Here is a 115343-nt window from a genome sequence, read left to right as displayed (position 1 = left end):
CGATCTTGCGAGTGATCATCGCGGCCGGGAAGTTCCACGGCGTGACCAGCGCGGCGACACCGACCGGGCGGTGCGTGACGAGGGTACGGGCGCCGCCCGCCGGAGACTCGCCGAAGTCACCGCCGGGCCGTACCGCCTCCTCGGCGAACCAGCGGAAGAACTCGGCCGCGTACGTCACCTCGCCGGCCGCGTCGGACAGTGACTTGCCGTTCTCCCGGCTGATCAGCCCGGCCAGGAACTCGCGGTCCCGGATCATCAGCTCGTACGCCCGGTGCAGGATCTCGGAACGCCGCCGCGGCGGCGTCGTCGACCAGGCCCGCAAAGCGCCCGCCGCCGCGTCGACGGCCCGCAGCGCGGCGGGGACGTCCATGTCCTCGACCGTCGCGATCTCCACCAGGGTCGCGGGGTCCACCACGGGAAACGTCATCGGATCTCCTCGAACCCGGCCGCCGCGGCATCGCCGGCGACCGCCGGCGTCTTGCGGCCCATCAGTTCCCGGGATCGCGGGCCGGGGAGTGCGGTGCCCGGCCGGCGCTGTCGCTCGATGCTCACGGCGTCCAGTCTCGGGCCGCCGGCCATGCCCGTCCATTACCGTTGTGGCAGCCTGAATATGCCTGGGAGGCATGATGGAGCTGCGTCGTCTGCGATACTTCGTGGCCACCGCCGAAGCGGGCACGGTCAGCGGGGCTGCCACCCGGCTGCACCTCACCCAGCCCGGCCTGTCCCGTCAGCTGCGCCGGCTGGAGCGGCTGACCATCGGCGCGCCCACGGTGACGCTCACCGACGTGGTCGCCCCGTTCATCGCGACGCTGGCGCCGGACGATCCGACCACCGACGTGCTGGGCGCGGACGGCCTGTCGCCGGCGGACACCCTGCGGCAGGGCGCCGATCTGGCCGTCGGGACGATCCCGGCGTCCGCACCGTTCCACGCGATGCCGCTCGCGGTGCTTCCGGTCTGGGCGTACGTTCCCGCTGATCACCCCTGGGCCGGCCGGGAGCGGGTGCGGCTCGCGGAGCTGCTCCCGGAGCCGCTGATCCTGCTGCCGCCGGCGTTCACCGCTCGCCAGGCCTGGGAATCGGCGGTCCGGGGATTCCCGCACGAGGGGATCGAGGCCGCCAACGGCACCGTCGCCCAGGCCCTCGCCGCCGCCGGCCGCGGGATCGCCATCGCCTCCGACGACCCGCGTTTCGGCCTGGTCCCGCTGGCCGTGGAGACGGACGGCCGCGACCTCTCCATCCGGTTGCGGGCGGTCTGGGACTCCCGCCACGCGGCCGCCACCACCATCGAGGGCTTCGCCGCACGGCTGGGCCGCTTCGTCCGCGACCGCTACGACGCCCCCGCCGCCTGACCTTTCCAGCTGTCTCAGGTCCGGCCCCGGGGTGCCGATTCCTCGCGGCATGGATCGCGTTGACCTGGACAGCCGCTGGTTCGGCTCGGGACACAGCACCCTGGCCGACCCGGCCGCGGCCGGAGCCGAGGCGGCCGCCGCGGCGCTCGACGGGCGTACCCCCGCTGTGGTGTTCGTGTTCTGTTCCGTCGGCTATCACGTGCCGGAGCTGTTCGACGGCATCCGGGAACGGGCCGGCACCGACACGGTGATCGTCGGCTGCACGACGTCGGGGCAGCTCGGCGGCGGTACGGTCAGCCGGGACGGGGTGTCGGTCACCGCATGGGGCGGGGACGGGTTCACCGTACGCACGCATGTCTCGAGAAACGTCTCGGACCGCCTGCGTGACGCCGGGGTGGAGGCCGCGAGCTGCCTCGGCGCCGTCGACCAGCCGCACCGCGCGCTGCTGATGCTCTGCGACGGGCTGACCGGCAACCAGCACGAGGTCGTGCGCGGCGCCTTCTCGGTGGCCGGCGCCGTCGTGCCGCTCGTCGGCGGCTGCGCCGGCGACCACCTCACCTACGTGCGCACCTACCAGTTCCACGGCGGCCGGGACGGCGTCGAGATCCTCTCCGACGCGGTCGTCGGCGTCGCCATCGGCTCGGACGTGCCGCTCGGTGTCGGCGTCGCGCACGGCTGGCGCAAGCGGGGCGACGCGATGATCGTGACCAGCAGCCGGGAGGGCCGCGTCCACGAGCTGGACGGCGAACCGGCCCTGGACGTCTTCCTGCGGCGGCTCGGCCTCGACGAGTCGATCCTCGACGACACCGAGGCGTTCCGGCACGCGGCGTTCCTGCATCCGCTCGGTCTGTCCCGGCGCAGCGGCGAGGACATCCGGGTCATCCACGACGGGGATCGGGCCGACCGGTCGCTGTTCTGCCTGGCCGACGTTCCGCAGGGCGGCCTGGTCTGGCTGATGGAGAGCGACCCCGGCTCGCTCACCGACGCGGCCGGGCAGTCCGGCGACCGGGCCGTGCAGGCGCTCGCCGGCCGTCCGGCGCTCGGGGCGCTCGTCTTCGACTGTGCGGCCCGGCGGGTGACCATCGGCGAGGACGGTGTGGCCGCGGAGAACGCCGGCCTCGTCAAGGCGATGCCGGACGTGCCGTTCGGCGGCTTCTACAGCACCGGCGAGATCGCCCGGGTCCGCGGCGCGCTGGGGATGCACCATTTCACCGTGGTCACGCTCGCGCTGTCCTGAAGGGGGTCGACGTGAACCACTGGTCAACGCATCAGCTCACCGAGTTCTTCGCCGCGGTCTGCGAGTCCCGGGACGAGCGCGCCGCGATCACGCTCGCCGTGGAACGGGCCGCTGAGGTGCTGGAGGCGGAGGTCGGGGCGGTCCTGCGCGGCGACCGGGTCGAGGTGGCCCGCGGCGTCGACCGGGACCTGCTCGACGAGGCCCTGCCGGCGGCTCCGGAGGCCCTGCTGTCGCTGCCCGGGCTCGATGACCTCAACATCTGGTCGGCCCGGTTCGGCGCCGAGCCGCGCGGATCGCTGATGGTGGCCCGTGCCGGGGACCCGCTCGACCCGGAGGAACGGCAGTTGCTGCAGGCCATGGCGCAGACGCTGGGCCTGGCCCTGTCGAACATCGCCCTGCTCACCGCGGAACGCCGGTTGCGTGAGGAGCGTGAGCGCGAGTCCGCCGAACGTCTCGCCCTCGTGCAGTCGCTGCGGGAGGCCCGGCACGACTCGCTGACCGGCCTGCCGACCCGGGTGCTGTTCCTGGAGATCCTCGCCGAGAAACTGTGCCGGCCCGCGCCGACCAGTGTCCTCTTCATCGACCTGGACCGGTTCAAGGCGGTCAACGACAGCCTCGGCCACCGGGCCGGCGACGACCTGCTCGGCCACGTGGCGGCCCGGCTCCGCGACTGCCTGCGGCCGGCCGACACGGGCGCCCGGATCGGCGGCGACGAGTTCGCGGTGCTGCTCGACGACACCGCCACGGACACCGCCGGCCCGGTCGCGTGGCGGATCATCGAGGCGTTGCGCCGGCCGTTCCGGATCGCCGGCCGGGACGTCTTCATCGGCGCGAGCATCGGCATCGCCACCGGGACCGCCGGGTTCGACGCCGACGACCTGCTCGGCAACGCCGACGTCGCGATGTACCGGGCGAAGAAGGACGGGCCCGGCAAGGTCGTCGTCTTCGAGCCGGCGATGCACGCGGAGGCCCTGGCCCGGCTGACCCTCACCGCCGACCTGCAGCACGCGCTCACCGCCGGCCGGTTCCGGCTCCTCTACCAGCCGCTGATCCGGCTCGACAGCGGGCGGGCCACCGGCGTCGAGGCGCTGATCCGCTGGTCGCGGCCGGGTACCGGCAACGTGCCGCCCGCCGGGTTCCTGCCGCTCGCCGAGGAGAACGGCATGATCGCCGACATCGGCCGGTGGGTGCTCCGGACCGCCGGCGAGCAGGCGGCGCGGTGGCGGGCGACCATCCCCGAGCTCACCCTCAACGTCAACGTGTCCGGGCGGGAGCTCGTCGACCCGCATTTCGCCGCCACCGTCGAACGGACCCTCGCCGACTGCGGGCTGCCGGCCGGTGCGGTCACCCTGGAGCTCACCGAGTCGGTGCTGATGAGCGATCCGCGGACCGCCGTCGCCTGCCTCACCGACCTGCGTGACCTCGGGGTCGGCCTGGCCATCGACGACTTCGGCACCGGCTACTCGTCACTGTCCTACCTGCAGCGGCTGCCGGTCGACGAATTGAAGATCGACCGTGCGTTCATCAGCCGGGCCGAGCCCACCACCGCCGACCTGGCCGTCATCCGGACCGTCGTCGAGCTGGCCCGCACCCTGAAGCTGCGGACCGTCGTCGAGGGCGTCGAGACGGCCGAGCAGCACGTGGCGATGCGCCGGCTGGGCTGTGACTACGGCCAGGGATACCACCTGTGCCGGCCGATCGAGCCGGAGAGCGTCCCAGCCGCCTTCACCGGGCCGCTGATCGCCTGACGCCGGGTCTCCCTCGCCGGTCCACGGTGGTAGGTTTCCGTGATCTTCGATCGACGGGGGAGTCTCATGGAGATGATCAACAGGCGGAACATGCTGCGTGCGGGCGTGGTCGCCGCCGGGGTCGCCGGTGGGGTCGCGGTCGCGGCCGGGCCGGCTTCCGCGGCCGCGAGCGGCAAGGGCTGGGTCTCGGTCCTCGACCACTACCGCGACGCGCAGGGCCAGGAGCGCGACGACGCCGGGGCGATCCAGGCGGCGATCAACGCGGCCACCGCGATGCGACCGGTGCACAGCGTGCTGGTGCCGCCCGGGGAGTACGTGGTGAACCGGGAGATCCTGGTCAGCGGGCTCAACGACGCGGTCATCAGCGGGCACGGGGCGACGCTCACGCTGACCGGGGCGGCGGCCACCACGCCGGGCGCCAGCGCGGTCCTCAAGATCACCGACAGCGAGCGGTTCGAGGTGTCCGGGCTGACCGTTGTCGACAACGAGCGCACGCAGCCGTACAACGGTGTCAGCATCGCCCGCAGCAGCCGCGGCACGCTGAACGGCGTGTCGGTGTACGGCGTCAAGTGGACCGGCCTCGGCGTCTTCGACACCACCCCGGGCGCCTCCACCGACATCGCCATCATCAACTGCACCGCCGTCGGGACCAGGTTCGGCATCTCCACCAACGGGCACGACGTCCGGATCATCGGCAACCACGTGGCGATGTACTGGCCGTCCACCGCGGAGGCGGCGGCGAAGGGCGGCGTGTGGAGCGCCCCGTCGGACTACTACGACGGCATCAACGTGCTCACCGGCTCGGACCGGACCACCGTCACCGGCAACACGATCACCGAGTGCGGCCAGGCGGGCGTCTACACCCAGGACTGCACCAACCTGGTCGTCTCGGCCAACACGGTGACCGGCTGCCAGCTGCGCGGCATCGAGGTCGACGGCGGCAGCCGGGTCGCGGTCGGCGTGACCGTGAGCGGCAACACCGTGGTCGACTGCAAGGGCCAGATCAACCTGGTCCGGGCCCGGGACGTCAGCGTCGTCGGCAACCGCCTCGCGAACACCTCGGCGGCCCGTGCCGCCAGCCTGATCGCGGTCAACGTCGGCAGCTCGCACGTCTCGGTCGTCGGCAACCACGCGACCCAGGCCCACCCCACCTTCCCCGCGGTCTACGTGATCGGCGACGCCACCGACGTGACAGTGGCGGCAAACGAGGTGGTGGCGGGCACGCCGTACCAGGCGCCGGCCTCGGTGGCCCTGCTCTACCGCAGCGCGGCCGGCGAGTTCACCGTCGGCGGGCGGCTGCTCGCGACCAAGGGCCTCGGTGTCGGCAACGCGGTTGCGGCAGCCACGCCCGGCAAGGTGGTCAGCAAGATCGAGGTGTTCTCCGCCTCCGGCGCCAGCCTCGGCTTCGTCCCCGTCTATCAGTCGATCGCCTGACCGGCCCGGCCGGCTGACCGGTCCGGTCCGGTCAGCGCGGCCGTCAGCAGGGCCCGGGCGGTCGACGTGACCACCCGGGCCGCCTGCTCGCGGGTGTAACCGGCCACGTCGAGCAGCCAGATCAGGGTCTCGATGCCGGTGGCGGACCGGATCGCCACCGCCAGCGCGCGGATGTCGAGCCCCGGGTGCGACTCGCGCAGCGGCTCCAGCGCGTCGGCGATCCAGCCGACGGCCCGGCCCTGGCGCAGCACCGGCCGGTCCGTGCCGGGCTGCAGGGACAGGTGCAGGGAGGCCCGGAGCTGGGGCTCCCAGGTGAAGTTGTAGTCGGTGAAGGCGGCCATCACCGCGTCGAGGCGGGCCCCGGGGTCGGCCGGCGCGTCGGCGGGCAGCAGCGAGTCCGGCGAGATGGCCGGGTGGGCGGCCAGCAGAAGGCTGCGCTGGTTCGGAAAGTAGCGGTAGGCGGTGGTCCGCGAGATGCCGGCCCGCTCGGCGGCATCCTCCACCTTGGGCGTCTGCCCGGCCGCGAGCAGCTCGCGGGTCGCGGTGACGAGCGCCTCCCTGGTGCGTGACTTCTGTGCCGTGCGACCGGTCGACTCATAGGGCATCGGCATCCCATCATGGTACCGTGGTCCCATATGGGACTGCAGTCCCATGAAGCCTCCGGGAGGAGCGCACGATGAGCCACGACGACCCGGCCGTCACCAACCCCGGCCTCTACCGAGTGATGTTCGAGAACGAGCGGGTGCGCGTCCTGGAGTATCGGGACGAGCCCGGCGACCGCACCCGGCCGCACCGGCACCCCGACAGCGTGATGGTGACGCTCAGCGCCTTCCGGCGGCGCGTCTCCTCCGGCGGCCACAGCGTCGAGCTGGCCCTCGGCGCCGGCGAGGCCCGCTGGCTCGGCGCCCAGGAGCACACCGGGGAGAACATCGGCGACACCGCCACCCACGGCATCTTCATCGAGTTGAAGGAGCCGGGTCCCGCCTCGGCCGGCGACGGCCCGGCGCCGCTCGGTCCGGCGCCCGCCCGGCCCTGACCCGGCGGTAACGACCCGGCGGCTCCCCGAAACGGCGCTTGAACGCGGCTGCGAAGGCGAACTCGGAGCTGTACCCGACCTGTCCGGCGACGGCGCCGACCGTCATGTCGGTACGCCGTAGCAGCCCCGCCGCCACCGTCATCCGCCACCAGGTGAGGTAGGTGAGCGGCGGCCGGCCCAGCAGGGTGGTGAACCGGCGGGCGAACGGCGCCCTCGACAGCCCGCCCACCGCTGCCAGGGCGGCGACCGTCCACTCCCGGCCCGGCTCGCGGTGCATGGCGTGCAGCGCGGCGGCGGTCACCGGGTCGGCCAGGGCTGCCGCCCAGCCGGTCGGGTGGTCACCGGCCAGGCAGGTGCGCAACAGGTGCACGAGCATCGTGTCGAGCAGCGCCGGGACCAGGGCGTCGCTGCCCGGCCCCGGCTCGGTGAGCTCGGCCGCCAGGTGATCGACCACGGCGGCCAGCCGAGGCTCCCGCCCGGAGCGGATGTGGACCAGGTCGGGCAGGTCCCGGATCAGCGGATGCGTCAGTGCCGGATCCAGCTCGTACGCCCCGCACAGCGTGACCGTGTCACCGGCGCCCGCCCGGCGCGGCGGATCCCCGGCGGTGACCGGGTCGCAGGCCGGCGCGATCGGCCGGGTCCCGGCGGCGTCGGCGAGCGCGTGCCCGTCGCCGTGGACACGGAACACGATGTCGCCCTCGGCCAGCCGCACCGGCTCGGCGCCGTCGCGCAGCAGCACCCCGGAGCCGCGCAGCATCACGTGGAATCCGGCCGAGCCGGGCACCGGCGCGAACTCCTGCGCCCACGGCGCCTGCCACGCCACCAGCGCCGATCGCGGCCGCCCGGTCCGCATCACGGCGAGCACGTCACTGAGCACGTCCATCCGAGGACGATCGCATGGGAAATCAGGATTCTGAAGCATTCATCGTCTCGGGGCGGTCCGCTTACTGTGCGTGTCATGAGAGCGATGCGCATGCATGGGTACGGCGGACCGTCCATGATCCACGACGACGAGATCGAGCGGCCCGTGCCCGGTCCCGGCGAGGTCCTGCTCCGGGTGGCGGCCACCACGTTCAACCCGTCCGAAGCCGGTCTGCGCCGTGGCCTGCTGCGGTCGATCGTGCCGGTCGATCTGCCGTACACCATGGGTCTCGACGTGGCCGGAACCGTCGTCGCGACCGCGACCGGCGGGCTCGCCGCGGGGGACCGGGTGATCGGCCGTCTCGACGGTGGCGCCGCCGCCGATTTCGCGATCGCCCCGGCGAATGTGCTGGTCCGCGTCCCGGACGGGGTGGACCTGGCCGCCGCGGCCGCCCTGCCGATCGCCGGGCTGACCGCCTGGCAGGCCGTCGTCGAGCACGCCGCGGTGACCGCCGGGCAGCGGGTGCTGATCAACGGGACCGGTGCGATCGGCCGGTTCGCCGCGCAGCTGGCCCGGCACGCGGGCGCGCACGTCACCGTCGTCTCCCGGTCGGGCGGCGTCACCCCGGCCGGGCCGGTCGACGCCGTCCTGCATCTGGTTCCGGCCGCGCCCCGGCACACCGCGCTGCTCCGGCCCGGTGGTGTGCTGGTCTCGGTGACCACCCCCGCCGATCAGCTGCCGCGCGGGGACTTCCGGGCGGTGCATTTCATCGTCCGCAACGACACCGGCGATCTCGCCGCGATGCTGGACCTGGTCGCGGCCGGGGCGCTGCGCATCGACATCGCCGGACGGCGGCCCCTGGCCGATCTCGCCGCCGTCCACGAGGAGGCGGAGAGCGGCCGCCTGCCCGGGAAGACGCTGCTCCTGCCTACGGCCTGCGCCAGTTGATCTTCCGGTACTCCCGGCGGCCGGTGGCGGCGTCGAGCGCGTCGGTCACCCGCTGAGCGGCCTCCGGATCGCCGGCGAACTCGGCGGCGGCCTCCGGGCCGACCGGTTCCTCACCGGCGAGGCGCGCGGCCAGGGCGATCAGCCTTCGGTCCCGCTCCGGCACGTCGGCGGACGCCGCGAACCCCACCACCGCCGCCCAGTCGCCGACCTGGCCCATGCGCACGATGGCGCCCATGTCCCACGGCAGGTCCATGATCTCGACGAGCTCGCCGAACCCGGGCCGGTCCGGGACCGCGGTGAAGATCAGCAGATACACGGCGGCCGCCCGGCCCGGCAACGCGCCGGTGAAGACATCGGTGATCAGGACGTTGCGGATCCCGTCGCCGTCGAACTCGGCGGCGGTCGTCGGCCGGGGCGGGCGCAGCTGCAGCTGTACGTGCGGCGCCGTCTCCGGGTCGGCCAGCAGCTCGGCCACCCGCAGGCACTCGGCACACGGCGGCAGCCGGTCGATGTTGGTGTCGTCCTTACGAAGCCCCATGTCGTACCCGATCCAGATGGCCGACTGGTCCTCGGTCCAGACCCTGCGCTCGGGCGTGGAGCAGAGGGCGTAGCCGGTCAGGCCGCCGTCCTCGCCGGGCCCGAAGTCGAGATCGACGGACAGATGCCGCAGGGTGCCGTCGGTACAGGGTCGAGGTGTCATCGGATCCTCCCGTCACCGTCATCGGTAACCCCGTGACCACGAAGCGTATCCATGCCCGGCAAGGGGACCCTAGGCGAGAGTGGCGGCCTGAAGGTCGATGTTGCCGCAGGTCGGGTGGTAGGAGGCGGTGGCCGCCCAGGTGACGGTCACCGTCGAGCCCGCGGCCGCCTGATAGCGGATCTCGAAGCGGTTCGTGCTGATGCCGTCGCGGTTCTCCAGCGTCCGGGTGGCGGTGGCGCCCGGGACGCTGACCGTCAGGCGGCCGGCGGCCATCCACACTCCGGCGTAGACCCGCAGCGTACGGACGGCCGGCCCGGCCGGGGCCCGCAGGCTCATGGTCGCGCCCTGCCCGCAGCTGTAGACACCGGTCGGCGTGCCGGTGACCGCGCCGGTCGGGCCGCCACCGGTCCACGTGTAGCGCTGCGGGTTGTTGTCGTAGCGGCCCCGCGGCGTGCCGCCCAGGTCCTCGATGACGCCGGCGCCGCGACGACGGTTCAGCGACGTGGCGTCGGTCAGGCCCCAGTGCGCCCAGTCCCGGCGGCCCTCGGCGCTCAGGTCGACCACCGCGGGGACGGGCGCCGCGGTGACGGACACCGTCGGCGTCACCGGCTCGGCGGGGGAGCGGGGCGGGGTCGCCGACGCCGGCGGGTCCTGGCCGGCGACCGGGATCGACGGGATCTTCGACGGTGCGGGGGAGGGCAGCGGGGCGATCGACACCGGCGGGTTCTGCGGCGGCGTCCAGGGCGCTCCGGTCCACAGCGGCAGCTCCGGCTCCGGGGCGGCCACCGGGTCGCCGGCGCCGGCGATCTGCGCCGTGGTCACCGCGGCGACCACGACGACGGCGGCCGCCGCGGCCAGACGCCACCAGCGGTGCCCGGCGCGGTGCCGCCCGGTGATGGCGCCGCGATCCGTGCCGTCCTCTGCCTGCACCGCGGCGACCCCCACCTCGTCCGAACCCCGAGAACGCCGACTAACATACGGCCTGCGTGCGGATCTGTCGATCAGACGTCGACGATTATCGCTTCACAGTATTGAGCAGCGAAAATACGGTGGCCGGGTGGGGAATCTCCTGGCGCTCGCCGCGGCCGCGTTCTGTTACGTCGCCACCGAGACGATGCCCATCGGCATCCTGACGCTCATCGCGGGAGACCTCGGCGTCTCACCACCGGCGGCCGGTCTTCTGATCAGTGGGTACGCCGTGACCGTCGCCGTGATCACCATCCCCCTGACGTTCGCCACCCGGAACGTCCCCCGGCGCCGCCTGATGATCGTCCTGCTGGCCGTTCTGGTGCTGGGCAACCTGCTCTCCGCCCTCGCCTTCTCCTACGGCGTCCTGCTCGCGGCCCGCCTGCTGGCCGCCCTCTCCCAGGCGATCTTCTGGGCCGTCGTCGCCCCGGTGGTGGCCGCCATGTTCGACGTCTCGGTCCGGGGCCGGGTCAGCGCCGTGGTCTTCGCCGGCGCGTCGCTCGGCCCGATGCTGGGCGTGCCGGCCGGCACCTGGATCGGCCAGCAGTTCGGCTGGCGGGCCGCGTTCCTCGCCCTGGCCGTGCCGTCACTGGCCGCGCTGGCCGCCCTGATCGTGGGCATGCCGGACGTCGAGGTCGGGGCCACCCACGCGGCGACCGGCACCAGCCCCGACCGCCGCCGGTACGCGATCCTCGTCGCCGTGACCACGCTGTCGGTCGCCGGGCTGTACACGGCGTTCACGTACACCGAGGTGTTCCTGACACAGGCGGCCGGTTTCGCGGCCGCCGCCCTGGCCCCGCTGCTGCTCGCGCGGGGGATCGCCGACTTCGGCGGCATCGCGGCCGGCGGGTGGGCCGCCGACCGGTGGCAGCGCGGCTCGGTGGCCGGCGCGGTGGCCGTGCTCGCCGCCGCCCTGATCGGCATGTACCTGGCCGTCGACGACCGGGCCGCCACCGTGGTCCTGCTGGCGGTCACCGGGTTCGCGATCGGCGCGCTCACCCCGGCCCTGCAGAACCGGGTCCTCGAAGTGGCGCCGGGCGGCACCGACATGGCGTCGGCCGGCAACTCGGTGGCCTTCAACGTCGGCATCGCGGCCGGGTCGCTGCTCGGCGCGGCGGTCCTCGACAGCCAGGGCGCACGGGTCACCACCCTCGCCGGGGGACTGCTCGCCCTGGCCGCGCTCGCCCTCTTCCTGGCCGAACCGCTGCTCACCGGGCGTACCCCCGAGGTCATCCGCAGGTGATCGCCCTGGCAAGCTTCGGCAGGTGGAAGCATTGCGGCTGATTCTTCTCTTCATTCATCTGGTCGGTTTCGCCCTGCTGCTCGGCGGCGCCGTCACTCAGTTCGTGTCCGGGAAGTTCCGGATCAACCCGGCGATCCTCTGGGGCTCGATCATCCAGCTCGCCAGTGGCATCGCCCTGTCGGCGCCGCTGCGTGGCGGCGGCGACCACGAGCCGGACCCGATCAAGCTCGGTGTGAAACTGCTCTTCGCCGTGCTGATCTTCATCATGGTGTTCATCCCGCGCAAGCGCGACGAGGTCAACAAGGGCCACTTCATCGGCATCATCACGCTGACCGCGGTCAACGCCGCGGTGGCCGTCTTCTGGCACTAGGTTCGCTGACGCGAGGCGGGCGGGCAGTACTCCTTCGCGCCCGCCTCGAAGCCCCGCTCCAGGCCCAGGTCGAACCCGCGGGTGTAGTCGTTGGCCTCATAGGTCTGCGCCCGGGCCGGCTTGGCACAGTCGGTCCGGGCGGCCTCCAGGCCGCGGTCGAACCCGTCCTGATAGCCCTGCTTGAACTGGCGCCCGTCGGCGGGCGCGGCGAGGGCGGGCGCCGGCGCGACCGGGCTGAGAACCGCTGTGACCAGCAGTAGCGCGATGCCGAATCGTCTCGCTTTCATGACCTTCAGAATCTACGCTGCCCGGTCGCCCTCTGTGCGGCGAACGGTAGAACCCGCGAATGAGTGTGATGCGGACGGCGTGGGCGTGCGCGTCGCGGCGAGCGCCGGTAGTCTCGGTCGGATTCTTGTGGGTAGGAGGCCCGCTAGATCACGCCCACGGCAGGGGCACCGGGCCGTTGCGTAGGATTTCTGGCCGCACGACCCAACCAAGGGAACCGAGGAGCACGATGCCGCTCACTCCAGCAGACATTCACAACGTGGCGTTCAAGAAGCCGCCGATCGGGAAGCGTGGATACGACGAGGAGGAGGTCGACGCCTTCCTCGACGAGGTCGAGTCCGAGCTGACCCGGCTCCTGGAGGAGAACGGCGCTCTCAAGGACCAGCTCCAGCGCGGCGGTGGCGGTGGCGGCGGCAACCCGGCCGCGACGATGGTCCTCAACAACGAGTTCGCCGACCTGGCCGCCCAGCTGGAGCGGCTGCAGGAGGCGCGGGCCCGGGCCGAGCAGAACGCCCGTAACGTGCAGGACCAGTTGCAGCGCGCCCGCAGCCAGGCGCCGTCGGGGGCACTGCCGGCGCTCAACGCCGCCGACGACGACCGCAACTCGCGGGTGCTGATGATGGCCCAGCGGACCGCCGACGAGCACATGCGTGACGCGCAGCGCGAGTCCGAGACGCTGATCACCGGCGCGCAGAGCAAGGCCGACCAGTTGGTCAGCGAGGCCCAGATCAAGGCCGCGACCATCGAGTCGGACGCCCGGCGCAACCACACCGAGGCGATGGACAGCCTGGTCGAGAAGCGGGCCGCGGCGCTGGACGAGATCGAGCGGCTGGGCCAGCTCGCCACCAGCTACCAGGAGGCGCTGACCAACCACGTCCAGCAGCAGCTGATGGACCTGACCGCGGCGCCCGAGCCGGGCGGCCGCGACATCTGACGGTTCCTTCGGATGGCCCGCCCCGTCTCCGGGGCGGGCCATCCGCCGTCAGGCTTCCGGATGGTGCGGCGCGTGGCCGCCGTCGCCGGTGTTGAAGGTGCCCTGCGGACCCGCCGGAGCGGGCAGCCGGATCGGCTTGCCGGGGACCGGCTTGCCCTTCACCCCGTTCACCGCCTCGGTCGAGTAGGCGAAGGTGAGCTGCGCGAACGCGATCAGGTCGCTGTTCACTTCGAGGGCCTTGCGGTCCAGGTTGGTGATGGTGTCACCGGCCTCGTGGTAGTTCGGGTCGAACGACGCCCCGGCGGTGCCGCCCCAGATCGTGGCCTGCTGCTCGGTCTTGACCACCTCGGCGCCGGTGAACAGGCCACCGGACGGGATGCCCGCCTCGATGAACGCCTGGTAGTCGCTGCGGCCGGAGAACTCGGCATCGTCGTACGGCAGCTTCTTCCACGTGTAATACGACTCGAAGAGGTCCTCGAGCGCGGTCGAGCCCTCCGGCACCACGACCGGCGCCGGGAACGACGACTGGTCCGCGTCGTACACCTGGAAGATGTAGTTCGGCGAACCGACCATGTCGTAGTTCAGGTAGAGCGCGATCCGGTCCTTCTCCGCCTGGGACAGCTCTGCGACGTACGCCGCCGAGCCGAGCAGACCGTCCTCCTCGGCGCCCCACCAGGCGAACCGGAGGGTGTTCTGCGGCTTCGTCCGGGCCAGGGTCAGCGCCGTCTCCAGGATGGCGGCCGAACCGGAGCCGTTGTCGTTGATGCCCGGGCCCGCGGTCACGCTGTCCAGATGCGAGCCGGCCATCACCACGTTGTTCCGGTTCCTGCCGGGCAGCTCGGCGATCACGTTGACGTCGGTGCGGGTCTCGGTCGGCAGGACCCGCACGTGCGCCGTCGAACCCGCCGCCGCCAGGGCCGCGCCGTCGGCGAAGCTGGCGCCCACCACCGGGATCGTGACGCCCGGGTCGTCACCCAGCGTGCCGACGATCAGCGCCTCCCGGGTCGGGTCGTTGCCCTGGTTGAACAGGACCACCGCCTCCGCGCCGGCCGCCTCGGCCGCCTGCGCCTTGACGATGAAGTTGCAGGTGCCCCGCTGGATCAGGGCGATGTCGGCGGGGCCGCTGAAGTCCAGCCCGGTGAAGTCGGCGGCCTCGCAGGCGCTGCTGGAGGCCCGGTCGCCGGTCAGGTTGATGTCGACCGGGATCACCTTGCCGGTGACGTCGCCGGCCGGGCTGTTGGTGAAGGCGCCGGTCTCGTACGACGCTGCCGCCGGGGTGATCTGGTCGAGCACGGCCGGGAACGCGAACTGGAACTCGAACGGGTCCAGCGTCACCCGGTAGCCGGCCTTGCGCAGCAGACCTGACACGTACCTGACGCTGTCCGCGTAGCCCTTCGTGCCGGCCGCGCGGCTACCCGGGTAATACGGGTCGGTGCTCCGGTCGGCGATCCGCTGGAACTCCTTGAGGTGCTTGAGCACCCCGTCCACCGTCACGCATTTCAGGACTTCGGCATAGGTGTCGTTGACCTGTTTGGCGCACTTGTCGTACCCGTGCCCGTGCCCGTGGCCGCCTGCTGAAGCGGCGGTGGCCGGGGCGACGGTCAGCACGGTGGCGATCGCCGCCGCGCTCAGGGCACGGATCGAACGGCGCCGGGTCGGCGCCACGTCGTCGTGACTCATCTACGGATTCTCCTGTCCCATGTGGAGCTCGCATCACCGTAAGAGAAGGCGGGCGTCGATGGCCACCGGCTGAAATCGGTCTGTCATAAGTGATATGTGGCGTCACTCTGAAGAACGCCATCGCCGTTGTACGGCCATTCAGTGGCATTTCGGTTACTACGTTATGTTAGGTGCTCTTCTCTGGTCTTTTCCGGTCACTCGGTGCGATCGCCGGCGGCGTCGCCCTGGGCGCCCTCCTGTATCCCGCTGTCTCGCTCGCCACCGCACCGATGCCGACGGGTGCCGGCGCATTCGAGGTCACCCAGAGCTACGATCCGGGGCAGCCCACGAGCGTCCAGATGAACGTCGTCCTGGACCGGACCGCCGGCCGAGGGCCGGGCGACATCACCCGCAGTGAGAACGGGCGTGCGATCAGCGTGCGGCTCGTCCTGTCCGGCGGTGGTACGGGTGACAGCATGCTCGACGCCCTGAGGGAACCTCTGTCGTCCCCGTGGGCGCTGCCGCTCCTGATCGGGGCGTGCGCCGTCCTCGGCGGCCTGCACGCTCTGACCCCGGGCCACGGGAAGACCATGCCCGCCACCTGCCCGGTCGGTTCCCGGCGCACACCGCGGCAGGCGCTCACCCTGGCCGGCGTCATCACCGTCGCCCACACCGGTTGGGTCCTGCTGATCGGCGCCGCGGTCCTGGCCGCCGGCCACTACCTGGTCCCCGGCGTCCTGGCCCCCGCCCGGCAGGCCGCCGCCGGCCTGATCGTCCTGATCCTGGGCGCTCGCCTGCTGCGCCGCCGCTGGACCGACCTGCCCCGTCACCACCCCACCGCCTTCCGCCGGCGCGCCGGATCCCGCGGGAACGACAGCACCCATCCGCACTCCCATGACCAGGACCACCCGCCGGTCCGCCTGCGTCGTCACGCCGGGGGACACCCGCGCCACCACGCCCACTCGGAGCACGTCAACGGCCACACCGTGCGAGTCCTCGACGCGGCTCCGGCAAAGACCCGCATGCGCGAGCTGATCGCGATGGGCGCCGCCGGCGGCATCATCCCGTGCCCCGAGGCGCTCGGCGTCCTGATCCTCGCCACCGGCCTGAACCGGACCGCGCTGGGTCTGATCATGATCATCTCCTTCGGCGCCGGCCTGGCCGCCGTCCTGGTGGCCCTGGCCCTGACCCGGGTGACCGCCCGAGACCGCATGACGGCCGCCACCCCATCCGCGGCAGGCCCACTGCTCACCCGCCTACCCCTGCTCTCGGCGGCCCTGGTGACCGCCTTGGGCCTGGTCGTGACGACCACCGGCCTACTGCATCTCCCACCCCTGCGCTGAACCCCGTGGCCGGGGTGGTGGGGGCCGTTCCGGAGGCTGGTTGTCGGGGCTGTTGCTGCGTGGCGCGGCAGTCCCGGTGACCAGCCGATGTGGTGGCGGCGCGTGTGGGGCGGGCTGAGAGTGGGCTGAGATGTACCGCGCCCGCGGTATCCGGGGTGCCCGCGCTGGGAGGACGACGGGACGGGGGCCGGCGAGCAGGCTGAACAGCGTGACGTCGATGGTGGGGAGTGCCGTTCGCGGGGTGTCGCCGGGCCGGTGGCGGTGGCTGCGGGTGGGGCTGGTTCCGCTGGTCGCGGTGGTGGCCGTGGTGGTGTTGCGGGGGCGGCTGCCGGATCCGGGCACGGTCGGGGCCATCCTGCTCACCGCCGACCCGTGGTGGACGATGGCCGCGGTCGGGGCGGCTCTGGTGTCTCAGGTGGCGTTCGCTCTGCAGCAGCGGCGGCTTCTCGGCGGGCTCGGCGTGGACCTGCCGCATCGGCGGGCGGTGGCGCTGACGGTCAGCCGATCGGCGATGAGCATGGCGTTGCCGGCCGGGTCGGCGGTGTCGGCGGCGTTCGCGTTCCGGATCTATCGGCGGCACGGGGCGAGCGGAACCGTCGCGGCGATCGTCACGGCGGTGTCGGGGCTGCTGTCGGTGGCGGCGCTCGGGCTGCTCTACGGGGCGGGCTGGCTCGTGGCGAATCCCGGGCACCTCGGTCCTGTGGTGGTGGGCGGTGCTCTGGGCGTACCCCTGATGGGGTTGATCGTGCGGGGTCAGCGGGACCGGATCGCCTCCCTGGCCCGGCGGATCGCGCTGCGGTGGCCGGCCCTCGGGGTGGCCGCGCGCGGGGTGCGTGACCTGCCGCGGCGTAGCTGGCTCGGGGCCCTTCGCGCGGCCGTCGTCAACTGGCTGCTCGACATGGTGTGCCTGGCCGCGGCGGCTGCGGCCGGTGGGGCGGAGATCGGGTGGGGCCGGCTGGCGCTGATCTATCTGGCAGTTCAGGTGGTGCGGCAGGTGCCGCTCACTCCCGGTGGCGTGGGGCTGATCGAGGTGAGCATGCTGGCCGGGGTCACCGCGGCCGGGCTGCCCGAGGCGACCGGGGCGGCGGTGGTGCTGCTCTACCGGCTGGTCTCGTTCTGGCTGATGCTGCCGCTGGGCCTGATCGGATGGCTACGGTTGCGGCGCGACGGCGATGAGCGGCGCGGCGCCAACGGGGCGGCGCGACGACAACGGGCGCCGCGGGCAGCGTGAGGGGAGGCGGGTGGCGTTCGGGCGGGTGATCGATCATCATGATGCGTCATGACGGCCGCCGGCTCTGTGCTGATCGTGATGATCTTTGCGTTTCTGCTTGTCAACACTGTGGTGGGGGTGTGGCGGCGGCAGCGGATCCTGGCGGTGATGGCTGAGCAGCGCGCCCGGTTCTTTCGGAACAGCATCGTCAACCTCGCCGTCCTCGTCGCCGTCGGTTCGATCGCCGTGGATGTTCACCCGGATCTGACGGCCGCTGACGTGGGCTGGCGGCTTCCGGAGGGGAACTGGTCGGACTACCTCTACACGGCGTACATCCTGGTCCTCCTGATCGCTGTCTACCTGCGGTCGCGGAAGGGGCCGTTGTCTCCCGGGACCACCGTGCTGCTGCCCCGCACCGGCGGCGAGCGCCTGCTGGCCGGGGCGGCGGCGGTCGCGTTCGGGGTCGGTGAGGAGTTCCTGTATCGGGGGCTGCTGCTGGCGGCCGGGACGGAGCTTCTCGGGTTGCCGCTGTGGGTGGCGGCCGTGCTGGGCTGGGCGCTGTTCGTCGCGGCGCACGTCTACCAGGGCGGGCGAGCGCTGTTCACGATCGGTCTGCTCGGGCTGATCTTCACGATGCTCTACCTGAGCTCGATGAGCCTGGTGCTCCCGATCATCGTGCACACCCTCTGGGACACGGTGTTTCTCCTGCTGATCCGGCCGCGGCCGGCGGTCGCCGAGCAGGCGCGGGCCGAGGAGGAGATCCCGGCCGTCGTCGTGGAGACGCCGGTGCCGGTGCCGGTCGCCGAGCCGCGCCGCCTTCGCGCAGCCGCGCCGGAGTAGCAGCAGCCGCGGGAATAGCAGCAGCCGCGCCGCAGTAGCAACAGCCGCGCCGGAGTAGAAATCGAAGCGGAAACCGGAACCGGATCGTCCGGAATGGTTCCTAGCATCGGCGGCATGGCTATCGCACGTTTCCCCACCATCGTCCTCGACTGTCCCGACCCGGCCGCGCTCGCGAAGTTCTACGGCGAGATGCTCGACTGGAAGGCCGAACCCTCGGAGGACTGGGTCGACCTCAAGGCCGACTACGGCCAGTGCATCTCGTTCCAGCGGGTCGAGAACTATCGGGCGCCGGCCTGGCCGGAGCAGGAGGTGCCGCAGCAGATGCACCTCGACGTGGTCGTCGACGACCTCGACACGGCCGAGGCCGCGGTGGTCGCGCTCGGCGCCACCCGGCACCCGCACCAGCCGGGCACCACGTTCCGGGTGTTCCTCGACCCGGCCGGGCACCCGTTCTGCCTCTGCCTCAACTGACGGTCGTGGGCGCCGGCCCGAGGACCGGCGCCCACGTCACGGGTCAGCGCTTGTGGACGAGCGTGATGCGGTAGGTGGTGGTGGCGGAACCGTCCTCGCCGGTGATGACGACGGTGCGGGTGGCGCCCGAGCCGGTGACCGTCGCGGTGGCGTACGGGTCGGTGGTCTCCACGGTCACCAGGGCACGCTTCGGCTCGCCCGCCGGCACCCGCCAGGTCGTGACGGCCGGGTCGAAGTCCGGGATCGGCACGTCGTCGACCAGGATCGCCGCGGCTGACGCGTCGCTGCCGGCGCCGGGCGCCTTGGCGTACACCTGAAGCTCGGAAACGGTCAGGTAGCCGTCCGGCGACGGGGTGAGCCGCAGACAGAACGCGCCGGTGGTGCCGGGTGTGAGCGGGATGTCGACGATCGGCGAGGTGACCTTGATCGGCGACCCGGCGACCTGGCAGCCGCCACCGTCGACCGGCGTGCCGGCCTGGACGGTGGCGGCGATGCCACCGCCCGACGAGTTGTCCGGGTAGAAGTGCAGCACCGCGCGGCCCGCCGATCCACCGGCCGGCAGGGTCGCGGTCAGGGTCTCGACCGGGTTGCGGCCCGACCCCTTCCAGTTCGACCAGGCCTTGTCGGTGAGGTTGCCGTTGGTGAGGCCGATCGTCGAGTAGCCGGGCTCGGTGAACGAGGCGCCCACCGTGACCCCGGCGAGCAGCCCCTCGGACGGCGTGGTGACCTGCACCCGGACAGTCGCCGGCAGGGTCTGGCCGGGAACCACCGTCGCGGTGCCGGTCACCGTCACCACGCCGGGCCTGCTGTAGTCGCCGGTGCCCCAGGTGACGGGCAGGGTGGCCAGGCTGCCGTTCCGGCCGTACGCGGTGACCGTCGCGGGCATCTGCGGGAGACCGCCGGCGTAGGTCTTGGCCCGCGCCGGCCCGGTCCACGTCCACACGTCCACGGCCACCTTGGCGGTCGCGTCGACCGCACGGCCGAGCGTGTCGGTCGCGGTGCCCCGGACGAGGACGGTGCCCGGCTCGCGCCACTCGGACGCGTCGGGCCGGGTCCAGGTGACCGGCAGGGCGCGGTTCTCGCCGCTGGGCAGGAGGGCGTTCACCGTCGCCGGGAGCGCGGGCGCCTGTCCGGGCACGGTGTGGGCGAGGGCGATGTCGGTGTCCCCGACCGTCTCGTCCTTGAGCGTCCACCGCTGGTTCGCCCCGGAGGTGGGCAGGTAGGTTCCGACGCGCGACCCGTCGGTGGTCGACTCGCCGTTCACGTCGAGCAGCCGTCGCGCGCCCACGTTGATCAGCGTGTACGACCCGTCGCCGGTGGTCGAGAGGAGCCACAGCGCGGCGTCGTCGTCGGGGCCGGCGGGCTCGACCACGGCGTTGCCGTCCCGGACCGCCAATCGCTGCCCGGTGCCGGCGTTGATCAGCTGGTACTGCTCGTGGCCGTCGCCCGGCTGCACGGTCCACAGCTGGTCGGTGGCCGCGGTGCTGTTGTCGCGGATCACCAGGCCGGTGCCGGACGGGGTCAGCGAGCGCCGGCTGGGCACCCCCTCGAACCGGTAGGTGCGACCTTCCCGCAGGTGTGACGTTCCGGGGTCGGTGAGCGAGCTGACCAGGAAGGTCGTCACCGACTGGGCGGGGACGGTGAGGGTGGCCCGCTTGTCGGTGACCCCCACCGCGGCGCCCTTGACCAGCTTGCCGCTCGCGCTGGTGACGACGGGGGTGACCGTCGCGCGCTTGCCGACGTGGAATCTCGACAGGTCGATGGTCACGTCCTCCGCGGTGGTGGCCGGGTTGGCGTGCACGACGGTCAGGCCGTCGTCCGCCGAGAGCGCCGCGACGCTCCGGGTGCCGTCGACCTTCACCAGGTGGTCGCCGGGGCGGATGTAGTGGGTGAAGTTCCGGATCGTGTCGAACTTGGTGTTCGTCTGGATCGGGCACGTGGCCAGGGTGTCCGTCGCCGTGCAGTCGAACGGGACGTGGATGGCGCCCCACTGCAGGTTGCCCTCGGCGATCATGTTCTCGGCGTCCTCGACCGGCTGCCACAGCACCCAGGCCGACGGCTCCAGCTCACGCAGGTCGTCGATGATCCGCTGGGCCATGCCGAGGCCGGAGTCCATGCTGGTGAAGTCCTTGCCCCAGCTGCCCTCGACCTCGCTCATCCACAGCGGCTTCTGCTCGGCCTTGGCGATGTCACGCACGCTGGTCCGGCGCCCGGTGCCGTAGGTGTGCACGTTGATCCGGTCGACTGCGGCCCGGGCGGCGGGGGTGAGGCCGTACCAGTCGGTGACCAGGGTCCCGGGGTTGGTCTCGTCCGGCGCCGCGATGGCCCGGCCCGGCGCGGCGCGGTTCAGCGCCTCGATCACCGCGGCCTGCGACGCGGGTCCGGCGTGGGCGCCTTCCTGACGGCCTCCGGTCGGCCGGCCGTCGGAGCCCAGGGTGGTACGCCAGTAGTTCGTGTTCGGCTCGTTGAGCGGCTCGATGGTGTCGACCGTGATCTTGTGCGTCTTCTCCAGGAACTCGGTGACCCGGGTCAGGTAGGTCGCGAAGTCGTCGACCGTCTCGGGCCGGATCTGGTCGGTGTTCGGGTCGAAGCCGCCGCTGACGTACCCACTGACGGTCTGGAACCAGGGCGGCGAGTTGCTGAACGTCTCCCAGTGGTCGACCCGCTTCTTGATCTTGTCGACCCACCAGCGCTGGTTGGCGTCGGCCTGCCAGTTCCAGTGCTCGGGATTGTCCGGGTCCCACCAGTCCTTGTCCACCGGCGTGTACGTGGCCGGGGCCTTCCACCAGCCCGGCACGGCGCCACCGGGCCGGAGGTAGGGGGTGACCGTCGGCGCGTTGCCGCCGCCGATGTTGTAGCGGGCGATGTTGAGGTCGAGCCCGTCCGGGCCGAAGAGCATGTCGGCGAGCTTGTTGCGGATCTCGTCGGGGTAGCCGCCGGTGACGTCGGCGAACCAGGCGAGGCTGGTGCCCCAGCCCTCCCACTCGGGTCCGTGGTAACTCGGGTCGATGCCGATGGTCGTGGCGGCGGTGGCAGCCTCGGCGGCGCCGGCCGCCGCCGGTGTGGCAAGAGGGGAGACGGCCAGCACCGTGGCCGTCAGGAGCGCTCGAATCTTCATCGAAGTCCTAGGTTGTCGGTGGAATGGTTACGTAAACATTTGGCGATGTGGATGTCAACGAGGAGCGGGCCAGGGAGGCCCCTGACCCGCTCCCGCCGCGTCAGGCGACGATGCCGCCGCCGTCCAGGTCGGTGTCGGTCACCTCGTGGACGACCTTTCCGGTACGGGTGTTCCAGATCCGGACGAGGATCGAGTCCTTCCGCCCGTCGACGACCGTGACCAGCACGCTGTAGCCGGCCGCGCCGTTCCACGTGCCGCTGCCCAGGAGCAGCCCGGCCGGCCCGCAGGCCAGCGCCGGAGTCAGGTTCGACGACTCGAAGACACCCTTGGGCGTGCTGATCCACGCCTTCCCGGTGGTCCTGCCGGACCGGGCCAGGAACGCGAAGTCCGTCGTCCCGCTCCAGCCGCTGCCCGCCACCTGACCGGCCTTCGGCTGGTGGACGGTCACGAACGGCAGCACACCACTCGCTGTCGCCCCGTCGTCGTCGCGCACCGTCACCGACGGCCGGTACAGTCCGGCGGCCGTGTAGGTGTGCCGCACCGTGCAGACCCCCGCGGCCACCGTCCCGTTCGACGTGGATCCGTCGCCCCAGGTGGCCGTACAACCGAGGGTGTCGGCGGCGCCGGGGTCACGGACCGGAACCTTCCGGACGATCTCGGTCCGGATCGCGATCGGCGCGTCCGGCGCCGGGTGACCGCCCGGGACCGTGACCGCCGGGACCGCGTTGACCACCGTGATCGTCGCCGTGTCGCTGCTGCTCCCGGCGGTCAGCGTGACCGTGTGGGCACCGTTGTCGGCACAGGTCAGCGTGGTCGCCGCGGCGTGCGGGTCGGCGAGGACGCAGGCGGCCGAGTCGACCGTCCAGGTCGGCCGGTTGGCGCTGTTGGAGACCGTGCCGGCGAGGGCGATCGGGCTGCCCTCGGGGCCGCCGGTGTCCGGTCCGGCCCCCGCGACGGTCACCGGGGCGATGCTCTCCAGCGTCGGTACGACCGGCTTGATCGCCCCGTCCGCCGCGAACTCCAGGTGATCGATGGTGGTCTCCCGGTGCGTGCCGTCGCCGCCGGGGATCGCGAACCGGTGGTAGGCCGTGTACCAGTCATCGGAGCCCGGGACCCGGACCACCGAGTGGTGGCCGGTGCCGAGGATGCCCAGCGACGCGTCCTTCGACAGGATCACACCGGCCCGGTCGCTCCACGGCCCGAGCGGGGACGAGCCGGTCGCGTACGCCACCCGGTAGTCGGCGCTCCGGGTGTCGTTCTCCGACCACATGAAGTAGTAGACGCCGTTGCGCTTGATGACGAAACTGCCCTCGTTGTAGTTCGTGGGCTTGTACGTCTTCACCAGCGCGGGGTCGAACGAGACCATGTCGTCGTTCAGCGGCACCTGGTACGAGGCGCCGTTGCCCCAGTACAGGTACGACTTGCCGTCGTCGTCGGTGAACACCGCCGGGTCGATCATCTGCCCCGGGTAGGTGCCGCCCGCGACCAGCGGCTTGCCGAGCGCGTCGGTGAACGGGCCGGCGGGGGAGTCGGCGACCGCCACGCCCAGGTGCTTGGCCGTGTTGCCGGTGGCCGCCCCGCCGGAGAAGTAGAAGTAGTACTTCCCGTTGCGCTGGGCGATCGTCGGCGCCCACGCGCTGTTGTCGGCCCAGCTCACGTCCGGCCCGAGGTCCAGGATCACCCCGTGGTCGGTCCAGTTGACCAGGTCCTTCGACGAGAACGCGTGGAACTGGGTGCCGGACCAGCCGGCGAACCCGTCGGTCGTCGCGTGGATCCAGAAGGTGTCGCCGAAGACCGAGATGTTCGGGTCGGCGTACAGGCCGGGGATGATCGGCGACTTCATCACGAGGGCGCTGACCACCCACGACCGTCGTGTCCCGTCGGCGGCGGTCACCGTGTACGTCACCGGTTTCGTGAAGTCCTGCGGCGTCGCCGGGTCGATGCTGCTGCCCCGGGCCAGAGTGAAGGAGGGCGCCAGCGACCGGACGTCGGTGCCCGGCTTGACCGGCAGCTTCACCGTTGCGGCGGCGTCGTCGACGATCGCGTCGGCCTTGAGCTCCGGCAGCGTGACCCCGCCGATGCTCGTCGTCCGGCCGGCCAGCTCCAGGATCTCCGAGGCCGGCAGCGCCACGTCGTAGATCCGGAAGTCGTCCACCTCACCGGCGTAGTACGGGTCGGCCGCGTAGAGCGAACGCCCGACATAACCGCTGTAGTTCTTCGACGCGTCGTACAGATCGGACGGCTTGACCGTGACGCCGGTGGCGCTCGCGACCTTCGTGCCGTTCAGGTACATCGCCGCGTTCGGCCCGTCGATGGTGACCGCGAGGTGCTGCCAGCTGCCGCCCGGCAGCGCGGCGCTGTGCGACAGCTGCTTCTCGGCCTGCCAGGACCCGGTGGTGATCGCCGAGAAGAGCACGTTGCTGCCGTTGCGTGGCCCGGTGAACAGGTACTTGTTGCTGTCCGGCCCGAGACCGTAGATCCACTGGTTGATCGTGGTCGACGCGGTCCACTTGGCCCAGACCGACACCGTCACCGCGCTCGCGCCCTTGAGCACGCCGTTCGGGATGGTGACGTACGGCGAGCTCGAACCGCCGGACATCGTGAACGAGCCGTCCTGCACACCGGCGCCCCACGCGGGGGTGCCCACGTAGGTGCCGTTGAAGTCGTTGCCGGAGGTGTCCCGGGCGACGGTGCCGCTGGTCTCGTCGAACTGGTAGCGCAGCCGCAGGCCGACCGACGGGGTGGGCGGCTCCTCGTACCTCGCCGAGATCCGGTCGTACTCGGCCTTCGTGACCGGCAGGATCGTGCCGTGCCGCGGGCGCGACGGCATCGTGTACGTCGGCTCCGGAGTCCACACGCCCGAGTTCAGGTCGGTCGTCGAGAACGGGACGTAACCGCGGCCGCCGTACTCGTCGATGAACAGGTACCACTTGTTCTCGGTGTTCGACTTGAACACCAGCGGCCCCTCGCCCTGGCTCAGCGCGCCCTGCCCGATGCACTCGGCCTGGAAGTCCCAGTTCGTGCTCAGCAGGTCGGCCGACTTCTCCTGGATCAGGAACTTGCTGCACGGCGAGTTCGACGAGTTGTTCCGCTCGTCCTTGGTGATCCGGTGGTAGACGCCGTTGTTCTCGATCACCGTGGAGTCGATCACCGAGTAGCCGGGGTCCTTCCACACCTTCGGCTCGCTGAACGTGCGGAAGTCGCGGGTCGTCGCGTACATCATCTTGTTGTAGGTGCTGCCGGTGTGGTTCGGGTCGTTCTCGGCGTAGAGCTTCGACGCCCAGAAGACCACGTAGGCGCCCAGCTCCTTCGAGTAGAACGCCTCCGGCGCCCACGTGTTGCCGGCCGTGTCCGGGGAGACCTTGACCAGGCGCTGGTCGGTCCAGTTGACCAGGTCGGTGGACTCCCACACCATGATCGACCGGCTGCCGGTGCGCTGGGACGCGTCCCAGTCGCCGTTGCCGTAGATCTTGAGGTCGGTGGCGATCTGGTAGAACTTGTCGCCCTCCGGCGAGCGGATGATGAACGGGTCCCGCAGGCCCTGCGTGCCCAGTGTCGACGTCAGCACCGGGTTGCCGTTGTTGATCTCACGCCAGCTCAGCGGGTTGTTGCCGTTGCTCAGCGCGTTGTAGACCTGCTCGCCGTTCGAGTAGCCCTCGCCGGTGAAGTAGCTGAACAGGTAACCCTCGTACGGCTCCCGGGCCGGCAGCGGCGGGACCGTCGCGGTGAAGTCGCGGGTCGCGGTGGCCGCGCCGACGGTGACGGTGGCGGTCAGCGTGACCGTCCTCGCCGCCTGGCCGGTGGCGGGGCGGTGCACCACCCCGTCGGCCGCGATCGTCGCCGGGTCACTGGACACCCAGCTCGCCTGCGCGGGGAGGGTCAGGTTTCCGCGTACGTCATCGAGGTCGTGGATCGTCAAGGCCTTGACCGCGGCCTGCGCGTTGGCCGCGTCGTCGAGGGCGGCCTCGACCGTCACCGCGAAGGTCTTGGTGCCGGAGGCGTTGCCGCGGCGCAGCGTCGCGGTCAGGGTGGCGTGCGCGTCCGGCTCGCCGGCGGCCGGGCGGGTGATCTTCCCGGCGTCGCTGATCACGTCACCGTCGCTGGAGCGCCAGGAGACCTTCGAGCCGTACGGGCCGGTCGCCGGCAGGCTCAGATCGGCGGTCAGCCCGCTCGTGTCGCCCAGGTCGAGCGCCCCCGAGTCGGCCGTCACCGCCTCGGCGTTGGCGCCCGCGGCCAAGGTCTCCACCTCGCCGGCGGTCAGCGCCCGGTCGTAGACCCGCACGTCCCGCAGCCGGCCCTTGAGCAGCCGGTCGGAGGTGTAGTTGGACTTGCCGAAGTAGTTCGCCGTCGTCGTGCCGCCGCCGATCGCGCTCGGCCGGACGGTGACCGCGGTGTTGGTGGCCACCGCGACGCCGTCCTCGTAGAGGGTGCCGGTCGTGCCGGTCTGCGTGTAGGTGACCGTCTTCCACGTGCCGCGCGCCAGGTTGTGGCCGTCGGCGGGCCGGGTGTTCTGCTCGCCCGTCCAGTTGCCCAGCGAGATCGCGTTGCGGTAGCCGTTGCCGGTGGCGAACAGGTAGCCGTTGCCGGCCCCGGTCGCCGTGTCGGTGTTGCCGAGCCCGTAGAGGAAGTACGGCGTGGCCTGCGCCGGGTCGACCTTCACGTCGAACGACACGCTCACCGCGTCGAGTGACTTCAGAAGATCGTTCGGAGCCTTGATGTACGTGTCCGAGCCGTTCAGCCCGAGACCCTGGCCGGACTGCCAGCCGGGCGTGCCGACGACCGCGCCGTCCCGCCCGTTGCCGGACGAGTCCACGGCCACCGCGCCGGAGGCCTCGTCGAGTTTGTACCAGAGGACCAGTCCGTCGGCGGCTGCCGCCGGAGACGGGACGGTCAGCGAGCCGGCCACGACGGCCAATGCGGTAAGGGGCGTTAACAAATAGGCGCTGCGGCGCCCGGAGCGCCTGCTCATCTGCATGTTTCTCCCAGCCGAGGACGACTTTCCCGTCGATCCACGATCGACGGGCGGGTAACGGGGGTGTTGCCAGAGTGTTAGCGCTCACAGCCGTGGCGTCAAGAACTTGTCAGGCCTTTGTTTCTCCACTGTGTCGCCTCGCTGCGGTCGCCTCACCGCGCCAGGCCCGCCCAGCGCCGCCACTGCCGGATGGCGGGCAGCAGCTCCCGCTCACGGGCGTCGGCCATCATCCGGACCCACATCGACTGGTAGGTCACGTCGAGGGCCGGGGCGGTCAGGTCCACCTCGAACAGCATCCGGGTGGCCGCCGTGGCGTGGCTCGCCATCGCCATGTCCCGGGCGCCGCGCTGGGCCCGCGGATCGTCGGCGTCGTCGAACGGGAACGTCACGATCAGCGCGATCAGCTCGTAGTAGTCACCGAACGCGAGCATGCCGGTGGCGGTGGTCAGGTAGCGGACATGGGTGGCCGCCGGGACGTCCGGCGGCTCGGCGCACAACACCCCGACGGCCCGGCGGCGCATCCGCTCGGCGTGGTGCAGCTGGGTGGCCCGCAACGCGCGGCCGGCCGGCGTGGTGACCAGCCGGGTCTCGTCCGGACGGTCCACCGAGCGCAGTTGCAGCAGGTGCGGCTCGGCCAGATCGTCGACGAGCAGAGCGGCGATGCGGGCGATCTCCGCGTCCGCCGGGCCGAGTGCCGCGGGCAGGGCCGCCTCCCGGCCGGCGAGCGCGGTCCGCAGCTCGGTGAGCGCCTCGGCCCGGCCGCACGGCCCCGCCTCGTCGAGCAGGGCCCGCAGGCCGGGAGTCGTCCAGGGCGCCATTTACTCACGATACTGGCCGAACCGTCCGAATTCGAGACTCGTCGATATAACGACGTCGGCGGGTGGGTGGCCGGGGCGGGGCCTATCCTCGGACGGTGTGGCGGTGAATGACAACTCGGCGAAACTGGCCGTTCTGATCGACGCGGACAATGCGCAGGCGTCGATCGTCGACGGGCTGCTCGCCGAGGTGGCGAAATACGGGACGGCGCACGTCAAGCGGGCCTACGGCGACTGGACCGGCACCAGCCTGCGCGGGTGGAAGGACCAGCTGCTGGCCCAGTCGATCCAGCCGATCCAGCAGTTCTCCTACACCACCGGCAAGAACGCCACCGACGCCGCGATGATCATCGACGCGATGGATCTGCTGTACACCGGGCGGTTCGACGGGTTCTGCATAGTCTCCAGCGACAGCGACTTCACCCGGCTGGCGTCGCGCATCCGCGAGTCCGGCCTGACCGTGTACGGGTTCGGCGAGCGCAAGACCCCGAAGCCGTTCGTGGCCGCCTGCGACAAGTTCATCTACACCGAGAACCTGTCCGAGCCGGAGGACGTGCCCGCGCCGCCGCCCAGCCCCGTCTCGGCGTCCGCCCAGCTCCGCGGCGACACCAGCCTGATGAACCTGATCCGTTCCGCGGTCGAGGCCGCCTCCGGTGACGACGGCTGGGCGCCGCTGGCCGCGGTCGGGCACATCATCACCAAACAGCGGTCCGACTTCGACCCGCGCAGCTACGGCTACCCGAAACTGGGCGGGCTGGTCACCGCGATCGGGCTGTTCGACATCGACCGGCGCGACTCCGGCGACGGCAAACCGGCGATCATCTGGATCCGTGACAAGCGACGGCCGGGGAAGAAGGCGGCCGAGTGACCACGCGCGGGCGGCGGCGCGACGCCGAGGAGAACCGCGACCGGATCCTGCGGGCGGCGCGGACCCTGCTCGCCCGGCACCCGGCGGCCAGCATGGACGACCTGGCCCAGGCCGCCGGCGTGGTCCGGCGGACGGTCTACGCCCACTTCCCCAACCGTGACGAGCTGCTCGCCGGGCTGGCCGACAAGTGCTCGGCGGATCTGCTGGAGGCGCTCAGCCGTACCGACAGATCCGGTCTCGACCCCGAGGTCGCGCTGGCCGATTTCGCGATCACGCTGTGGACCGCGGGCGAGCAGTATCGCCTGCTCATCTCCCTGGCCGAGAGCAACCTCGGGATGGCCGGACTGCGCGAGCTGCTGCATCCGATCGCCGCGCAGAGTTTCGCGCTGCTGGAGCGGGCCCGGGCGAGCGGCCGGTTCGCGACCCATCTGCCGCTGCCGGTGCTGAGCGCCGCCCTGCAGGCGATGACGCTGGCCATGATGCAGGCCGCCAACGACGAGCTGTGGGCCGACGACGGCACCCGCGCGGCGACCGCGGTGCTGGTGGCGGCCGGTCTGCCGGCGCCCGCCGCGGAGGAGGCGATCCGGCGAGCCATGTCACAGGATGTTGCACACCGCTGAGCATGAAAACTAGCCTGCTCGTGTGAACACCGTGCTGGCGGGCATCGTCATCGTCTTCTTCGGCGTCCAGGGCATCGCCCGGCTGAGCGCCGCCCCGGAGCATCAGCGCGCCGCGGCGTACCACTTCGGGGTCTCCCTCTCCGAATACCGCAAGGTCTCCGGCCTGCTGATCCTCGGCGGTCTCGGGCTCGCCGCCGGCCTCGCCGTGCCACCGCTCGGCGTCGCCGCCGCCGTCGTCCTCGTGATCCTCATGATGATCGTCGCCGGGCTGCGCGTGCTCTCCCAGGACGGGGCGCTCCGCGTCGCGCTGCCCCTCGCCGCCGCCGCCCTCACCGCCGGCGCCCTGGTCTGGTGAAACGTCTTCTCCCCACCGCGCTCCTCGGCGCCGCCCCGGTCGCCGTCCCCGCGGCGGCGCCTGGTCGGCGGCGTTACGGGCCGGCGGCCGGTTGATCTCGTCCGGGCCGGGCCGGCGGTGGGGTGCCGGCTGTCCGGTTGTCGGCACTACGATCCGATGACGGTCGATGAAGGGGATTCTGGATCGTCATGGACGTACTTGTGGTGGGTGGCGGCATCGCGGGCCTCGCCCTGGCCCGGGCGCTGCGCCGGCGCGACGTGCCGGTGACCGTCGCCGAACGCAGCGACGACGACACCGGCGGCCTGGCGATCAACCTGCCCGGCAACGCGATAGCCGCCTTCGCGGCGCTCGGGCTCACCGACGGCCTCCACAAGATCGGCCGCCCGACCGGGCGCCGTGAGTACCGGTCCAGCCGCGACCGGCTCCTCTTCCAGGTCGACGAGGACGCCTTCTGGGGCCCCGAAGCCCGGCCCCGCTGCGTACGCCGCTCCGACCTGCTGGCCCTCCTCGCCGACGGCCTCGACGCCACCGTCCGCCGATCACTCCCGGTCACCTCGGTGCGCCCGGTGGCCGGCGGCGCCGACGTCGAGTTCGGCGACGACACCGGCGAACGGTTCGGTTTCGTCGCCGGCGCCGACGGCGTCCGCTCGGTCGTCCGCGCCACCGCGATCGGCGCGACCGCCACCCAGGCGTCCCTGCTCAGCGCCGCAAGCTGGCGATTCATGGCCCCCAACCCGGGCGTCGACTGCTGGACCGTGTGGTCCGGCCCCGGCGGCGCGTTCCTGCTCATCCCCGTCGACGACCACCAGGTCTACGGTTACGCCTCGGCCACCGGCGGCGGCCAGGTCAGCGCCGACGCGTCCTGGCTCCGGACATCCTTCCGCGACTACCCGGCCACCGTCCGCCGCGCCGTCGACAGCGTCACCGATCTCTACCACTCACCGATCGAAGAGGTCCGTACCCCCAGTTGGTCCGCCGGCCGCTGCGTCCTCGTCGGCGACGCCGCCCACGCCACCGCCCCCGTCTGGGCCCAGGGCGCCGCCCTCGCCGTCGAAGACGGCCTGGTCCTGGCCGACCTCCTGGCCACCGGCGACTGGGACGCCGTCGGCGGCCACTACGAACGCCTCCGCCGCGACCGCGTCACCCACGTCCAGGCCGCCACCGACCGCTTCGCCCGCACCGCGGCCCTGCCCCCATGGCTGCGGCACGCGCTGATGCCGATGATCGGCCCGCGCGGTTACCGCGACACCTACAACCCGCTGCGCCACCCGTTCCCGACACCCTGACGCGGAGGCCTTTCACGGTACGGCCGACCCCGTCCCCCGAACCGTGACCGTCCCGGACCGCCCCGCGACGTAGCCGCAACTCCAGACCGCAACGCGCCCGCCGGGGCACATCCCGGTGCCGGGCCTACGCCGCCCCGACCGCTGCCGCGACGACGGGGTCCGTAACGCGTTCACAGGCCCGCCGTGTCGCCGACCCGGTCCGGCGGCGTTCCGTCGCCGTTGTTGTCGCGCTGTGCGCCGGCCGGGTTTCCGGCTGCTCATTGGGGCCTTGAGTGGGCAAGCGGTGCCGATGCTCCGGGATCGGCAACACGCCTACCGCGATCTGCCGGCCCGTAAGACGACGCGCCGCGGGACGACGGGGTGGTCAGTTCGGGGTGAAGAGGCCCTGGAGGCCGACGATGATCGCGATGATGCCGAAGACGGCGACCAGCAACGCCGGGCCGGAGAGGTCGGCCGGGTTGGGGGCCGGTGTGGGGGCCGTCGCGGGCTCGTGCGAGGTGGCGCCGGGGGCCGTGGAGGCCGGGACCGGGGTGGCGGGGGCCAGCGGGCGGCGGCCGGTGAGGCGTTCCCAGGCGAGGATCACTCCGACGGCGATGCCGACCACCTCGAAGTGGAACAGGTGCGGGCCGGAGATCAGGTGGACGATCAGGAAGTAGCCCCCGGCCACGAGGGCGATGATGCCGATCAGCCAGCGCCACGGGGCGATCCGGGCGGTCACACGGGCGATCACGGGGAACCGGCCGAGCAGGGGAATGGCGAGCAGCAAGCCGCCGATGATGTTGGCGGCGTCGAGCAGCAGGGCCATCAGCATGGGTGTCCGTCCTTCGGTCAGCGTCCCGCCACAAGACTAACTTGGAGCGCTCCCATTCGCATCGTGGTGGATCCGCCGCAGGTCAGCGAGGGTGGCCCGGAAGGCCGGGCGCCAGGCGGGTGCCCCGAGAAGGCGGGCCGGAGATGGCCTGAAGTTCGAGGAGGTGGGTCAAGCGGGTGGCTGCGGGGAGGGGCGCAGCAGGGGGCGGATCAGGCGGGTGGCCAGCAGGGCCAGCAGGCACAGGGCGGCCAGGCTCAGGTAACCCGCCCGGAAGGAGCCGGTGGCGTCCTTGACGGCGCCCAGGGCGTACACGAAGGCGAAACTCCCCAGGTTGGCGCAGAAGTTGCCGAAACCGCTGATCAGGCCGGCGTTCCGGTCGCCGAGGACCTGGAGGGGGAGGGCGAACAGCGGGCCGAAGTAGACCTGGATGGCCAGGGAGATCAGGGCTACCACGGCGAGGACCCCGAGCATTCCGGGTACGTACGTGAGCAGCGCCAATCCGGCTGTCAGAACGGTGAGGGAACCGCCGATGACCAGCAGCGGGCGGTTGATCCGGTCGGAGAGGTAGCCGCCGAGGTAGTTGACCGGCGCGCTGATCGCCGACGCGACCGCCGCGACGAGGCCGGCGGTGGCCAGGGACTGGCCGCGGTCGACGACGAGATAGGTGGGCAGCCAGAAGGTGAACCCCTGCGCGACGGCCAGCCGGGTGAACTGGATGACACCGGTGAGCTGCACGATCCGCTTCCGGATCAACCGGGGCAGTTCTCTGAACCGTACCGTCGAGGAAGTGGGTTTGCCCGAAGCCGGACCGGCCAGGAACCGGTAGAGGCCCAGCGACAGCAACCCGAAACCGGCGAACAGGGCGAACAGCAGCCGCCAGCCGAGCGGCCCGACCAGGAGTGGCCCGACCGCGCTGAGCAGGATGTTCGACGAGAAGCCGCCGACCACGTAGAGGCCCATGGCGGTGGCGCGACGGCCGGGCGGGAACTGCGCGGTCATCAGCAGCATGCCGGGGGTGAAGACGAGGGCCCGGAAGAACCCGGCGAGCGCCTGATCGATCAGGAGCAGGGGGTACGAGTCGAGCACCGCGAAGAGCACGGCCAGCAGGTTCATGCCGAACAGCCCGATCATGAACAGCCGTCGTGGGGTGAACCGGTCGGCGAGGTAGCCGGACGGGACCTGCATCAGCGCATAGGTCAGGTTGCTGGCGGCGGCGAGCGTGCCCGCCTGGGTGAAGGTGAGACCCAGGTCGGTGCGGATGAGCGGCAGGAACAGCCCGATCCCGCCGAAGATCAGGCCGATGCTGCTCTGGCAGACGACCAGGACGGTGATGATCGGCCGCCGGGCCCGGGTGTCGCTGATCGTCACCCGTGAATCCTAGGCGGCTAGCGTGTCGGCATGCCCGACACCATCGACGTCCCCGGTTATCTCGCCCGTCTCGGCCTGCCCGAACTGGCCGGTCACGAGCCGTCCGTCCCGGCTTTGCGGGCGCTGCACCGCGCACACGCCGAGCGGGTGCCCTACGAGTGTCTGGAGATCCACCTGGGCCGTCCGACGACGGTCTGCCCGGCCGAGTCGGTGCGCCGCATCGTGGCCGGCCGGGGCGGTTACTGCTTCCATCTGAACGGCGCGTTCTCGGCGCTGCTGCGGGCGCTCGGCTACCGGGTGACGCGACATGTCGCCGGGGTGCAGGGCCGCGCCGATCCGGCGCCGGCGATCAACGGCAACCATCTGGTGCTCACCGTCTCCGGCCTGCCGTCGGCCGAGTCGCCCGAGGGCGACTGGCTTGTCGATCTCGGCATGGGCGACGGCCTGCACGGTCCGCTTCCGCTGGTCGAGGGTCACCACACCGACGGCCCTTTTCGGTACGGGCTACGCGCGTCAGTGGTCGAGCGGGGTGGGTGGCGGTTCGACCACGACCCTCGGTGCGGTTTCCGTGGCATGGACTTCCGAGCGGGTCCCGCCCGTATGTCGGACTTCCGGGAGAAGCACGAGGAGTTGATCACCTCGCCGGAGTCGGGTTTCGTCCGGGTCGCGATGGCCGCCCGCCGGGACGCGACGGGCGTCGATGTGGTGCGCGGCCTGACCCTGTCCCGGATCGGCACGGTTTCATCGAAGACCGTACTCGGCGATGAAGTCACCTATTTCACTGCGCTGGCCGACATTTTCGGGATCGTCCTGCCGCCTGCCGATCGGGCCGTCCTGTGGCCGCGGGTTTTCGAGGCGCACCGGGGCTGGGAGCAGCAGGAGAGCTGATTTGCCAACGCGAATACCTCTCTGATTAGGTAAGGCTTACCTTATCAAGTTGACGGAGGTTCAGGCGTGGGGGCACGCGTGATTCGAAATGTCTGAAAATAGAGGTTCGGTCGTCCTTACCGAGAAGGTCGACATCGATGAGCTTGCCGCGGTATATCGACGGGTCCACGCGGCCGATCTCCACTTGACCGACCACAGTGACCCGTCGGTTGAGGACCGTCTGCGTTGGACGGCCGAGGCGCCCGGATTCCAGGCCGCACTCGGCTACGTGGACGGTGAGCTGGTCGGATCCGTCATGGGCTGTCCACTGCCGCCGGAGACGCTCTGGTGGCGCGACATGACCGATGTGAACGATCCGGACCTGGTCGCCGAATGGGACGGTCGCACGTTCGCCATCTGCGAGGCGTTCGTCGACCCGGCCCAGCAGCGGCACCGGCTCGGCGTACGGATGGTGGCCGAGCTGCTGGACCAGCGCAAGGAGGAACGTGTCTCGCTCGCGGTCGCCGAGACCAACACCCGGGTGTGGCACGCCCTGCAGCGCCTGAGGTTCGAGCACGTCGGGGACCTGATCCCGTTCCCCGGCTGGCGTCCGCACCGGATGCTGGTGCGCGCCTTGCCGCTCAGCTCCTCACGCTGAGCAGTCCACGGCCCGGCAGGTTCCGGCCGGCGCGTCGTCCTCGGTGGACCAGCGGGCCGGCCGGTCGACCGGGCGCAGCGCCTCCGGCCAGGACGGTCCCGGGCCCCGGCCGCGCCCGCCGGTCGAGGCGATGCTCAGGCGCCGGCCGTCGCTCAGGACTCTCGGATCGACGCCGTCGCATCGGGCGAGCGTGGCCGGGTGCCCGGGCCGGGGCGTGGCTGGATCTCACGCTGCTTCTCGATCAGATGACCGTCGGCGCAGGTCACGGCGAGATGCAGCTCGGCGCCGCAGTCGCGGTGGACGTACTGGATGGGTGGGCCCTCGGCGTCGGCCAGGTAGCGGTTGCCCCACTCGGCGAGCGCGATCATCACCGGGTAGAGGTCGAAGCCCTTCTCGGTGAGCCGGTACTCGTGGCGGACCCGGGAGCCGGGCTCACGATACGGCTCGCGGCGCAGCACCCCGTTCTCGACCAGGCTGTTCAGACGGTTGGTGAGCACCTGGCGGGGGATGTGGGTGCGCACCCGCATGTCGTCGAAACGCCGGATCCCGGAGAACACCTCGCGCAGCACCACGAGTGACCACTTCTCGCCGAGGATGCCCATCGCGCGTTCGATCGTGCAGTTGTCGACGGACCAGTTCAGGGCGGGAGGTGTGGTCATGTGAGGAAGGCTAAGTCTCGTTGACAGACTCATCAAGTCTCTGGAAACCTGCATCCATGACGCAGACTCAGGACGACGTTCGTACCCGGACCTTCGGCTGGACCGATCCGGCCGAGCACGCGAGTCAGATCGGCCGCCGCAGCGGACTGGAGCTGCTGCGGGCCATGTCGGCCGGCGAGTTCCCGGCGCCGCCGATCATGCACCTGATCGACCTGTTCGGCATGCGCGTCGAGGAGGGCAGCGTCACCCTCGAGCTCGACCCGCAGGAGTTCCACTACAACCCGCTCGGCACCGTCCACGGCGGGGTCCTGTCCACCCTCCTCGACACCGCGGCGGCCTGCTCGGTGCACACCACGCTGCCGGCCGGGGTGGGGTATACGAGCATGGACCTCAACGTGAAGTTCCTCCGCCCGGCCACCATCGCCTCCGGGCGGCTGACCTGCACCGGAAGCGTGCTGCAGCGCGGGCGGCGGACGGCGCTCGCCGAGGCCCGCATCACGGACCCGGGCGGGCGCCTGATCGCCCACGCCACGTCCAGCTGCATGATCTTCGAGATCCCGGGCGCCTGAGCCGGCCCGCCTCTCGGCTCCTGTCGCCGGCTCGCCTTTCGCCGGTCTGCTTTGCGGCGCCTTTCGCTGGTCTGCCTCGCGGTGCCTTTCGCCGGTCTGTCTTCCGCCCGCTTTCTCGGGCGCGGGTTTCCGGGGTGCGGCGCGCTCTGTCCTACTCCGGTGGGTCCTCGCCGGTCAGGCCGTCGATCGACTCCCTGATCAGGTCGGCGTGACCGGCGTGCCGGGCGTACTCCTCGATCATGTCGATCATCATCCGGCGCAGGCTCGGCGTACGCCCGTCCGGCCAGGTGAAATCGGCCGGCGTGTCCAGACCGCCCGCGCCGATCGCCTCGGTGATGTTCGCGCGCGAGCGCTCCACGCACTCCTGCCACAGCGCATAGAGGAACTCCGGGCTGTCCTCGGCCGCGCTCCGCCACTCCCAGTCGGTCTCGGCGTCCCAGTCGACGTCCCGCCACAGCGCCGCCGGTTGCCGCCCGAGCCGGATCGAGAAGTACAGGTCCTCACAGAGCGCCAGATGCTTGAGCAGCCCGCCGAGCGTGATCGTGCTGGCCGCGGTCGTGGCCCGCAGCCCGGCCTCATCGAGCCCACCGGTCTTCCAGGCGAGGATGCGCCGCTGCCGCTCCAGCGAACCCACCAACGTCTCCACCTCGGTGCCCGCGGCGGGCGGTCCCATCGGAATCATGCCCGCACGCTAACCTCAATTCCGGACGATCAACTGCCGGAATTGCCAACCACCGCCGGTCTTTCCACCCGGCATGCTGGCTGGGGCTGTGACAACCGCGACACCCACCGCCCGCGGGCCTGCAGTGAGCTGATGGCCTCGACTCACCGGCGACGGCGGTCTCGGCGGGCTGATGCTCTTGGCGGGCTCATGCTCTTGCAGGTCGGCGGCCTCGGCGGGCTCGGTGGGCTGGTGGTCTCGGCGGCGGTCGTGGGTGGCTGTTGGGTGAGGGCGGCAGTGATCGCGGTGGTGAGCTGACGGAAGGGCGGCAGACTGGTGGAAAGCCCGACCGCGCGAGCACTGATGGCGTTCGAAGCAGTGCAGGGCAGCCCCGGGATCACCGCCGACCGGCTGGCCGAGCGTCTCGGCGGCATCTCCGAACGGGCAGCCCGCCGCTACATCGCCATCCTCCGCGAAGCGGGCATCCCGATCGAGTCGGTCCGCGGCCCCTACGGTGGCTACCGTGTCGGCCGGGGCGCCCGCCCCGCGCCGCTGATCTTCACCCAGGCGGAGGCGCTGGGCCTGGTCATGGCGGTCCTCGACGGCCATCACGCGGCCGGTGACACCACCGATCCGGTGGGAAGCGCGCTGGGCAAGATCGTCCGGGTCCTGCCGGAGTCTCTCGGCACCCAGGTGGAGGCGGTCCGCCGCACCGCGGCGCCCGCGCCCGACCGCTCGGCGGCCAGGCCCGACCCCGAGATCACGTCACGGTTGGTGCAGGCCTGTGCCCAGAATCAGACGGTACGGCTGAGCTACCGTTCCGAGGCCGGCAACGATTCGACGACCGAAGCCGACCCGTGGGCGATCGTGGTCCGGCACGGCCGGTGGTACCTGCTCTGCCACGCCCACCGCCCCGCCGCCCGCCGCGCCTACCGGATCGACCGGGTCACCGGCGTCGACATCCTCCCCACCGTGTTCATCCCCCCGTCCGGGCTGGACCCGGTCGCCGTCCTGGACGAGCACCTGGCCACCGGCTGGGAATACACCGCCGAGATCCTGATCGACGCCACCCCCGGCGAGGTGGCCGAAAGCGCCGGCACCGCCCTCGGCACGCTGACTCCCGGCCCCCACCCCGGAACCACCCTGCTGACCGGCACCACCAGCGCCCCCTACTGGTACGCCCGCCAACTGACCGCCATCCCCGTCCCCTACCGCATCCTCGGCGGCCCCGAGATCGTCACCGCCGCCCGCAACATCGCCACCCGTATGCTCGCCGCCACCGACCCGCCCCCGCCGTAGCCGTTCCCTTGCATCCCGCGACCGGTCTGCGCATGCCGTAGCCGTCGCCCCTACCCGCACAGCGACCGCTCGGCTCCTGTGGCCCGTCATCCTCTGCTCACGGCGACTGTCCGGCTCCTGTGGCCCGTCATCCTCTGCCCGTAACGACCGTTCGGCCCCTGCGACCAGTCATCCTCTGCTCACAGCGACCGTTCGTCGTAACCGTTGCCGTTTGTAGCGGCCGTCACCGTCGAGGGCGGCTGTCGGCGGCCCGAGAATGTCGTAGCCCCCGAGTAGCGTGCGCGGCATGACGGATCCCGAGCAGAGCCGAGACACCGTGCCGGTCATCGAGCTGGCCCGTTTTCATGTGGCCGAGGGTTCCGAGGAGCGGCTGCTCGCCGAGCGACCATCCATGGTGGAGGCGCTGCGGCAGCGCTTCCCCGGTTGTGTCGCCGCCTACCTGACCAGGGAGGACGACGGCGGTTGGCTGGATGTCCTGGTCTGGCGCACCCGTGCCGAGGCGGAGACCGCGGCCCGTGATGCCGCGTCCGTCCCGGAGTGCGCGGCCTGGTTCCGCCACATCACCGAGTCGGGCGGCCTGCGCCACACCGAGATCCGCTCCGCCTGGCCGGCGCTCGCCTGACCGATCCGCCGGGCGGCTCCGATCACACGTTCGAGGAGCAGCCGTGTGATCGCAAGCCGCACGACACCCACCGCCACACCGGTGACCGTTGCGCCCCGACGTCTCCGCCCGGCGACGGCGTAACGCTCGGCGGGTGATCGCTGTGGCGGGGCAGCAGCGGGCCGAGACGATGCCCCGGGGACATCGCCTGTTCCGGTTGGTCGCACCGCTCGCCGCGAGGTCGCGGCCGAGGGCTGGCCCGCCGGTGCGGGTGGTGCTGCTTGCGGTGAGGTGGCGGACGGCGGGCGGCGGTCCGCCGGTGCGGGTGGTGCTGCCTGCGGTGAGGTAGCAGGGGACGGCCGGCCCGCGGTTGGGGGTGTCGGTGTCTGTGTTGGGGCTGCTCGCGGGGAAGGGGCGGTTCGGCGTGGGCTTCCCGTTGGTCGCGGAGGCGGCTGCGGTGGGGCCTGGTGCGGTGAAGTGACGGTTGTCGGGGGAGCGACGGTTGTCGGGGGCCGGCGTGGTGGGGGTGGGGCCGGGGGAGTGACGGTTGTCGGGGGTCGGCGTGGTGGGGGTGGGGCCGGGGGAGTGAGCAGCCGGTTCAGGTCGGTGGGGAGGGTGGCCGCCCGCTGCTGGGCGCCGGCGGGATGGTGGCGTCGGCGGTCGGACACCGGGGCGCCCGGGGCTGCCAGCCGGCCGCTGAACCACGCGCTGAAAGCGGCAGCGGCCAGGCCGGCGATCTCGACCGTGAGGAGGTTCGGGGTGGTGGTGCGGTTCGGGTCGCGGACGCGCATGAGAGTGAGGACGGCGAAGACGAGGAGGACGCCGACGTCGAGGAGCAGCGCCGAGACGAAGAGGCGGACGGTGGCGGGGGCGGTCGCCGCGATGGCGTCGGCGACGGCGGCCAGGGTGGCGAGCAGGCCGCCGCCCAGGCCCGCGACCAGGTTCCAGAAGGCGACCGTGCCGAGCAGGTCCGGCGCGCCGAGCACGGTGGCCAGGTCGAGGACGAAGGCCATCCAGAAGAGGCCGAGCGGGAACATCAGCAGCAACGGCTGCATCCCGTGGCCCGCGAGTCGAAGGCGGCTCTGCATGCGCGGTCCCCCTGTCGTGCTCGCGTGTGTCACCGGACCTACCCAGCCTGGTGCGAACCGTCCGGGAACGGGTGGTCTCGTGCGGGTGATTCGCTGTCCACGCGGGTGATCCGGTCCGGCTCGGCTGCCCCGACCGCTACCGGCGAACGGTGACAGCGGCCGGGTGCGGGGGTGGCCGCGGGTCGGCGTGGTTCAAGAAAAGCTCAAGCCGCGCCTGAGCGGGCCGATGGTTGCGGGGTCGAGCTCAGCCAGGGAGGTGCCGCGTCGTGAAGCGCGAATCCCTTGGCGTGGTGCAGCGGTCGCGGCGGCAGTCGTTGCGGGCGTCGGCCGCCTACGGGGCGGTTCCGGCGGTGCTGGCGGCGGCCTATGCGGCCGGCACCTGGGGTGATCCGCGACGGGCGCCGATGCTGGTCGTCGCGGTGGCGATGGTGGGGCTTGCGGCGTTCGGCTGGACGATGGCGGGCCGCGTCGCGCGGACCCGGTGGTGGATCTGGATCCAGCTGACCGCGGCGGCCGTCAACCTGGCCGGTTCGGCCGCCCTGGGGATTCTCGGCGGGGGTGTGGCGGGGCCGCTGGGCACGTTCATCCCGCTGTCGGTGGTGCTGCTGGCGATCGTGGTCCCGCCCCGGGCGTTTCTGGTGTCGGCCGGGCTGGGCGTTTCGGCGTACGGCTGCGTGCTGCTCTTCGGCGATCCGCCGCCGCCGGGGTATCCGCTGGTCCATGGCCTGGCTTTCGCCTGCGTCGCGTATCTGTGCCTGCGGCATTCGGCGGTGCTGGCGTCGTTGCGGCGGCGGCTGGCCGACAGTTCGCGGACCGATCCGCTGACCGGTTGCCTGAACCGGCGCGGCTTCGACGAGCGGGTGGCCGCCGAGCTGGCCGACGCGGAGCGCGGCGACGGCCCGGTGACCCTGGTGCTGCTGGATCTGGACCATTTCAAAGAGGTCAACGACACGCACGGCCACCGGGCCGGTGACGAGCTGCTGGCCTGGACCGGCCAGGAGCTGCGGGCGGATCTGCGCGCCCACGACGCGGTGGGCCGGCTGGGTGGCGACGAGTTCGCGATGCTGCTGCCGGGGACCGACGCGGCGGACGCGGAGATCGTGGTGGATCGGCTGCGGCAGCGGTTGCGCGGGTGCGCGCCGGCGAGTCTGGGGTCGGCGACGTTCCCCGGTGACGCGGCCGATTTCGCCGGGCTGCTGGTGGCCGCGGATCAGCGGTTGTACCGGGACAAGGCGGCCCGGGTGCGCCGGGCGCCGACGGCCGCGGCGGTGGCCGGGGCGCGTTCCGGGGTCCGCCCGTCCGGTCCGGTCGCGGCGGTGGAGGCGCGGGAGCGGCGGCGGCACTCGATCGCCGACCCGGGCTGGATGTCGATGACGCAGACGGTGGTGGCGCTGGTCTATGTGGTGCTGGGCGGGAACGATCACCCGCACCGGACCGGCATGGTGGCGCTGTCGCTGTGGGGTTTCCTGACCGGGCTCGCCGTGGTGGCGGGCGCCGACTGGCTGAGCCGGTCGCGTCTGGCCCGGCCGTTGATGCTGGCGTTCGCGCTCAGCGCGTTCGTGAGCTGTGCGGCGATCGCCACGCTGGACGGCGGGGTGGATCAGCCGGTGGGGATCGGGGTGCTGATCTCGATTCCACTGCTGATGCTGGGCATGCGGCCGGAGGTGGCCGGGCCGGTGGCGCTGGCCGCCGGCGGGCTGTATCTGCTGGTGGGGCTGCGGGTCGGTGACGTCGACGGCTGGTATCTGGCGGTGCAGATGCTGGAGATGGCGGCCGCGGCGACGGCGTGCGCGTTGCAGGGCCGGGCGGCGGCCGGGCAGCGGCGGATGCTGACCAGGCTGTCGCGGGTGGACGTGCTGACCGATGTGCTGAACCGGCGTGGTTTCGCGGAGCGGTTCGCGGCGGAGGTGGCGCACAGCCGGCGGATCGGCCGGGACGCCGCGCTGCTGGTCCTCGACCTGGACGGGTTCAAGCAGCTCAACGACGCGCGGGGGCATGCCGCCGGGGACGACCTGCTGCGCTGGGTGGCGGCGACGTTGCGTGCCCGCGTGCATGCGCACGACATCGTGGGGCGGCTCGGCGGCGACGAGTTCGTGGTCCTGCTGACCGATGGCGGCGACGCGTCCGGGGTGGCCGCGGAGCTGCGCACGGTGCTGGGCGAGCGGACCGGTGTGAGCGTCGGCGCCGCTGTCCTGGGGGTGGACGGCGACGACTTCGACAGCCTCTACGCCGCCGCCGACGCCCGTCTCTACCTGCAGAAGAAGCCCGTGCAGAGGTACGTCCGGAGCTGACCGTCGTGGCAACCGGTCTGCACCCGGCGGCCACCCCGGACGGCACCCCCGGCGATCACAGAATGGGTCCTCCCTTCGATCGATCGGACCCCCGTATGAAGCGCGTACTGCTCCTGCTCGCCGCGGTGTCGACCCTGGTGGCGGCCCAGCCCGGGGTGGCTCTGGCGGCCGCCGGCAGCGCGAAGGCGTACGCCTTCATGAGCCAGGCCCACGGCAGCGGCCTGATCGCCCGGTGGAACCCGTGCGGCGGCGCCATCGACTACCGGGTCAACCTGGACCGGGCGCCGAAGGGCTCGCTGGCCGAGGTGAAGACGACGTTCAGCCGGATCGCTGCGGCCACCGGCCTGACGTTCCGCTATGCCGGGACGACCGACGTGATCCCGCAGGCGAACTCCGGCTACCGGGGCGCGTACCCGGCGGGCACCGAGATCGTGATCGCCTGGGCGACGCCCGGCAAGCACAGCAAATGGCTGCCGGCGGGGACCCGGGTGCTGGGCATGGGCGGGGGCTCGTGGCAGACCGCGTACTCGGCGTCCGGCGGTGACGCGCTGATGATGCTCTCCGGCTCGGTGGTGCTGAACGCGACGTCGGTGAAGTCGCTGGCCCGTGGTTTCGGGGCGTCGGGCAGCGGCACGACGGGCGCGGTGCTGATGCACGAGATCGGCCACGCGATCGGCCTGGCCCACCCGGAGCAGAACGACCGCAACCAGATCATGTTCCACACCATCACCTCGAAGAAGGCGGTGTGGGGCGCCGGTGACCTGGCTGGGCTGCGCAAGCTGGGCACGTCGGCGGGCTGTCTGTATACGCAGCGCCCGGCATAGTGGTTGCCGATGGTGAACAAGTGATTACCTTCGATGTATGCGGGCCTTCTTCCTGGCACTTCTGCTGGTGGTCGCGGGTCTCGCGGCGCCGGCGCGACCGGCTGCCGCCGCCGCACCCACCGACATCCACGGTCGCGAGATCGTCCTGCGCGGCTTCAACGTCTCGGGCAGCACCAAGCTGTACGAGAACGGACTCCTCCCGTTCCGCAGCACCGCCGACGCGGCGGCCGCGGCTGCCCAGATGCGCGAGCTCACCGGCGCCAACGCGATCCGCTTCCTGATCAGCTGGGAGGGGGTGCAGCCGGCCCGCGACCGGATCGACACCGCCTACCTGGACCGGGCCGCCGACCAGATCCGCCAGTTCACCGGCCGGGGCATCCGGGTGCTGCTCGACTGGCACCAGGACCTGTACTCGGCGCACCTGTTCGACCCGGACAGCTGGTACACCGGCGACGGCGCGCCGAAGTGGGTGATCGACGCCGCGGCCTACCCCGACGAGTCGTGCGGCATCTGCCTGCTGTGGGGGCAGAACATGATGAACAACGGCGCGGTACGGGCGGCCGCGTACGACTTCTGGCGCAACCGCTCCGGCGTGCAGGACGCCTACCTCACGCAGGCCCGCGCCGCCCTCACCCACCTGCGGTCCCGCGTCGACTACCCGATGATGCTGGGTGTCGACCCGTTCAACGAGCCGTTCGACGGCGGGCTGGACGGCGGCTCCGGGACCACCTGGGAGACCACCTACCTGCTGCCGTTCTACCAGCGGTTCCGGGCCGTGATGGACGCGACCGGCTGGTCGTCGCTGCCGCTCTACGCCGAGCCGCTGGTCTTCTGGAACACCGGGTTCTTCGAGCAGGGCGGCCTGTCCACGGCCGGTCAGCTGGGCTCGCGCTACGTGTTCAACAGCCACTACTACGACGGCTCACGGATGACGCTGGACCCGTCGGCGGCGGGAGACGGCACGTACACCGTGGCGATGAACCGGATCCGGGACCGTGCCACCGCTCTCGGGACGACGGCGTTCGTGTCCGAGTTCGGCAACGCCGTGTCCGGCACGGGCAGCAGCTCCCGTACCCCGTGGATGGTCCGTTCGATGTATCAGGGCCTCGACTCGCGGCTGTCCGGCGCCTCGTTCTGGAACGGCGCGGCCGGCTCCGGGCAGGTGCTGTCGTCGACCCAGTGGCACTGGGACGTCTACAGCGGCAAGCATCGGGAGCTGATGAACTTCAACCCGGACAAGGTGCAGACCACCGGGGACGCGTGGAACGGCGAGGACCACTCGGTGATCGCGAACGGGGCGCTGCGCCTGGACCGGCGGGTGCTGGACCGGCTCTACCCGAGCGCGGTGGCCGGGAGCACGATCGCGTTCGCCTACGAGGACCTGGCCCGGGACGGGTTCGCCGGCGCGGGACGGCAGCAGGCGTGGCTGACCGTGCCGTCCCGGCTGCCCGCGATCGCCGGGCTGGTCGCCGGCCGGCAGTACGGGGTGCTGGTCTGGCGCGAGCCGGCGGCACCGCCGGGCGCGCCGACCGAGCTGCACCTGCCCGGGTCGTTCCCGTCCGCGCGTACCGTCGTGGTCTCCGATCTCGGCGCCGTCGCCGGGGTGCCGGCGAGCGGACCGGTCGCGGTGACCACCGAGGTCGGCGCGGCCACCGCCCGGCGGCTGCTGCTCGACGCGACCGGGTCGGCGCCGGGCCGGGTGCACGTGGCGCTGGTGGTCAACGCCTCCGACACGGCGACGGTGCCGGCCGCCACCCTGACCGCCGTCCGCACCGAACTGCTGGCGTGGGCGGCCGGTTTGTGACTCCGTCTCGTCTATGACATGACTTCTGCGACTGTGGGCGCACCCCGGGAGGCTGGGATCCTGGTTCGATGAACGTCCAGGTGCTGCCGATCACGTCCGCCGACGTGCCCCGGGTCGCCCACTTCCTGCACGCCCATCTGAACACCCGGCTCAGCGCCGACCTTTGGGCCCGCGCGATCACCCCGCCGTGGAAGTCGGCGGCCCCCAATCACGGGTTCATGCTCCTCGCCGCCGGTCTGGTGGTCGGTGTCTACCTGGCCTTCTACACCGAGCGCACGGTCGGCGGGACCCGGCAGCGGTTCTGCAACCTGGGCGGCTGGTGCGTGCTCCCGCGATACCGGCTGCTCAGCGTCAAACTGCTGCGGGCCCTGCTCGGGCAGGAGGGCTACCACTTCACCGATCTGACGCCGAGCGGCAGCGTGATCCCGATCAACGAGCGTCTCGGTTTCCGGCATCTGGAGAGCGAGCTGCTCGCCGTACCCCATCTGCCGTTGTCCCTGCCGTTGCCCGGGCGGGTGGTCACGTCGGATCCGCGCCGCATCGAGGACCTGCTGGCCGGTGATGATCTGCAGCTCTATCTGGATCACCGGGAGGCGCTCGCGGCCCGGCATGTGGTGCTCGCCGACCGGTCCGGGGTGTGTCACGTGGTGTTCCGGCACGACCGTCCGAAGAACCTGCCGCTGTTCGCCTCGCTCGTGCACGTCAGCGATCGGCGGGTGTTCCGCCGGATGTTCCGGGCGTTCACCGGTCACCTGCTGATCCGGCACGGGCTGCCGGTGACGCTGCTGGAGCCGCGGGTCGCCGGTTTCCGGCCGCGCGGCGCAATCCGGGTGCCCACCGACCGCCGCCGGATGTTCCGCAGCGACTCCCTGCAGCCGCATCAGATCGATCTTCTCTACAGTGAGCTCGTCTGTGTTCCGTTTTGAGGTGCGCCATTGTTGGCTCGGTCACGGTGTCATCGGGATTTCGGCTCCCGGACACATTTCCCGGGTACGACTTCAGGTATGACCGACCCACGGTACGAAATCGAGCGCACCAACCACCGGAACGGATCCACCGTCCAACTGCACCTGATCGGCGCCTTCGACCGGGACGCCCACAAGGTGCTGCGCGCCGGGATGCGGGACGCGTTCGCCTCCGGCCGGCGCGGTCACCGTGTGATCATCGACATGACGCGGGTGGAGACGATCGGCAGTGAATGCATCGAGCTGTTGCTGATCGGCTACACCCGCGCCATGCGTGGTGGCCACGGCTACGACATCGTCAACGCTCAGGGCCATGTGCGGCAGGCGCTGGCCATGACCGGCCTCTGCGAGCCGTCACCCGTTCCGCACACTCTGTATGCGCCGGCCTGGGCCGACGACCTCAGTGGACAAGTGTGACGAGTCCGGTCTCCAGGTCGTAACGGGCGCCGACCACCCGGGCCGCGCTGTGGGCCACGATCTCACTGCGGGTGACCAGGGCTGACACCTGCGCCCGGATGTTCGCCACGACCGCCTTGTCCACGCCGTCCGGGTCGTCGACGAATGGGGCGACGACCGGGCGCAGCGCGTCCACGACGGCGGCGATGTGGCCCGGGGCCTCGCCGCCGGTCCGGATGGCGTTGAGAGTGGCCGAGACGGCGCCGCAGCGCTCGTGACCGAGCACGACGATCAGCGGCGGGGCGAACTCCTCGACCGCGTACTCGATGCTGCCGAGCAGCAGGTCGTCGACGATGTTGCCGGCGACCCGGTTGTCGAAGAGGTCGCCGACGCCCTGGTCGAAGAGGATCTCCGGGGCGACCCGCGAGTCGGCGCAGCCCAGGATGATCGCGGACGGGTGCTGGCCGGCGGCCACCTCGCGGATCCGGGCCGGGGTCTGATGGGGGTGCCGGCCGTGGCCGGTGACGAACCGGCGGTTGCCGGCCAGGAGCTGCTCCAGGGTGGTCGCCGGATGGGCGGCCCGGGCGGCCGGCGCCAGGGCGATCGATCCGGCGAGGGCGCCGCCGACGGCGAAGAACGACCGGCGGCGAAGCGATGAGTCCAGCATCGTGTGCTCCAAAGAGAGAGGGACGGCCCCATCTTGCTCCCGATGATCAACCACGCCCAGTAACTATCGCGATCAAGACATGCAGATCCTGCAATAGTCGGCAAATCGGGCGCATGGTGCTTTTTTCGATGGGCATGACCATCATTCCCCCGGACGCGTGACGCGGGAAAGAGCCGACATGTCTTATGTTCTTTCAGCGGTCCCGGTGGCCGTCGCCCGGTCGCGTCCCGACGCTTGCGACGGGGCGTTCCGCGTACCCGGACATTGTTTTTCGGCAATGATGTCCGTCGCCGTTCCGACAGTTGTTTCGAGAGAATCACATTCGAGGCGGCTCACCGGAAAGCGGGAATCGCCGAGATCGACTTGAATTGAGCGCCGGCATTCGCGATAGGGTCGGCCCGCTCCATTTTTGGAGTCGTATTCCCTCATTGCTGAAAGGCGACGACCTTGGCTGCCGCCGTCATGATTCTCATCTCCGCCGTGCTGGCCACGTTCGCGGCGGTGACCCTCTGGTGGACGATGCACGCGTGGCGTACCCCGGAGACCCTCGCCGCCACCCGCTTCGCGGAGCCGGACGGTGACCACCGGCTGACGTTCTCCCTGCTGCTTCCGGCACGGCACGAGCAGGCCGTGCTGGAACACACCATCCAGCGTCTGCTCCGCTCCACCCATCAGGGCTACGAGATCATCGTCATCGTCGGGCACGACGACCCGGACACGGCGGCGGTGGCCCACGCCGCGGCCGCGAAGGCGCCCGGCCGGGTGCTGGTCGTCACCGACCACAACGAGGTGAAGAACAAGCCCCGTGCTCTGAACACCGCGCTGCCGTTCGTCCGCGGCGACGTGGTCGGTGTCTTCGACGCCGAGGACCAGGTGCACCCGGACCTGCTGGAACACGTCGACCACGCGTTCCGCTCGACCGGCGCCGACGTCGTCCAGGGCGGTGTGCAGCTGATCAACTTCGACTCCAGCTGGTACAGCCTGCACAACTGCCTGGAGTACTTCTTCTGGTTCCGCAGCCGCCTGCACCTGCACGCCGACAAGGGCTTCATCCCGCTCGGCGGCAACACCGTCTTCGTCCGCTCCGACGTGCTGCGCACCGCCAACGGCTGGGACGGCACCTGCCTGGCCGAGGACTGCGACCTCGGCGTGCGGCTGTCCAGCCGGGGCGCCAAGGTGACCGTCGCCTACGAGGCGTCGCTGGTCACCCGCGAGGAGACCCCGGACACCATCGGCAGCCTGCTCAAGCAGCGCACCCGCTGGAACCAGGGCTTCCTGCAGGTGCTGCGCAAGGGGGAGTGGCGGCGGCTGCCGTCGTTCGGCCAGCGGCTGCTGGCCCGATACACCCTGCTCGGCCCGTTCTTCCAGGCGTTCTCCGGCATCGCGATCCCGATCGGCATCGCCGTCGCGATCCTCGCCGACCTGCCGATCGGCATCGCCCTGGCCACCTTCGTGCCGGTGGTGCCGATGGCCGCCAACATCGTCTTCCAGACCGTCGGCCTGCGCGACTTCGGCAAGCAGTACGACCTGAGGATCACCCCGGTCCACTATGCCCGGCTCATCCTCGGCGCGTTGCCGTACGCGCTGGTCCTCAGCGTCGCCGCGCTGCGCGCCGTGTGGCGTGAGTACACCGGCCGCCGCAACTGGGAGCTGACCACTCATGTCGGCGCCCACATCAACGCCAACGCCGAGGCGGGTGCCGCATGACCACCACCACATCGCTGATCCCCAAGGCGCGAGGCACGCTGGACCGGACGTCGCCGACGCGGGAGCTGGTCCCGGTCGTCCCGCCCCGGGTGGTACGCCGCCGCGAGCTCACCGGCGGCGAGGGCCTGCTCGCGGGCCTGCTGACCACGCTGGTGATCGTCGTCCTGACGGTGAACATCAGCGGCTTCCCGATGGCCAGCGACGACGAGGGCACCTACCTGGCGCAGGCCTGGGCGGTCGCCACCGGCAAGGGCCTGGCCCACTACACCTACTGGTACGACCACCCGCCCCTGGCCTGGATCCAGCTGGCCGCCCTCTCCTGGATCCCCGACCTGTTCGGCGTCACCGGCCCGGCGGTCACGGCCGGCCGGGTCGCGATGATCCCGGTGGTGGCGGCCTGCCTGCTGCTCGTCTACCTGATCTGCCGCCGGCTCGGCATGGGCATCCGCGCCTCCGCGATCGGCCTGCTGATCTTCGGCCTGTCGCCGCTGACCATCACCATGTACCGCGAGATCTACCTGGACAGCTTCGCCGTCGCCTGGATGCTCGGCGCGCTCGCCCTGGTGCTGTCGCCACGCCGCAACCTGTGGCACTACACCGCGGCCGGGGCGGCCACCGCGATCGCCGTGCTCAGCAAGGAGACCATGCTGGTCACGCTGCCCGCCGTCGCGGTGGCCCTGTGGCAGAACGCGGCCCGCAGCTCCACCCGGCCGTGGGCGGTCGGCGGCTACCTCAGCGGTCTCGTGCTGGTCGGCGTCTTCTACCCGCTCTACGCGGTGCTGCGCGGCGAGCTGTTCCCCGGGCCGGGACACGTGTCGCTGATCGGCGCCTGGCAGTTCCAGCTCGCCAACCGGTCCGGCACGGGCAGCGTGTTCACGCCCGGCTCCGGGTCGTACGAGCTGGTCCAGTCGTGGCTGTTCTACGACCCGGTGATCCTGGTGGCCGGCCTGCTCGCCACGGCGGCGGCGCTGTTCGTACGCCGTCTGCGCCCCGCCGCCGTCGCCGCGCTCATCCTCGTGCTGGTGGCGATCCGTCCCGGCGGCTACCTGCCGGCCATGTACGTGGTCCAGCTCCTCCCGTTCTTCGCGATCGTCACCGCCGGGATGCTGGACGTAGCCGCCCGGGCCGTGCCCCGCGATCGCCGCTGGTGGCGTCCCGCGCTGGCGACCGTGGCCGTGCTGCTCGCCGCGATGCTGATCGGACCGCGCTGGGTGGCCGGTAACCACCGCAACCTGACCGTCGACGACAACGCCGGCTACACGGCCGCCGCCGAGTACCTGCACACGTCCCTGCCGGACCGGGCGAACGCCACCGTGGTCACCGACGACGTGCTGTGGCTCGACTGCGTCGACGCCGGCATCCCCCGGGAGCAGGTCATCTGGTTCTACAAGCTCGACCTCGACCCGGCCGTGCAGGCCCGCCTGCCGAACGGCTGGCGCGACGTCGACTACCTGATCTCGACGCCCGCGCTGCGCCAGGACCCCAGCACGCTGCCGCTGGTCACCGCCCTGCTGACGCACTCGACGCTGGAGGCCTCGTTCGGCCCGGCCGACGCGCGCATCGAGATCCGCCGCATCGACAAGGAGGATCCCGCATGACCACCCAGGCACAGGGCCGGGCGGCCGTCGGCGTGCCGCACCAGGCCACCGTCACACCCGGCGAGAAGACGTTGTCGCTGGCCGGGTACCGCGCGTCCGGGCGCACCCGGGCGGTGCTGCCCGGCGAGATCGGCGTCCGGCCCGGCCCGGCCACGCTGCGGCAGAGCATCATCGTTCCGACCTACAACGAGCGCGACAACGTGACCGCCCTGCTGGCCCGGCTCGCCGCGGCCCTGCCGCACGACGGCACCGAGATCGTGTTCGTCGACGACAGCACCGACGGCACCCCGGAGGCGATCGAGGAGGCCGCCCGGCACTGTCCGATCGCGATCACCGTCCATCACCGGGAGCAGGGCGAGGGCGGTCTCGGCGGCGCCGTGGTCGAGGGCATGCGCCTGGCCCGCGGTGAGTGGGTCGTCGTGATGGACGCCGACCTGCAGCACCCGCCGGAGATCGTGCCCGACCTGATCGCGGCCGGCCTGCGCGACGGTGCCGACCTGGTCGTCGGCAGCCGGTACGCCGGCGGCGGCGACACCGGCGGACTGGCCGACGGCTACCGCAAGCTGGTGTCGCGCGGCTCGACGCTGCTGGTCAAGACCCTGTTCCGGAACAGCCTGCTGGCCGTCAGCGACCCGATGAGCGGCCTCTTCGCGATCCGGGCCAGCTCGCTGGACGCCACCACGCTCCGGCCGCTCGGCTACAAGATCCTGCTGGAGCTGATCGTCCGCAACCGGCCCGGCCGGATCGTCGAGGTGCCCTACGGCTTCCAGGCCCGCCACGCCGGCGAGTCCAAGTCGACAGCCGCCGAGGGCGTCCGCTTCCTCAAGCACGTCGCCGGGCTGCGGTTCGGCCCGGCCCGGCTGCGGATGCTGGCCTTCGCGCTGATCGGGCTCTCCGGGCTGCTGCCCAACCAGGCGATCCTGTGGGCGCTGCTGCACCTCACCGACGTGCACTACACGGCCGCCGCGGTGGCCGCCAACGTGGTCGCGGTCGGCTGGAACTTCGTGCTGACCGACACGCTGCTCTACCGCAACCACCGGCGGCGCGGCCCGGCCGGCCGGTTCGCGCGGTTCTTCCTGATGGGCAACGCCGACCTGCTGTTGCGCATCCCGCTGCTGGCCCTCCTGGTCAGCGGCCTGCACCTGGGCGTGCTGGCCGGCAACCTGCTGACCCTCGTCGCGTCCTTCGTCGTCCGATTCCTGATCTCCGACAGGGTGATCTACCGAGCGGGAAAGAAGCCATGAACCGATCACGACCGCTGATGAGCCGCAGCAACCGGCTCCACATAGCTCAATTCCTGGTGCTCACGCTCGTACTCTTCCTGGCCCTGCCGGACCGCCCGGCCTCGGCCGGCGCCAACCTGATCGCCAACCCCGGCCTGGAATCGCTGGCCGCCGACGGCTTCCCGGTCTGCTGGGAGCAGTCCGGCTGGGGCGCCAACGGCCACACCTTCGCGCTGAGCACCGACGCGCACAGCGGCGCCCGATCGATGTCGGTCACCCTGACCACGGCCGGCCAGGGCGACCGCAAGGCGATGATGCTGGAGGACACCTCCTGCGCGCCGAACGTCACCCCGGGGCACCAGTACGACCTGTCCGCCTGGTACAAGACGACCACCGCGAACACGGTGATGACCGTGTTCCGGCACGACGTCGCACAGGGCTGGGTCTACTGGACCGACCTGGCCACGCTCCCGGTCACCACCACCTGGACCAAGCGGACCGTGCGCACCCCGCAGATCCCGGCGAACACCGACCAGATCGTCTGGGGCGTCACCATCTACGGCAACGGCACCCTGAAGACCGACGACTACACCATGGTCGACGCCACCCAGACCGTGCCGGACGAATCGTGCAGCGCCGGCGACAAGTGCGTCAAGGGCGACTGGCAGGTCATGCCGTTCCAGTCGTCGGTGCGGGCCATCCACGCCGTGGTGCTGCGCAACGGCAACGTGCTGCTGATCGCCGGCTCCGGCAACGACCCGGCCGCGTTCGCCGCCAAGACGTTCACCACCGCCATCTACAAACCCGGGACCGGCCAGTTCACCGCGGTGCCGACGCCCGAGGACCTGTTCTGCTCCGGGCACGTGCAGCTCAAGGACGGCCGGGTGCTGGTCATGGGCGGCAACAAGGACTACCCGGCCGCGGACGGCAGCCACGGCTACAAGGGGTTGAAGAACTCGTACATCTTCGACCCGGCGACCAGCGCCTACACCCGGGTCAACGACATGACCGCCGGCTCCTGGTACCCGTCGGCGACGGTCCTCGGCAACGGTGACGTGATCTCGCTCGGCGGGCTCGGCGAGGACTCCCACGGCATGGTCGCCACCCAGTACTTCAACTCCGCCCAGCAGCGCTGGCTCGGGCTCAACGAGGCCAACCAGACCTGGAACTTCTGGGGCCTCTACCCGTCGATGATCCTGATGCAGGACGGCCGCCTCTTCTACACCGGCAGCCACGTCTTCGGCAACGGCACCCCCGGCAGCGGCGCGTCCATCTACGACTACCCGACCAGCACCATCACGCCGGTCCCCGGGCTGCGCAAGAAGGACGAACGCGACCAGTCGATGAGCGTCCTGCTGCCCCCGGCCCAGGACCAGAAGGTCCTCACCATGGGCGGCGGCAACATCGAGACCAACCCGGACGCGCACCGGCTCACCGACCTCATCGACCTCAAGCAGGCCTCACCGGCGTACACCGCCGGTCCGCAGATCCCGCAGGGCACCATGACCGGCGGCGTCGCGCAGACCGGAGACCAGGGCAAGATGTACGTGTCCGCGGTCCTGCTCCCGGACGGCAAGGTCTTCGAGACCGGCGGCGCGCTGCACAACCGGGCCGACCCCGTCTACGAGGCGTCCATGTACGACCCGGCCACCAACACGTTCACCGCCGGCATGGCCACCGACCCGGTGCCGCGCGGCTACCACTCGTCGGCGTTCCTGCTGCCCGACGGCCGGGTGATGGCGGTCGGCGACAACCCGGGCAACGGCACGTTCGACAAACGCGTCTCGGTCTACTCGCCGCCGTACCTCTTCAAGGGCGCCCGCCCGCAGATCACCGGCCTGTCCACGCCGAACTGGGCGTACGGCAGCTCCAACACGATCACCGTGGACGGCCCGATCCTGAAGGCCGAGCTGATCCGCCCGGCCGCCGTGACCCACTCCAGCGACCCGAACCAGCGGTTCGTCGACCTGCCGATGACGGTCAACGGCAACTCGATCAGCCTGAACCTGACCAGCAACCCCAACCTGGCGCCGCCCGGCTGGTACATGCTGTTCGTGGTCGGCACCAACGGCGTCCCGTCGGTTGCGAAGTGGGTGAAGGTCGGATGACCCGGACACGTATCGCCGCGCTGAGCCTCGCCGCGGCCGCCCTGGTGAGCGGCGCGACGTGGGCGCTCACCACCCGGCCGGCGCCCGCCACCTTCGGCGAGGGCCGCGGGACGACCGAGGTCGCCGCGCAGCAGACGCTTCCGGCCGGCCCGTCACCCGTCGTGCCGTCCTCCGTGGCGCCGCCCGCGACAGAGAAAGCGCCGGCGGTGACGGAGAAGGCGCCCGGCAAGGCGGGGAAGCACGCCACCCCGGCGCCGTTCGTGCAGACCTTCGCCGCGCAGCCGGGCGTCACCCGGCAGAAGGCGAAACGCAAGCCGACAGCCCCGGTCAAGGTGGCCCCGACGGTCGACGGCTGCGATCGCAACTACGGCACCGTCGCCCAGTGCATCCCGGTGCGGTTCCCGGAGGGCGTCACCGACAAGTGCGCCTGGTTGCGCGACCACGGATACCAGGCGGTCAAGGTGGCCGCCAAGGACCGGCAGGGGCTCGACCCGGACCACAACGGCGTCATCTGCGACAGATGAGCCCGGGTGCGGGGCACGGTGGGCGTGCCCCGCACCCCGGTAAACCCGTCGCCGGCGCGGCGGCCGTGTGTGATCGTGTGCGGATGCCGCAACCAGTCCTGCGTACCGAGCGGATGATCCTCCTGCCGCTCACCGACGAGCACCTCGAACTGGAGGTCGAACTCGACGCCGACCCGGAGGTGTTGCGCTATCTGGACGGCCGGGCGCGCACCCGCGAGGAGGTCGTCGAGTACCACGCGAAGCGGATGGACCTGGGCCGCCGGGTGGACGGGCTCGGCTACTGGGTGGCGTTCGGGCCGGGCGACGACTTCATCGGCGTCATGATGCTGCCACCGGCCGGCGAGGAGTCGGTCGCCGAGCTCGGCTACCGGCTGGCCCGCCGGCACTGGCGTCGTGGCTACGCCGTGGAGGCGTCCCGGGAACTGCTGCGGCACGGCTTCGAGACGGCCAGGCAGAGCCGGATCATCGCCCAGACCATGACCGTCAACGCCGGCTCCCGGGCCGTGATGGCCAAGGCCGGGCTCCGCTACCAGCGGACGTTCTTCCCCGACTACCCGCCGATCCCCGGGTCCGAGGAGGGCGAGGTGGAGTATGCGATCACCCGCGACGAATGGCTCACACTCAGCCGTACGCCCGAGCCCGGCACCACCTGATCTTCTGGGACACTACGTTCCCGTGCGAACGGGTGAGGTCGGGTACGGGGTGGCGATGGCAGCGGTCGAGGTGCACTTCGATCTGCCGCGCGACGGTCACGACTGGCCGCCGGTCGAGGTGGAGAGCCTCTGGGGTGAGACAGTCGGCGGCGACGTGGTGCGGCTGACCAATGTGCCCTGGTTCGTGCGCGGCGTGTCCAGCGGCGACCTGGTCCGGGTCGAGGCCGACGCCGACGGCGTGCTCTGGGCCGCCGAGCATCTCGAAGGCTCCGGCAGCTGCACCATCCGGGTCGTCCCCTCGCACAGCGGGCCCCTGCGCGGCTCCCACCAGCGGGTGCTCGACGCGTTCGAGCCGTTCGGCGTGACCGGCGAGGGCATCCGGGAGTACGGGCTGGTCGCCCTCGAGGTGCCGCCGACCGCCGACCTGGCCGGAGTCCAGCGGGTGCTCCGGGCGGGCGCCCGCGACGGCTGGTGGGACTACGAGGAGGGCTGCGTCAGCGACGCGTGGACCGCCGTGGCGCGGGGATCCTCAGCAAAACCGGTTCAGTGAACCGGTGTAGGGCGGGCGCATCGAGGGAACCCATGTACGCATGTCGATTGATAGTGGAGACCCGGTGACCTGCCCCGCCCGTGTCACGCTCGACGCGGCACAGCTGGCCTTCTTCGACGCGCTCCCCGCCGAGGCGCCGAGCGTGCAGTCGGAACTCGGCTGCGAACTCGAACTCGGCCACGAAGGCTCCCACGCCGCTCTCGGCCAGCAGGTCGACGCCACGATGTGGTGGATCCAGTGGACCCTCAGCGCCTCGGAGATCAACCCGTACACCTGGTGCCCGGGCCGCGGGTCCGCCCCCGTCGTCAACCGGGACGAGCTCGACTGCTCCCTGTTCATGGGGCACCCGGGTGAGCACTCCTCGCCCGGGCGGTCCCGGCAGGCGAGTCACGCCTCCTGAAGCGATTCAGTTGCGGTCCTGCGCGGTGGCCCCGACCGGTCGATCAGCCGTCTCGGTCTCGCCGGGAGCGATCGCCCGGCCCCGTCCGAGGCGACGACCATCAGGATGACTCCGCCAGGGGTGGGTGCCCTGGCGGAGTCGAGGTCGGCGCCGGCCGCGCGGATCCCGTGCCGCCGGCGCACCGTCGTCGCAGGCGGGGGCGCGAGGTCGGCGCCGGCCGCAGGGATTCCGTGCTGCCGGCGCACCGTCGTCGCAGGCGGGGGGCGCGAGGTCGGCGCCGGCCGCGGGGATCCCGTGCTGCCGGCGCACCGTCGTCGCGGGCGGGGCCGCGGGGAGCGTGGGGAGGCGCGGCCACGGGATCGGCTCAGGGGCGGGCGAAGAACTCGGCGAAGTGCTCGACGAGTCGTGGGGTCGCGCGGGCCAGGCCGTCGTGGTTGCTGCCCGGGACCTCCAGCGTGCGGGCGCCGGGGATCGCCTCGGCCAGCGCACGGTGGATCCTCGGGTAATACGGCGGGCCGCTCGCGCCGCAGACCAGCAACACCTCAGCGGTGATGCCGGACCAGCGGGAGGCCGGTCCGCCGTGTTCGTCGATCGATGCCGACTCGTCGAGCGTCATGGCCACCAGCTCGCCCATCATCCGGCCGATCGGCGTGCGCAGGAACAGCTTGACCATCGCCACCTGCATGCGCATCGGCAGCTTGCTCGCCGCCAGCTGAGGGTTGAGCCCGGCGCCGGTCCGTGCCAGGGCCAGGGGGATGTCGCCGGCCCGCGCGGCCGCCCGCGCGCCGGGCAGCCAGTCGACCGGGAACAGCCCGTCGACCTGGAGCGGGACGTCGTAGACCGCGAGCCGCCGCATCGGCACCTGCTGCCGGGCCGCCTCCATCGCGACGACCGCGCCGCCGCTGTGGCCGAGCACGTCGGTCGCGCCGGTGTGCGCCAGCACCGTGGCCAGGTCGTCGATGTCCTCCTGCATCGAGTAGGGAACGCTGCGCGGCGGGGCGTCGGCCCGGCCCCGGCGGTTGTAGAGGTGGACGGTGAACCGGTCGGCGAGCCTCGACGCCAGCCGCCGGTAGATGTCGATGGTCACGCCGCCGCCGTGCACCACCACGAGATCCGGTCCGCTGCCCGTGGTGTGCAGCGGAATCCTCGCCCCGTCTCTCATCTCGATCATCTCGGTACCTTCCGTCGGTAAACCGCGAACGCTGTTCGCAGTTTACAGTAGTGCACGTGAGCGACGCATCTCCGATCTGGACCCGGCCCGAACGCGGCAGCCGCGGACCGCAGCCGGGACACAGCCGGGACGAGATCGTGGCGGCGGCCGTCGCGCTCGCCGACGCCGACGGGCTGGCCGCGGTCTCGATGCGGGCGGTCGCCGGGGCGCTCGGCACCGGGGCCGGCAGTCTCTACCGCTATCTGTCGTCGCGGGACGATCTGCTCGACCTGATGACCGACCGGGTGATCGGCGAGCTGCGGCCCTATCCCGAGCCGGGGCCGGACCCGATGGACACGCTGCTGGAGCTGGCCGGCCGGCAGCTCGGCCTCTACCGCCGTCACCCCTGGCTGATCGACCTGCTCACCCGGCCCAGCGGGATCGGGCCCGAGGGGCTGGCCTGGTTCGACCACTGCCTGCGGGTCCTCGGGCCGGTGCGGTGCTCCAGCGCCGCCAAGTTCGAGGCGCTGGCGATGATGACCGGGGTCGTCACGCTCTTCGTGCGTCAGGAACGGGCCGCCCCGCCCCCGGCGTTCACCGGGTTCGACCTCACGGCGTACCCCCATCTGATCGCCGCCTTCGGCGACCCGGGCGCGCCCCGCGCCGATCTCTTCGAACGGGCCTTGCGGGGGTTGCTCGGCGCGCTTCTGAGCCAGTGATCCACGCGACCGGAGCGCGACTCGGTGCAGGTCATCGGAGAGCGGTCGGTAGGTTGATCGCATGAGCGATGCAGCCGAAGGGCCGGTGACCGCGGCGCGCGTGGAGTGGACCGGCGCGCGGTACCGGATTCATCTCGTGCGGGGCAGCGGCGGCGGGATCAGCGTCGTCGACGGCGGCGCGCGCCCGGCCGAGGCGATGGCGGCGCTGACCGCGCGCGGGGTGCCGGCGGAGGACGCCGAGCACTGCGTCCGCGAGGTCGAGCCCGGATTCCGGGCGTCCGGCGCGCCCCGGTGACGGTCGTCCCGGCCGATGGGAACAGCCTGGTCACGGCCGGCCCGCCTCGATGAGGAACGGCCCGGTGAGGGCTGAATGCCGGGCCGGCCTCGTCGAGGCCGGCCCGCCGGCGCTCAGGAGTCGAAGGAGAAGCCGAAGGCGTTGGCCGCCTTCAGGATGAAACCGTCGCGGCCGCCGTTGCGGTCCGAGCGGGCGATCGCGTTGCGGATCACCTGCACGGCCGGGTAGAGGACCGGCTCCGGCGGTACGGGAAGCGGCTTCTTCTTGGCCATCTTGACGCGGGTACGCACGGTGTCGCGCCCGTCGAGCAGGTCGAGCATCACGGTCGCCCCGTAGCGGGTGGCGGCCACGCCCAGGCCGGTGAAGCCGCTGCTGTAGGCGACCTTGCCGCCCATGGCCCGCCCCTGGAACGCGGCCAGCTGGGTGCACATGTCGATCATGCCGCCCCAGGCGTGGCTGAACTTCACGTCCCCGAGCTGCGGGAACGTGCGCAGGAAGTGATCGGCGAGCCGGGTGAAGGTCTCCGGGTTCTGGTCGTGCTCGGGCCGGATCGCGCCGCCCTTGTGGTAGACGACGTCGTAGCCGCCCCACAGGATCCGGTTGTCGGCGGTCATCCGGTAGTAGTGGAACTGCCGCGAGGTGTCCGAGATGCCGAAACGCTTCGTCCAGCCGATCGCGGCGACCTGCTCGCCGGTCAGCGGCTCGGTCATCAGCACGTAGTCGTAGACCGGCACGGTCAGCAGGCGGTTGCGTTTGAGCAGCGACGGGAAGCCGTTGGTGGCCAGCGCGACCTTGCCGGCGCGGACGCTGCCGGCCCAGGTCGCCGCCCGTACCGTCGCGCCCTGGTCCTTGATGTCGGTGACCGGGGTGTTCTCGAAGATCCGCACGCCCAGGCGCAGGCAGGCCGCCTTGAGGCCCCAGGCCAGCTTGGCCGGGTGCACCAGCGCGGCGCCCTCGTGCTGCATCAGGCCGGCCCGGTAGAGCGGCGACCTCACCAGCGTGGCGAGCTCGTCGCGCTCGTAGAACGTGGTGCCGTCGGTGATCGCCTCGCGCAGCTCGTCGACCTGGTGCGGCTCGGTGGCGACGGCGAGCACGCCCTCCTTCTGGAACTCGGCGTCGATGCCGTGCCGGGTGAGGGCGGCCTCGAAGCCGGCGAAGTTCTCCGCGGCGAGCGCGTCCAGGATCGGCAGCTCGTCGGCGAAGTGGCGGCGCCCGTTCTCGGTGCCGTGGGTGAGGCTGGCCTCGACGAAACCGCCGTTGCGGCCGCTGGCGGCCCACGCGATCTCGTTGCCCTCGACGAGCACCACGTCGAGCGCCGGGTCGGACTCCTTGGCGATCAGCGCCGTCCACAGCCCGCAGTAGCCACCGCCGACGACCAGCAGGTCCGCGTCGGTGGAGCCGTTCAGCGCCGGCTGGGGGGCCGGCCGACCCGGGTCCTCCAGCCAGAACGGGGTACGGGCGGCGCCGGCCAGGGCCTTGCGGATGCGCTGCTCGTCGGTGCGGATCGCCAGATCGTAAGCGGGGGGTGTGACCGCCATGGTGAGTCCCTTCAACTCTCTCGAGACCTCTCGGGTGTCGGCCCGTGGAGATCTCGTGAACAGATGAAACCGCCCCCCGCACGCTTATGTCAATGCGTTGACATAAGAACCGCCTAAGGTGGTGGGGTGCCTGGAACGGAACGTGTGCGCAGCGTGGGGGCACGACGCCGGAAGACCCGCACCGGCGTCGTGCTGACCGCGGACATGATCGTCGACACAGCCCTCCGCCTGATCGACGCGCCCGGCGGCGACAAGCTGAGCGTCCGCCGGCTCGGCGCCGAGCTGGGCGCCGACCCGACCGCCGTCTACCGCTACTTCCGCGACATGGACGCGCTGCTGCTGGCCCTCGCCGACCGGCTGATCGGTGACGCGTTCGCCGAGTTCGTGCCGCGCGAGCACTGGGCCGACTCGCTGCGTGACCTGGCGGCGTCGCTGCGCCGGTCGATGCGGCTGCACCCGCGGCTGGCGCACCTGCGGGCGATCCGGGTCACCGCGGGGCCGCACGAGATGCGGGTCGTCGACACCGGCATCGGGATCATGCTGAGCGCCGGGTTCGCCCCGGCCGACGCGGTGCGCCACTACCGCGACTTCGTCGACACGGTGCTGGCGGTGGCCGCCGTCGACGCCGCCGAGCTGACCGAGGAGCAGGAGGCGGCCGAGCAGGAGGCGTGGTCCCGGGTCTACACCTCCCTGCCGGCCGACGGTTACCCCAACGTGCACCTGGTCCGCGAGCACCTGCCGTCGATGTACAACTCGGCCTTCCCCGGCACCATCGACAAGCTGATCGACGCCCTGGTGCAGGCCGCCCCGGCCGAGGTCAGTGGTACCCGAACATCTTCGCCGCCAGGTCGGTCATGATCTCGGTGGCGCCGGCCCCGATGCCGAGGATCCGGCTGTCCCGGTAATTGCGCTCCACCTCGGACTCGCGCATGTAGCCCATCCCGCCGTGCAACTGCACGGCCTCGTCGACGACGTGCTTGCAGGCCTCGACCGCGGCGTTCTTGGCCAGGCAGACCTCGCCGATCATCGCCTCGCCGGCGGCGTGCCGCTCGGCCACCCAGCGGGTGTACTGCCGGGAGTGGTCGATCCGCATCCTCATGTCGACCAGCTTGTGCCGGACCACCTGACGGCTGATCAGCGGACGGCCGAACGTCTCCCGGCTCCGCACCTGCTCCAGGGTGAGGTCGAGCGAGCGCTGGGCCACCGAGTACGCATGGACCGCCGCGATGATCCGCTCCGCCACGAACGCCCGGCCGATCAGCGCGAACCCGGAATTCTCCGGGCCGACCAGGTTGGCGGCCGGGACCCGGCAGTCGGCGAACGACAGCTCCGCGGTGTCCGAGCAGAGCCAGCCCATCTTGTCGAGCTTGCGGGACACGGTGAACCCGGGCGTCCCCTTCTCGATCACCAGCATGCTGATCCCGGACGCGCCGGGCCCGCCGGTACGCACCGCGGTCGTCACGAAGTCGGCCCGGATCCCGGAGGTGATGAACATCTTCGCGCCGTTCACCACGTACGCGTCGCCGTCGCGGACCGCCGTGGTGCGCAGTGAGCCCACGTCCGACCCGGCCTCCGGCTCGGTGATGCCGAGCGCTCCGATCATCTCGCCGGCCAGGGTCGGGCGGACGAACCTGTCGATCAGGCTCTCGTCGCCGGACGCGATGATGTGCGGCAGCGCGATCCCGTGCGTGAAGAGCGCGGCGTGCGCCCCGGACGAGCCGCCCGCCTCCAGGAAAGCCTCGGTGGCGACGACCGTGTCGACGCTGTCGCCGCCGTCGCCGCCGAGGTCCTCGGCGAACCCGATCCCGTAGAGGCCGGCCTTCGCCAGGCGGGCGTGCACGTCACGGGGGATCTCGCCGGCCCGCTCCCACTCCGGCAGATGCGGATGGATCTCACGGGCGGTGAACTGCCGCATCGAGTCGGCGAGGGCGAGGCGTTCCAGGGTCAGGGTCATCGGCTCTCCTTCGAGCGGGCGCGGTCGGCGGCGGGGGCGGGGGCGGGTGGATCGCGGCGGGCGCGCTCGACGAGGGTGGCCGGGTCACGGCGGCCGAGCAGGATCGCGGCCGCCCGTTTCCAGCGGCGGATGAGCAGCTCACGACGGCCCAGATCGCCGCTGACGATGCCGGTCATGGCCAGGCCGGTCAGCACCTCGTAGCTGAACTCGACAACGGTCGGGACCCGCGGATCGCCGGGCGAACTCTCGCTGAGCAGCGTGCGGGCCCGGTCGTGCAGGACGGCGAAGATCTCCTTCTCCACCGGCAGCAGCGCGGTGCGCACCTCGGCGTCGGTGCGAGCCGCGTTCCACAACTCGAGCGCCGCCCAGAACAGCGGGGACGAGAAGTGCCGCCAGATGATGTCGATCAGCGCATCGAGCCGGTCGGCGCCGGCCGGGATCGCCGCCAGCTCGGCGGTCAGTGCCTCCACCCGCCGGCCCGCGACGTAGTGCACGGCGCCGACCAGCAGGTCCGCCTTGGTGGGGAAGTGGTGCAGCAGGGTGCCGCGGGGCACGTCGGCGCGGGCCAGGACCTCGGCCGTGGTGGTCTCGGCGTAGCCGCGCTCGACCAGGCACTGCAGCGTGGCCTCCAGGATCCTGCCGCGGGTGGCCTCGCTGCGTTGCGCCTGCGTTCGCTTCACGCCATTTACCGTACGGCCTGACGGTTAGTTGCGTCCATCCAGGTTGTTCTCAGTGATCGGCAGGCTCTTGCCGTGACCCAGGTCACCCCTTTACCGTCACGTCAGACTGTTAGGGGAGCGTCGATGGCCGCTGTTGTCCCACCCCGGCTGCGTGCCGGCCTCGCCGTCGTGCGCGCCGCTGCCGGGAGCCTGCTGAGCCGCGCCCGCCCCGCGCCGCCCGCCCCGCCGGCCGCCGTCGAACCGCCCCGCCGCCTCGCCCACCCGTGCAGCGCGCAGGTGACCGCCATGGCCGGCGCGGACCGGGTGTTCGCGGTGCTCGTGGACCCGGCGCGGATGCCCGACTGGGTCCTCCAGCACGCCGGGTGGATCGGCGGGCCGCCCGCCGCGTTCGCCGAGGGGGAGCGGTTCCGGCAGCGGATCACGCTGATGGGGACGCCGAGCGAGGTCCGCTGGACGGTCACCGGGGTGGTGCCGGGCCGGGCCGTCTGGTTCGAGGGCACGGCGCCGATGGGTGTCGCGGTCGGCTTCTACCTCTCCGTCACCCCGGCCGGCGCGGGGTCGGTGGTGCGGTTCGACGGTGGGGTCGAGGGCGGGCCGGCGGACGGGCCGCTGGGCGCGATGGTCGCCCGCAACCTCGCCGACGCGATGCGCAGATCCCTGGACGAGCTGGCACGGGTGGCGGCGGGCGCGTCGTCCGGGCGTACCGCCGCGGGGTCCGCACCCACGTCTCACCCCACCGCCGCGACCGCCCCGCCACCGCCCGGCCCCAAGCCCGCGCCGATCGTTTTCAGTCGCACCGGTGAGGAGATCGATGCGTGGACCCCGGTGATCGTCGGGGTCGGGCAGGTCTCCGACCGATCCACCGAGCCCGCCGGCGGCGACCCGGTCTCCCTCGCCGTGCGGGCGCTGCGGCTCGCCGCCGGCGACTGCGGGAAGCCGGAGATCCTGCAAAAGGCAGACCTTGCGGGGTACGTCGCCAGCGTCTCGTGGCAATACCCGGACGGCGCCGCGCTGATCGCGAGTGACGTCGGCGCGACCCCGCGGCAGACCGTGCAGACCACGATCTTCGGCGGCGACGGCTCGCTGCGACTGCTCAACGATGTGGCCGCCACGATCGCTTCCGGTCACGCCTCGATCGCTCTGGTCGGTGGCGCCGAGGCTGCCTCGACCGCGGCGGCCGCCGAACGGGCCGGGCGGCCCCTGGACTGGCCGGTGCAGCCGGACGGCGTCGAACCGGGCCGGATCGTCGGCAGCGACGCCCCGGCCAACAACGAGCCGGAGACCGCGGCCGGGCTGGTCGCCCCGATCTACCTCTACGCGCTGATCGAGTCGGCGGTCCGCGCCCGGCTCGGGCTCGGCGCGGCCGATCACCGGGAGCGGATCACCCGGCTCTGGGCCGGCTGCTCCGAGATCGCCGCCGGTAACCCGCACGCCTGGCAGCCGGCCGTGCACACCGCCGCCGAACTCGCCGAGCCGACCGCCGCCAACCGGATGATCTCCGCGCCCTACCCCAAGCTGCTCACCGCGAACGTGCAGGTCAACCAGGGAACCGGCATCATCGTGTGCAGTGCGGCCGCCGCGCGGGAGGCCGGGATCGAGCAGGACCGGTGGGTGTTCCTGCACGCCGGAGCCCACGCCACCGACGAGTGGCACGTCACCGAGCGTGCCGATCTCGCCGCGTCACCCGCGATCCGGGCGATCGGTGCGGCCCTGCTGTCCCACGCCGGCCTGGCCATCGACGACGTGAAGCACCTCGACCTGTACGCGTGCTTTCCCTCGGCGGTGCAGATCGCCGCTCTGGAGCTCGGGGTGCCGATCGACGACCCGGAACGGCCGCTGACCGTGACCGGCGGGCTGACCTTCGCCGGTGGGCCGGGCAACAACTACGCCAGCCACGCGATCGCCAACCTGGTGCCGCTGCTGCGTTCCGACCCGGACAGCTACGGCCTCGCGACCGCCCTCGGCTGGTATCTCACCAAGCACGCCGCGACCCTCCTGTCGGCTCGCCCGCCACGCCCGGGATACCGCGACATCGACGTCGATCACCGGCTGGAGCGGCCGCCCGCCCGCCGGGCCCTCGGCTCCTGGACGGGGCCGGCGGTCCTGGAGGCCTACACCGTCCCCTACGGCCGCGACGGCGTGCCCGAGGCGACGATCATCACCGCGATCACTCCCGACGGCGACCGGGTCGTCCTCCGTCTCACCGACGACCCCTTCCTCCGCGCAGGCGGGGACGCCTCGATCAGCGGCATCTCCGAGATCTCCGGCCTGGTCGGCTGCTGGATCGACCTGGCCGGCACCACCCTCGTCGCCGCCGAGGCAGCCCGGGCCGAGCTGCCGGAGCCGCCCGAGCCGCCGCTGATCGTGGAGTGGCACGGGCCGGTCACCGTCCTCCGGCTCAACCGGCCAGGGGTCCGCAACGCCGTCGACCTGACCACCGCCCGCGCCCTGGAGCGGGCGATCGACGCCTTCGAGGCCGACCCGGACGCCCGGGTGGCGATCCTGACCGGCTCGGACACCGTGTTCAGCGCCGGCATGGACCTCAAGGCAGCGGCCCGCGGCGAGTTCCCGGTGACCGAGGGCCGCGGCCTGCTCGGCATCACCGCCCGGCCGCCGGCCAAGCCCCTGATCGCCGCCGTCGAGGGCGCCGCCCTGGCCGGTGGCTGCGAGCTGGCGCTGGCCGCCGACCTGATCGTGGCCGCGGAGGACGCGGTGTTCGGCATCCCCGAGGTCAAACGCGGCCTGGTCGCCGCGGCCGGCGGGGTGCTCCGGCTCGCCCGGAGCCTGCCCCGCAGCACCGCCCTGGAACTGGCCCTGACCGGTGAGCCGATGCCCGCGCGCCGGCTGCACGAGCTGGGGCTGATCAACCGCGTCACGTCACCGGGCGAAGCGTTCGGCACCGCGCTGCGACTGGCCCGGGACATCGCCGCGAACGCGCCCCTCGCTGTCCTGCTCTCGAAACGCATCGTCGACGAACACCGCGACTGGGGCGCCGCGGAGGCCTTCGACCGTCTCTCCGACATCGCCGGCGAGGTGATCGGCTCGGCGGACGCTCAGGAGGGCATCCGCGCCTACGCCGAGCACCGGACCCCCTCCTGGAAGGGCTGATCGTGAGCACGCTCGAGCACCTGCACGCGGTTCTGCGGATGCACCAGATAGGCATCGTCAACCTCCTGCGACCGGACCGGCTGATCAAGGCGGCCGGCAACAACGCGAGACTCGGCCCCCAGGCGGCCCTCACCGAGAAGGCCGCCAACGAGCACCCGAACCTGCCGGCCCTCACCGACGAGCGGGGCACCTGGACGTACCGGCAGTTCTTCGAGCGGTCGAACGCCCTCGCCCACGCCCTGCGCAAGGTGGACCTGCCGCCGAAGTCGGTGATCGGGGTGCTGGCCCGGGACCACCGCGGCCTGGCGCTGGCGATCACCGGCACCGCCCGCGCGGGCCTGCGCCTGGCCATGCTCAACACCGGCCTGGCCGCCTCCCAGCTGGCCGAGGTGATCACTCGGGAGAACGTCCGGTTCCTGATGTACGACAGCGAGTTCGCCCCCGCCGTCGACCTGCTGCCCGACGACATCCCGCGATACCTGAGCTGGGCCGACGACGACTACGAGCGGCCCGCGGGCGTGCTCACCGTCGAGGAGCTGACCGCCGCCGAGCCGACGACCGTGCCGCTGCCGATCCCGGAGAAGCCGGGCGGCTTCATCATCCTCACGAGCGGCACCACCGGCCTGCCCGAGGGTGCGCCCCGTACCAAGGTGTCGCCGCTGGCCAGCGCCCTGATCGCGGACCGGATCGACTTCCCCCGGCAGGGCACCGCGGTGATCGCGTCGCCGCTGTTCCACAGCACCGGCTTCGGCGCGTGGACGGTCGGGCTGTCGCTGTCCAACCACGCCGTGCTGCTGCGCCGCTTCAACGCCGAGAGCATCCTCGCCGCGATCGCCGAGCACCGGGCGCACATGCTGGTCGCCGTCCCGACCATGCTGAACCGGATTCTCGCCCTCGGCCCGGACGTCATCGCCAAGTACGACATGTCGTCGCTGAAGACCGTGTTCCTGGCCGGGTCGGCGCTCGCACCCGAGCTGAGCACCCGCTTCCAGGACGTCTTCGGTGACGTGCTGTACAACGTGTACGGCTCGACCGAGGTCGCCGTCGCGTCCGTCGCCCAGCCGCACGAGCTGCGCCGATCGCCGGGCACCGTGGGCCGGCCGCCGGTCACCGTGCACGTGGCGCTCTACGACGCCGACGACAAGCCGGTCACCACCGTGGGGGAGAAGGGGCGGATCTTCGTCCGTACCGGCATCCCGTTCGAGGGCTACACCGACGGCCGGCACAAGCAGGTCATCGACGGCCACATGGCCACCGGCGACCAGGGGCACTTCGACGCCGAGGGCCTGCTCTACATCGACGGCCGCGACGACGACATGATCATCTCCGGTGGCGAGAACGTCTACCCGCTCGAGGTGGAGAACCTGCTCGCCGAACGGGACGACGTGATGGACGCCGCGGTGATCGGCGTCGACGACGCGGACTTCGGCACCCGGCTGCGCGCCTTCATCGTGCCGGCCGAGAACGCCGCCCGCGACCCGCAGGAGATCCGCGAGTTCGTCCGCGCCAGCCTGGCCCGCTACAAGGTGCCGCGCGACGTCGTCTTCGTCGACGACCTGCCCCGCAACCCGACCGGCAAGCTGCTGCGCCGGGAGCTGCCGACCGGCCCCCTCGACGGGGCCTGACCTCCGCCGCGTCGCGACCTGCCCCGCCGGGGTCGCAACGTGGCGGCCGCCCGGTCTCGCTACAGTTCCGGGTCATGGCCAGGTGGATGCTTCCCGTGCTGCTCGTCGCGGGTCAACTCCTCTACTGGCCCGGCCTGCCGCTGCTCGACCACGACGGCGTCAGCGTGCCGGCCGCCGTCGTGGTGACCGGCGCCTGCCTGCTCTCCGGTGCGGCCCTGGCCTGGCGGCGGGAGCGGCCGCTGCCCGCGCTCGTCGGGGTGCTCACCGGCAACGTGATCGCGGTCCTCGCAGCGCCCGACCGCCCGCAGTGGGTGGAGACCGGCGACGCCACCGCGATCATGGCGATCTTCGCGATCGTCGCCCTGTTCAGCGTCGCCGTCCACGCCCCGGCCCGGCTGCTGCCCGCCGCTGTCGCCGGCGCGGTCGCCGAGCAGGCCGTCACCTCCGTCGTGCAGGACGGCGAGCCGGGCGTCGACTGGGTCTACCAGGCGCAGGCGGTCGTCGCGTCGCTGGCCCTCTACGGCCTGGTCATCCTCCTCGGCCGCCGGCGGCGCCGCTTCCACGCCGAGCGCGCCGAGGCGGCCCGCCGGCTGGACGCCGCGCGACAGGCCAACCTCGGCGCCGCCGACACCGAGCGCCGCCGCCTCGCCCGCGAGCTGCACGACGTCACCGCACACCACCTGACCTCGATCGTGGTCAACTCGTCGGCGGCCGAGATGCTCGGCGACCAGCGGCCCGAGCTGCGGGCCGAGGCCCTCGACTTCGCGGCGCGCACCGGGCGGGAGACCCTCGACGCGCTGCGCCGGCTGGTCGCGATCCTGCCGGCCACGACGGGACGCGACGACACCCCGTCGCTCGGTGACCTGGCCGACGGCTTCCGGGCGCTCGGGCAGCGGATCACCGTCGAGCTGCCGGACGGCGACCCGCCACCGGAGCGGGCCGCGGCGATCTACGGCATCGTCCGGGAGGCGCTGACGAACACTCTGCGGTACGCGCCGGGTGGTCACGTTCTCGTCCGGTACACCACGACGGAGCTGCTGGTCGAGGACGACGGCGGCGGCGCGGAGGTCACCGGGCTCGGCGGCGGGCGGGGCGTCAGCGGGATGCGGGAGCGGGCACAGTCACTCGGCGGCGACTGCACGGCCGGGCCCCGCGAGGGCGGCGGCTGGCGGGTGCGGGCCGTCCTGCCGGGAGCGGACGGGACCGTGCGGACGGCGTACCCCTGGCTCCGCGGTCCGATCGGGGCCTCCGCCGCGCTCGTCGTCCTCCTGGTGCTGGTGCAGGCGGTGATCATGGTCGCCGACGAGGAGACGCTGCCCCGGACGGCGGCCGCGCTGATCCTGCTCGCCCAGATCGCGCACGCCGTGCCGCTGCTGTGGCGGCGGCGGTCGGCGTGGTGGGCGTTCGCGGCCGTGGTGCTGACCGGGCTGCTCGGCCCGCTGCTGGTCCAGCCCGGCCCGGTGCCCGCCAGGTACGGCTACCTGTTCCTCTTCAGCTGTGTCGTCGACCTCGCGGCCGTTCACGCGGTCGCCGTCCGCGGCGCCCGGCCCGGCCTGACGTGGCTCGCCGTCCCGGCCGGCGCTGGATCGGTCGCGTTCGTGGCGGCCGTGCTGCTGTCGCTCGACGACTCCGACCCCGAGCTGGCCCTGAACGGGATGGCCGAGCGGCTCGCCTTCGTCGCCGTGATGACGCCGCTGATGGCGATCCTGTTCGCCGTTCCGGCGGCGGCCTGCTGGGGCGTCGGGTTCGCCGGGCGCCGCCGCCGGGACCGGATGCGGGCGCGGGAGGCCGACGGGCTCGCATCCGAGCTGGAGCACGCCGCCTTCCACGCCCTGCTGGAGCGCCGCCGGATCGCCGCCGGCCTGCACGAGGACGTGCTGCGCCACGCCGCCGAGGTGCCGGGCGCCGCCGAGCGGGGCGACCTCGCCGGTGTGCTCGGCTCGGCGCGGCGGGCCCTCACCGCCATGCGCGCGCTGCTGGACGGCCTCGGCGGCCGCCCGGAGACGGCCCCCACGGCCGTCCCCACCGCCCCGGCCCCTGCTGTGGCCCCGGCGCCCACTTCGGCCTCGGCCCCCGCGCCTTCCCCCGTCCCGGTCCCTGCTCTGGAGCCGGCCCCCGCGCCGGCTCCCGTCCCGGTCGTTGCCCCCGGCCCGGCGTCCGCGGCTTCCGGCTCGCCGCCGGCTGAGGTGCAGGCTTCCGACGTGCAGGAGGTGCCGTCATCGCGGTCCGAGTGATGGTCGTGGACGACCAGGTGATGGTCCGGGCCGGGCTGGCCGCCATCGTCGGCTCGCAGCCGGATCTCGACGTGGTCGGCGAGGCCGGCGACGGTGCGGCCGCGGTCGAGCTGGCCGCCACCCTGCGGCCGGACGTGATCCTGATGGACATCCGGATGCCGGGCGTGGACGGGCTCACCGCGACCGCCCGCCTCACCGCCGGCCCGAATCCGCCGCGGGTGCTGGTGCTCACCACGTTCCACCACGACGCGTACGTCTTCCAGGCGCTGCGGGCCGGCGCGTCCGGGTTCCTGCTGAAGGACTCCGACCCGGCTGAGCTGGTGGCCGCCGTCCGTACCGTCGCGGCCGGTGACGCCATGCTCAGCCCGGCGGTGACCCGCAGCCTGATCGACGCCTTCGCCGCGGGCACGGTCGCCGCCGCGCCGGAGGCGGATCCCCGCATCGACGCGCTCACCCCACGCGAGCGGGACGTGCTGATCGCGATCGCGCAGGGCCTGTCCAACGCGGAGATCGGCGCCCGGCTCGGCATCACCACCGGCACGGTGAAGGTGCACGTCAACGCCCTGCTCGGCAAGATCGGCGCACGCGACCGGGTGCAGGCGACCATCGTGGCGTACGACACCGGCCTGGTCAGCCCCGGTCCCCGACACCCGGGTGGCGCCGCCGGCGTTTGACCGGGTGTGAGGTTCTTCCGCCGGTTCCTGGTGACCGCCCTGCTGATCGCCCTGTCGACCGCCGTGGCGGTGACCGTGCGCCGGCCCGGCCGTACGGTCCCCGCGGTGTGGATGGTGCCGAGCGGGCCGCCCGCGGTGACGATCGCCCGGTACGGCTTCGAGGGCGCGCAGCCGTGGGGCGACCTCACGCCGTTCACCCGTAACGGCGCCCAGGCCCGCCGGATCCCGCACGGTGACGGGGTGGCCGTCCGGTTCCCCGCCCCGTGCCATCGGGAGCCCTGCCGGCGGATGATCCTGCGGGCGCTGAGCCGGCCGGCGCTCAACCCGGGCCGGGCGCTGTTCAGTTTCGGCGCGACCGTGCGCCTGTCCCCGCGCGACACCACCGACGGCCAGAACGTGCTGCAGAAGGGCTACGCGGCCGAGGGCAGCCAGTACAAGCTGCAGATCGACGGCCTCGCCGGGCACCCCAGCTGCGTGCTGGTCGGCGAGGACTCCCGGGCCATCCACGTGGCCGTCGCCGACGTGGGGGTGGCCGACGGCGCGTGGCACACGATCGGCTGCCGCCGCGGCCGGGACACCCTGACCATCCTGGTCGACGGGGCGCCACGGGCCGCCGCCGGGATCCCGGCGGCGCTGCGCATCGACAACGCCATGTCACTCAACCTCGGCGGCAAGAGCGCCCACGGCGACAACGACCAGTTCCACGGGGCGCTCGACGACGTCTGGATCACCAAGCCCTGACCGGCTTCTGCGTCAGGGCTTGCTCATCAGGGCGTCGACGAGGTCCCGCAACGGCGCCACCAGATCCTCGGCGGTGGCCGAGGCCAACGGCTCCAACCCCGATTTGGTACGCAGAAGCGCGATCCCGGTCGCGGCGGCCAGCACGATCTGGGCCCGCAGCAGCATGGTCTCGTCGTCCTCGGGCCACCCGGCGGCCACGGCGAGCCGCTGACCGTAGGACCGCAGCAGGTCGAGCCGGATCCGGTCGGCGGCCTCGTCGCCGGACGAGCGCAGCAGCAGCACGAGGTGGTGGGGGAGGCCCTCGGTGCACGGGCCGGCGATCTGCCGGGCGATCGCCTCCGGGGTGCGGCTCAGCGGGGTGTCGCCGGTGGTGCGCCGGATCTCGTCGACGCTGCTGGTCAGGCAGGCCTCGAAGAGACCCTCCTTGGATTTGAAGTACCGGCTGATCAGCGCCACGTTGACACCCGCGTCGTCGGCGATGTCGCGCACCGTCGTCGCGGCATAACCATCCCGTGTGAACCGCTGCAGGGCCGCCTCCAGCAACAACTGCCGGGTCTTGGTGGCATCCCTGCGGCGCGGTGTAGTCGCTGCCACAGCCCTCCTTCCGCTCTGTTGTGCCAGCTTATCCGGCGTGTGGATGTGACGTAAACGTCTGTTGACCGAATATGCCGTACGCCGGTACGGTTTTTAAGTCAACATTTGTTTACCAGGGGATCGCGCATGACCACCGTCGCCGCCGAGTCACCGCGCCGGATGCGCTGGGCCGTCACGGCGATCGTCGCCGGTGTCCTCGCCGCCGAGCTCGTCCTCGGCTGGGAGCCCCTCGCCGACGCCGTCGCCAAGCTGCGCACACCCCACCTCGGCTGGCTGGCCGCCGCGCTGCTCGTCGAGACCGCCGCCATGCAGGCCTACGCGCGGATGCAGCTGCACCTGCTGCGCTCGGCCGGGGTCCGGGTCCCGCTGCGGCGGCACGTGGCTCTCGCCTACGCCGCCCACTCGCTCAGCGTCACCCTGCCCGGCGGGCCGGCGTTCTCCACCGCCTTCAACTACCGCCAGATGCGCCGCTTCGGGGCCTCACCCGCGGTGGCGTCCTGGTGCATCGCGCTCTCCGGCATCCTGTCCGCGGCGGCGCTCGCCGCCATCACCGCGTTCAGCGCCGTCACCGCGAACGGCGCTCCCGACTGGCACACCTTCGCCGGCCTCGCCGTCGCCACCCTGCTCGCCACCATCGGCGTCCGCCGGCTCACCAGGCGCCCGAGCAGCCTCACCGCCGTCACCCGGCCGGTGCTGGTGCTGGTCAACCGGCTCCGGCGCCGGCCCGCCGACCACGGGCAGGATCGGGTGCAGGGCTTCCTCGAACAGTTGCGCGCCGCCCGGCTCACCCCCGGCCACGGCGCCGCCGCCGTCGTCTTCGCCCTGCTCAACTGGCTGCTGGACGCGGCCTGCCTGTGGTTCTGCTGCATCGCCGTCGGCGGCGGCACGATCAGCGCCGGGCAGCTGCTGCTCGCCTTCTGCGCGGGCATGGCCGCCGGGACGATCACCATCGTCCCCGGCGGCCTCGGCATCATCGACGGCGCCCTGATCCTCGGCCTGATCGCCGGCGGCATCGGCACCGAGATCGCGATCGCGGTCGTCGTCCTCTACCGCCTGATCACCCTGGGCTTCATCATCGGCGTCGGCTGGCTCTCCTACCTGGCGATCCGCCCGTCCGACCCCGCCGGCCGGCGTTCCTAGACGAAGTCGCGGTACTTCAGCTTCGCCCGGCGGCCGTCCGGGTGGTGCCAGACGATGCCCTCCTGCTTCGGGTGCGCGAGCAGCCACGCACGGAGTCCGTCCAGGTCGCGAGGGACGTCCAGGCGCTCGGCGTCCGCGTGGGCGACGAGCGCGTGTCCCCGTACCTCCTCGGGATTGCCGTTGATCTTCTCCCCGATGAGCTCGTAGGTGCCGGGCCGCCGCGCCTGCGGCGACCCGCCGACCGCCTCGGCGTGGTAGCGGGCATAGCTGGACTGCTCGATCGGCTCCCAGCCGACGGTCTTGCCGGTGTTCTCGTCGGTCATCACCGGCCGGTAGCCGGGCGGCCGCGTGCGCCCCGGCCGGACCTCGCGCCGCGCCCACCAGACACCGTCCTCGTCGAGCAGCACGCAGGTGCCGTCGTATTTGCGGGTAGCGATCCCCTCGCCGTCGAGGACCCACTGGCAGACGGGGTTGGCCTCGGGCAGCACGCGCTTGCGGTCGTTCGGGTCGCGCTGGAACAGCGTGGGAATCTTCTCCATGAACGTCATCTTCGCAGCGAGACAAAACGGATTTCAGTTCCCGTTCATCTATGATCATCGATAATGTGGCGCATGCGAACCCTCTCCCTCCGCATCCTGGTGACCACCGTCGCCGCCGCAGTGGCCACCGGAGCCGCCGCCACCCCGGCCGGCGCCGCAGCACTGCCGTCCCGCGCCACCTGGCTCGCCGACGTCCAGGCCGTCACCGACCAGGCCGCCGCCTACCTCGACACCCGGCTCCCCGCCACCGGCATCAAAGCGGCGATCGTCCTCGACATCGACAACACCGCGCTGCAGAGCAGATACAAGCCGTACGACGCCACCCCCAGCGTCCTCGCCCTCGCCCGCCAGGCCCGCGCCGACGGAGCGTCGGTGTTCTTCATCACCGCCCGCCCGGAGATCATCGAAGCCGCCACCGAACTCAACCTGAGCATCGTCGGATATCAGTGGACCGACCTCTACACCCGGCCCACCTTCGACTTCTCCGACAACCAGACCCTCAAGACCAAGGCCCGCACCGACATCGAGAAACGCGGCTACACCATCGTCGCCAACGTCGGTAACAGCGCCACCGACCTCGGCGGCGGGCACGCCGAACGCACCTTCAAACTGCCGGACTACGACGGCCAGCTGGACTAACCCCCGGCTCGGGCCCGGCGGAGGTCCCCCGCCGGGCCCGAGCGCCCCTCGCTCGGCCGTTACATTTTCCCGTTATGGTGCGCGGGTGACCTTCCGTCCCGGTGTCCCCGCAGCCTGCGGCTCCGGCTTTCCGGCGGCCTGCGTGTCCGCGGCCCGCGGCTCCGGTGCCGGCGCGGCGCCCGGTTCCGGGCAGCCTGTGGCTTTCGTCCGGGCGCGTCCGTGACCGAGGCCGCCGCCCAGGGGCAGACGTTGCGTCAGCTCGGCCCCACCGTCTACCTGCCGTCAGCGGTCTACTCCACCGGCATCGGCGCGGTCGCCCCGGTGATCGTCCTGACCGCGACCGGCCTCGGCGCCTCCCCGGCCGCCGCGGCCGTGGTGGCAGGCCTGCTCGGGCTGGGCCAGATCAGCGGTTCCCTCCCGGCCGGCATGCTGATCTCCCGGGCCGGCGAGCGCCGCACCATGCTCACCGCGTCCGCCTTCGCCGTACCCGCACTCCTGGCCTGCATGTTCGCCCCCAGCATCCTGCTGCTGGGCGCCGCCGTGGCGCTCCTCGGCGTGTGCGGTTCGGCCTGGTCGCTGTCCCGGCACGCCTACCTGACCGAGGCCGTCCGCCCCGAGTTGCGCGCCCGAGCCATGTCCACCCTCGGCGGCGTGGGCCGGATCGGCACGTTCACCGGCCCGTTCCTCGGCGCCGCCGCCATGCACGCGGCCGGCCTCGACGGCGCCTACCTGGTGGCGATCGCCGGCGTGGGCCTCGCCACCGCCGTGCTGATCTTCCTGCCCCCGGTCCCGCACGATCGAGCCGTCCCACCCGGCGCCGAACGCCCCACCCTCCGCCAGGTCCTCCGCGCCAACCAGCGCACCCTCCGCACCCTGGGCCTGGCCGTCCTGCTGGTCGGCGCGCTCCGGGCCTCCCGCCAGACGATCCTGCCGCTGTGGGGCGTCGCCCTGGACCTGTCCCCGGCCACCATCGGCCTGATCTACGGCGTCTCCGGCGGCATCGACATGCTGCTGTTCTACCCCGCCGGCAAACTCATGGACCGCTACGGCCGCCGAGCCGCCGCCGTACCCGCGATGGCCCTCCTCGGCATCGCCCACGCCCTCCTGCCGCTGGCCGGCGGCGTCACCGGCCTGACCGCTGTCGCGCTGCTCATGGGCGTCGGCAACGGCCTCAGCGCCGGCCTGGTGATGACCCTCGGCGCCGACGCGTCACCGTCCGCCGGCCGAGCCGAGTTCCTCGGCGCCTGGCGCCTCTGCTCCGACGTCGGCCAGGGCGGCGGCCCGCTCCTGATCGGCGCCATCACCGCCGCCGCGAGCCTCGCCACGGCGGCCGTCACCGTCGGTGGTTCCGGTCTCCTGGCCGCCTACCTGCTGCATCGTTGGATAAAACCCATGCGCGGTACGGCTGACCCCGCCCCGCCTTCCCACCCCGTCCGGTAGCTCCCCCGCGACGCCCGTTTCCCCTCCCGGCCCCGGCGCGCCCGCCGGGCGCCGGCCACCCATTCCAGTCAGTCCCGCGTCACCCCGTGGCTTCGTCGGTGAGGAGCAGGCCGTCGCCGATCAGGCGTACGTCGGGGATGCGGTCGCCGGGCTCGTAGGGGACGGCGGTGAGCGACCGGGAACCGTCGACGCGCAGACGCCGGCCCGGGTGGAGGACGTGACCGTCGGCGAGCATCGCGGCGAGCTGGTTGAGGATCTGGGCGGCCTCGCCGATCCCGGCCTCCGGAACCCCCATGATCAGGTCCGGGCGACCGAACTTGATCATTCCGCGGGTGTGTACCGCATGGCCGAAACCGGTCGCCGGCTCGCTCTCGGCCACCACGCTGATCTCCCGCAGGACCGTGAACGGCCGGTACGGGTCGAGCACGCCCACGGCCCGGCCCAGCGACCAACGGATCGGTTCCGGCTCGGAGAAGCGGACGGGCACGGGTCAGCGCCGGTACGTGATGCCACCGGCGAAGGCCAGCACCTCGTCCCGGCTGAGCGGGAACCGCCCCGGATCCCAGGTCACCGTGAGCACCCGCCCGCCCAGGTCGATGACCAGCGAACCGGAGTCGAGCCGCAGCGACGCGGCACGTCCCGCGACGGTGACCCGTTCCCCGCCGCCCACGAACGGCTCGTCGGCCACGAGGACGCACAGGCCGTCGGGCTCCCGCCGCCGAGTCACGTCCCGGTCGGTGAGGCAGACCTGGTCGGGACTCTGGTACTGGGTGCTCACGCGGACCGGCAGGACGCCGAACACGAACGGCGCCAGGCTCGTCCCCGCCATCGAGCCCATGCCGCCGTCCAGCCCGCGGGCGAACCGCAGCACCTCCGCCTCGGTGTGCCGTCCGCGACTGGTCACCTGCACCCAGCCGCCGACCTCCGGCATCTGCCATCGCACCGACACATACCGGTCGCCGGGGCCCGCGCCGGCCGTACGCACGGTCGCCGGAACGCCGTTGACCTCGGTGGCGTGCTCGCCGGTCGTCTCCGCGTCCCACGCCGGATCGACCACACCGATCTCGGCGGTCAGCACGTCACCGTTCCGCTCGTACCGGAGAACCTCGTTGGGCCCCATCTGGAGGACCTCCGGCCGGGTCCCGAGATCGGCGGGCACCCACGTCGGGCGGAGCGGGAAGAACGGCGCCGGCGCCCACATGCTGCGCTCCCACCCGACCGGCAGCGAGGGAGACGCCGCCGGCAACGGTTGCGGTCGCGGCGGGTCGGCGTCGTGACGCATCAGGGGTACGGCCAGAGCCGCCACCACCACAGCGACGCCCGCCCCGCCCGCTGTCAGCCGCCGGCGGCGCACGTCACGGCGTACCCCCGAGGTCACCTCCGTCAGGAGATCGGCGGCCGGTGGCCTCGCCGCCGCGGCCCGGTCGTGCAGGGTGACCCGCAGGTCTTCCTCGAGGGTCATGGCCTCACCTCTTCGATCGTGGCGGTCGCCAGGTCGGCCCGCAGCCGGGCCAGGGCGCGGGCGGCATGCACCCGGACCGTGCTGGGCGAGCACCGGAGCACGTCGCCGATCTGCCGGTCGTCGAGATCCTCGTAGTAGCGCAGCACCATGACGGCCCGCTGCGCGCGGGTGAGCCCGCCGAGCCGGGCCCACAGCTCGTCACGCAGCGCCTGCCCCTCGGTGAAGTCACCGGCGGCGGGCTCGTCGGGAACGGTCCCGGGACGCTCCCCGCTGGACCGGCGGCGCAGCCACGACACGTGCGAGCGGACCAGCGCCGTCCGGATGTAGCGGTCCGGCTGGTCGGCCTCGATGCGCCGCCACTGGCGGTACGCCTTGACCAGCACCTCCTGCACGAGGTCCTCGCCGAGGTGCCGGTCACCGCAGATCAGATAGGCGAACCGGCGCAGCGAATCCCCGCGGGCCCGTACGTAGTCCTCGAAGCCGCTGTGCACTGCCTCTCCCGCCGCCGGTTCGTCCGTCACACCTAGGACGCGCCGGGGAGCAGGATCCGCTTACCTATCCGGCGGGTGTCGTCGCCGCGGCGAATCGGATCACGTCGTCGCGCTTCAGGCGGATGCTCTCGTCCCACTGGATCAGCAGGGTCCGCCCGCCGTCCAGGTCGATCTGCAACTCGCCACCGGTCCGGTCCTTCTGGTAACGCGCGGTGCGGCCGGCCACGGTGACCGTCTCGGCGTCCGGGAGCTGCTTGATCCGTGCGGCCGAGCGGGGCAGCTCGACGCAGAGGCCGGTGGGCGGGACCGTCCGGGCCGCCACCTCCGGCGGGGCCAGGCACATGTTCCACGGGCTCTGCTGCTGCAGGGTGAGACCGGGCGGCACCTCGGCGAACGTGAACGGCGACGACGACGGCACCGAGCCGGGCACGAGGCCGCGGGCGAACCGCAGCACCTCCTCCTCGGTCCAGCCGCCCCAGCCGTGAGCCATCATCCGGCGGCCGTCGGCGAGCTGCCAGACCACGCCCGCGAAGTTCGGCGCGGTCCGGATCGTGGCCGCCCGGCCGCCGACGTCGCCCGGGTGCTCCTCGGTGAGGGGCGCGCCCCATCGGAGGCTCTGCGTGCTCACCTCCGCGCTGAGCGTCTTGGAGCCGCCGCCGTACACGTACTGGACCGTCAGCTCCGGGCCGCTGCGGAAGACGTTCGGCTCGGCCGGGTCGCCCGGCAGGTAGGACGGTTCGAACGGGAACACCGGCGCCGACCAGTCCGGCGGGTTCCACGGCGCGGGCGGCTCGTCACGGAGCAGGCGCGGCACGAACACCAGCAGGCCCACCACCACGGCGACGGCCCCGGCGGCCGCCAGGAGACGCCGCAGCCGGATCTCACCGGGCGTCAGGTCGCCGTGCCGGTCCTCCTCGGCCGGTGTCACGGCGTCGCCGAGCTCGGCGTAGCTGCCCACAGTAGATCTTCTCCCGGTCAGGATTGACTGGTCCACGGGCTGATCGCGACCTTGCCCGTGTTGCCGGCGTCGATGTGCAACGCGAGCAGGTGCCGCGGCTGCCCGGTCTTCTCGGCGACGCTCACGAACTCGCCGACCGCCACCGTCTCCGCATCGGTCGTCAGGTTGCGCCACACCAGCAGCGCGTGGACCGTCTCACCGGGCTCGACGGTCAGCCGTGCCGGCTCGACCTGCCACGGCGGCAGGGCGGTCACCTCGCCGACACCGTGCAGGACCCGCACATCGAGCGGCTTGCGGTCCTCGTCGAGGACGCCGAGGTCCGGATAACCCATGATCTGGTACGCGTTATCGCCGCAGTTGCGCAGCCGGATCCCCACGGCGCGCAGCCCGGACGCCGCGTCCCCCTCGCCGACCGAGATTTCCCGCCCGTCGACACACCGGGGCACCGGATCGGGGAGCCGCACCGCGGACGCCGACGGCACGGGCCGGGCCGGAGTCGACCGCCCGGTCTCCGGAACGGGCACGGTGCCGGGCGGCGCACAGGCGCTGAGCAGGACCAACGCGACGATCGGCGATAGCGGGCGCAAGACGGAGATATTCATGGGTACGGGGAGGATAGCCCGGCTAAGGTGTCGGCCGTGGCCCCGAACCATGAGATGAGCGCCGGTTGAGTCAGCAGCGCGTCTACTACCTGCTCACCGCGGTTTCCGGTTTCCTGTGGACTTTCGCGTTCACCCTGCTGCTCGTCTTCCACGTGCAGGTGGCGCACCTGTCGCCGGTGCAGCTGGTGCTCGTCGGCACCGTCATGGAGATCACCTGTTTCCTCGGCGAGGTGCCGACAGGAGTGCTCGCGGATGCCCGGTCGCGCACTCTGTCCGTACAACTAGGGCTGATTTTGATCGGTCTTTCGCTGTTGTTGCAGGGTGGTCTGCCGACGTTCGGCTGGATCCTGGCGGCGCAGGTCGTGTGGGGGATCGGGTACACGTTCACGTCCGGGGCGATCGAGGCGTGGATCGCCGACGAGGTGGGCGAGGAGCGGCTGACCCACGTGTTCCTGCGCGGGCAACGGCTGGAGCTGGGCGCGATGGTCCTCGGATCGGCCGCCGCGGGTGCGGTCGGGCTGCTCGGCCTGCGGCTGCCGATGCTCCTCGCCGGTGTCGGCTATCTCCTGCTCGCCGTGGTCCTCGTGGCACTGATGCGGGAACCGCGCTTCCGGCCGGCCGCCGCGGACGAGCGCCTCACCTTCGGCCTGATGCGGGCCACCTTCACAGCCGGCGTGCGGCAGGCCCGGCAGCGGCCGCTGGTCCGCTCGTTCCTGCTGGTCAGCCTGCTCGTCGGGCTGTCCGGGGAGGCGTTCGACAGGCTGTGGACGGCGCACCTGCTGGACGTCTTCGCGCTGCCGCCGGTGCTCGGGGTGTCGTCCCCGGCCGTCTGGTTCGCCGGGCTGGCCATCGTCGGCCAGCTGATCGGGCTGGGCGCCAACTACGCCGTCGAACGAGCGGGGCTGACCGAATCCGGTCACCTGCCCCGGCTGCTGACGATCCTCGTGCTCGTGCAGGTCGCCGGGATGATCGGCTTCGCCCTCGCCGGGGCGCTGTGGGCGGCGGTCGGCGCGCTGTGGGCCCGCAACGCGGCGCGGGCGCTGTCCGGGCCGCTCGAATCCGCCTGGCTGAACCGGGGAATCGACTCGTCCACCCGCGCCACAGTGCTCTCCGTGAACAGCCAGTTCGACGCGATCGGGCAGGTCGCGGGCGGGCCGCCGCTCGGTGCGCTGGCCGGGCGGACGTCCATCCCGGTCGCGTTGCTGGTGTCCGCCGGTCTGCTGGCGCCGGCCGCCTGGATCTTCGCACGGCTCGGCCGGAGGACCGCGGCGTTAGCGCGGCCTTAACGTTCACACAGCGCGCCCATAGTGATCTTCCCGCGATTGTTCTCCCGGTCCGGAACACCGGACGCACGAACCGTCGAAGGGAAGAACGATGAAGCTCAAGAAGAACATGGCCGCGGTGATGATGACTGCCTGTGTGGTGGCGGCCCTCGGATTCGGTGGCGTCGCGTTCGCCTCCGGCGGCTCCGACGACATCCGCCCGTCGGCGTCGGCCGGCCCGTCGCCCACCGCCGACGACTCGGTGGACGTGTCCCCGTCCCCGTCTCCCTCCTCGTCCTCTCCCACCTTTTCCGCTTCCCCCTCCGATGACTCGTCCCCGTCTCCCTCCTCGTCCTCTCCCTCCTCTTCCGCTTCCCCCTCCGATGACTCGTCCTCGTCGTCCGCAGGCGGGACGGCGGTGACGGCTTCGCAGGCCAAGTTGATCGCGATCCGGGCGGCCGGCGGTGGACGGGTCGAATCCGTCGAACGCGAGACCGAGCACGGCCGCCTGGTCTGGGACGTCGACGTGATCGTCAACGGCGTCGAGCACGACATCGACGTGGACGCCGCCACCGGCGAGGTGACCCGCCACCGCACCGACGGCTCCCGCGGCCGCAGCGGCAGCGGCAGCGACGACCGTAGCCGCGGCAGCTCCGGCAGCGACGACCGTGGTCGTGGCAGCGACGACCGGGGCAGCGACGACCGGGGTCGTGACGACAGCGGCAGCCACCACGGCCGGGGAAGCGACGACAAGGGCGGCGACGACAAGGGCGGCCGAGGCCGCGGCAGCGACGACTGACCTCCCCCCGATCCGGCCCCGCCTCCCCGCGGGGCCGGTCCCGCTCCGCCGCTCGAGCCGGCCGGGGGCTGGTTGTGGCTGCTTGGAGGGGAGCCGGCCGGCGGCGGGATCAGGGGGCGGTGAGAGTCAGGCGGATCACGGCGCCGGGTGTGCCCGGCGGGCTCAGGTCGAAGGCAGCCGCCACCTGGCGGGCGATGTCCAGGCCCAGCCCCGTCGAGCCACCCCCGGAGGCCCCCCGCCCGGTGGCGAGCGCCGCCGGAAACCCCGGCCCGTCGTCGGCGACGGTCAGCACCGCCCCGCCCTCCGGCAGGGCGGCGAGGCCGACCGACAGCGCCGTCCCGTCCGGCGTGTGCGCGAACACGTTGCCGAGCAGCGCGTCCAGCGCCGCCGCCAGATCGTCGGCGGGCACCGCGACCGGGGCCGGCCCGGACGGCAGCTCCTGGTGGAGGGCCCGCCCGGTGTCCTCGGCCAGCACGGCCCAGAACGCGACCCGCGCGGCGACCACCGCCGTGGCGTCGCAGCCGGCGAGCCGGACGGGGGCGTCGGCCCGGCGGGTCTGCTGGATGACCGAGGTGACGGCGCGGGCCAGTTGATCGGTGGCGGCCGCGACCCGGGCCGACTCGTCGGCGTCACGCAGCGACTCGGCTTCCAGCCGGAGCGCGGTGAGCGGCGTGCGCAGCCGGTGCGACAGGTCGGCGACCCGTTCGCGTTCGGCGGCGAGCAGGTCCTGGATGCGGCCGGCGAGATGGTTGAGCGCCCCCGCGACCTCGCGTAGTTCGGGTGGCCCGGACTCCTCGGCGCGGGCGGTCAGCTCCGCGCCGGCCAGGCGGTGCGAGACGGCGGAGAGTTCACTGATCGGCCGGATGATGGCGCGGGCCAGACGGTCGGCGACGAACAGGCCGAGCAGCACCAGGGTGACGCCGAGGGCGGCGAGCGTGGCCCAGGCGCGGGTGACGCCGCGGGTCAGCTCGGCCTCGGTGACCAGGGTGCGGATCACCACGGTGGCGCCGCCCGCGCCGACGACCGGCACGACCAGTTCCCGGCCGGCGGCGGTGGCGACGGTCAGCGAGCCGTGCCGGGCGGCGGCGAGGAGCACGGCGGGGGTGGGTTCGGCGGGGGCGCCGAGGACGTCGCCGTCCGGCAGGAAGACCGTGACGGGTACGGTCTGCGCCTCCACCGTGAGCCGCAGCGCCCCGGTGTCCCCGGTGGCGGCGAGCGGCACGATCGACTGGACGACGTCGTCGGCGCGGCCCAGCGCCCGATCCTGCGCGACCTGCCGGATCAGCACCGCGAGCGGCACCAGGAAGGCCAGCAGCATGAGCACCGTCGTCGCCGCGACCAGCAGCGTCAGCCGGGCTCTCACGCCGGCTCGCTGAGCTTGACGCCGACCCCGCGGACGGTGTGCAGGTAGCGGGGCTCCTGCGCGGTCTCGCCTAGTTTGCGGCGCAGCCACGACAGGTGCACGTCGACGGTCTTGTCGGCCCCGCCGTACGGCACCTGCCACACCTCGCTGAGCAGCTCCCGCTTGGTGACCACCTGCCCGGCCCGCAGCGCCAGATGATGCAGCAGGTCGAACTCACGCGGGGTCAGCTCGACGCCGGTGCCGTCCAGAGTGACCGTGCGGGCGGCCGGGTCGATGCGCAGCCCGCCCACCTCGAGGACCGGGGCGGCCTCGGCGCCGCCACCCCCGCCGCGCCGGAGCACCGCCCGGACCCGCGCGTCGAGCTGGGCGGCGGTGAACGGTTTCACCACGTAGTCGTCGGCGCCCGCGTCGAGCAGGCGCACCATCTCGGTCTCCTCGTCGCGGGCGGTCGCCACGATCACCGGGATCCGGCTGACCGCGCGGAGCATGCGCAGCAGTTCCCGCCCGTCGAGGTCGGGCAGGCCCAGGTCGAGCACGATCAGGTCGGGCCGTTCGGCGAGGGCGGTCTGCAGTCCCTCCATCGCCGCGGCGGCCGCCGCCACGGCGTGCCCGCGGTCCCGCAGCGCGCGCAGCAGGGTGGTACGGATCGCCGGGTCGTCCTCGATGAGCAGGAGTCTCGCCACGGCTGCACGGTAGCCCCTGAGCCGGGCGGATCCACCGTTCTTAACCTTCCCTTAGCGGTGTCCGGTGCCCGGCTTAGCGTCCGGCGGCGGATAGTGACCGGGTGCGACTCATCGACCGGCTGGGCCGGCTTCCCCTGGTCATCGTCCTGGGCTGGATCGTCGCGGCGTTCCTCGCGGTGATGGTCGGCGTGGTCGGGATCGGCCTGGTCGGCTCGGGTCTGCTGACGCCCCGGCAGGGCGCCGCGGTCACCGAGGAGGAGGTCCGGCAGGCGCTGGAGGAGACCTCGGCGGAACCGTCGTCGTCGCGGCTGCCGTCGCCGTCCCCGTCCTCGCCCCCGTCGCCGGACCAGGGCACGGCCCGGTCCTTCCCGACGGCGGGCGGCATCGTGGTCGCCGAGTGCGACCGGATCCTGTCCCTGTCGCCGGCCCAGGGGTTCGAGGTGCACGAGCAGGACGACGACGAGGGCGAGTTCCGGGCGGTCCGCGGCCGTGACCGGGTGAAGGTCGAGCTGACCGGGTGCGATCAGGGGACGCCGCGGCTGCGGATCCGGGCCGACGACTGATCAGCGTTCGCGGGTGCCGCTTCCCCGCCGGCGCGTGTGGCGGACAATCGGAGCATGCTGCGTGTGGATCACGGTGTCGTCTCCGGCACCTTCAGCCTGGACGGTCAGACCTTCGACGTCGACAACAACATCTGGGTGGTCGGCGACGACGACGAATGTGTGGTGATCGACGCCCCGCACGACGTGGACGCGATCCTCGCGGTGGTGGGGGAGCGCCGGCTGGTGGCGATCGTCTGCACCCACGCCCACGACGACCACGTCCGGGTCGCGCCCGAGCTGCGCGAGCGGACCGGCGCGCCGATCCTGCTGCACCCGGCGGAGTGGCCGCTGTGGGAGCTGACCCACGGCCGTGACGTGTGGTGGAACATCGATCTCGCCGACGGCGCCCGGATCGAGGTGGCCGGGTCGACGCTGGAGGTGCTGCACACGCCGGGTCACGCTCCGGGCGCGGTCTGCCTCTACGCGGCCGAGCTGGGCGAGGTCTTCACCGGTGACACGCTGTTCAACGGCGGCCCGGGCGCGACCGGCCGGTCGTACTCGGATGCCGATCTGATCGTCGACTCGATCCGGAAGCGGCTGTTCGCGCTGCCTCCGTCGACGGTGGTGCACACCGGCCACGGCGACGACACGACGATCGAGGCGGAGGCGTCCCGGCTTCAGTAGCACCCTGCCCCTACCATCGGCGTCACGTCGACAGGGAGGGGAATCGATGTCCGGCCGCGGTCGACTGCTGCGCTCCCTGTTGACCGCGGACGTGCTCCTCCGCCTGGCCGCCGTGGTGCTGGCCGGGCTGATCGTGATCCGCTCGCTGCTCGCCGGCGCCGCCGGTCTCTGGTCGATCGTGCTGGTCCTGGCGTCGGCGGCGGCCTTGTGGGCGCTGCTGCGGCTCGGCGTGCGGGTACGGTCGGTGCTGGCCGACGCGACCGCCGACGCGCCGAGCCTGCCGTCGTTCATCGCCGACCGCCCCCGCTCCCGGCTCGCCGCGATCCTCGCCCTGCTGGTGCTGATCGTGCACGCCGGCATCACCGGTTATGTCGGGGTCTGGACCATCCTGGTGACCGTGGCGCTGGCCGCGATCGCCACCCTGCTCAGCCCCAACCTGCGGCTGGTCCTGGTGCTCGGCACCACGGCCGTGGTCTTCGCCGCGGCGACCGTCTTCGTGGCCACGTTCTTCCAGGGCAGCACCGAGGCCCGCGCGCTGGCCGTGTCGCTGGCCGCGGTGATCCTGCCGGTGCTCGTCTCCGACAAGCTGGTGGGCCTCTTCAAGCAGCCCGCCCTGACGATCACGCATCAGGCGGTGCTGGCCGTGCTGACGCTGCTGCTCGGCTATCTCGGCTGGACCCGCGCGGACTGGCTGCCCGGCGTCATGCACAACTGCTACACGCTGCCCACCTCGACCGGCATCACCGTGCTGCGGGCGACCGCCGACGGCACCCGCTGCTACGGCCTGCTGGACACCGCCGACGCCGGGGTGTTCGCCGCGACCGCCTTCGGCCGCGACCCGGTCACCACCGCGCTGGAGCGCCGTATCCTGGCCGCCAACAGGCCGCTGGAGCCCGCCGACCTGACGGTGGTCTGGCTGGGCGCGCTCTCCTGCGACCCGCCGCCCGGCGGGGGGACCGGCTGTGCGGACGGCCGCGACTACCCGTCCGAACGCGATCAGCTGCGGGCCATGCTCTTCGCCCAGAAGCACATCGAGGACACCACCGATCACCGCCTGCACGTGGTGATCGCCGACGCCACCCAGGACGTCCGGCACGCCGGCGACATCGCCAAGATGATCATCGAGCAGCGTGACGCGCTCGGCCCGCGGCTCGTGGTGATCGGCGGCGGCGACAGCCGGGACACCACGCAGACCGCGATCAGCAGCCTGCTCGGCGCCGGGATCCCGTTCATCGCCCCGAACCTGCTGGCCGACTTCGGCGCGCCCGGCCGCCCGTTCGTCGACCGGGCCGGCTACCTGCAGCTGGCGCCGCCCAATCTGGAGTACGCCACGGACACCGCGGTCCGCCTCTCCGACGAGTTCCCGGACGGCTACCGCCTCGACATCTACCAGCAGCCCAACGCCACCGACCTCTACACCACGTCGCTGGTCAACGACCTGCTGGCCGCGGTCGCGCCGAACGACAGGGCCAGCACCCGGCACCTCCCGGCGCTGGACCGGATCGACGAGACGATCTGCGACGACACCGACGGCCCGCCCACTGTCGTCTACTTCGCCGACCGCTGGACCCGGTTCGCCGACTTCGTCCAGCGGATCAAGGAGGTGTGCGGCCACGCCCGCCCGCGCCTGGTGATCGCCGACGGCTCGGTCAGCCGGTTCATGGCCAACTACCAGATGCGTGCGGTGAGCATGGCCGACTGGCCGGTCGACTACTACGTCGGCGGTCCGGGCTGCTCCGCGCTCACCGAGTCGTCGCTGACCGTCCTCACCGGCCAGATCCAGCATTTCCACGACCTGTTCGGGATGGCGAAGGAGGACCGTTTCACCTGCGCCGACCGGGCGCCGGAGGCCGCCGCGAGCGGCGAGTTGCGCGACGCCTGCACGCTCGACGCCGCCGCGAAGATGACGAGCCAGCCCTGCCTGCCCAACGACCTGGGCGGATTCCTGCTGCCGGCCTGGGACGCGGTCGTCCTCGCCGACGCGCTGCTGCCGAACACCGGCCGCGACAGCCGGCCCGCGCCCGCCGACTATCTGGCCGGCCTGAAGGTCACCGATCTGCAGCTGTCCACGACCGGCTCGATGGCCACGGTCACCGGTGGCCGGCTGGTCAAGGCGACCGTCCCGGTGCTTCTCTGGCACGTCGACCCGCTCAACGACCCGGCCCGCGTCTGGGAGCGGCCCAGCCCCACCCTGCTGCTTCCGGCGGAGAAGACCCCTTAGGGGTACGGTCCACCCCGCCCGCCGAACCACCCACTCCCGGGCCTACCTCGCGACGCGGGCGTCCGGTCCCGCCCGTCAGCGCGCCTTTCGGGCGAAGGCGTTCGGTTGCGGCCTCACCCCCGGGCAGCGCGTCCAGTGTCCTCGCCCGGTGCCGTCGGCGCTGGGTTTTCCCGGACTCCCGAGACGGTCCGAAATGTTTCGAATACGTTGCGTTTCGGCACGCGGGCAGGTCATCGGGGATCCGCCCGCAGACCGAGGGGAGACATTCCATGAGCACGGCGACGTACGCACCGACCAATCCGGCGACCTCGCTCGGAGATCCGATGCGCTCCGGGTTCGGGCTCGACCCGCAGATGGGGCAGTACGGGCAGCAGTACGGCCAGTTGAGCGCCGCGCACCTGTACCAGCAGAACCCGCTCCAGAGCCTGTTGCAGCAGCAGAGCCCGTTCCAGGGTTCGTTCCAGCAGCAGAACCCGCTTCAGGGTCTGTTGCAGCAGCAGAGCCCGTTCCAGCAGCAGAGCCCGTTCCAGCAGCAGAATCCGTTCCAGCAGCAGAACCCGTTCCAGCAGCAGCAGCTCCAGCAGGCGATCGCCCAGCACGTGCAGCAGACCATCGCCCAGCAGGTGCAGCAGGCACAGATCCAGCAGGCCATCGTGCAGCAGGTGCAGCAGCAGCAGATCCAGCAGGCGATCGCCCACCAGATCCAGCAGCAGATGATCCAGCAGGCCATCGCCCGGCACTGGCAGCAGGGCCACCCCGGCGCCTACGGCGGCTTCGGCTCGCCGTACGGCCAGCAGATGTGGAACTGACCCGGAGCCGGCCGTGACCTACATCAGCACGATGCCGTTCGGGCCTTTCGTGGCGGAACCTCCCGTCGAGGCGATGCGGCAACCGGCGGCTGCGAGCATTCAGCGGTGCTACCGCTGGCTGGAGGCGGCCTCACCGGTCCTGCCGCAGGTCGCGGCCCTGGCGCCGGGCCTGGTCACGGCCGTTCAGCAGTACGCGGCACAGCAGTACGCGGCCAGCCTGCACCAATCGGTCGCGGTGCTCCAGACGGTGCAGCATCTGCGCGCCACCGTCCCGGGCCTGCCCGCTCTGTAACGCATCGAACCACCGCGGCCGGATCCGCTCACCGGATCCGGCCGCACCCTCACGAACCGAATCGAGTCTTCGATGACCGACCACAACTCCGCCGTCCCGGTCGGCTCGCGGCGCGAGCGCTACCTGGTGGCGCCGCTCGGCGCCCCGCACGAGGCCGACCACCTCCTCGCCCGGCTGGGCGAGGACCCCGCCACCACCGTCCACCGTGTCGTCTCCACCGCGCCCAGCTTCGCCGTGGTCGAGATGGACGCCGACCGGGCCGCCATGCTCACCGCCTCCGGCGCCGCCCACGTCGAACCGGACCTGCCGCTGCGCTGCGCGAGCCCGATGCCCGACCCGTCCGTCTCGCCGTCCGGCGGCGTCGCCCGGGTCCCGTTCCTGGTCACCGGCAGCGACGGCCGCCCCCTGGAGGGCGCCGAGATCTACCTGATGAACGAGACGTTCCTGCTGCGCGGGGTGACCGCCCAGGACGGCACCGTGACGATCGACGCCCCGGCCGGAGTGCTGCACGCCCTCGACGGGGTGCACGTCAAACCCCGTCAGGACTACTGGGCGGTCTGGCTGGGCCGTCCCGAACTGACCGCCGACGCGCCCAACCTGGTGACCTGCCCGTCGTTCGCCGAGACGTTCCCCGGGTTCCCGCAGCGGCCGCTGGACGGCTGGGCGCGCCGGGCCATGCGGTTCGACGCCCTCCCGCCGACGTTCCGCGGCGACGGGATACGCATCGCGATCGTCGACTCCGGCGCCTCCGTCGAACACCCCGACCTCGCCGGCCGGGTCGTCGGCGAACGCGACCAGTGGGAGGACCCGCTCGGCCACGGCACCCACGTCGCCGGCATCATCGGCGGCGCCGACGACGGCCACGGCATCGTCGGCGTGGTCCCGGAAGCGGTGCTGCACTCCTACCGGGTTCTGCCGGACGGCCGGTTCAGCGATCTGATCGAGGCGATCGACAGGTGCATCGCCGACAACGTCGACGTCATCAACCTCAGCCTCGGCAACGCGCAGCCGTCACCCCTGGTGGCCCGCCGCATCGAACAGGCCCGCCAGGCCGGGATCGCCTGCGTGGCGGCGGCCGGCAGCTCCGGCGGCCCGGTCATGTTCCCGGCGTCGCTGCCGACGGTGCTGGCGGTCGCGGCGATCGGCCGGCTCGGCGATTACCCGCCGGAGAGCTACCACGCCACCCGGGTGTACGGCGTACCCACCGTCGAGGGCTACTTCTCCGCGTCGTTCACCTGCCACGGCCCGGAGATCGACGTGTGCGCGCCCGGAGTGGCGATCGTGTCGTCGGTCCCGGCCGCCGGATACGCCGCCTGGGACGGCACGTCGTGCGCCGCCCCGTACGTGACCGGCCTCGCCGCCCTGCTGCTCGCCCACCACCCCGACTTCCGGGGCGCGGCCCGCGACAGCGCCCGCGTGGACCACCTGTTCGAGCTGATCCGCGGAAGCTGCCGCCCGCTGCCGTTGGGCGACCCGACCCGCAGCGGCGCCGGCCTTCCCGACGCGGTCGCCGCCCTCGGCCTGGTCCCACCGGTCACCACGAGCCCACCGGCCCACCCCATCCTGGCCGAACTCTGGACCATGATGGCCCAGTCCGGCCTCATCCCGGTCAGCGTCCCCACCGTGGCCCACGCCCACTTCGCCCAGCTGCCCCCGCCGATACCCACCCACCTGCCGCCCCCCATGGCCACCCACCTGGCCACCCCGCCGGCCCCCCACTTCAGCACCTCGCCGGCCGGCCCGTTCCCGTTCGGCACCTCCGCGGGCCCACCGATGACCGGCCCGTTCGCCACTCCCGCGGGTTCACCGCTGGGTGGCCCGTTCGGCGCTTCGACAGGTTCGCCGATGGGCGGCTCGTTCGCCGCCTCCACCGGATCACCGACGGATTTCCCGACCCACTTCGACGGCGGCGAGCCGGCACAGGACGGTGACAAGAACCGACCGAGCCGAATCACCCTGACCGCCCCGGCAGGCGAACCACTCGACCCGCTCCGCGCCGCCATGCGTTCAGCGGGCCTGCTACCCCAAACCCACTGAGGATCACCCCCGCCGGCCCGCACAGCTGTTTGACCCGCGTTGAAACGGCTCTGTCCGCCGGCCGGGAAGACCCCGGCTGTTTCGCGGCGGCCGTTACGACCCCGGGTGGCTGGCCGCCGCCCGGCCGGCACCCACGGCTGTTTCAGGCTGTGACAGCGCTGGCCGGCAGGCGGCGGGCGGCTGTTGGTGGGCGGGTGGGCGTACGAGGAGAAGGGGTGAGAGACACGCCCACCTGACGTCGACGGAGCCGGACGCGCGGGTTAGGCTGCCCTAACCTCACAAGGGGCGGGTGGACATGGCGCAGCCGGAATCGCTGGCGGAGTTGCTGAACGGGCGACGGGCGGCGGTGGATGCCTCGTTGCCCGCGGTCGGGTTCGGGGGTGGGTGGCTGGCCTTCGGTGAGTCGATCTGGGGCGGGGCCGTCTCGGCGGTGGTCGTGGCGATCGGGTTGTCGGTCTGGCGGCTGCGTAAAGGGGATAAACCGCGCGCTGTGCTGATCGGGCTGTTCGTGGTGTGTGTGGCCGCGCTGATCGCGCTCCACACCGGGCGGGCGGAGGATTTCTTCCTGTTGCAGCTGCTCAGCAACGGGGCCAGCGCGCTCGCCTGGATCATCAGCATCGTCATGCGGTGGCCTCTGCTGGGCGTCGTCGTCGGTACGGTGCTCGGGCAGCGGACCCGGTGGCGGCGTGATCCCGTGCTGCTCAAGGCGTATTCGCGGGGCAGCTGGGTGTGGGTCGTGCAGTATGTGATCCGGCTTGCCGTGTTCGTGCCGCTCTATCAGGCCGGGCAGATCGCCGCTCTCGCGACGGCGCGGGTGGCGTTGTCCGGGCCGCTGGTCGCCGCGTGCCTGGCGGTGAGCTGGTGGGTGATCCGCCGTAACCTGCCGGCGGACCACCCGGGCCTGCGTCATCCGGTGACCGGCGACGAGCCGGCGCCAACCGCGTCGTAGGACGGCTCAGAAGGCCTTCTCGTAGAGTTCGCGCAGCCCGATCGCGTCGGCCTCACCGCTGTAGCCGCAGATCAGGATGCTGCCGTCGGCGGCCGAGACGAGATAGTCCGTGCCTTTCTCGAACTTTCCGCTGCCGAGCATGGTCTCGGACGTCTCACCCTCCTGGGCGACGGTGACCCGGTCGGCCGGCCGACCCCGGAAGACGCGGGTGACGCTCAAGGTGACCTGACCGTTTTCGATCGTCTCCACCGTTCCTTCGAAGGCGAAGTCGGCGGACTCGGCGAGACGCTGCGGTTCCGGCGCCCGGCACTTGGCCTGCGCGCCGGAGGCGGTGAGGGAGACGACCGCCGCCGAGGCGGCCGGGCCGGGGGAGACGACGGCTGCCGACGCTGTCGTAGTGGGCGCGGCCACCGGGTTGATCGGAGTTGATGGCCTGGTCACCGCCCAGGCGGCACCGCCGGCGATCAGGACCAGCGCGGCGGCGACGGGCAGCGCCCACCGTCGGGTGTTGCGGGACATGGCTTCCTCCACGAGTCGCGCGACCTGGGCGGGGGATGCCGGTTCCAGCGATGCGGCCGGGTCGGTACGCCGCAGTCGGGCCCGCAGATCGTCGTCGTCGGTCACGGCCGGCTCCCCTCTGTCGACTCCTCATGTCCGGATGCGGTCATGGTCTTTCGCAGTTTTTCCTTGGCCCGGTGCAGCCGGATCGACGCCGCGTTGGCGGTGATGCCGAGGACGACGGCGATGCCGGCGGGGGCCAGGTCCTCCCACGCCCACAGCCGCAGGATCTCGGCTTCCTCGGGCCGGAGCCGGCGCAGGGCCGCGGCCAGGTCGTCGTCGGCGGGGCCCGGGCCGTCGACGATCTGCGGTGGCGGGTCGAGCCGGGAGATCCGGGCGAGCAGCCGGAACTGGCGGCGCTGTCCGCGTTCGGCGTTGGCCAGGCAGAGGCGGGCCACGCCGTACGCCCAGGGCAGGTGTTCGGCCGGCATCTCGTCGAGCCGGCGCCAGCAGATCAGCAGCGTCTCGGAGAGCACGTCGTCGGCGGTCGCCGGGTCGGTGCGCCGGGCCAGGTAGCGCCGGACCGCGTCGATCACCGCCGGCGCCAGGGTCTCGAACCGCGCCCGGCGCGAGTCCACGTTCACGGGGTCCACCCTGTCTCATGTCCGGCACGGGGGCGGTTCTTTCACGGGCCGGCGGGGTGTTTTTTCACGGCCAGTGCAAGGATACTGACCGGTAACTCAGCGTCGGGAGAGAGCCATGCGGACCGCGTACCGGACATGCCCGTTCTGTGAGGCCGCCTGCGGTCTCGCGCTGACCGTCGACGGCGACCGGGTGACCGCCGCCCGCGGCGACCGTGAGCACGTCTTCAGCCAGGGTTTCGTCTGCCCCAAGGGTGCGATGTTCGGGCAGCTCACCCACGATCCGGACAGGTTGCGTCAGCCGCTCGTCAACGGCCGCGAGGCCTCCTGGGACGAGGCCTTCGACGCGGTCCGGGCAGGTCTTCGCCCGATCCTCGAGAGGTACGGCCCGAATGCGCTGGCCGTCTATCTCGGCAACCCGAACGCGCACACCATGTCGGGCGGCCTCTACGTCACCCCGCTGCTGCGCGCGCTCGGCAGCCGCAACGTCTACTCGGCGAGCACCGTCGACCAGATGCCGAAACACGTGTCGTGCGGCTACCTGTTCGGCAATCCGCTGATCATCCCGGTGCCGGACGTGGACCGTACCGCCTTCCTGCTGATCCTCGGCGCCAACCCGTGGGAGTCGAACGGCAGCCTGGCGACCGCCGCCGACTTCCCGGGCCGGTTGAAGGCGCTGCAGGCCCGGGGCGGCCGGTTCGTGGTCGTCGACCCGCGCCGTACGGTGACCGCCTCGCACGCCGACGAGCACCTGTTCATCCGGCCGGGCGCGGACGCGTTCCTGCTGTTCGGCATCGTGCACACGCTGTTCGCCGAGGGCCTGGTCGACCTCGGTGACCTGGCGGAGCACGTGACCGGCGTCGACGAGGTCGGTGCGCTGGCCGCCGGTTTTGCCCCGGAGGCCGTCGCCGACGCCTGCGGGATCCCGGCCGAGCGGATCCGCGGCCTGGCCCGTGAGCTGGCCGCCGCGCCGACCGCCGCGGTCTACGGCCGGATCGGCACGTGCACCGTCGAGTTCGGCACCATCGCGAGCTGGCTGGTCGACGTGATCAACATTCTGACCGGCAATCTCGACCGGCCCGGCGGTGTCATGTTCCCGCTCGCCCCGCACCTGGCCGAGGAGGCGAAACGGGGGACGGGTTTCCGGGTCGGGCGCTGGCACAGCCGGGTCCGCAACCTGCCCGAGGTCAAGGGTGAGCTGCCGGTCGCGACGCTCGCCGACGAGATCGAGACGCCCGGCGACGAGCAGGTCCGGGCGCTGCTCACGATCGCCGGGAACCCGGTGCTGTCCACTCCGAACAGCGGGCGCCTGGACCGTGCGCTGGGCGGGCTCGACTTCATGGTCAGCATCGACCCCTACCTGAACGAGACGACCCGGCACGCCGACGTGGTGCTCCCGCCGACCGACGCGGCGCGGAAGGGCCACTACGACTTCTCGTTCCTGGCCCTGTCGGTGCGCAACTTCGCGGCGTACTCCCCGCCGGTCCTGCCGCCCGATCCGTCGGTGCCCGACGAGTGCGACATCCTGGCCCGTCTCACCCTGATGATCTCCGGCCGGCCGGACACCGATCCGGCGCCGCTGCACGACATGCTGCTCCAGCAGGCGCTGCGGAAGGCGCCGGCCGAGATCCACGACCGGATCACCGGCGACCACCCGGCCGAGCGGCTCCTGGACGTGGCGTTGCGCACCGGGGCGTACGGCCTGAGCCTCCAGCAGCTGCTCGACAACCCGCACGGCATCGACCTGGGGCCGTTGCGGCCGCGGATCCCGGCGGTGCTGCGTACGCCGTCCGGCACCGTCGAGCTGGTGGCGCCGCCGCTGGCCGGGGAGACCGCCCGGCTGCACGCCGCCCTGACCCGCCGCCACGACGACCTGGTGCTGGTCGGCCGCCGCCACCTGCGTTCGAACAACAGCTGGATGCACAACGTGCCCGCGCTGATCAAGGGCCGGGACCGGTGCACGCTGCAGGTGAGCCCGGCCGACGCCGATCGTCTGTCGCTGGTCGACGGCGAGCCCGCGCAGGTCACGTCGCGGGCCGGGGCCCTGACGGTCCGCGTGGAGGTCACCGACCGGCTCATGCCCGGGGTGGTCAGCCTGCCGCACGGCTGGGGTCACGACGTACCCGGAACGCGCCTCTCCGTCGCCGCCACCGCGCCCGGCGTCAACTCCAACATCCTCACCGACGAGCTGGTCATCGACCCGCTCTCCGGCAACAGCGTCCTGAACGGCATCCCGGTCGAGCTGAAACCCGCATAGGACCGGCCGGCGCCCAGGGCTGTCCCCGGCCCGCCGGGACAGCCCTGACGACCGGCCGGGTCAGATCCAGCCCATGCGCTGGGCCTGGTGGATCGCGGTCAGCCGGTTGGGCGCGCCGAGCTTGGTGATCGCGCTCGACAGGTAGTTGCGGACCGTGCCCTCGGTCAGGTGCAGGCGGGACGCGATGTCGGCGACCGAGGCGCCCGAGGCGGCGAGCGCGAGAGCGTCCCGCTCCCGGTCGGTGAGCGGGCTCTCGCCGGCCATCATGGCGGAGGCGGCCAGCTCCGGGTCGAGGTAGCGGCCGCCGGCGTGGATGCGGCGGATCGCCTCGGCCAGCTCGGCGCTGGAGGCGTCCTTCGGGATGAACCCACGGACCCCGGCGGCGATGGCCCGGCGCAGATATCCGGGCCGGGCGAACGTGCTGAGGATCAGCATGGCCCGGCCGGGCAGCAGTTCGGCGACGCTGAGGCCGTCGAGGCCGGGCATCTCGATGTCGAGGACGATCACGTCCGGGTCGTGGGCGGTGACGGCGGGCAGCACGTCGTCGCCGCGGCCGCACTGGGCGACCACCGTCAGGTCCTCCTCGAAATCGAGCATCATGGCCAGCGCCTCCCGGATGAGGTGCTGGTCGTCGGCGAGCAGGACACGGATCATGCGACTTCCCAGGAGGAGGAGACGGCGGCGGGGACGGTCGCCCGGACCACGAACCGGCCGTCACCGCTGGGCTGGGCGGTGAGGGCGCCACCGACGGCGGAGAGCCGCTCGGCGAGTCCGGCCAGGCCGGTGCCGGCCTGATCGACGGCCGCGGTCACGCCGTCGTTGACGACCTCCAGCACCGCCGACCCGTCGGCCACCCACAGGGTGACCGTGCACCAGGTGGCCGTACTGTGCCGGAGGATGTTGGTGGCGCACTCCCGGACCACCCAGGCGAACGGTCCGGCGGCCGCCGGTGCGACGGCGTCGTCCGGAAGATCGACCTTGCAGCGGATGCCGTCGGCCTCCAGGATGGCCCGCACGCTGGCGATCTCGGAGGCCAGGTCGAGAACCCGGTATCCGCGGACGGCCGAGCGGATCTGCCGCAGGCTGTCCTGGGCCAGCGCACGCACCTCGGCCATCTGCTCGGCGGCCCGCCCGGCGTCGATGGCGGTGAGCTTGCCGGCCAGCTCGCTCTTCACGGCGATCACCGACAGGCTGTGGCCGACCAGGTCGTGCAGGTCACGGGCGAACCGCAGCCGCTCCTCGGTGACGGCCAGCCGGGCCTCCGCGTCCTTGCTGTGGTGCGCCTGCTCGGTCAGGTCGAGGATCCAGATCCAGAGCTTGTTCGCGTACGGCACGGTCAGGCACAGCACTCCGTAGATGAGCAGCGCGACCTCGACGCCCACCGGATCGGGGCCCGGATTCACCGCGTTGATCATCACCCCGGCCGCGATGGCGCCGAGGCTCAGCAGGAGGGTCGTCAGCCGGCCGGTCCGGACCGCGGCCAGGCCGAGCCAGGCCACCAGGACCATCCCCCAGGAGGCCGGGTTGGCGTCCTGCACGAGCAGGATCGTCAGCGCGGCGGCCCCGGAGATCGCGGTCTCGATGCGGCTGCGGCGCGCCTGCCGCGGCCAGAACACCGACAGCGCCCGGACCAGCCGGATCGACGACCAGCTGAAGATCAGCAGCGCCACCGCGGCGACGGCCAGCCGCGGCGGCGACACCCGGCCCCCGGTGACGGCCAGGCCGACGCCGGCGGCGCCACCGATCCAGGCCAGCAGCAGGCTGAAGCCGAGGCTCCACATGGTGATGCGCTGGGCCCGCTGGATGGCGCCGGTCATGACGACACCCTACGTTTCAGCCGCGCCGCGGGTCCCAGCGGAAGAACCGCCGGGCCAGCACCGCCGCGACCGCCACCCACGCCGCCAGCAGGGCCGGCGACGACCAGTCGAACGCCGCGCCGTACCCGGCGCGCACCAGATCGGCGACCGGGGTCAGCGGCAGAAAGTCGGCGACCCGCTGGACCGGCTCCGGGAAGGCACCGGGCGGCACGATCACGGGGGAGAGGACAAAGCAGATCAGCATCACCGGTACGGTCGCCAGCTGCGCCAGCTCACCGGACGCGCTGACCCCGGAGATCGCCATCGACAGCAGCGCGAACACCGCCGCCCCGCCGAGCGCCGCGACCACCACGAGCAGCGGGTTGCCGGGCAGCCCGAAACCCAGGACCACGGCCGCGACCCCGACGGCGAACGCCTGGAGCAGGTAGACCACCGTCGCGCCGGCCGCGCTGCCGCCGAGGATCGCGGCTGCCGAGGCCGGCCCGCCGAGCAGCCGTTTCAGCACCAGCTCCTCGCGGCGGCTGGTGTAGAAGCCGGCCAGGTTCACCAGCGGGGCGAACATCAGCAGGCCGGCGATCTGGCCGGTCAGCACGAACTCGACGTTGTCCCGGCCGCCCTGGTCGGCGGTGAACACCAGGAACGCGGCGACGGCGAGCGGCATGAGGACGGCGTTGGTCAGCGCCGACCGGTTGCGGAAGATCAGGGCCAGGTCGAGCCGGGCCAGCCGCTGGATGTGGGCGAGGTCGGTCTTCACCGGGACTCCACGATGCTCAGGAAGACGTCTTCGAGGGAGGCGGGGCGGACCGACAGCCGGTCCAGGGTGACGCCGCGCTCGGCGGCCCACGCCACGAGCGCCGCCACCGCCCGGTGGGCGCGGCCGTCCGGGTCGCCGCCGCTGACCGTCCAGCGGGCGGTGGGCAGGCCGTCGGTCACGGCGATCTCCGCAGGCCGGCCGTCGAGCAGCGGCAACGCGTCGATCGGGGTGTGCGCCGGCACCCGGAAGGCGATCCGGTCGCCGTGCCCGGACACCACCTCGGGCACCGTCCCCGCGACCCGGATCTCCCCCCGATGCATGATCGCGATCCGGTCCGCGAGCCGCTCCGCCTCCTCCAGGTAGTGGGTGGTGAGCAGCACCGTCGTACCGCCCGCGACCAGCTCCTGGATCAGCCGCCAGGTGCCGATCCGGGCCTCCGGGTCCATGCCGGTCGTCGGCTCGTCGAGGAACAGCACCTCGGGCCGTCCGACGATGGCGAGCGCCAGGTCGAGGCGTCGTTTCTGCCCGCCGGACAGCTGCCGTACCGCGATGCCCGATCTGTCGGTGAGATCGACCTTCTTCAGCGCCTCGTCCGCCGGCAGCGGGTCGGCGTGCAGGTCACGCCAGAGGCCGACCGTCTCGGCGACGGTGAGATCCCCGATCAGGCCGCTCTCCTGCAGCATGATCCCGACCCGGGGACGCAACGCCCGCCGGTCCCGGTACGGGTCCGCGTCCAGCAGCCGCACACTCCCCGACGCGGCCGGCCGGAAACCCTCGAGAACCTCCATCGTGGTGGTCTTGCCGGCCCCGTTGGTGCCGAGCAGGGCGAACAGCCGGCCGGCGCCGACGCTGAAGCCGATGCCCCGGACGGCCTCGAAATCCCCGTACCGCTGCCGGAGGCCGTCCACCTCGATCGTCTGTGTGCTCATGCCCCCATGGTTCGCGGTGGCGGACGTGACGGGCAGTCGCCGTAGTCAGCGATCATCCATGACAGATGTCATGTGCAGCGTCGCGGCCACCTTGTGCAGCAGGTCGCCGCTGGTGAACGGCTTCTCGATGAACGCGATCCCGTCGTCGAGCACATGCGTCGTGCCGAGCAGCCCGTTGCTGTACCCGGACATGAACAGCACCGGCAGCTCCGGCCGCTCCCGCCGGACCAGCTCGGCCAGCTTCGGCCCGGTCATCTCCGGCATGATCACGTCGGTGAGCAGCAGATCGCAGCCGTGCTCCTGGAAGACGCGCAGCCCCTCGGCCCCGTCACCCGCCGTCCGGACCCGGTAGCCGCCGTCGGTCAGGATCCGGGTGATGATCCGGGCCAGCGCCACCTCGTCCTCCACCACGAGCACGGTCTGCCCGTCCCCGTGCGGCGGGCTCTCCGCCCGGGTCGCCGCCGGCGCCGCCCCGGTGGCCGCCGAGATCGGCAGATAGATCCGGAACGTGGTGCCCACCCCCAGCTCGGAGTAGACGTTGAGGCTGCCGCCCGCCTCGGCGACGATCCCGTAGACGGTGGCCAGCCCCAGCCCGGTCCCGCGGCCCCGCGGCTTCGTGGTGAAGAACGGCTCGAAGATCCGCGCCGCGGTCTCCGGCGCCATGCCCTCGCCGGTGTCGCTGACCAGCAGCCGCGCGTAGGTCCCGGCGGACAGCGGCGGCTGCATGTTCAGCTCGTCGCCGTCCAGGGTGGCCACGTTCGCCTCCAGCACCAGGGTGCCGCCGTCCGGCATCGCGTCCCGCGCGTTGATCGCCAGGTTCAGCAGGATCTGATGCACCTGGCCGGGGTCGGCGTGCACCGACACCGGCGCCGGCGCCGGCACCGCGATCAGCGTGATGTGCTCGCCGATGGTGCGCTGCAGCACCGCCTGCACCTCGGCGATCGACGCGTTCAGATCGACGTCGCGCAACTGGATGGCGTCGCCGCGGGTGAAGGTGAGCAGCTGACGGGTCAGGCTGGTGGCCCGGTCCACCGCGGTCCGTACGTGCGCCAGATCGGCCTGCACGTGCGGCAGCTCCCGGGTCTCCTCGATCACGAAGTCCGTGTAGTTCGCGATGATCGCCAGGATGTTGTTGAAGTCGTGCGCCACCCCGCCGGCCAGGTTCCCCAGGCTCTCCATCCGTTTCGCCTGGTCACTGCGCTCCTGGATGGCTCGCTGACGTTCCGCGGCCTCCTTCTCGGCGGACACGTCCCGGGCGATCACCGACACCCCGATCACGGTGCCGCCCGGGTCGGTGACCGGCGTGACGGTGAACGCCACGTCGACGGGGCTGCCGTCCTTGCGCAGACGGCGTCCCTCGTACGAGAAGCTGCCCTCCCCGCCTCTGATCCGCTCCAGCATCTCCTCCTGCTGCCCGGCGCCGTCCGGTCCGGCCAGGGTCGACGCCGGACGTGCCAGCACCTCGGCGGCCGCCCAGCCGAAGATCCGCTCCGCGCCGCCGTTCCACGCGGTGATCGTGCCGTCCGGGGTGAGCCCGATGATCGCGTCGGCGCTGTCCTCGACGATCGTGGCGAGCGTCGCCTGGTGTGCCTCGGCCAGGTCCCGGGCCGCCCGCTCCCGCGCGTCCGCCTCGTTCAGCCGCCACTGCCCCCACGGGTCGATGTAGATGGCGCCCTTCTGCAGCAGCACGCCGTACCCACGTCGCAGAGACCAGTAGTAGATGCCGACCGCCGCGGTGCACGCGTCCCACGCCGCCGACGCCGACGACCACACCGGCCCGCCGTGCCTGTGCAGGTCGTCCAGGGTGTTCAGCATCTGCCACGCCATCACCGCGTGCAGGCCGTGCCCGACCGCGCAACTGAAGAAGATCATCGCGGTCGCGGTGGCGAGTTTGTTCGACCCGAGTTGCCCGGCCCGGTGGACGGGCACCACGATCGACACCATGATCGCCGCGTACGCGACCATGATCACGACGTTGGCCAGCAGGAACAATTGCGGCACGTCCTCACGATCGGACACTCGCCGGACGAACTGAGGGTTGCGTCCGTCGATAGGGTCATGATCATGACGCTGACCGATCTGCTGCTCCGTGCCACGACCGAAGTGCCAGGTCAGGGCGTTGTTCACGCGGACCGTTTCGTCAGCTACGCCGAGCTTCTGGGCGACGCGCTGCGCATCGGCGGCGGCCTGCGCGAGGCGGGAGTGGCGCCCGGCGACCCGCTCCCGATCGTGGCCGGCGACGGCGGGGACTTCCTCGCGCTGTTCTGGGGCGCGATCGTGGCGGGCGCCGTACCCGTGCCTCTGCCGCCGGAGCCGCACCGCCTCGCCGCCGTCTGGCGTCACCTCGACCGCCCGCCCCTGGCGGGCGACACCGCGACGCCCGGCGGCACCCTGCTGTCCCCCCGCGACCTGCGGTCCGCGTCCCCGTTGACAACCCCTCATCCGGTACGGGCGGACGACCTCGCGTTCCTGCAGTTCTCCTCCGGCAGCACCGGAACGCCGAAAGGTGTCGAGCTGACCCACGCCAACGTGCTCGCCAACCTGTCCCAGGCCGCCAGGGCAGGTGCCCTGACCAGCGACGACGTGTTCGTGACATGGATGCCGTACTTCCACGACATGGGTCTGATCGGCACCCACCTGGCCCCGCTGTACGCCCGCTGCCGCCAGGTCCGGATCAGCCCCCTGGCCTTCGCCAAACGCCCCGAACTGTGGTTACGCGCCGCGGCCGAGCACCGGGCCACCGTCCTGTCCGCCGCGAACTTCGCCCTCGCCCTGGTCAACCGCCGTGTCCCGCAGCCGCTCCTGGACACCCTGGACCTGAGCAGCGTCCGCCTGCTGATGGTCGGCGCCGAACCGATCTCCCCGTCGGTGTGGCAGACCTTCACCACCCGCCTGCGCCCGACCGGCCTGTGCCCGGGAGCGATGCAGCCGGTCTACGGCCTGGCCGAGGCCACCGTGGCCGTGGCGTGCCCACCCCTCGGCGAGCCGGCCGTGCCGGTCGCGCTGAGCCGCGCCGCCCTGGCCCGGGGCGTGGCCCTCCCGGTGTCCCCGCCGCCCTCCGCGCCCTCGCCGTCCCCCACGCCCTCGCCGGACCCGGCCGCGTCGGACCCGGCCGCGTCGGTCCCGGCGCCGCCGGCCCTGCCCTCGTCGTTGCCGGACGACTCGCGGGTGGTGCTGCTGATGGATGTCGGTCATCCGGTGCCCGGCTGCGAGCTGCGCGTCGTCGACGATCAGGGCACCGTGCTGGAGGACGGTCTCGTCGGGCACCTCCAGGTCCGCGGTCCGAACGTCACCCGCGGCTACCACCGCGACCCGGCCGCGACGGCCGCGGCCTTCGACGGCGACTGGCTCCGCACCGGTGACATCGGTTTCCTCCGCACCGGCCGCCTGGTGATCACCGGCCGCCACAAGGACGTGCTGTTCATCAACGGCCGCAACTTCCACGCCGCCGACCTGGAGGAGGTGGCCGCCGCGACCCCCGGCCTGGCTCCCGGCCCGACAGCCGTCGTCGGCGCCACCGACCCGTCCTCCGGCCGCGAACGAGTGACCGTCTTCGTCGCCGCCCCGGCGGTCCGCTCCGCCCCGGCCGATCTCCCCGCCCGGATCCGGGCCCGGGTCGCCGAGGCCCTGGCCCACGACGACGTCCACGTCGAGGTCGTCCCCACGACGGCTTTCACCCGAACCACCAGCGGCAAGCTACGCCGCCACCCCTTCCGCGAGCGCCTCGGAACAGCCCCGGCCACCCCTGAAGCCACCGCCCCCACGCCGCCGCCCGATCCTGCCGCCGCGCCGGGATCATCTGCTCCGGAGGTGCGGCCGGAGCTGTCCTCGGAGGTGGTGGAGCCCATGGCCGTGGCCGGGACGACGGAACCGTTGCGGCGGGCCGACGTGGAGCGGATCGTCCGGGAGATCTGGGCGCGGGTGCTCCGGACGCCGGTCGGCACGATCGGACCGGACGACCGTTTCCTGGCGATCGGCGGATCCTCACTGAAGGCGATGGAGGTGCTGGCGGAGCTGGAGGACGCGTTCGGCCGTACCCTCGATCCGGCGATGCTCCGGGATTGCGCGACAGTTCCGGCCCTCGCCGATCGGCTGCTGGACGGGTTTCCGGAAGAGGGCCGGGCTCCGGGCGGCCGCCGCTCCGCCACGGAATCCCGGCCCGGCGACAGTGCCGAGGCTGAGCCTGCGGACGCCGACGGCCCACGGTCCCCGGCCGGCACCGCGATTCCGGCCGCCGCCGGGGACGACCGGGGAGCGCTGGCGATCGTCGGGATGGCGTGCCGGTTCCCGGATGCGGATACGCCCGAGCAGTTCTGGGCGAACCTCGTGGCCGGGCGGGACAGCGTCACCGGCGTGAGCCGATGGCCCGGCGGTGGCCACGGCGCGTTCCTGGACGATCCCGCCGCCTTCGATGCCGGGTGTTTCGGGATCAGCGACGAGGAGGCACGCCTGATCGACCCGCACGCGCGCATCTTCCTGGAGCTCGCCCACGAGGCGCTGGAACAGGCCGGCTACGCGGGCCCACGCCGCAAGACCCGAAAAATCGGCATCTTCGCCGCGGTCGGAGAGAGCGGCTACGCCGAGATCGTCGCCGAGGCCGAAGCCGGATCAACGGCTGGGGCGTTCACGCTGACCGGCGGCCTGCGGAACCTGATCGCCGCCCGGGTGGCGCACCTGCTGGACCTGCGCGGCCCCGCGATCACCGTCGACACCGCCTGCTCCTCCGCCCTGGTCGCGGTGCATCTGGCCCGCCGCAGCCTGGCCGCCGGCGACTGTGACGTGGCCATCGTCGGCGGCGTCAACCTGAACCTGACCCGCACCGGCGAGACCCTGCTGACCGCCGCGCAGGCGCTGTCGCCGACGGGCCGGTGCCGGGCGTTCGCGGCGGACGCCGACGGCTTCGTGCCGGGTGAGGGCGGGGCGGCGCTGGTCCTGACCCGGCTCGCCGACGCCGGCGACGATCGGGTGCTCGCGGTGGTACGCGGCAGCGCCGTCAACAACGACGGCCGTTCGCTGAGTCTGATGGCCCCGAATCCGCTGCTCCAACGTGAGGTGATCGCCGACGCGTACCGGGAGTGCGGTGTCGATCCGGCCGACGTCACCTATGTGGAGGCGCACGGAACCGGCACGGCGGTCGGGGATCCGATCGAGGCCCGCTCCCTGGCGTACGCGTTCCCGCCTCGCGCCGACGGCCGTGCCCGGCTGCTCGGTTCGGTGAAGACGAACATCGGCCACCTGCTCAATGTGGCCGGCCTGCCCGCCCTGGTGAAGGTGATCCTCGCCCTGCAGCACCGGGAGCTACCGCCGTCCCTGCACCACGATCGGCCGTCGCCGCGGTTCGACCTGGCGGCGGCCGGGTTCGAGGTGGTCACCGCACGACGCCCGTGGACCGGGCCGCTGGTCGCCGGGGTCAACGGGTTCGGCTTCGGCGGAACGAACGCGCACGTGATCCTCACGGCAGCCGCTCCCGCCCCGGAGCCGCTCCCGCCCCGGGACGGCCCGCATCTGCTGACCCTGTCGGCCCCTTCCGAGGCCGGGCTCCGGGCGGTGGCCGCCCGACTGGCGACCCACCTGCGGAACCATCCCGAACTCCGGCCGGCGGACGTGTGCGCGACCGCTTCGACAGCGCGCGACGACGGCCCGTACCGCCTGGCCGTGGTGACCCACGACGACCTTGCCGGACGGCTTGCCACCGTCGAACCGCGACCGCTCCCGCCACGCCCCGCCCGCGTGGTGTTCCTCTTCGGTGGCCAGGGTTCGCAGCGTCCCGGCCAGGGCGCCCGCCTCTACGCCACCGCGCCGGTCTTCCGCGCCGTCCTCGACGAGGTGTCCGCGGCGGCCGGTCCGGTGGCCGGGCGTTCCGTGGTCGCCTGGTGCACCGACCCGGACGTCCCGCCGGCCGAACTGGCCCGGACCGAGGTCACCCAGCCGCTCGTCGTGGCGTTCGGGGTGGCGCAGGCCGCGCAGCTCGTCGCGTGCGGGGTCCGGCCGGCCGCCGTCGCCGGGCACAGCATCGGCGAGCTGGCCGCCGCCGTCACCGCCGGCCGGCTGACAGCGGTCGAGGCGGTCCGGCTGGCTGTCGAGCGGGGCCGCCGTACCGCCGCTCTCACCGAACCGGGCGCCATGCTCGCGGTGGCCGCCTCCCCGGCGGAGATCGCGCTGGACGGTGTGGTCGTGGCCGCGGTGAACGCCCCCGACCGGGTCGTCCTCGCCGGCTCGGAGGCGGCCGTCGACCGGGCCGCCGCCCACCTGGAGCGGCAGGGCCACCGGACCAGGCGGCTCGCCGTCTCGCACGCGTTCCACTCGCCGGCGATGACGCCCGTCGCCGAGGCCCTGGCGGGCCTGGCGCCACCCGCGGGTGTGGCGGTGATTCCGCAGCTCAGCACGGTGACGGTGGAGTGGGAGCCGTCGTTCGACGGCGCCTATCTGGCGGCTCACGCGGTCGGGCCGGTCCGCTTCGCCGAGGCCGTCGCCCGGCTGCGCACGGACGGTTTCGACACGATGGTCGAGGTGGGCGCGACGGTCACCCTGGCTCCTCTGGTAGGGGCCACCACCGTCCTCCCGGCAGGCGACGACATCACCGAGATCCTGGGCACGGCCGGGGAGCTGTGGCTCCGCGGCGCCCCCTTGAACCGCGCGCACCTCGACACCGGCACCCGCCGCGTGCCCCTGCCGCCGTACCCGTTCCAGCGCCGCCGCCACTGGCCGACGACCCCACCCACGCCGCCCGTCCTGTCGCTGCCCACCTGGGTCGCGGCGCCCCTGCCGGCCGAGACGGGCGCGGGCCACGCGACGGTGGTGATCGCCGGTTCCGCGGATCCCGGCGACGCGCTGAACGCGATCACCACCGTGCCCCGGGACGGCTTCCTGCTGCTGGTCACCCGCGATCTTTTCGCCACCGGCGACAATCCTCCGGATCCCGGGCATGCGATCTGGTCCGGCCTGGCGATGGCCTTCGCCGACGAGAACCCCCACGCCGCGGTACGGATCCTCGACCTCAGCTGCGCCGACTCGCCGGAGGCCCACCGGTCCGCCCTGGAACAGGAGATCACCCGCCCACCGGTCCCCGGCCCCGCCGAGATCATCGCCCGGCGCTCCACCCACCGCTTGACCCGCACATTCACCCCGGCCCCGCAAGGCTTGACGGGGGAGTATTCCGTTCCGCGAGTTCCCGCTGCCGCCGGCCGGCCGGCCGGGGAAGCGCCGATTGCCCCGCGGAACGGCAGCTACCTGATCATCGGGGGCGCCGGGGCGATCGGTGCGGAGATCGCCCGGCATCTGGCCCGCCGTGGCCGGCCGACGTTGCTGCTTGCCGGACGTTCCGCCGAACCCGCCGCCCTCCTGGCCGAACTCCGAGCCCTGGGCGCCACCGCCGACTACCGGATCGCCGACGTGGCCGTCGAAGCGGACGTCGCCGCCCTGGTCGCCGGCCGTGACTTCGACGTCGTGCTCCAGGCCGCCGGAGTGGTCAGCCCGGGGAGCCTCCGTGCCAAGTCCGCGGCGGAGATCACCGCAGGCGTGGCCGCGAAGGTCCGAGGAACGATCATGCTCAGCCGGGCGCTCGGTCCCCGGCCGCCACTGGTGATCGCGCTGTCCTCGATCTCCTCGGCCCTCCCGGGCCTGGCCGGAGCCGTCGGCGACTACGTCGCGGGCAACGCGTTCCTGGACACGTTCGCCGCCGCGGAACGTGCCGCCGGCCGCCCGTTCGTCGCCGTCGCCCTGCCCGCGGTGACCGGCGGCGGCCTCGCCACGGCGCACGGCCTCACCCCCGCCGGCGGTGCGCTGCCGATCGGACAGGTCCCGGAGACACTGTGGGCGGCGGCCGCCCTCGGCACCGCGCAGGTGCTGGTCACGTCGTCGGCCGCGGCCCTCGACCGGATCGGCACGCTCCCGGCGGCAACCGCCCCGCAGCGGCAGCCTCCACCGTTGGAACCCGGCCGGCAGCAGGCCGGCCCGGCGGCGTCGGGACGGGACGAGCTGGTGGCGACCGTCCGGGAGCTGCTGGCCGGGCCACTGGAGCGGGAACCGGACGGGATCGGACTGGACGAACCGTTCCTGGCGTTGGGCCTCGACTCCCTCACCGCCGTGGACCTGGTGAAGGAGCTGGAGAAACGGCTCGGCCGGACACTGTCGACGACGTTGTTCTTCGAGTACCGGACGATCGGCGAGCTGGCCGATCACCTCGCCGGCCCGGTGCGGTTCCCGTTCGGTCCGGTGCAGCGGGCGTTCGTGACCACCGGCCGGCTCTATCCCGAGGCGCCCGCCTACGCGTATGTGCGGCAGATCCTGACCGGCCCGGTCGACGCGGAGCGGCTGGCCCACGCGTTCGCCGAGCTGGAACGGCGTCACCCGATGCTGCGGGTCCGGTTCGGCCCGGACGGCCAGCACGTCGCCGCCCCGGTCCCGGGCCGGCCGGCCTGGTTCACTGTCGCTCCGGACGCCGGTGTCCCGGACGGGGAACCGTACGGGGAACCCGCGTGGGAGGCGGACCTGCGGAACCGGGTGTTCGACCTGGGGACGGAGGGCCCGATCCGGGCGGTGCTGGCGGTCGAGGGGGAGCGGTCGCGGCTGGTCGTGGTGGCGCATCACGCGGCGGTGGACGGCTACAGCCTGGCGGTGCTCGGGGACGAGCTGTGGGCGCTCTACCGCGGTGGGGAGCTGCCGCCCGCTCCGGTGGCCACGTTCGCCGAGCACGAGGCGATGCGCACAGGACCCAGCGCGACCGATGTCGATTACTGGCGTACGGCGCTGGCAGGGTTCCCTCGACTCGTTCTCCCCGGCGACGGGGATGCCTCCTACGAGCCTCGGGGCCCGTACGCCGTACATCAGAAAGCTCTTGATCCGGAAGTGACCCGGCGGTTGACCGCGACCGCGAGGGACGCCGGGGTGTCGCTCTTCCATCTGCTCCTCGCCGGATATGTTCGCTGCCTGGCGCGTTGGAGCGGGCAGGATGCGGTGCCCGTGTCGGTGGCCCGGGCGGGTCGTGAGGCGCGGCTGCCGGGTGTCGAGCGGATGGTCGGGCCGTTCGCCGACACCCTGCCGTTGCTCGTGCGGACCCGGCCGGGGGAGTCGGCCACCGCGCTGGCCGGGCGGATCCGTGAGCTGTGGCTGACGGCTGAGCAGCACGGTTCGGTGTCCACTATTGATCTCGCCAGGGCGCTGGCTGCGGACGGCGCCGGGCCACGGACGGCGAGCCCGGCGAGTTTCAGTTTCGCCCGGTTCCCGAACGCCGGGACGACCGCGGCGGGTGTCGTCGCGACGACCGCCGGCACCGCGTCGGCGGCCACCCGGCTCGGGCTGGTGTGTTTCGAGGCGCACGGCACGCTGCACTTCTCGTGGAATCATCCGGTGACGTGGCGCACCGAGGCGGCCGTGGCGCGGCTCGCCGAGGAGCACCTCGCGGAGATCACCGCGCTGGCCCGGCCGCGCGCCGGGGTGGTGGAGCGGATCCGGGAGCAGTGCCGCCGTGCCCCCGGGGCGATCGCCGTCCTGACCGACGGTGCGCCGCTCACCTACCGTGACCTCGATGTGGCGTCGGACCGGCTCGCCGGGCGGCTCGCGTCCGGCGGATCGCGCCGGATCGGGCTGCTGACCGGCCCGGGGGCGAGCACGGTGATCGGTGTCACCGGGATCCTCAAAGCCGGCGCCGCGTGGGTGCCGATGGACGCCGCGCACCCGCCGGCGCGTTTGACGAGCCTGCTGACCAGGGCGGGAGTGTCGGAGGTCGTCCACGACGCCGGCACGCGCGCCGCGGCGGAGGCGCTCGGGCCGGGGTTCACGCTGGTGGACGCCGACGCTCCGGGCGAGCACGCGCCGCCGCCGGACACCGCCGGGGCGGACGGTACGGCGTACGTCATCTTCACCTCCGGCTCGACCGGCCGCCCGAAGGGTGTCACGGTGAGTCACCGTGCGATGGCCGGCTACCTCGACTGGGCGATCACCACCTTCGGGTACCGGCCCGGTGATCGGCTCGCCCAGACCGCGTCGATCTGTTTCGACGCCTCGGTACGCCAGATCCTGGCGCCGTTGCTGGCCGGGGCGACCGTCGTGTGCTGGGACCGGGACACGGTTCGGGATCCGGAGCTGCTGGTCGACCGCCTGATCCGGGACCGGGTGACGGTGTGGAGTTCGGTGCCGACGCTGTGGGAGCGGCTGCTGACCGCCGCCGAGAGGAGCCGCGCCGACCTGTCCGGGCTGCGCTGGGTGCACGTCGGCGGCGAGGAGCTGTCCCCGGCGCACGTGCGGCGCTGGTTCGACCTGGCCGGGCCGGGCCAGCGGATCACCAACCTGTACGGGCCCACCGAGACCACCATCAACGCGACCTGGCACCTGATCACCGAGCGCCCGGCCGACGACGTGACCCGCCTGCCGATCGGCCGCCCGGTCGGCGGGGCGGTGATCGACGTGACCGGCCCGGACGGGGAGATCTGGATCGGTGGCGACGGGCTCGCCGACGGGTATCTCGACGACCCGGAGCAGACCGCTGCAGCGTTCGTGGAACGGGACGGGCAGCGCTGGTACCGCAGCGGCGACCGGGGAACACTGGACGCCGACGGGGTCCTGTGGTTCCGGGGCCGCCTCGACGACCAGGTGAAACTCCACGGCCACAGGATCGAGCCGGGTGAGATCGAGGCCGTGCTGCGGCAGCATCCGGCGGTGGACCGGGTCGCCGTCGTCGTCGACCGAGGGCGGCTCACCGCCCGGGTGCAGTCGTCCTCGGTGGACGCGGCGGCGCTCCGGGCTTACCTGCGGGACCGGCTGCCGGACTACCTGCTGCCGGCCCGGTTCGAGGTGGTGGGGGAGCTGCCGCTGACCGTGACCGGGAAGATCGACCGGTCCCGGCCGGTGCGCGGTGACACCGAGCGGCTGCTGGCCGAGCTGTGGCGCCGGGTCCTGGGTGTCGGGTCGGTCGGCCCGGAGGACGACTTCTTCGCCCTCGGCGGGGACTCGATCGGGGTACTGGAGCTGTTCACCGCCCTCGCCGAGCACCGGACGGCGCTGCCCCGGCCCACCGTCCTCTACCGGCACCGGACCCTGGCCGAACTGGCCGCCGTGATCGACGAGACCCCGCCGGGTCCGGCCGCGACCGGCTCCGTGGCGCTCGGCGACTTCCCCGTGACGCCGACCCAGCGCGGCTTTCTGCTGGCGGACGCGATCGGCGCCCCGTCGACCTGGCTGGCCGCGCCGCGACTGCACGGCCCGCTCGACGTGGACCGGTTCCGGCGGGCGGTGAACGTGCTGGTCGCCCGGCATCCGATGCTGCGGACCGTCTTCCCCGGCGGCGCGCGGCCACCGGTGCAGCGGGAGCTTCTGACGGCGACGGCGGAGATCGGCTACCAGGCGACGCCCCGCGCTCTGGGCGAGGAACTGGCGGCCGAGCGGGAGCACCGGTTCGACCCGGCGGTCTGGCCGCTGGTGCGGTTGCGGCTGCTGCGCTACGGGCCGGAGGAGCACGTCCTGCTGGTGCACGCCCATCACCTGGTCGGCGACGGTTACAGCGTGGCCCTGCTGATGCGGGAACTGCTGGCCCTGTACGACGGCGCCGAACTCCCGCCGTTGCGGGCGACATTCCGGGAATATGTGTCGCGGTTGGAGGGAATGCCGGCGGAGATCGCCCCGCACGACGGCGGCCCGATACGCCTCGGCGGGGCGATCGCCACCGCCACGCTCACCGTCGACGCGGCCGCCGCCACGGCCCTGCGGGAACGCGCCGCGGCCGCGGGGACGACACCGTTCGCCCCGGTGCTGGCCGCCTACCACCGGGCGCTGGCATCGGTGACCGGCCGTCCCGACCCGGTGATCGGCGTGGCGGTGACCGGTCGCGATCACGCCATGCCCGGCCTGAGCCGGATCTTCGGCCCGTGCGCGACGGCGGTGGCCGTCCGTCCCGGACCGGACGCCGGCCCGGCCGAGGTGGCCGCAGCCGTCACCGAGGCCCGGACCAGGACGTTCACCGCGCCCCAGGGCTGGCAGCACTTCTTCACCCACCTGGACTTCGGCGCGCTCGGCGCACCTCGGGACACGACGTTGCGGCTGTCCTGGGACGACGCGGACGCCGACCTCGCCGTACCGCCGGGCACCGAGGTCCTGCTGGCGGTCCGCCCGATCGACGACGGGCTCCGGCTGACCCTCCGGAGCCGCCTCCCGCAGCCGGCCACCGACCGCCTCGCGGCCGCACTCGCCGATGCCCTCGACGATCGCTCCGCAGGCAGAGCCGCCACGGGCACCGGCCGGAGCCGCCTCGACGCCGGACTCGTCGGCTATCTCCCCGCGCCGGATCACCTTCCGGCCCTGACCGCGGCACTCCCGGAGGAGATCCGGCAACTGGTGACCGGACTCGACCGCGAGGCGATCCGCCGCATGGTCTTCCCCGGCGGCCGGCCGCGCCTGCTCGAAACGGTGGACACCGGCCTCGGCCGCTCCGGCTTCATCGCGGTGCCCCGCTTCGCCGACGAGCTGAGCCCGGCCACCGCGGGCGCGCCCGGCCCGAGCCTGCCGGAACTCGTCGCCGCAGCCGTGGACCTGGCCGCCGGGCACGGCGCGCGAACGGTCTCCCTGGCGGGGATGATCCCGGCGCACACCGGTTACGGGACGGCCGTTCACCCGTACCGGCAGAGCGACGCCCACCTCACCACCGGCCACGCGGTGACCGCGACCGCTGTGGTCCGCACCGTGATGGCGGCCCTGGCCGCCCGCGACCGCAAGCTGCCGGACTGCGTCGTGGCCGTGCTGGGCGTGGGTTCGATCGGCGCCGCGTCGCTGAGCCTGCTGCTGGCCCGCACCGACCCACCGGCGAAGGTGATCCTGTGCGACCTGCCCGCCGCGACCCCGCGCCTGGTGGCCCTGGCCGCGTCGCTGGATGTTCCGGCCGAGGTGGCGACCGCTCCCGACGCGGTCTACCGGGCCGACGTGATCGTGGCCGCGACCAGCAGCGGCCCCCGGACCCTGGACGTGAACCGCCTGCGCCCCGGCACGATCCTGGTCGACGACTCGTTCCCGCACTGTTTCGACGTGCCGGCGGCGCTGGCCCGGATGCGGACCGCCGGCGACGTCCTGATCACCGGCGGCGGCCTGCTGGGCTGCGGCGACACCGTACACGAGAGCGCGCCGGGCCTGCCCGCCTTCGCGCGGCACCTGCCGGGAACGATGGCGTCCTGCCGCCTGGAGTCGCTGCTGCACGCCGCCGTCCCCGGGTTGCCCCTGGTGGACGGCCCGGTGACGCCGGAGCAGGCGGCCGCCTACTGGGACGCGCTGGAGGCCGCCGGGATCGGCCCGGCGCCGTTGCACCTACTGAACGAGCGGCTCGACACCGAACGCGACGTCTAGCCGGTACCGGTCCCCGGCATACCGGGACTCGCTCAGCTCGAGAGGCCGCTCGTTCTGGTCGAGGATCAGCCGCTCCTCGATGAGCAGCGCCGAACCGGCGGGGACACCCAGCTCCCGGGCGTCCTCCTCGGTGGCGGCCTCGGCGCGGATCGTCGACGTGCCGTGCACCGGGGTGTGACCGAGTTTGACCAGCGCCTCGTGCACCGACCGGGACAGGTCGGCGGCGAGCAGGTCACCGACGGTCCCCGGATACATGGCCCGCTCGAAGGCGATCGGCTCGTCGTCGGCGAACCGCACCCGGTGGATCGCGAACACGTCACCCTTGCGCAGCCGCAGCCGGGTGGCCTCGATGGCGGTGGGCGGGCGCAGCTCGGCGACGACCACCTTGGCCCATGGTCGTTTGCCCTGTTTGCGGATCTCCTCGCTGAGCCGGATCAGATGGTCGGCGCGGCGCGGCCCGCTGGGCACGGCGACGAACGTGCCCCGCCCCGGCGCCCGGTAGACCAGACCGTCGTTGACCAGCTGTGTCACCGCGGCGCGGGCGGTCATCCGGCTGACGCCGTGCTCGCGCGCCAGCTCCGGCTCGGAGGGCAGCGGGTCGTGCGGCCGGGACTTCGCGATCTGTGCGCGCAGTGCCTGCTCGATGCGGAAGTAGCGCGGCGAGAAATCGGGATCCCCGGACATGTGGCACACCCTACCGAGTCCTTCGGACTGTCTAGACAACCACCTGTCTATACAGCTACCGTCCTGCCATGAACTTCACCGTGCCGCAGATCGCGAAGATGATCGACCACTCCATCCTCCGGCCCGAGTTCACCCTGGAAGACCTGCGCGAGGGTTGCGCGATCGCCAAGAAGTACGACGTGGCCTCGGTCTGCGTCCGCCCCTGCGACGTGACGGTCGCGGTCGATCTGCTGCGCGGCACCAACGTGATGGTCGGCACGGTCGTCGGCTTCCCGCACGGCGACACCCCCACCTCGGTCAAGATCGCGGAGACCGAGCTGGCGGTGCACCAGGGCGCCAAGGAGATCGACATGGTGCTCAACATCGGCTGGCTGCGCTCCGGCGACATCGCCGCCGTCGAGCACGAGATCGGCCTCGTCGTGAAGGCCGCCGGCAGCGCCCACGTGAAGGTCATCCTCGAAACGGCGTACCTCACCGACGAGCAGAAACTCGCCGCCTGCTGGGCCGCCGAGCGCGCCGGCGCGGCGTTCGTCAAGACCTCCACCGGCTTCGCCCCGAAGGGCGCCACCATCGACGACCTCGCGCTGATGCGCTCGGCCGTCTCCCCGAAGGTGCAGGTCAAGGCCTCCGGCGGCGTCCGCACCCTGGACGCGATGATCGCGATGGCCGGCGTCGGCGTGACGCGCTTCGGCACGTCCGCCACCAGCGAGATCCTGCAGGACCTGGCCCGCCGTCAGGTCTCGGTCCCCGGCGGCCGGGCCTAATTCCCCAGGCGGCGGTACGGCACTCGCCCGCTGCCCAGCGCAAGAGGCCTCGTCGGGCCGGGGATGTGCACGCCCGCACCGGCATCACCCGCAGTCTCCGTGAGCCTGGCGATCGGGTGGCCCGTCGCCCGGCGCGGTCTGGTGGTCCGTGACCGTTCGCGGTGTCGTGGCCTGTCGCCCGCCGCGCAAGCTTTACCGGGATACGCGCCGAGCCGGTCCCGCCCGGTGCGGGATCGGCTCGGCATCCCCGCCGGTAGGCTGGGCCGATGCTTCAGCGGTACGACGAGCGCAACGCCGGCATCCAGTACTGGGTCAACGGAAACCTGCTGCACCGTGACCAGCCCGGACTCTCCCCGTTCGACTCGGTGGTCCAGGGCGGTGACGCGGTCTGGGAGGGCCTGCGTCTCTACCGCGGCGCGATCTTCGGGCTGACCGAGCACCTGGCCCGGTTGCGGCGGTCCGCGCTGGCTCTCGGGTTCACCGACATCCCGTCCGACGACACGATCATCGCGGCGATCACGGCCACGCTGCGGGCCAACGAGATGGTCGACGGGGTGCACATCCGCCTCACCCTGACCCGCGGGGTGAAGGTGACGAGCGGCATGGACCCACGCCTCAACCAGGCCGGTCCGACTCTGATCGTGCTGGCCGAGCACAAGCCCCCGGTCTACGACACCGGCGGCCTGACCCTGGCCACGTCGAGCATCCGCCGCCCGTCCCCGGACGTCCTCGACCCGAAGATCCACCACAACAACCTGATCAACTCGATCCTCGCCAAGATCGAGGCGAACGCCGCCGGCGCCGACGACGCCCTCATGCTCGACCAGCGAGGTTTCGTCGCCGAGACGAACGCCACCCACCTCTTCGCGGTGATCGACGGCCGCCTGGTCACCCCGACGACCGCCGCCTGCCCCGAGGGCATCACCCGCCAGACGGTCCTCGACCTGGCCGCCCGCCACGACATCCCCGCAGTGGTCCGCGACGTGTCCCTGACCGAGATGTACTCCTCCGACGAGGTCTTCTGCACCGGCACCATGGGCGAGATCGCGGCCGTCACCACCATCGACGGCCGCCGCATCGGCGACGGTTCGGTGGGTCCGCTCACCGCCCGGGTCGCCAAGATCTACCAGGAGCACGCCGCCGCCAACGGCGTCCGGCTCCTCGACGCCTGAGCATCCCCGGACCACCCGGCGCGGGACACCCGCCCGTCCCGCGCCGCCGGTTCGACGCCTGACCCCGGACCGCCCGGCGCGGGACACCCGCCCGTCCCGCGCCGCCGGTTCGACGCCTGACCCCGGACCGCCCGGCGCGGGACACCTACCCGTCGCGCGCCGGCGGCTCGACGCCTGACCCTGGACCGCCCGGCGCGGGACACCCACCCGTCCCGCGCCGCCGGCTCGACGTCAGTCTTCGCTGATGCCCAGGGCGGCCAGCAGGCCGGCGAAGGTCTCCTCGGCGAAGGTGTTCTCGGCGTTCAGTGCGGCCCGGACCGTCTCCGGGTCCGCGTCCAGGCCGGCCTCCGCGGACCAGGCCACGGCCAGATCGACGATCTCGTCCGGGGAGTGCGGCAACTCCGGGGCGCCGAAGGCCTCCGCATTGTCGGCGTGCAGGTAGGCGGCCCAGGCGACCCCTGCCGGGCTGAGCGCCTGGACGTGCGCCATGTCGCTGTCGAGCACCACCGCCACCAGTGCCGGCGCGCCGGTCGCGGTCACCACCTCACGAAGTGCGCCGCTCTCCGGGAACCCGTCGAGCTGTAGTTCGTACCAGCCGCCGGGAAAGCTCTTCTCCCAGAGAACCGTCAGTTCGCTGAGCGCGGCCGGTCGCTCGGCCTTCGCCACGTAGATGCCCCCGCTGTAGCCCATGCCCGTCCCCTCGATCGATGGATGCGGAATCATCGCACGCGGCGGCTCCCCACCCGCCGCTCCCGGCCAGGGACGCCGGATGACCAAATCGCCGAGGGCTGCACACCTGGCGAAACGCCGGGTGGGAGCGGGCCGGCGGAACGGCGGACGGCGGCGAGCGGAGAGCGGCGAGGCGGGCGGGAGGTAGAGCGGCGAGGCGGAGCGGAAGCGGCGAGGCGGAGGGGAGAGCGGCGAGGCGGGCGGGAGGTAGAGCAGCGAGGCGGAGCGGGAGTGACGAGGCGGAGGGGAGAGCGGCGAGGCGGGAGAGGAGGGGTAGCGAGGCGGCAGCGGTGAGGGCCGGGCCGGAGGCGAGCGGACGACCGGGCTACAGGCGGTGGGCGGCGAGTTCCTCGTAGTAGGGGCGGGCGGCCTCGACCAGCGGACGGAGTCGGGCCGGGACCTCGGCCGGCGTGGGGTTCCAAGGGGCGAAACCGGTCGACGCGTGGACGGACGCGTACCAATGGGGCGCCCACACGCCGTCCTCCGGGCGCGGGCCGGGGGACCAGGACAGCATCGCCGGGTCGAAGGTGAGGCCGAGGGCCTCGCAGAGGAGCCGCAGAGTGCGCTGCGGGTCGCGGAGCACGTCGGCGGAGTCGACGACCGGGCCGCCGAAGGTGCGGAAGATCTCCGCCTGCTGCGGGTAGCCGAGGTCGTCCAGGGTCGGCTCGCCGCGCACCTTCGCGTAGGAGGCGACCACGTGCGCGGGGTCGCGGATGAGGAACGCGTGGGTGAGCTTGCCCAGCCAGTCGCGCCCGATCTGCGGGAGCAGGTGGTGGGTCATGTGCTTCTGGTAGAAGACGGCCGGGTCGCCGGGGACGGGGCCGGTCAGCGCGTCGGCGACGTCCTCCCAGCGTTGCGGCTGGGAGGCCAGGATCTCGTCGCGGCCGGGGTGGTCGAGGCCGGTGGCGGCCAGGTAGTGGGCGTACAGCGGCTCGTCGGACACGACGGTGTCGGCGCGTGACCCGAAGCTGCGCATCATCGCCGTCGAGATGTTGCGGGGACCTGACCACATAGCGACCCGGATCGTCATGCCCCCCATGGTCACACTTGTCACAGGTGTTGCGGGGAAACCCGGGCCCAGTCCGTGGAGGTGATCGCCACCGGGCCCATTGCTGCGCCGGCACGCCGCGGCCGTCGTGGTGATCACCGCACCGGGCGAGCCGGCCACCGGCTTCACCGCGACCTCGTTCACCTCGGTCTCCCTGGACCCGCCACCGGTCTCGTTCTGCCTGGCCAAGTCGGCCTCGGCGTGGCCCGCGGTGGAAGCCGCCGGCACCGTGGCGGTGCACGTGCTCGGGCAGGAACAGGAGCACGTCGCCCGGACCTTCTCGACCCGCGGAATCGACCGGCTCGCCGAGCACGGCGCCTGGCGGCCCGGCCGCCGACGACGGCGAGCAGCCGGCCGAAATCATGGCGCGGGCGGCCCGTCCGAACCTGTGTGGTTCCCGGATCGCAGGCTGGTGCCCTGGCCGTCTACTGGGCGCCGGCGTCCTGCCAGAGGTAGACCGCCAAGCCGAGGGCGGCGAGGGCGATCACGATGCGCAGCGGGCGTTCCGGGGTGCGGCGGACCAGGGCCGGACCGATCCAGCTGCCGATCAGGCAACCGATGCCGAGCAGCGCGGCGGCGGTCCAGTGGACGGGTGCGACGAAGGCGTACAGAATCGCGGCGGCAGCGTTCGAGGCGGCCAGGACGACGCTCTTCACCGCATTGGTCACCGCCAGCGGCTCGGCCATCGACATCGACATGACAGCCAGCATCAGCACACCGGCCGCCGCCCCGAAGTAGCCGCCGTAGATGCCGATCAGGAAGATCGCCGGCCCGATCGGCGGCTGCGCGAACCGTGCCTTCGGTCGCGTGTACCAGTCGCGCAGCCGATCACGCAGCAGCAGGACGGCCGCCGCGAGGGCGATCAGCACCGGCACGATCCGCTCGAACACCGCTGACGTCGTGTTCATCAGCAGGATCGCGCCGGTGGTGCCACCCAGCAACGCGAACACGCTCTGCCGCAGGATACGGGGACCCTGACCGCGGAGTTCCAGCCGTGACCCCGCCGCCGAACCGGCGCCGCTCGCCAGCAACCCGACCGAGTTGGTCACGTTGGCCGCGATCGGCGGAAGACCGACCGCGAGCAACGTCGGGTAGCTGATGAGCGAGGCCAGCCCCGCCATCGAACCGGTCAACCCCGAACCGATACCTCCGGCCACCAGCAGCGCAGCATGATCGAATTGCACCTTCAGAGTTTGGTGCGTAACACCCCGTCGATCCGCCGCGGAACGCTGTCGTATTCGTCACGCAGCTCTGGTGGGAGCAGGTCAGCAGGAGCGTTCTGCCAGGTCATCGGCCGTAGGAACCGGCGAATGGCGGTAGCGCCGACCGACGTGTGCTGTGTGTTGGTGGCCGGCCATGGCCCACCGTGATGCTGGGCCCAGGCGACCGCCACACCGGTCGGGTAGCCGTCGTAGACGAGCCGCCCGGTACGCGACCGCAACCGCCGGCCCAGCTCGCCCGGCAACTCCGTCTCGCCGGGCGCTCGATGCACGGTCGCGGTCAGTGACGATGGCAGCCCGTCGAGCGCGGTGAACAGCTC

The 115343-nt window shown here is 72.4% G+C and carries 101 protein-coding genes and 2 pseudogenes (2 of these 103 only partly in view); 60 read left to right on the top strand and 43 right to left on the bottom strand.

Annotated elements, in window-relative coordinates; translation table 11 throughout:
- Both BM290_RS03520 and BM290_RS50540 read right to left on the bottom strand, forming a co-directional pair.
- Positions 1-427: the start of an NAD-dependent succinate-semialdehyde dehydrogenase gene (locus tag BM290_RS03520; RefSeq protein WP_093609788.1), read on the bottom strand. 986 nt of this gene lie to the left of the window's left edge; the window shows 427 of its 1413 coding nt (coding positions 1-427); its start codon is at positions 425-427; the stop codon falls past the left edge of the window.
- Positions 424-552, bottom strand: coding sequence for a hypothetical protein (locus BM290_RS50540; RefSeq protein WP_275413095.1), 129 nt, complete (start codon positions 550-552; stop codon positions 424-426). Before BM290_RS50540 ends, BM290_RS03520 begins: the two co-directional genes overlap by 4 nt.
- Positions 553-626: 74 nt before the next feature.
- On the opposite strand from BM290_RS50540, the gene BM290_RS03515 reads away from it, so the two are divergent.
- From BM290_RS03515 to BM290_RS03500, 4 genes are all read left to right on the top strand, one after another.
- The gene (locus BM290_RS03515) at positions 627-1349 is read left to right on the top strand and encodes a LysR substrate-binding domain-containing protein (RefSeq protein ID WP_093609956.1); all 723 of its coding nucleotides are present in this window, start codon (positions 627-629) and stop codon (positions 1347-1349) included.
- Between the two features lie 49 nt (positions 1350-1398).
- Complete coding sequence (locus BM290_RS03510; protein WP_093609786.1) at positions 1399-2586, top strand: FIST signal transduction protein; 1188 nt, start codon at positions 1399-1401, stop codon at positions 2584-2586.
- Positions 2587-2597: 11 nt separating this feature from the next.
- Entirely contained in the window at positions 2598-4334 is a 1737-nt protein-coding gene (locus BM290_RS03505; RefSeq protein WP_093609784.1) for a putative bifunctional diguanylate cyclase/phosphodiesterase, read from the top strand.
- Between the two features lie 72 nt (positions 4335-4406).
- The gene (locus BM290_RS03500; RefSeq protein WP_143133600.1) at positions 4407-5768 is read left to right on the top strand and encodes a right-handed parallel beta-helix repeat-containing protein; all 1362 of its coding nucleotides are present in this window, start codon (positions 4407-4409) and stop codon (positions 5766-5768) included.
- Here the strand turns inward: BM290_RS03500 and BM290_RS03495 are convergent.
- Positions 5753-6379 carry a TetR/AcrR family transcriptional regulator gene (locus tag BM290_RS03495; RefSeq protein ID WP_093609780.1) on the bottom strand — a complete coding sequence of 209 codons (627 nt, stop codon included), beginning with the start codon at positions 6377-6379 and terminating at the stop codon, positions 5753-5755. The two genes, BM290_RS03500 and BM290_RS03495, sit on opposite strands and share 16 nt — an antisense overlap.
- A gap of 65 nt (positions 6380-6444) precedes the next feature.
- On the opposite strand from BM290_RS03495, the gene BM290_RS03490 reads away from it, so the two are divergent.
- Positions 6445-6804 (top strand): cupin domain-containing protein, encoded by a 360-nt coding sequence (locus tag BM290_RS03490; RefSeq protein WP_093609778.1) that lies wholly within the window; start codon positions 6445-6447, stop codon positions 6802-6804.
- Here BM290_RS03490 and BM290_RS03485 read toward each other — a convergent pair.
- On the bottom strand, positions 6725-7687 hold the full coding sequence (locus BM290_RS03485; RefSeq protein WP_093609776.1) for an AraC family transcriptional regulator: 963 nt from the start codon (positions 7685-7687) through the stop codon (positions 6725-6727). The two genes, BM290_RS03490 and BM290_RS03485, sit on opposite strands and share 80 nt — an antisense overlap.
- Positions 7688-7762: 75 nt before the next feature.
- Between BM290_RS03485 and BM290_RS03480 the strand changes: the two genes are divergently transcribed.
- Positions 7763-8614 (top strand): NADP-dependent oxidoreductase, encoded by an 852-nt coding sequence (locus BM290_RS03480; RefSeq protein WP_093609774.1) that lies wholly within the window; start codon positions 7763-7765, stop codon positions 8612-8614.
- Here the strand turns inward: BM290_RS03480 and BM290_RS03475 are convergent.
- The gene (locus tag BM290_RS03475) at positions 8595-9314 is read right to left on the bottom strand and encodes a hypothetical protein (protein ID WP_093609772.1); all 720 of its coding nucleotides are present in this window, start codon (positions 9312-9314) and stop codon (positions 8595-8597) included. The genes BM290_RS03480 and BM290_RS03475 overlap by 20 nt on opposite strands.
- A gap of 69 nt (positions 9315-9383) precedes the next feature.
- Positions 9384-10244, bottom strand: coding sequence for a hypothetical protein (locus BM290_RS47065; protein WP_143133599.1), 861 nt, complete (start codon positions 10242-10244; stop codon positions 9384-9386).
- Between the two features lie 127 nt (positions 10245-10371).
- Here BM290_RS47065 and BM290_RS03465 point away from each other — a divergent pair, with 127 nt between their 5' ends.
- Together BM290_RS03465 and BM290_RS03460 are read left to right on the top strand one after the other, a co-directional pair.
- Entirely contained in the window at positions 10372-11523 is a 1152-nt protein-coding gene (locus tag BM290_RS03465) for an MFS transporter (protein WP_177319560.1), read from the top strand.
- Between the two features lie 22 nt (positions 11524-11545).
- Positions 11546-11893 (top strand): hypothetical protein, encoded by a 348-nt coding sequence (locus tag BM290_RS03460; protein ID WP_093609766.1) that lies wholly within the window; start codon positions 11546-11548, stop codon positions 11891-11893.
- Here the strand turns inward: BM290_RS03460 and BM290_RS03455 are convergent.
- Entirely contained in the window at positions 11890-12180 is a 291-nt protein-coding gene (locus BM290_RS03455) for a hypothetical protein (RefSeq protein WP_093609764.1), read from the bottom strand. The genes BM290_RS03460 and BM290_RS03455 overlap by 4 nt on opposite strands.
- A gap of 227 nt (positions 12181-12407) precedes the next feature.
- On the opposite strand from BM290_RS03455, the gene BM290_RS03450 reads away from it, so the two are divergent.
- Complete coding sequence (locus tag BM290_RS03450; protein WP_093609762.1) at positions 12408-13112, top strand: DivIVA domain-containing protein; 705 nt, start codon at positions 12408-12410, stop codon at positions 13110-13112.
- 48 nt (positions 13113-13160) lie between these two features.
- Here the strand turns inward: BM290_RS03450 and BM290_RS03445 are convergent, their stop codons facing one another.
- The gene (locus BM290_RS03445; protein WP_093609760.1) at positions 13161-14792 is read right to left on the bottom strand and encodes a M28 family metallopeptidase; all 1632 of its coding nucleotides are present in this window, start codon (positions 14790-14792) and stop codon (positions 13161-13163) included.
- Positions 14793-14962: 170 nt separating this feature from the next.
- Here BM290_RS03445 and BM290_RS03440 point away from each other — a divergent pair, with 170 nt between their 5' ends.
- From BM290_RS03440 to BM290_RS03425, 4 genes are all read left to right on the top strand, one after another.
- Complete coding sequence (locus BM290_RS03440; RefSeq protein ID WP_093609758.1) at positions 14963-16114, top strand: HoxN/HupN/NixA family nickel/cobalt transporter; 1152 nt, start codon at positions 14963-14965, stop codon at positions 16112-16114.
- 217 nt (positions 16115-16331) lie between these two features.
- Complete coding sequence (locus tag BM290_RS03435; protein ID WP_177319559.1) at positions 16332-17345, top strand: lysylphosphatidylglycerol synthase transmembrane domain-containing protein; 1014 nt, start codon at positions 16332-16334, stop codon at positions 17343-17345.
- 78 nt (positions 17346-17423) lie between these two features.
- Positions 17424-18164: a CPBP family intramembrane glutamic endopeptidase gene (locus BM290_RS50535; protein ID WP_177319558.1), complete on the top strand. Its 741-nt coding sequence runs from the start codon at positions 17424-17426 to the stop codon at positions 18162-18164.
- A 114-nt stretch (positions 18165-18278) separates the two neighbouring features.
- Positions 18279-18635, top strand: coding sequence for a VOC family protein (locus tag BM290_RS03425; protein WP_093609752.1), 357 nt, complete (start codon positions 18279-18281; stop codon positions 18633-18635).
- Between the two features lie 43 nt (positions 18636-18678).
- Here BM290_RS03425 and BM290_RS03420 read toward each other — a convergent pair whose 3' ends face one another.
- The 3 genes from BM290_RS03420 to BM290_RS03410 form a co-directional block, all read right to left on the bottom strand.
- Positions 18679-21753 carry an RICIN domain-containing protein gene (locus BM290_RS03420; RefSeq protein WP_093609750.1) on the bottom strand — a complete coding sequence of 1025 codons (3075 nt, stop codon included), beginning with the start codon at positions 21751-21753 and terminating at the stop codon, positions 18679-18681.
- Positions 21754-21853: 100 nt separating this feature from the next.
- Entirely contained in the window at positions 21854-26659 is a 4806-nt protein-coding gene (locus tag BM290_RS03415) for a family 43 glycosylhydrolase (protein WP_203779065.1), read from the bottom strand.
- A gap of 218 nt (positions 26660-26877) precedes the next feature.
- Positions 26878-27543 carry a hypothetical protein gene (locus tag BM290_RS03410; RefSeq protein WP_093609746.1) on the bottom strand — a complete coding sequence of 222 codons (666 nt, stop codon included), beginning with the start codon at positions 27541-27543 and terminating at the stop codon, positions 26878-26880.
- A gap of 103 nt (positions 27544-27646) precedes the next feature.
- On the opposite strand from BM290_RS03410, the gene BM290_RS03405 reads away from it, so the two are divergent.
- The 4 genes from BM290_RS03405 (at position 27647) to BM290_RS03390 (ending at position 30669) form a co-directional block, all read left to right on the top strand.
- Complete coding sequence (locus BM290_RS03405) at positions 27647-28408, top strand: NYN domain-containing protein (RefSeq protein ID WP_203779066.1); 762 nt, start codon at positions 27647-27649, stop codon at positions 28406-28408.
- Entirely contained in the window at positions 28405-29028 is a 624-nt protein-coding gene (locus BM290_RS03400; RefSeq protein ID WP_093609742.1) for a TetR/AcrR family transcriptional regulator, read from the top strand. The genes BM290_RS03405 and BM290_RS03400 overlap by 4 nt, the downstream gene beginning before the upstream one ends.
- Before the next feature lie 22 nt (positions 29029-29050).
- Positions 29051-29383, top strand: a complete 333-nt coding sequence (locus BM290_RS03395; RefSeq protein ID WP_093609740.1) for a DoxX family protein — start codon at positions 29051-29053, stop codon at positions 29381-29383.
- A 188-nt stretch (positions 29384-29571) separates the two neighbouring features.
- The gene (locus BM290_RS03390) at positions 29572-30669 is read left to right on the top strand and encodes an FAD-dependent monooxygenase (RefSeq protein ID WP_373871015.1); all 1098 of its coding nucleotides are present in this window, start codon (positions 29572-29574) and stop codon (positions 30667-30669) included.
- A gap of 364 nt (positions 30670-31033) precedes the next feature.
- Here BM290_RS03390 and BM290_RS03385 read toward each other — a convergent pair whose 3' ends face one another.
- Together BM290_RS03385 and BM290_RS03380 are read right to left on the bottom strand one after the other, a co-directional pair.
- Positions 31034-31480, bottom strand: coding sequence for a hypothetical protein (locus BM290_RS03385; RefSeq protein WP_093609736.1), 447 nt, complete (start codon positions 31478-31480; stop codon positions 31034-31036).
- A gap of 168 nt (positions 31481-31648) precedes the next feature.
- The gene (locus BM290_RS03380; protein ID WP_239143270.1) at positions 31649-32848 is read right to left on the bottom strand and encodes an MFS transporter; all 1200 of its coding nucleotides are present in this window, start codon (positions 32846-32848) and stop codon (positions 31649-31651) included.
- A gap of 30 nt (positions 32849-32878) precedes the next feature.
- Between BM290_RS03380 and BM290_RS03375 the strand changes: the two genes are divergently transcribed.
- Positions 32879-33736, top strand: a complete 858-nt coding sequence (locus BM290_RS03375; protein WP_093609734.1) for an arylamine N-acetyltransferase family protein — start codon at positions 32879-32881, stop codon at positions 33734-33736.
- 184 nt (positions 33737-33920) lie between these two features.
- The gene (locus BM290_RS03370) at positions 33921-34373 is read left to right on the top strand and encodes a GNAT family N-acetyltransferase (protein WP_239143271.1); all 453 of its coding nucleotides are present in this window, start codon (positions 33921-33923) and stop codon (positions 34371-34373) included.
- Between the two features lie 152 nt (positions 34374-34525).
- On the opposite strand, the gene BM290_RS03365 is transcribed toward BM290_RS03370, so the two are convergent.
- Positions 34526-35032: a winged helix-turn-helix transcriptional regulator gene (locus tag BM290_RS03365; RefSeq protein WP_093609730.1), complete on the bottom strand. Its 507-nt coding sequence runs from the start codon at positions 35030-35032 to the stop codon at positions 34526-34528.
- Between the two features lie 56 nt (positions 35033-35088).
- Between BM290_RS03365 and BM290_RS03360 the strand changes: the two genes are divergently transcribed.
- Positions 35089-35601 carry a PaaI family thioesterase gene (locus BM290_RS03360; protein WP_093609728.1) on the top strand — a complete coding sequence of 171 codons (513 nt, stop codon included), beginning with the start codon at positions 35089-35091 and terminating at the stop codon, positions 35599-35601.
- A gap of 151 nt (positions 35602-35752) precedes the next feature.
- On the opposite strand, the gene BM290_RS03355 is transcribed toward BM290_RS03360, so the two are convergent.
- Positions 35753-36283: a DinB family protein gene (locus BM290_RS03355; protein WP_203779068.1), complete on the bottom strand. Its 531-nt coding sequence runs from the start codon at positions 36281-36283 to the stop codon at positions 35753-35755.
- Between the two features lie 342 nt (positions 36284-36625).
- On the opposite strand from BM290_RS03355, the gene BM290_RS03350 reads away from it, so the two are divergent.
- Positions 36626-37561, top strand: a complete 936-nt coding sequence (locus BM290_RS03350; protein WP_093609726.1) for a helix-turn-helix transcriptional regulator — start codon at positions 36626-36628, stop codon at positions 37559-37561.
- A 286-nt stretch (positions 37562-37847) separates the two neighbouring features.
- The gene (locus BM290_RS03345; protein WP_093609724.1) at positions 37848-38183 is read left to right on the top strand and encodes an antibiotic biosynthesis monooxygenase; all 336 of its coding nucleotides are present in this window, start codon (positions 37848-37850) and stop codon (positions 38181-38183) included.
- Positions 38184-38905: 722 nt separating this feature from the next.
- Here BM290_RS03345 and BM290_RS51010 read toward each other — a convergent pair.
- Positions 38906-39175: pseudogene (locus BM290_RS51010) on the bottom strand (DUF2231 domain-containing protein); the annotation flags it as partial.
- Positions 39176-39516: 341 nt separating this feature from the next.
- On the opposite strand from BM290_RS51010, the gene BM290_RS03335 reads away from it, so the two are divergent.
- From BM290_RS03335 to BM290_RS03315, 5 genes are all read left to right on the top strand, one after another.
- Positions 39517-41541: a GGDEF domain-containing protein gene (locus BM290_RS03335; RefSeq protein ID WP_143133596.1), complete on the top strand. Its 2025-nt coding sequence runs from the start codon at positions 39517-39519 to the stop codon at positions 41539-41541.
- A 95-nt stretch (positions 41542-41636) separates the two neighbouring features.
- Entirely contained in the window at positions 41637-42365 is a 729-nt protein-coding gene (locus BM290_RS03330) for a matrixin family metalloprotease (RefSeq protein ID WP_093609718.1), read from the top strand.
- Positions 42366-42402: 37 nt separating this feature from the next.
- On the top strand, positions 42403-44169 hold the full coding sequence (locus BM290_RS03325; RefSeq protein ID WP_093609716.1) for a cellulase family glycosylhydrolase: 1767 nt from the start codon (positions 42403-42405) through the stop codon (positions 44167-44169).
- Positions 44170-44237: 68 nt separating this feature from the next.
- On the top strand, positions 44238-45095 hold the full coding sequence (locus BM290_RS03320; RefSeq protein WP_093609714.1) for a hypothetical protein: 858 nt from the start codon (positions 44238-44240) through the stop codon (positions 45093-45095).
- A 78-nt stretch (positions 45096-45173) separates the two neighbouring features.
- The gene (locus BM290_RS03315; RefSeq protein WP_093609712.1) at positions 45174-45551 is read left to right on the top strand and encodes an STAS domain-containing protein; all 378 of its coding nucleotides are present in this window, start codon (positions 45174-45176) and stop codon (positions 45549-45551) included.
- On the opposite strand, the gene BM290_RS03310 is transcribed toward BM290_RS03315, so the two are convergent.
- The gene (locus BM290_RS03310) at positions 45535-46197 is read right to left on the bottom strand and encodes a carbonic anhydrase (RefSeq protein WP_093609950.1); all 663 of its coding nucleotides are present in this window, start codon (positions 46195-46197) and stop codon (positions 45535-45537) included. The two genes, BM290_RS03315 and BM290_RS03310, sit on opposite strands and share 17 nt — an antisense overlap.
- A 462-nt stretch (positions 46198-46659) precedes the next feature.
- On the opposite strand from BM290_RS03310, the gene BM290_RS03305 reads away from it, so the two are divergent.
- From BM290_RS03305 to BM290_RS03270, 8 genes are all read left to right on the top strand, one after another.
- Positions 46660-47904: a glycosyltransferase gene (locus BM290_RS03305; protein ID WP_093609710.1), complete on the top strand. Its 1245-nt coding sequence runs from the start codon at positions 46660-46662 to the stop codon at positions 47902-47904.
- Positions 47901-49502, top strand: coding sequence for an ArnT family glycosyltransferase (locus tag BM290_RS03300; protein WP_093609708.1), 1602 nt, complete (start codon positions 47901-47903; stop codon positions 49500-49502). The genes BM290_RS03305 and BM290_RS03300 overlap by 4 nt, the downstream gene beginning before the upstream one ends.
- On the top strand, positions 49499-50746 hold the full coding sequence (locus tag BM290_RS03295) for a glycosyltransferase (RefSeq protein ID WP_093609706.1): 1248 nt from the start codon (positions 49499-49501) through the stop codon (positions 50744-50746). The genes BM290_RS03300 and BM290_RS03295 overlap by 4 nt, the downstream gene beginning before the upstream one ends.
- Complete coding sequence (locus BM290_RS03290; RefSeq protein ID WP_093609704.1) at positions 50743-52833, top strand: galactose oxidase early set domain-containing protein; 2091 nt, start codon at positions 50743-50745, stop codon at positions 52831-52833. Before BM290_RS03295 ends, BM290_RS03290 begins: the two co-directional genes overlap by 4 nt.
- A complete protein-coding gene (locus tag BM290_RS03285) occupies positions 52830-53357 on the top strand; it encodes a hypothetical protein (RefSeq protein ID WP_093609702.1) in 528 nt (175 codons plus the stop codon). Before BM290_RS03290 ends, BM290_RS03285 begins: the two co-directional genes overlap by 4 nt.
- 83 nt (positions 53358-53440) lie before the next feature.
- Complete coding sequence (locus BM290_RS03280) at positions 53441-54010, top strand: GNAT family N-acetyltransferase (protein WP_093609700.1); 570 nt, start codon at positions 53441-53443, stop codon at positions 54008-54010.
- A 22-nt stretch (positions 54011-54032) separates the two neighbouring features.
- Positions 54033-54560, top strand: a complete 528-nt coding sequence (locus tag BM290_RS03275) for a DUF4265 domain-containing protein (protein WP_203779070.1) — start codon at positions 54033-54035, stop codon at positions 54558-54560.
- 40 nt (positions 54561-54600) lie between these two features.
- The gene (locus BM290_RS03270; RefSeq protein WP_143133595.1) at positions 54601-54960 is read left to right on the top strand and encodes a hypothetical protein; all 360 of its coding nucleotides are present in this window, start codon (positions 54601-54603) and stop codon (positions 54958-54960) included.
- A 364-nt stretch (positions 54961-55324) separates the two neighbouring features.
- Here BM290_RS03270 and BM290_RS03265 read toward each other — a convergent pair whose 3' ends face one another.
- Positions 55325-56131, bottom strand: a complete 807-nt coding sequence (locus tag BM290_RS03265; protein WP_093609696.1) for an alpha/beta fold hydrolase — start codon at positions 56129-56131, stop codon at positions 55325-55327.
- Between the two features lie 56 nt (positions 56132-56187).
- Between BM290_RS03265 and BM290_RS03260 the strand changes: the two genes are divergently transcribed.
- Both BM290_RS03260 and BM290_RS03255 read left to right on the top strand, forming a co-directional pair.
- Positions 56188-56829: a TetR/AcrR family transcriptional regulator gene (locus BM290_RS03260; RefSeq protein ID WP_239143272.1), complete on the top strand. Its 642-nt coding sequence runs from the start codon at positions 56188-56190 to the stop codon at positions 56827-56829.
- A 61-nt stretch (positions 56830-56890) separates the two neighbouring features.
- Positions 56891-57124, top strand: a complete 234-nt coding sequence (locus BM290_RS03255) for a hypothetical protein (RefSeq protein WP_143133594.1) — start codon at positions 56891-56893, stop codon at positions 57122-57124.
- A gap of 113 nt (positions 57125-57237) precedes the next feature.
- Here BM290_RS03255 and BM290_RS03250 read toward each other — a convergent pair whose 3' ends face one another.
- Positions 57238-58662: an NAD(P)/FAD-dependent oxidoreductase gene (locus BM290_RS03250; protein ID WP_093609692.1), complete on the bottom strand. Its 1425-nt coding sequence runs from the start codon at positions 58660-58662 to the stop codon at positions 57238-57240.
- 153 nt (positions 58663-58815) lie between these two features.
- Between BM290_RS03250 and BM290_RS03245 the strand changes: the two genes are divergently transcribed.
- Positions 58816-59520 (top strand): TetR/AcrR family transcriptional regulator, encoded by a 705-nt coding sequence (locus BM290_RS03245; protein ID WP_239143273.1) that lies wholly within the window; start codon positions 58816-58818, stop codon positions 59518-59520.
- On the opposite strand, the gene BM290_RS03240 is transcribed toward BM290_RS03245, so the two are convergent.
- Entirely contained in the window at positions 59480-60616 is a 1137-nt protein-coding gene (locus tag BM290_RS03240; RefSeq protein WP_093609690.1) for an acyl-CoA dehydrogenase family protein, read from the bottom strand. The genes BM290_RS03245 and BM290_RS03240 overlap by 41 nt on opposite strands.
- Positions 60613-61296, bottom strand: coding sequence for a TetR/AcrR family transcriptional regulator (locus BM290_RS03235; protein WP_093609688.1), 684 nt, complete (start codon positions 61294-61296; stop codon positions 60613-60615). Before BM290_RS03235 ends, BM290_RS03240 begins: the two co-directional genes overlap by 4 nt.
- Positions 61297-61419: 123 nt before the next feature.
- Between BM290_RS03235 and BM290_RS03230 the strand changes: the two genes are divergently transcribed.
- The 5 genes from BM290_RS03230 to BM290_RS03210 all read left to right on the top strand — a co-directional run bounded on the left by BM290_RS03230 (position 61420) and on the right by BM290_RS03210 (position 69678).
- A complete protein-coding gene (locus BM290_RS03230) occupies positions 61420-64404 on the top strand; it encodes a type II toxin-antitoxin system Rv0910 family toxin (RefSeq protein ID WP_093609686.1) in 2985 nt (994 codons plus the stop codon).
- A 2-nt stretch (positions 64405-64406) separates the two neighbouring features.
- Entirely contained in the window at positions 64407-66029 is a 1623-nt protein-coding gene (locus tag BM290_RS03225; RefSeq protein ID WP_093609684.1) for an acyl-CoA synthetase, read from the top strand.
- 74 nt (positions 66030-66103) lie between these two features.
- Positions 66104-68263, top strand: a complete 2160-nt coding sequence (locus tag BM290_RS03220; RefSeq protein WP_093609682.1) for a sensor histidine kinase — start codon at positions 66104-66106, stop codon at positions 68261-68263.
- Positions 68263-68937: a response regulator gene (locus BM290_RS03215; protein ID WP_218163273.1), complete on the top strand. Its 675-nt coding sequence runs from the start codon at positions 68263-68265 to the stop codon at positions 68935-68937. Before BM290_RS03220 ends, BM290_RS03215 begins: the two co-directional genes overlap by 1 nt.
- 6 nt (positions 68938-68943) lie before the next feature.
- Positions 68944-69678 carry a LamG-like jellyroll fold domain-containing protein gene (locus BM290_RS03210; protein ID WP_093609678.1) on the top strand — a complete coding sequence of 245 codons (735 nt, stop codon included), beginning with the start codon at positions 68944-68946 and terminating at the stop codon, positions 69676-69678.
- 12 nt (positions 69679-69690) lie between these two features.
- Here BM290_RS03210 and BM290_RS03205 read toward each other — a convergent pair whose 3' ends face one another.
- Positions 69691-70272, bottom strand: a complete 582-nt coding sequence (locus tag BM290_RS03205) for a TetR/AcrR family transcriptional regulator (protein WP_239143274.1) — start codon at positions 70270-70272, stop codon at positions 69691-69693.
- A gap of 126 nt (positions 70273-70398) precedes the next feature.
- Here BM290_RS03205 and BM290_RS03200 point away from each other — a divergent pair, with 126 nt between their 5' ends.
- On the top strand, positions 70399-71412 hold the full coding sequence (locus BM290_RS03200) for a lysylphosphatidylglycerol synthase transmembrane domain-containing protein (protein WP_239143275.1): 1014 nt from the start codon (positions 70399-70401) through the stop codon (positions 71410-71412).
- On the opposite strand, the gene BM290_RS03195 is transcribed toward BM290_RS03200, so the two are convergent.
- The gene (locus tag BM290_RS03195) at positions 71409-71951 is read right to left on the bottom strand and encodes a hypothetical protein (RefSeq protein ID WP_093609938.1); all 543 of its coding nucleotides are present in this window, start codon (positions 71949-71951) and stop codon (positions 71409-71411) included. The two genes, BM290_RS03200 and BM290_RS03195, sit on opposite strands and share 4 nt — an antisense overlap.
- Positions 71952-72023: 72 nt before the next feature.
- Between BM290_RS03195 and BM290_RS03190 the strand changes: the two genes are divergently transcribed.
- Both BM290_RS03190 and BM290_RS03185 read left to right on the top strand, forming a co-directional pair.
- Positions 72024-72590 carry an HAD family acid phosphatase gene (locus BM290_RS03190; protein WP_093609676.1) on the top strand — a complete coding sequence of 189 codons (567 nt, stop codon included), beginning with the start codon at positions 72024-72026 and terminating at the stop codon, positions 72588-72590.
- Between the two features lie 219 nt (positions 72591-72809).
- Entirely contained in the window at positions 72810-74030 is a 1221-nt protein-coding gene (locus tag BM290_RS03185; RefSeq protein WP_093609674.1) for an MFS transporter, read from the top strand.
- A 79-nt stretch (positions 74031-74109) separates the two neighbouring features.
- On the opposite strand, the gene BM290_RS03180 is transcribed toward BM290_RS03185, so the two are convergent.
- Genes BM290_RS03180 through BM290_RS03160 form a run of 5 tightly spaced genes read right to left on the bottom strand, consistent with a single transcriptional unit; the run spans position 74110 to position 77543 of the window.
- On the bottom strand, positions 74110-74517 hold the full coding sequence (locus BM290_RS03180) for a hypothetical protein (RefSeq protein WP_093609672.1): 408 nt from the start codon (positions 74515-74517) through the stop codon (positions 74110-74112).
- Positions 74518-74520: 3 nt separating this feature from the next.
- Complete coding sequence (locus tag BM290_RS03175; RefSeq protein WP_093609670.1) at positions 74521-75492, bottom strand: hypothetical protein; 972 nt, start codon at positions 75490-75492, stop codon at positions 74521-74523.
- On the bottom strand, positions 75489-76013 hold the full coding sequence (locus BM290_RS03170) for a SigE family RNA polymerase sigma factor (protein ID WP_239143276.1): 525 nt from the start codon (positions 76011-76013) through the stop codon (positions 75489-75491). The genes BM290_RS03175 and BM290_RS03170 overlap by 4 nt, the downstream gene beginning before the upstream one ends.
- Positions 76014-76047: 34 nt before the next feature.
- Positions 76048-76977: a hypothetical protein gene (locus BM290_RS03165; RefSeq protein WP_143133593.1), complete on the bottom strand. Its 930-nt coding sequence runs from the start codon at positions 76975-76977 to the stop codon at positions 76048-76050.
- On the bottom strand, positions 76959-77543 hold the full coding sequence (locus BM290_RS03160; RefSeq protein WP_177319557.1) for a DUF4232 domain-containing protein: 585 nt from the start codon (positions 77541-77543) through the stop codon (positions 76959-76961). Before BM290_RS03160 ends, BM290_RS03165 begins: the two co-directional genes overlap by 19 nt.
- A gap of 65 nt (positions 77544-77608) precedes the next feature.
- On the opposite strand from BM290_RS03160, the gene BM290_RS03155 reads away from it, so the two are divergent.
- The gene (locus tag BM290_RS03155) at positions 77609-78829 is read left to right on the top strand and encodes an MFS transporter (RefSeq protein ID WP_093609662.1); all 1221 of its coding nucleotides are present in this window, start codon (positions 77609-77611) and stop codon (positions 78827-78829) included.
- A gap of 3 nt (positions 78830-78832) precedes the next feature.
- Here BM290_RS03155 and BM290_RS47060 read toward each other — a convergent pair whose 3' ends face one another.
- Positions 78833-79243, bottom strand: a complete 411-nt coding sequence (locus BM290_RS47060; RefSeq protein WP_143133592.1) for a hypothetical protein — start codon at positions 79241-79243, stop codon at positions 78833-78835.
- On the opposite strand from BM290_RS47060, the gene BM290_RS47055 reads away from it, so the two are divergent.
- Positions 79224-79604 (top strand): PepSY domain-containing protein, encoded by a 381-nt coding sequence (locus tag BM290_RS47055; RefSeq protein WP_143133591.1) that lies wholly within the window; start codon positions 79224-79226, stop codon positions 79602-79604. The genes BM290_RS47060 and BM290_RS47055 overlap by 20 nt on opposite strands.
- Positions 79605-79713: 109 nt before the next feature.
- On the opposite strand, the gene BM290_RS03145 is transcribed toward BM290_RS47055, so the two are convergent.
- Together BM290_RS03145 and BM290_RS03140 are read right to left on the bottom strand one after the other, a co-directional pair.
- Positions 79714-80967, bottom strand: a complete 1254-nt coding sequence (locus BM290_RS03145; protein WP_093609658.1) for a sensor histidine kinase — start codon at positions 80965-80967, stop codon at positions 79714-79716.
- Positions 80964-81650: a response regulator transcription factor gene (locus BM290_RS03140; RefSeq protein ID WP_093609656.1), complete on the bottom strand. Its 687-nt coding sequence runs from the start codon at positions 81648-81650 to the stop codon at positions 80964-80966. Before BM290_RS03140 ends, BM290_RS03145 begins: the two co-directional genes overlap by 4 nt.
- Positions 81651-81751: 101 nt before the next feature.
- On the opposite strand from BM290_RS03140, the gene BM290_RS48065 reads away from it, so the two are divergent.
- The 7 genes from BM290_RS48065 (at position 81752) to BM290_RS03105 (ending at position 89184) form a co-directional block, all read left to right on the top strand.
- Positions 81752-82213 (top strand): hypothetical protein, encoded by a 462-nt coding sequence (locus BM290_RS48065; protein ID WP_093609654.1) that lies wholly within the window; start codon positions 81752-81754, stop codon positions 82211-82213.
- 54 nt (positions 82214-82267) lie between these two features.
- Entirely contained in the window at positions 82268-82876 is a 609-nt protein-coding gene (locus tag BM290_RS03130; protein WP_093609652.1) for an MBL fold metallo-hydrolase, read from the top strand.
- A gap of 46 nt (positions 82877-82922) precedes the next feature.
- Entirely contained in the window at positions 82923-85097 is a 2175-nt protein-coding gene (locus BM290_RS03125; protein ID WP_143133590.1) for a hypothetical protein, read from the top strand.
- Between the two features lie 269 nt (positions 85098-85366).
- Complete coding sequence (locus tag BM290_RS03120; protein ID WP_143133589.1) at positions 85367-85906, top strand: hypothetical protein; 540 nt, start codon at positions 85367-85369, stop codon at positions 85904-85906.
- 13 nt (positions 85907-85919) lie between these two features.
- Positions 85920-86198, top strand: a complete 279-nt coding sequence (locus BM290_RS03115; protein ID WP_093609646.1) for a hypothetical protein — start codon at positions 85920-85922, stop codon at positions 86196-86198.
- A 72-nt stretch (positions 86199-86270) separates the two neighbouring features.
- Complete coding sequence (locus BM290_RS03110; RefSeq protein WP_093609644.1) at positions 86271-88235, top strand: S8 family serine peptidase; 1965 nt, start codon at positions 86271-86273, stop codon at positions 88233-88235.
- Positions 88236-88530: 295 nt separating this feature from the next.
- Positions 88531-89184: a DUF3159 domain-containing protein gene (locus BM290_RS03105; RefSeq protein ID WP_093609936.1), complete on the top strand. Its 654-nt coding sequence runs from the start codon at positions 88531-88533 to the stop codon at positions 89182-89184.
- A 6-nt stretch (positions 89185-89190) separates the two neighbouring features.
- Here the strand turns inward: BM290_RS03105 and BM290_RS03100 are convergent, their stop codons facing one another.
- Together BM290_RS03100 and BM290_RS03095 are read right to left on the bottom strand one after the other, a co-directional pair.
- Positions 89191-89808, bottom strand: coding sequence for a hypothetical protein (locus tag BM290_RS03100; protein ID WP_093609642.1), 618 nt, complete (start codon positions 89806-89808; stop codon positions 89191-89193).
- Complete coding sequence (locus BM290_RS03095) at positions 89805-90326, bottom strand: RNA polymerase sigma factor (RefSeq protein ID WP_093609640.1); 522 nt, start codon at positions 90324-90326, stop codon at positions 89805-89807. Before BM290_RS03095 ends, BM290_RS03100 begins: the two co-directional genes overlap by 4 nt.
- A 115-nt stretch (positions 90327-90441) precedes the next feature.
- Here BM290_RS03095 and BM290_RS03090 point away from each other — a divergent pair, with 115 nt between their 5' ends.
- On the top strand, positions 90442-92580 hold the full coding sequence (locus BM290_RS03090) for a molybdopterin oxidoreductase family protein (protein ID WP_093609638.1): 2139 nt from the start codon (positions 90442-90444) through the stop codon (positions 92578-92580).
- 60 nt (positions 92581-92640) lie between these two features.
- Here the strand turns inward: BM290_RS03090 and BM290_RS03085 are convergent, their stop codons facing one another.
- From BM290_RS03085 to BM290_RS03065, 5 genes are read right to left on the bottom strand one after another with little or no spacing between them, the layout of a single operon-like run.
- Entirely contained in the window at positions 92641-93234 is a 594-nt protein-coding gene (locus BM290_RS03085; RefSeq protein WP_093609636.1) for a response regulator transcription factor, read from the bottom strand.
- Positions 93231-94397: a sensor histidine kinase gene (locus BM290_RS03080; protein ID WP_093609634.1), complete on the bottom strand. Its 1167-nt coding sequence runs from the start codon at positions 94395-94397 to the stop codon at positions 93231-93233. Before BM290_RS03080 ends, BM290_RS03085 begins: the two co-directional genes overlap by 4 nt.
- Before the next feature lie 16 nt (positions 94398-94413).
- Positions 94414-95151 (bottom strand): ABC transporter permease, encoded by a 738-nt coding sequence (locus tag BM290_RS48060; protein ID WP_177319556.1) that lies wholly within the window; start codon positions 95149-95151, stop codon positions 94414-94416.
- The gene (locus tag BM290_RS03070) at positions 95148-96080 is read right to left on the bottom strand and encodes an ABC transporter ATP-binding protein (protein WP_093609630.1); all 933 of its coding nucleotides are present in this window, start codon (positions 96078-96080) and stop codon (positions 95148-95150) included. The genes BM290_RS48060 and BM290_RS03070 overlap by 4 nt, the downstream gene beginning before the upstream one ends.
- 45 nt (positions 96081-96125) lie before the next feature.
- Entirely contained in the window at positions 96126-98081 is a 1956-nt protein-coding gene (locus tag BM290_RS03065) for a PAS domain S-box protein (RefSeq protein WP_239143277.1), read from the bottom strand.
- Positions 98082-98144: 63 nt separating this feature from the next.
- Between BM290_RS03065 and BM290_RS03060 the strand changes: the two genes are divergently transcribed.
- Positions 98145-109406, top strand: coding sequence for a non-ribosomal peptide synthetase/type I polyketide synthase (locus tag BM290_RS03060; RefSeq protein WP_203779078.1), 11262 nt, complete (start codon positions 98145-98147; stop codon positions 109404-109406).
- On the opposite strand, the gene BM290_RS03055 is transcribed toward BM290_RS03060, so the two are convergent.
- Positions 109368-110090, bottom strand: coding sequence for a GntR family transcriptional regulator (locus tag BM290_RS03055; RefSeq protein ID WP_093609626.1), 723 nt, complete (start codon positions 110088-110090; stop codon positions 109368-109370). The two genes, BM290_RS03060 and BM290_RS03055, sit on opposite strands and share 39 nt — an antisense overlap.
- 68 nt (positions 110091-110158) lie before the next feature.
- Between BM290_RS03055 and deoC the strand changes: the two genes are divergently transcribed.
- Entirely contained in the window at positions 110159-110854 is a 696-nt protein-coding gene (deoC, locus tag BM290_RS03050; protein ID WP_093609624.1) for a deoxyribose-phosphate aldolase, read from the top strand.
- 266 nt (positions 110855-111120) lie between these two features.
- Complete coding sequence (locus BM290_RS03045; RefSeq protein ID WP_093609622.1) at positions 111121-112026, top strand: aminotransferase class IV; 906 nt, start codon at positions 111121-111123, stop codon at positions 112024-112026.
- 231 nt (positions 112027-112257) lie between these two features.
- Here BM290_RS03045 and BM290_RS03040 read toward each other — a convergent pair whose 3' ends face one another.
- A complete protein-coding gene (locus tag BM290_RS03040; protein WP_093609620.1) occupies positions 112258-112716 on the bottom strand; it encodes a hypothetical protein in 459 nt (152 codons plus the stop codon).
- A 364-nt stretch (positions 112717-113080) separates the two neighbouring features.
- A complete protein-coding gene (locus BM290_RS03035; RefSeq protein WP_177319555.1) occupies positions 113081-113785 on the bottom strand; it encodes a sulfotransferase-like domain-containing protein in 705 nt (234 codons plus the stop codon).
- Between the two features lie 79 nt (positions 113786-113864).
- On the opposite strand from BM290_RS03035, the pseudogene BM290_RS03030 reads away from it, so the two are divergent.
- A pseudogene (locus BM290_RS03030) lies at positions 113865-114122 on the top strand (flavin reductase family protein); the annotation flags it as partial.
- A gap of 106 nt (positions 114123-114228) precedes the next feature.
- Here the strand turns inward: BM290_RS03030 and BM290_RS03025 are convergent.
- Together BM290_RS03025 and BM290_RS03020 are read right to left on the bottom strand one after the other, a co-directional pair.
- Positions 114229-114987 carry a sulfite exporter TauE/SafE family protein gene (locus BM290_RS03025; protein ID WP_177319554.1) on the bottom strand — a complete coding sequence of 253 codons (759 nt, stop codon included), beginning with the start codon at positions 114985-114987 and terminating at the stop codon, positions 114229-114231.
- 2 nt (positions 114988-114989) lie between these two features.
- Positions 114990-115343: the final stretch of an aldehyde dehydrogenase (NADP(+)) gene (locus BM290_RS03020; protein ID WP_093609618.1), read on the bottom strand. It continues 1242 nt past the right edge of the window; the window shows 354 of its 1596 coding nt (coding positions 1243-1596); the start codon falls outside the window, past its right edge; it ends in the stop codon at positions 114990-114992.

Source organism: Actinoplanes philippinensis, from assembly GCF_900113015.1.
Classification (GTDB): domain Bacteria; phylum Actinomycetota; class Actinomycetes; order Mycobacteriales; family Micromonosporaceae; genus Actinoplanes; species Actinoplanes philippinensis.
The sequence above is the reverse complement of the archived record's forward strand: the minus strand, read 5'-3'. Positions and strand labels throughout refer to the sequence as shown.

Excerpts from the sequence above, each read along its gene's own strand:
- BM290_RS03190 (WP_093609676.1), top strand. The coding sequence starts at position 72,024 with ATGCGAACCCTCTCCCTCCGCATCCTGGTGACCACCGTCGCCGCCGCA.
- BM290_RS03455 (WP_093609764.1), bottom strand. The coding sequence starts at position 12,180 with ATGAAAGCGAGACGATTCGGCATCGCGCTACTGCTGGTCACAGCGGTT.
- BM290_RS50535 (WP_177319558.1), top strand. The coding sequence starts at position 17,424 with ATGATCTTTGCGTTTCTGCTTGTCAACACTGTGGTGGGGGTGTGGCGG.
- BM290_RS03045 (WP_093609622.1), top strand. The coding sequence starts at position 111,121 with ATGCTTCAGCGGTACGACGAGCGCAACGCCGGCATCCAGTACTGGGTC.
- BM290_RS03355 (WP_203779068.1), bottom strand. The coding sequence starts at position 36,283 with ATGATTCCGATGGGACCGCCCGCCGCGGGCACCGAGGTGGAGACGTTG.
- BM290_RS03230 (WP_093609686.1), top strand. The coding sequence starts at position 61,420 with ATGGCCGCTGTTGTCCCACCCCGGCTGCGTGCCGGCCTCGCCGTCGTG.
- BM290_RS03105 (WP_093609936.1), top strand. The coding sequence starts at position 88,531 with ATGGCGCAGCCGGAATCGCTGGCGGAGTTGCTGAACGGGCGACGGGCG.
- BM290_RS03320 (WP_093609714.1), top strand. The coding sequence starts at position 44,238 with ATGAACGTCCAGGTGCTGCCGATCACGTCCGCCGACGTGCCCCGGGTC.
- BM290_RS03195 (WP_093609938.1), bottom strand. The coding sequence starts at position 71,951 with ATGGAGAAGATTCCCACGCTGTTCCAGCGCGACCCGAACGACCGCAAG.
- BM290_RS03350 (WP_093609726.1), top strand. The coding sequence starts at position 36,626 with ATGGCGTTCGAAGCAGTGCAGGGCAGCCCCGGGATCACCGCCGACCGG.
- BM290_RS03305 (WP_093609710.1), top strand. The coding sequence starts at position 46,660 with ATGATTCTCATCTCCGCCGTGCTGGCCACGTTCGCGGCGGTGACCCTC.
- BM290_RS03375 (WP_093609734.1), top strand. The coding sequence starts at position 32,879 with ATGCCCGACACCATCGACGTCCCCGGTTATCTCGCCCGTCTCGGCCTG.
- BM290_RS03265 (WP_093609696.1), bottom strand. The coding sequence starts at position 56,131 with ATGATCGAGATGAGAGACGGGGCGAGGATTCCGCTGCACACCACGGGC.
- BM290_RS03310 (WP_093609950.1), bottom strand. The coding sequence starts at position 46,197 with ATGCTGGACTCATCGCTTCGCCGCCGGTCGTTCTTCGCCGTCGGCGGC.
- BM290_RS03130 (WP_093609652.1), top strand. The coding sequence starts at position 82,268 with ATGCTGCGTGTGGATCACGGTGTCGTCTCCGGCACCTTCAGCCTGGAC.
- BM290_RS03060 (WP_203779078.1), top strand. The coding sequence starts at position 98,145 with ATGACGCTGACCGATCTGCTGCTCCGTGCCACGACCGAAGTGCCAGGT.
- BM290_RS03295 (WP_093609706.1), top strand. The coding sequence starts at position 49,499 with ATGACCACCCAGGCACAGGGCCGGGCGGCCGTCGGCGTGCCGCACCAG.
- BM290_RS03175 (WP_093609670.1), bottom strand. The coding sequence starts at position 75,492 with ATGACCCTCGAGGAAGACCTGCGGGTCACCCTGCACGACCGGGCCGCG.
- BM290_RS03090 (WP_093609638.1), top strand. The coding sequence starts at position 90,442 with ATGCGGACCGCGTACCGGACATGCCCGTTCTGTGAGGCCGCCTGCGGT.
- BM290_RS03240 (WP_093609690.1), bottom strand. The coding sequence starts at position 60,616 with ATGACCCTGACCCTGGAACGCCTCGCCCTCGCCGACTCGATGCGGCAG.
- BM290_RS03475 (WP_093609772.1), bottom strand. The coding sequence starts at position 9,314 with ATGACACCTCGACCCTGTACCGACGGCACCCTGCGGCATCTGTCCGTC.
- BM290_RS03495 (WP_093609780.1), bottom strand. The coding sequence starts at position 6,379 with ATGCCGATGCCCTATGAGTCGACCGGTCGCACGGCACAGAAGTCACGC.
- BM290_RS03390 (WP_373871015.1), top strand. The coding sequence starts at position 29,572 with ATGGACGTACTTGTGGTGGGTGGCGGCATCGCGGGCCTCGCCCTGGCC.
- BM290_RS03315 (WP_093609712.1), top strand. The coding sequence starts at position 45,174 with ATGACCGACCCACGGTACGAAATCGAGCGCACCAACCACCGGAACGGA.
- BM290_RS03515 (WP_093609956.1), top strand. The coding sequence starts at position 627 with ATGGAGCTGCGTCGTCTGCGATACTTCGTGGCCACCGCCGAAGCGGGC.
- BM290_RS03500 (WP_143133600.1), top strand. The coding sequence starts at position 4,407 with ATGATCAACAGGCGGAACATGCTGCGTGCGGGCGTGGTCGCCGCCGGG.
- BM290_RS03365 (WP_093609730.1), bottom strand. The coding sequence starts at position 35,032 with ATGACCACACCTCCCGCCCTGAACTGGTCCGTCGACAACTGCACGATC.
- BM290_RS03250 (WP_093609692.1), bottom strand. The coding sequence starts at position 58,662 with ATGGCGGTCACACCCCCCGCTTACGATCTGGCGATCCGCACCGACGAG.
- BM290_RS03040 (WP_093609620.1), bottom strand. The coding sequence starts at position 112,716 with ATGGGCTACAGCGGGGGCATCTACGTGGCGAAGGCCGAGCGACCGGCC.
- BM290_RS03255 (WP_143133594.1), top strand. The coding sequence starts at position 56,891 with ATGAGCGATGCAGCCGAAGGGCCGGTGACCGCGGCGCGCGTGGAGTGG.
- BM290_RS03300 (WP_093609708.1), top strand. The coding sequence starts at position 47,901 with ATGACCACCACCACATCGCTGATCCCCAAGGCGCGAGGCACGCTGGAC.
- BM290_RS03345 (WP_093609724.1), top strand. The coding sequence starts at position 37,848 with ATGACGGATCCCGAGCAGAGCCGAGACACCGTGCCGGTCATCGAGCTG.
- BM290_RS03425 (WP_093609752.1), top strand. The coding sequence starts at position 18,279 with ATGGCTATCGCACGTTTCCCCACCATCGTCCTCGACTGTCCCGACCCG.
- BM290_RS03510 (WP_093609786.1), top strand. The coding sequence starts at position 1,399 with ATGGATCGCGTTGACCTGGACAGCCGCTGGTTCGGCTCGGGACACAGC.
- BM290_RS03220 (WP_093609682.1), top strand. The coding sequence starts at position 66,104 with ATGGCCAGGTGGATGCTTCCCGTGCTGCTCGTCGCGGGTCAACTCCTC.
- BM290_RS03435 (WP_177319559.1), top strand. The coding sequence starts at position 16,332 with ATGGTGGGGAGTGCCGTTCGCGGGGTGTCGCCGGGCCGGTGGCGGTGG.
- BM290_RS03480 (WP_093609774.1), top strand. The coding sequence starts at position 7,763 with ATGAGAGCGATGCGCATGCATGGGTACGGCGGACCGTCCATGATCCAC.
- BM290_RS03085 (WP_093609636.1), bottom strand. The coding sequence starts at position 93,234 with ATGATCCGTGTCCTGCTCGCCGACGACCAGCACCTCATCCGGGAGGCG.
- BM290_RS03325 (WP_093609716.1), top strand. The coding sequence starts at position 42,403 with ATGCGGGCCTTCTTCCTGGCACTTCTGCTGGTGGTCGCGGGTCTCGCG.
- deoC (WP_093609624.1), top strand. The coding sequence starts at position 110,159 with ATGAACTTCACCGTGCCGCAGATCGCGAAGATGATCGACCACTCCATC.
- BM290_RS03450 (WP_093609762.1), top strand. The coding sequence starts at position 12,408 with ATGCCGCTCACTCCAGCAGACATTCACAACGTGGCGTTCAAGAAGCCG.
- BM290_RS03160 (WP_177319557.1), bottom strand. The coding sequence starts at position 77,543 with ATGAATATCTCCGTCTTGCGCCCGCTATCGCCGATCGTCGCGTTGGTC.
- BM290_RS03035 (WP_177319555.1), bottom strand. The coding sequence starts at position 113,785 with ATGACGATCCGGGTCGCTATGTGGTCAGGTCCCCGCAACATCTCGACG.
- BM290_RS03485 (WP_093609776.1), bottom strand. The coding sequence starts at position 7,687 with ATGGACGTGCTCAGTGACGTGCTCGCCGTGATGCGGACCGGGCGGCCG.
- BM290_RS03490 (WP_093609778.1), top strand. The coding sequence starts at position 6,445 with ATGAGCCACGACGACCCGGCCGTCACCAACCCCGGCCTCTACCGAGTG.
- BM290_RS03410 (WP_093609746.1), bottom strand. The coding sequence starts at position 27,543 with ATGGCGCCCTGGACGACTCCCGGCCTGCGGGCCCTGCTCGACGAGGCG.
- BM290_RS03290 (WP_093609704.1), top strand. The coding sequence starts at position 50,743 with ATGAACCGATCACGACCGCTGATGAGCCGCAGCAACCGGCTCCACATA.
- BM290_RS03445 (WP_093609760.1), bottom strand. The coding sequence starts at position 14,792 with ATGAGTCACGACGACGTGGCGCCGACCCGGCGCCGTTCGATCCGTGCC.
- BM290_RS03330 (WP_093609718.1), top strand. The coding sequence starts at position 41,637 with ATGAAGCGCGTACTGCTCCTGCTCGCCGCGGTGTCGACCCTGGTGGCG.
- BM290_RS03200 (WP_239143275.1), top strand. The coding sequence starts at position 70,399 with ATGACCACCGTCGCCGCCGAGTCACCGCGCCGGATGCGCTGGGCCGTC.
- BM290_RS03215 (WP_218163273.1), top strand. The coding sequence starts at position 68,263 with ATGGTCGTGGACGACCAGGTGATGGTCCGGGCCGGGCTGGCCGCCATC.
- BM290_RS03270 (WP_143133595.1), top strand. The coding sequence starts at position 54,601 with ATGTCGATTGATAGTGGAGACCCGGTGACCTGCCCCGCCCGTGTCACG.
- BM290_RS03280 (WP_093609700.1), top strand. The coding sequence starts at position 53,441 with ATGCCGCAACCAGTCCTGCGTACCGAGCGGATGATCCTCCTGCCGCTC.
- BM290_RS03080 (WP_093609634.1), bottom strand. The coding sequence starts at position 94,397 with ATGACCGGCGCCATCCAGCGGGCCCAGCGCATCACCATGTGGAGCCTC.
- BM290_RS03420 (WP_093609750.1), bottom strand. The coding sequence starts at position 21,753 with ATGAAGATTCGAGCGCTCCTGACGGCCACGGTGCTGGCCGTCTCCCCT.
- BM290_RS03360 (WP_093609728.1), top strand. The coding sequence starts at position 35,089 with ATGACGCAGACTCAGGACGACGTTCGTACCCGGACCTTCGGCTGGACC.
- BM290_RS03055 (WP_093609626.1), bottom strand. The coding sequence starts at position 110,090 with ATGTCCGGGGATCCCGATTTCTCGCCGCGCTACTTCCGCATCGAGCAG.
- BM290_RS03120 (WP_143133589.1), top strand. The coding sequence starts at position 85,367 with ATGAGCACGGCGACGTACGCACCGACCAATCCGGCGACCTCGCTCGGA.
- BM290_RS03385 (WP_093609736.1), bottom strand. The coding sequence starts at position 31,480 with ATGCTGATGGCCCTGCTGCTCGACGCCGCCAACATCATCGGCGGCTTG.
- BM290_RS03070 (WP_093609630.1), bottom strand. The coding sequence starts at position 96,080 with ATGAGCACACAGACGATCGAGGTGGACGGCCTCCGGCAGCGGTACGGG.
- BM290_RS03110 (WP_093609644.1), top strand. The coding sequence starts at position 86,271 with ATGACCGACCACAACTCCGCCGTCCCGGTCGGCTCGCGGCGCGAGCGC.
- BM290_RS03285 (WP_093609702.1), top strand. The coding sequence starts at position 52,830 with ATGACCCGGACACGTATCGCCGCGCTGAGCCTCGCCGCGGCCGCCCTG.
- BM290_RS03125 (WP_143133590.1), top strand. The coding sequence starts at position 82,923 with ATGTCCGGCCGCGGTCGACTGCTGCGCTCCCTGTTGACCGCGGACGTG.